Source organism: Chryseobacterium endophyticum, from assembly GCF_056333165.1.
In genome coordinates this window covers 243,329-358,671 of sequence record NZ_JBWGXE010000005.1, presented here as the reverse complement: position 1 = coordinate 358,671, position 115,343 = coordinate 243,329, and the positions used below count along the sequence as shown (strand labels likewise).

Annotated in this window: 108 protein-coding genes and 4 tRNA genes (1 of these 112 cut by a window edge); 54 read left to right on the top strand and 58 right to left on the bottom strand. The window is 39.4% G+C overall.

Annotated elements, in window-relative coordinates:
• Window positions 1-98 precede the first annotated feature (98 nt).
• The 3 genes from AC0N32_RS14010 to AC0N32_RS14000 all read left to right on the top strand — a co-directional run bounded on the left by AC0N32_RS14010 (window position 99) and on the right by AC0N32_RS14000 (window position 1,568).
• Complete coding sequence (locus AC0N32_RS14010) at window positions 99-713, top strand: NAD(P)H-dependent oxidoreductase (protein WP_476394484.1); 615 nt, start codon at window positions 99-101, stop codon at window positions 711-713.
• Window positions 713-1,000, top strand: coding sequence for a putative quinol monooxygenase (locus AC0N32_RS14005; RefSeq protein WP_476394470.1), 288 nt, complete (start codon window positions 713-715; stop codon window positions 998-1,000). The genes AC0N32_RS14010 and AC0N32_RS14005 overlap by 1 nt, the downstream gene beginning before the upstream one ends.
• 103 nt (window positions 1,001-1,103) lie before the next feature.
• Complete coding sequence (locus AC0N32_RS14000; protein ID WP_476394469.1) at window positions 1,104-1,568, top strand: PPC domain-containing DNA-binding protein; 465 nt, start codon at window positions 1,104-1,106, stop codon at window positions 1,566-1,568.
• A gap of 44 nt (window positions 1,569-1,612) precedes the next feature.
• Here AC0N32_RS14000 and AC0N32_RS13995 read toward each other — a convergent pair whose 3' ends face one another.
• The gene (locus AC0N32_RS13995) at window positions 1,613-2,056 is read right to left on the bottom strand and encodes a carboxymuconolactone decarboxylase family protein (RefSeq protein WP_476394468.1); all 444 of its coding nucleotides are present in this window, start codon (window positions 2,054-2,056) and stop codon (window positions 1,613-1,615) included.
• 65 nt (window positions 2,057-2,121) lie between these two features.
• Window positions 2,122-2,694, bottom strand: coding sequence for a Crp/Fnr family transcriptional regulator (locus tag AC0N32_RS13990; RefSeq protein WP_476394467.1), 573 nt, complete (start codon window positions 2,692-2,694; stop codon window positions 2,122-2,124).
• Between the two features lie 66 nt (window positions 2,695-2,760).
• Here AC0N32_RS13990 and AC0N32_RS13985 point away from each other — a divergent pair, with 66 nt between their 5' ends.
• Window positions 2,761-3,126 (top strand): DUF1304 domain-containing protein, encoded by a 366-nt coding sequence (locus tag AC0N32_RS13985; protein WP_476394466.1) that lies wholly within the window; start codon window positions 2,761-2,763, stop codon window positions 3,124-3,126.
• A 182-nt stretch (window positions 3,127-3,308) separates the two neighbouring features.
• Here AC0N32_RS13985 and AC0N32_RS13980 read toward each other — a convergent pair whose 3' ends face one another.
• Together AC0N32_RS13980 and AC0N32_RS13975 are read right to left on the bottom strand one after the other, a co-directional pair.
• Window positions 3,309-3,776, bottom strand: coding sequence for a thioredoxin family protein (locus AC0N32_RS13980; protein ID WP_476394465.1), 468 nt, complete (start codon window positions 3,774-3,776; stop codon window positions 3,309-3,311).
• Complete coding sequence (locus tag AC0N32_RS13975) at window positions 3,773-5,842, bottom strand: TonB-dependent receptor plug domain-containing protein (protein WP_476394464.1); 2,070 nt, start codon at window positions 5,840-5,842, stop codon at window positions 3,773-3,775. Before AC0N32_RS13975 ends, AC0N32_RS13980 begins: the two co-directional genes overlap by 4 nt.
• A 121-nt stretch (window positions 5,843-5,963) precedes the next feature.
• Here AC0N32_RS13975 and AC0N32_RS13970 point away from each other — a divergent pair, with 121 nt between their 5' ends.
• From AC0N32_RS13970 to AC0N32_RS13945, 6 genes are all read left to right on the top strand, one after another.
• Window positions 5,964-7,151: a homogentisate 1,2-dioxygenase gene (locus AC0N32_RS13970; RefSeq protein ID WP_476394463.1), complete on the top strand. Its 1,188-nt coding sequence runs from the start codon at window positions 5,964-5,966 to the stop codon at window positions 7,149-7,151.
• Between the two features lie 154 nt (window positions 7,152-7,305).
• Entirely contained in the window at window positions 7,306-8,580 is a 1,275-nt protein-coding gene (locus tag AC0N32_RS13965) for an acetyl-CoA hydrolase/transferase family protein (protein WP_476394462.1), read from the top strand.
• A gap of 206 nt (window positions 8,581-8,786) precedes the next feature.
• Window positions 8,787-9,917 (top strand): 4-hydroxyphenylpyruvate dioxygenase, encoded by a 1,131-nt coding sequence (hppD, locus tag AC0N32_RS13960; RefSeq protein WP_476394461.1) that lies wholly within the window; start codon window positions 8,787-8,789, stop codon window positions 9,915-9,917.
• A gap of 68 nt (window positions 9,918-9,985) precedes the next feature.
• Entirely contained in the window at window positions 9,986-10,462 is a 477-nt protein-coding gene (locus AC0N32_RS13955) for a hypothetical protein (RefSeq protein ID WP_476394460.1), read from the top strand.
• A 120-nt stretch (window positions 10,463-10,582) separates the two neighbouring features.
• The gene (fahA, locus tag AC0N32_RS13950) at window positions 10,583-11,830 is read left to right on the top strand and encodes a fumarylacetoacetase (RefSeq protein WP_476394459.1); all 1,248 of its coding nucleotides are present in this window, start codon (window positions 10,583-10,585) and stop codon (window positions 11,828-11,830) included.
• Window positions 11,831-11,946: 116 nt separating this feature from the next.
• Window positions 11,947-12,774 carry a flavin reductase family protein gene (locus AC0N32_RS13945; RefSeq protein WP_476394458.1) on the top strand — a complete coding sequence of 276 codons (828 nt, stop codon included), beginning with the start codon at window positions 11,947-11,949 and terminating at the stop codon, window positions 12,772-12,774.
• 69 nt (window positions 12,775-12,843) lie between these two features.
• Here the strand turns inward: AC0N32_RS13945 and AC0N32_RS13940 are convergent, their stop codons facing one another.
• Window positions 12,844-13,728 carry an alpha/beta hydrolase family protein gene (locus AC0N32_RS13940; RefSeq protein ID WP_476394457.1) on the bottom strand — a complete coding sequence of 295 codons (885 nt, stop codon included), beginning with the start codon at window positions 13,726-13,728 and terminating at the stop codon, window positions 12,844-12,846.
• A 129-nt stretch (window positions 13,729-13,857) separates the two neighbouring features.
• Between AC0N32_RS13940 and AC0N32_RS13935 the strand changes: the two genes are divergently transcribed.
• From AC0N32_RS13935 to AC0N32_RS13925, 3 genes are all read left to right on the top strand, one after another.
• On the top strand, window positions 13,858-14,631 hold the full coding sequence (locus AC0N32_RS13935; protein ID WP_476394456.1) for a HipA family kinase: 774 nt from the start codon (window positions 13,858-13,860) through the stop codon (window positions 14,629-14,631).
• Window positions 14,618-15,001: a DUF3037 domain-containing protein gene (locus AC0N32_RS13930; protein ID WP_476394455.1), complete on the top strand. Its 384-nt coding sequence runs from the start codon at window positions 14,618-14,620 to the stop codon at window positions 14,999-15,001. The genes AC0N32_RS13935 and AC0N32_RS13930 overlap by 14 nt, the downstream gene beginning before the upstream one ends.
• Window positions 15,002-15,072: 71 nt before the next feature.
• Window positions 15,073-16,095 (top strand): alpha/beta hydrolase fold domain-containing protein, encoded by a 1,023-nt coding sequence (locus AC0N32_RS13925; protein WP_476394454.1) that lies wholly within the window; start codon window positions 15,073-15,075, stop codon window positions 16,093-16,095.
• Between the two features lie 80 nt (window positions 16,096-16,175).
• Here AC0N32_RS13925 and AC0N32_RS13920 read toward each other — a convergent pair whose 3' ends face one another.
• Entirely contained in the window at window positions 16,176-16,994 is an 819-nt protein-coding gene (locus AC0N32_RS13920) for an alpha/beta hydrolase (protein ID WP_476394453.1), read from the bottom strand.
• 390 nt (window positions 16,995-17,384) lie between these two features.
• On the bottom strand, window positions 17,385-19,718 hold the full coding sequence (locus AC0N32_RS13915; RefSeq protein WP_476394452.1) for an ATP-dependent helicase: 2,334 nt from the start codon (window positions 19,716-19,718) through the stop codon (window positions 17,385-17,387).
• Window positions 19,719-19,757: 39 nt separating this feature from the next.
• Between AC0N32_RS13915 and AC0N32_RS13910 the strand changes: the two genes are divergently transcribed.
• Window positions 19,758-19,919, top strand: a complete 162-nt coding sequence (locus AC0N32_RS13910; RefSeq protein WP_476394451.1) for a hypothetical protein — start codon at window positions 19,758-19,760, stop codon at window positions 19,917-19,919.
• Between the two features lie 123 nt (window positions 19,920-20,042).
• Here the strand turns inward: AC0N32_RS13910 and AC0N32_RS13905 are convergent, their stop codons facing one another.
• Both AC0N32_RS13905 and AC0N32_RS13900 read right to left on the bottom strand, forming a co-directional pair.
• Entirely contained in the window at window positions 20,043-20,411 is a 369-nt protein-coding gene (locus AC0N32_RS13905; RefSeq protein WP_476394450.1) for a response regulator transcription factor, read from the bottom strand.
• Between the two features lie 12 nt (window positions 20,412-20,423).
• Window positions 20,424-22,280 carry a PAS domain-containing protein gene (locus AC0N32_RS13900; protein ID WP_476394449.1) on the bottom strand — a complete coding sequence of 619 codons (1,857 nt, stop codon included), beginning with the start codon at window positions 22,278-22,280 and terminating at the stop codon, window positions 20,424-20,426.
• Window positions 22,281-22,457: 177 nt separating this feature from the next.
• On the opposite strand from AC0N32_RS13900, the gene AC0N32_RS13895 reads away from it, so the two are divergent.
• The 3 genes from AC0N32_RS13895 (at window position 22,458) to secG (ending at window position 26,357) form a co-directional block, all read left to right on the top strand.
• Window positions 22,458-23,771, top strand: coding sequence for a M16 family metallopeptidase (locus AC0N32_RS13895; RefSeq protein ID WP_476394448.1), 1,314 nt, complete (start codon window positions 22,458-22,460; stop codon window positions 23,769-23,771).
• Window positions 23,772-23,821: 50 nt separating this feature from the next.
• Window positions 23,822-25,867 (top strand): M16 family metallopeptidase, encoded by a 2,046-nt coding sequence (locus AC0N32_RS13890; RefSeq protein WP_476394447.1) that lies wholly within the window; start codon window positions 23,822-23,824, stop codon window positions 25,865-25,867.
• Between the two features lie 133 nt (window positions 25,868-26,000).
• Window positions 26,001-26,357: a preprotein translocase subunit SecG gene (gene secG, locus AC0N32_RS13885; protein WP_476394446.1), complete on the top strand. Its 357-nt coding sequence runs from the start codon at window positions 26,001-26,003 to the stop codon at window positions 26,355-26,357.
• 71 nt (window positions 26,358-26,428) lie between these two features.
• Here secG and AC0N32_RS13880 read toward each other — a convergent pair whose 3' ends face one another.
• Genes AC0N32_RS13880 through recR form a run of 5 tightly spaced genes read right to left on the bottom strand, consistent with a single transcriptional unit; the run spans window position 26,429 to window position 30,569 of the window.
• On the bottom strand, window positions 26,429-27,469 hold the full coding sequence (locus AC0N32_RS13880; RefSeq protein WP_476394445.1) for a WaaS/CpsH family glycosyltransferase: 1,041 nt from the start codon (window positions 27,467-27,469) through the stop codon (window positions 26,429-26,431).
• Complete coding sequence (locus AC0N32_RS13875; protein WP_476394444.1) at window positions 27,466-28,599, bottom strand: NAD-dependent epimerase/dehydratase family protein; 1,134 nt, start codon at window positions 28,597-28,599, stop codon at window positions 27,466-27,468. Before AC0N32_RS13875 ends, AC0N32_RS13880 begins: the two co-directional genes overlap by 4 nt.
• A gap of 4 nt (window positions 28,600-28,603) precedes the next feature.
• Window positions 28,604-29,155 (bottom strand): acyltransferase, encoded by a 552-nt coding sequence (locus AC0N32_RS13870; protein ID WP_476394443.1) that lies wholly within the window; start codon window positions 29,153-29,155, stop codon window positions 28,604-28,606.
• Window positions 29,152-29,943, bottom strand: coding sequence for a glycosyltransferase family 2 protein (locus AC0N32_RS13865; protein WP_476394483.1), 792 nt, complete (start codon window positions 29,941-29,943; stop codon window positions 29,152-29,154). The genes AC0N32_RS13870 and AC0N32_RS13865 overlap by 4 nt, the downstream gene beginning before the upstream one ends.
• 11 nt (window positions 29,944-29,954) lie before the next feature.
• Entirely contained in the window at window positions 29,955-30,569 is a 615-nt protein-coding gene (gene recR / locus AC0N32_RS13860; protein ID WP_476394442.1) for a recombination mediator RecR, read from the bottom strand.
• A gap of 603 nt (window positions 30,570-31,172) precedes the next feature.
• On the opposite strand from recR, the gene AC0N32_RS13855 reads away from it, so the two are divergent.
• From AC0N32_RS13855 to AC0N32_RS13820, 8 genes are all read left to right on the top strand, one after another.
• Window positions 31,173-31,778, top strand: coding sequence for an LURP-one-related family protein (locus AC0N32_RS13855; protein WP_476394441.1), 606 nt, complete (start codon window positions 31,173-31,175; stop codon window positions 31,776-31,778).
• Window positions 31,779-31,804: 26 nt separating this feature from the next.
• Entirely contained in the window at window positions 31,805-32,299 is a 495-nt protein-coding gene (locus tag AC0N32_RS13850; protein ID WP_476394440.1) for a hypothetical protein, read from the top strand.
• 83 nt (window positions 32,300-32,382) lie between these two features.
• Complete coding sequence (locus AC0N32_RS13845; protein WP_476394439.1) at window positions 32,383-33,828, top strand: aminoacyl-histidine dipeptidase; 1,446 nt, start codon at window positions 32,383-32,385, stop codon at window positions 33,826-33,828.
• Between the two features lie 116 nt (window positions 33,829-33,944).
• Window positions 33,945-34,178, top strand: coding sequence for a hypothetical protein (locus tag AC0N32_RS13840; protein ID WP_476394438.1), 234 nt, complete (start codon window positions 33,945-33,947; stop codon window positions 34,176-34,178).
• A 17-nt stretch (window positions 34,179-34,195) separates the two neighbouring features.
• On the top strand, window positions 34,196-34,471 hold the full coding sequence (locus AC0N32_RS13835; RefSeq protein WP_476394437.1) for a type II toxin-antitoxin system RelE/ParE family toxin: 276 nt from the start codon (window positions 34,196-34,198) through the stop codon (window positions 34,469-34,471).
• Between the two features lie 2 nt (window positions 34,472-34,473).
• Entirely contained in the window at window positions 34,474-35,055 is a 582-nt protein-coding gene (locus AC0N32_RS13830) for an LOG family protein (protein ID WP_476394436.1), read from the top strand.
• Window positions 35,056-35,146: 91 nt separating this feature from the next.
• Window positions 35,147-35,389, top strand: coding sequence for a hypothetical protein (locus tag AC0N32_RS13825; RefSeq protein ID WP_476394435.1), 243 nt, complete (start codon window positions 35,147-35,149; stop codon window positions 35,387-35,389).
• 72 nt (window positions 35,390-35,461) lie between these two features.
• Window positions 35,462-35,647: a hypothetical protein gene (locus AC0N32_RS13820; protein WP_476394434.1), complete on the top strand. Its 186-nt coding sequence runs from the start codon at window positions 35,462-35,464 to the stop codon at window positions 35,645-35,647.
• A 70-nt stretch (window positions 35,648-35,717) separates the two neighbouring features.
• Here AC0N32_RS13820 and AC0N32_RS13815 read toward each other — a convergent pair whose 3' ends face one another.
• Window positions 35,718-36,047, bottom strand: coding sequence for a 2Fe-2S iron-sulfur cluster-binding family protein (locus AC0N32_RS13815; protein WP_476394482.1), 330 nt, complete (start codon window positions 36,045-36,047; stop codon window positions 35,718-35,720).
• Between the two features lie 71 nt (window positions 36,048-36,118).
• Window positions 36,119-37,174 carry an NAD(P)/FAD-dependent oxidoreductase gene (locus AC0N32_RS13810; protein ID WP_476394433.1) on the bottom strand — a complete coding sequence of 352 codons (1,056 nt, stop codon included), beginning with the start codon at window positions 37,172-37,174 and terminating at the stop codon, window positions 36,119-36,121.
• A 153-nt stretch (window positions 37,175-37,327) separates the two neighbouring features.
• Here AC0N32_RS13810 and AC0N32_RS13805 point away from each other — a divergent pair, with 153 nt between their 5' ends.
• Entirely contained in the window at window positions 37,328-38,098 is a 771-nt protein-coding gene (locus AC0N32_RS13805; protein WP_476394432.1) for a DUF3108 domain-containing protein, read from the top strand.
• 438 nt (window positions 38,099-38,536) lie between these two features.
• Here the strand turns inward: AC0N32_RS13805 and AC0N32_RS13800 are convergent, their stop codons facing one another.
• The 4 genes from AC0N32_RS13800 to AC0N32_RS13785 all read right to left on the bottom strand — a co-directional run bounded on the left by AC0N32_RS13800 (window position 38,537) and on the right by AC0N32_RS13785 (window position 42,776).
• Window positions 38,537-39,181 (bottom strand): response regulator, encoded by a 645-nt coding sequence (locus AC0N32_RS13800; protein ID WP_476394431.1) that lies wholly within the window; start codon window positions 39,179-39,181, stop codon window positions 38,537-38,539.
• The gene (locus AC0N32_RS13795; protein ID WP_476394430.1) at window positions 39,171-40,889 is read right to left on the bottom strand and encodes a sensor histidine kinase; all 1,719 of its coding nucleotides are present in this window, start codon (window positions 40,887-40,889) and stop codon (window positions 39,171-39,173) included. Before AC0N32_RS13795 ends, AC0N32_RS13800 begins: the two co-directional genes overlap by 11 nt.
• 87 nt (window positions 40,890-40,976) lie before the next feature.
• A complete protein-coding gene (pheS, locus tag AC0N32_RS13790) occupies window positions 40,977-41,987 on the bottom strand; it encodes a phenylalanine--tRNA ligase subunit alpha (protein ID WP_476394429.1) in 1,011 nt (336 codons plus the stop codon).
• 129 nt (window positions 41,988-42,116) lie between these two features.
• Entirely contained in the window at window positions 42,117-42,776 is a 660-nt protein-coding gene (locus AC0N32_RS13785) for a YceI family protein (protein ID WP_476394428.1), read from the bottom strand.
• A gap of 85 nt (window positions 42,777-42,861) precedes the next feature.
• Here AC0N32_RS13785 and AC0N32_RS13780 point away from each other — a divergent pair, with 85 nt between their 5' ends.
• Window positions 42,862-43,797: a sulfate/molybdate ABC transporter ATP-binding protein gene (locus AC0N32_RS13780; RefSeq protein WP_476394427.1), complete on the top strand. Its 936-nt coding sequence runs from the start codon at window positions 42,862-42,864 to the stop codon at window positions 43,795-43,797.
• Between the two features lie 348 nt (window positions 43,798-44,145).
• Here AC0N32_RS13780 and AC0N32_RS13775 read toward each other — a convergent pair whose 3' ends face one another.
• The gene (locus tag AC0N32_RS13775; RefSeq protein WP_476394426.1) at window positions 44,146-44,490 is read right to left on the bottom strand and encodes a zinc ribbon domain-containing protein YjdM; all 345 of its coding nucleotides are present in this window, start codon (window positions 44,488-44,490) and stop codon (window positions 44,146-44,148) included.
• Window positions 44,491-44,647: 157 nt separating this feature from the next.
• Here AC0N32_RS13775 and AC0N32_RS13770 point away from each other — a divergent pair, with 157 nt between their 5' ends.
• The 15 genes from AC0N32_RS13770 to AC0N32_RS13700 all read left to right on the top strand — a co-directional run bounded on the left by AC0N32_RS13770 (window position 44,648) and on the right by AC0N32_RS13700 (window position 61,128).
• Entirely contained in the window at window positions 44,648-45,853 is a 1,206-nt protein-coding gene (locus AC0N32_RS13770; RefSeq protein ID WP_476394425.1) for an RsmB/NOP family class I SAM-dependent RNA methyltransferase, read from the top strand.
• 143 nt (window positions 45,854-45,996) lie between these two features.
• On the top strand, window positions 45,997-47,661 hold the full coding sequence (locus tag AC0N32_RS13765; RefSeq protein ID WP_476394424.1) for a GLPGLI family protein: 1,665 nt from the start codon (window positions 45,997-45,999) through the stop codon (window positions 47,659-47,661).
• Window positions 47,662-47,978: 317 nt separating this feature from the next.
• Window positions 47,979-49,655, top strand: a complete 1,677-nt coding sequence (gene asnB / locus AC0N32_RS13760; protein WP_476394423.1) for an asparagine synthase B — start codon at window positions 47,979-47,981, stop codon at window positions 49,653-49,655.
• Between the two features lie 561 nt (window positions 49,656-50,216).
• Entirely contained in the window at window positions 50,217-51,029 is an 813-nt protein-coding gene (locus tag AC0N32_RS13755) for a hypothetical protein (protein ID WP_476394422.1), read from the top strand.
• Window positions 51,030-51,219: 190 nt separating this feature from the next.
• Entirely contained in the window at window positions 51,220-52,623 is a 1,404-nt protein-coding gene (locus AC0N32_RS13750) for an MFS transporter (RefSeq protein ID WP_476394421.1), read from the top strand.
• Between the two features lie 1,041 nt (window positions 52,624-53,664).
• Window positions 53,665-54,537 (top strand): pirin family protein, encoded by an 873-nt coding sequence (locus tag AC0N32_RS13745; RefSeq protein ID WP_476394420.1) that lies wholly within the window; start codon window positions 53,665-53,667, stop codon window positions 54,535-54,537.
• Window positions 54,538-54,672: 135 nt separating this feature from the next.
• Entirely contained in the window at window positions 54,673-54,984 is a 312-nt protein-coding gene (locus AC0N32_RS13740; protein ID WP_476394419.1) for a GNAT family N-acetyltransferase, read from the top strand.
• A gap of 47 nt (window positions 54,985-55,031) precedes the next feature.
• Complete coding sequence (locus AC0N32_RS13735; RefSeq protein WP_476394418.1) at window positions 55,032-55,934, top strand: pirin family protein; 903 nt, start codon at window positions 55,032-55,034, stop codon at window positions 55,932-55,934.
• 14 nt (window positions 55,935-55,948) lie between these two features.
• Window positions 55,949-56,482 (top strand): NADPH-dependent FMN reductase, encoded by a 534-nt coding sequence (locus tag AC0N32_RS13730; protein ID WP_476394417.1) that lies wholly within the window; start codon window positions 55,949-55,951, stop codon window positions 56,480-56,482.
• A 41-nt stretch (window positions 56,483-56,523) separates the two neighbouring features.
• Entirely contained in the window at window positions 56,524-56,742 is a 219-nt protein-coding gene (locus AC0N32_RS13725; RefSeq protein ID WP_476394416.1) for a (4Fe-4S)-binding protein, read from the top strand.
• Complete coding sequence (locus AC0N32_RS13720; protein ID WP_476394415.1) at window positions 56,742-57,140, top strand: OsmC family protein; 399 nt, start codon at window positions 56,742-56,744, stop codon at window positions 57,138-57,140. The genes AC0N32_RS13725 and AC0N32_RS13720 overlap by 1 nt, the downstream gene beginning before the upstream one ends.
• A gap of 1 nt (window position 57,141) precedes the next feature.
• On the top strand, window positions 57,142-57,441 hold the full coding sequence (locus AC0N32_RS13715; protein WP_476394414.1) for a GNAT family N-acetyltransferase: 300 nt from the start codon (window positions 57,142-57,144) through the stop codon (window positions 57,439-57,441).
• A gap of 147 nt (window positions 57,442-57,588) precedes the next feature.
• Window positions 57,589-59,028 (top strand): sodium:solute symporter, encoded by a 1,440-nt coding sequence (locus AC0N32_RS13710; protein ID WP_476394413.1) that lies wholly within the window; start codon window positions 57,589-57,591, stop codon window positions 59,026-59,028.
• A gap of 251 nt (window positions 59,029-59,279) precedes the next feature.
• Entirely contained in the window at window positions 59,280-60,131 is an 852-nt protein-coding gene (locus AC0N32_RS13705; protein ID WP_476394412.1) for a transketolase, read from the top strand.
• 49 nt (window positions 60,132-60,180) lie between these two features.
• Complete coding sequence (locus AC0N32_RS13700; RefSeq protein ID WP_476394411.1) at window positions 60,181-61,128, top strand: transketolase family protein; 948 nt, start codon at window positions 60,181-60,183, stop codon at window positions 61,126-61,128.
• 48 nt (window positions 61,129-61,176) lie between these two features.
• Here AC0N32_RS13700 and AC0N32_RS13695 read toward each other — a convergent pair whose 3' ends face one another.
• The 5 genes from AC0N32_RS13695 to AC0N32_RS13675 form a co-directional block, all read right to left on the bottom strand.
• On the bottom strand, window positions 61,177-61,590 hold the full coding sequence (locus AC0N32_RS13695) for a DUF1348 family protein (RefSeq protein WP_476394410.1): 414 nt from the start codon (window positions 61,588-61,590) through the stop codon (window positions 61,177-61,179).
• Between the two features lie 4 nt (window positions 61,591-61,594).
• The gene (locus AC0N32_RS13690; protein ID WP_476394409.1) at window positions 61,595-62,122 is read right to left on the bottom strand and encodes a TetR/AcrR family transcriptional regulator; all 528 of its coding nucleotides are present in this window, start codon (window positions 62,120-62,122) and stop codon (window positions 61,595-61,597) included.
• A gap of 174 nt (window positions 62,123-62,296) precedes the next feature.
• A complete protein-coding gene (locus AC0N32_RS13685; protein ID WP_476394408.1) occupies window positions 62,297-62,674 on the bottom strand; it encodes a hypothetical protein in 378 nt (125 codons plus the stop codon).
• 69 nt (window positions 62,675-62,743) lie between these two features.
• Window positions 62,744-63,214, bottom strand: coding sequence for an Lrp/AsnC family transcriptional regulator (locus AC0N32_RS13680; RefSeq protein ID WP_146941612.1), 471 nt, complete (start codon window positions 63,212-63,214; stop codon window positions 62,744-62,746).
• A gap of 134 nt (window positions 63,215-63,348) precedes the next feature.
• On the bottom strand, window positions 63,349-68,145 hold the full coding sequence (locus AC0N32_RS13675; protein ID WP_476394407.1) for a translocation/assembly module TamB domain-containing protein: 4,797 nt from the start codon (window positions 68,143-68,145) through the stop codon (window positions 63,349-63,351).
• A gap of 4 nt (window positions 68,146-68,149) precedes the next feature.
• Between AC0N32_RS13675 and tsaD the strand changes: the two genes are divergently transcribed.
• From tsaD to AC0N32_RS13660, 3 genes are read left to right on the top strand one after another with little or no spacing between them, the layout of a single operon-like run.
• Window positions 68,150-69,166 (top strand): tRNA (adenosine(37)-N6)-threonylcarbamoyltransferase complex transferase subunit TsaD, encoded by a 1,017-nt coding sequence (gene tsaD / locus AC0N32_RS13670; protein ID WP_476394406.1) that lies wholly within the window; start codon window positions 68,150-68,152, stop codon window positions 69,164-69,166.
• Window positions 69,163-69,558, top strand: coding sequence for a hypothetical protein (locus tag AC0N32_RS13665; RefSeq protein ID WP_476394405.1), 396 nt, complete (start codon window positions 69,163-69,165; stop codon window positions 69,556-69,558). The genes tsaD and AC0N32_RS13665 overlap by 4 nt, the downstream gene beginning before the upstream one ends.
• Complete coding sequence (locus tag AC0N32_RS13660; RefSeq protein ID WP_476394404.1) at window positions 69,555-70,253, top strand: RsmE family RNA methyltransferase; 699 nt, start codon at window positions 69,555-69,557, stop codon at window positions 70,251-70,253. The genes AC0N32_RS13665 and AC0N32_RS13660 overlap by 4 nt, the downstream gene beginning before the upstream one ends.
• A gap of 16 nt (window positions 70,254-70,269) precedes the next feature.
• On the opposite strand, the gene AC0N32_RS13655 is transcribed toward AC0N32_RS13660, so the two are convergent.
• Window positions 70,270-70,950, bottom strand: coding sequence for a TrmH family RNA methyltransferase (locus AC0N32_RS13655; RefSeq protein ID WP_476394403.1), 681 nt, complete (start codon window positions 70,948-70,950; stop codon window positions 70,270-70,272).
• Window positions 70,951-71,030: 80 nt separating this feature from the next.
• Here AC0N32_RS13655 and AC0N32_RS13650 point away from each other — a divergent pair, with 80 nt between their 5' ends.
• Entirely contained in the window at window positions 71,031-72,047 is a 1,017-nt protein-coding gene (locus AC0N32_RS13650; RefSeq protein WP_476394402.1) for an asparaginase, read from the top strand.
• A 55-nt stretch (window positions 72,048-72,102) separates the two neighbouring features.
• A tRNA-Ser gene (locus tag AC0N32_RS13645) sits at window positions 72,103-72,192 on the top strand.
• 159 nt (window positions 72,193-72,351) lie between these two features.
• Here AC0N32_RS13645 and AC0N32_RS13640 read toward each other — a convergent pair.
• The 9 genes from AC0N32_RS13640 to AC0N32_RS13600 form a co-directional block, all read right to left on the bottom strand.
• A complete protein-coding gene (locus tag AC0N32_RS13640) occupies window positions 72,352-73,047 on the bottom strand; it encodes a hypothetical protein (protein WP_476394401.1) in 696 nt (231 codons plus the stop codon).
• A 549-nt stretch (window positions 73,048-73,596) separates the two neighbouring features.
• On the bottom strand, window positions 73,597-75,129 hold the full coding sequence (locus AC0N32_RS13635) for a M20/M25/M40 family metallo-hydrolase (RefSeq protein ID WP_476394400.1): 1,533 nt from the start codon (window positions 75,127-75,129) through the stop codon (window positions 73,597-73,599).
• 600 nt (window positions 75,130-75,729) lie between these two features.
• Complete coding sequence (locus tag AC0N32_RS13630) at window positions 75,730-76,479, bottom strand: hypothetical protein (RefSeq protein WP_476394399.1); 750 nt, start codon at window positions 76,477-76,479, stop codon at window positions 75,730-75,732.
• 999 nt (window positions 76,480-77,478) lie between these two features.
• Entirely contained in the window at window positions 77,479-77,895 is a 417-nt protein-coding gene (locus AC0N32_RS13625; RefSeq protein WP_476394398.1) for a DUF4279 domain-containing protein, read from the bottom strand.
• A gap of 124 nt (window positions 77,896-78,019) precedes the next feature.
• Window positions 78,020-79,741, bottom strand: coding sequence for a helix-turn-helix domain-containing protein (locus tag AC0N32_RS13620; protein WP_476394397.1), 1,722 nt, complete (start codon window positions 79,739-79,741; stop codon window positions 78,020-78,022).
• A gap of 574 nt (window positions 79,742-80,315) precedes the next feature.
• Window positions 80,316-81,758 (bottom strand): TolC family protein, encoded by a 1,443-nt coding sequence (locus AC0N32_RS13615; protein WP_476394396.1) that lies wholly within the window; start codon window positions 81,756-81,758, stop codon window positions 80,316-80,318.
• A complete protein-coding gene (locus AC0N32_RS13610; RefSeq protein WP_476394395.1) occupies window positions 81,745-84,939 on the bottom strand; it encodes an efflux RND transporter permease subunit in 3,195 nt (1,064 codons plus the stop codon). Before AC0N32_RS13610 ends, AC0N32_RS13615 begins: the two co-directional genes overlap by 14 nt.
• An 88-nt stretch (window positions 84,940-85,027) precedes the next feature.
• Window positions 85,028-86,107, bottom strand: a complete 1,080-nt coding sequence (locus tag AC0N32_RS13605; protein ID WP_476394394.1) for an efflux RND transporter periplasmic adaptor subunit — start codon at window positions 86,105-86,107, stop codon at window positions 85,028-85,030.
• Between the two features lie 124 nt (window positions 86,108-86,231).
• Window positions 86,232-86,624, bottom strand: a complete 393-nt coding sequence (locus AC0N32_RS13600; protein ID WP_476394393.1) for a hypothetical protein — start codon at window positions 86,622-86,624, stop codon at window positions 86,232-86,234.
• A 444-nt stretch (window positions 86,625-87,068) separates the two neighbouring features.
• Here AC0N32_RS13600 and AC0N32_RS13595 point away from each other — a divergent pair, with 444 nt between their 5' ends.
• Window positions 87,069-87,467, top strand: coding sequence for a hypothetical protein (locus tag AC0N32_RS13595; protein ID WP_476394392.1), 399 nt, complete (start codon window positions 87,069-87,071; stop codon window positions 87,465-87,467).
• A gap of 74 nt (window positions 87,468-87,541) precedes the next feature.
• On the opposite strand, the gene AC0N32_RS13590 is transcribed toward AC0N32_RS13595, so the two are convergent.
• The 9 genes from AC0N32_RS13590 to AC0N32_RS13550 all read right to left on the bottom strand — a co-directional run bounded on the left by AC0N32_RS13590 (window position 87,542) and on the right by AC0N32_RS13550 (window position 98,091).
• Window positions 87,542-87,814: a SemiSWEET transporter gene (locus tag AC0N32_RS13590; RefSeq protein ID WP_476394391.1), complete on the bottom strand. Its 273-nt coding sequence runs from the start codon at window positions 87,812-87,814 to the stop codon at window positions 87,542-87,544.
• A gap of 57 nt (window positions 87,815-87,871) precedes the next feature.
• Window positions 87,872-88,912, bottom strand: a complete 1,041-nt coding sequence (locus AC0N32_RS13585; protein ID WP_476394390.1) for an NAD(P)/FAD-dependent oxidoreductase — start codon at window positions 88,910-88,912, stop codon at window positions 87,872-87,874.
• A gap of 56 nt (window positions 88,913-88,968) precedes the next feature.
• The gene (porN, locus tag AC0N32_RS13580; RefSeq protein ID WP_476394389.1) at window positions 88,969-89,907 is read right to left on the bottom strand and encodes a type IX secretion system ring subunit PorN/GldN; all 939 of its coding nucleotides are present in this window, start codon (window positions 89,905-89,907) and stop codon (window positions 88,969-88,971) included.
• An 8-nt stretch (window positions 89,908-89,915) separates the two neighbouring features.
• A complete protein-coding gene (gene porM / locus AC0N32_RS13575; RefSeq protein ID WP_476394388.1) occupies window positions 89,916-91,508 on the bottom strand; it encodes a type IX secretion system motor protein PorM/GldM in 1,593 nt (530 codons plus the stop codon).
• Between the two features lie 52 nt (window positions 91,509-91,560).
• Window positions 91,561-92,253, bottom strand: coding sequence for a type IX secretion system motor protein PorL/GldL (porL, locus tag AC0N32_RS13570; protein WP_476394387.1), 693 nt, complete (start codon window positions 92,251-92,253; stop codon window positions 91,561-91,563).
• Between the two features lie 58 nt (window positions 92,254-92,311).
• A complete protein-coding gene (porK, locus tag AC0N32_RS13565) occupies window positions 92,312-93,730 on the bottom strand; it encodes a T9SS ring complex lipoprotein PorK/GldK (protein ID WP_476394386.1) in 1,419 nt (472 codons plus the stop codon).
• A gap of 108 nt (window positions 93,731-93,838) precedes the next feature.
• The gene (gene glmS / locus AC0N32_RS13560) at window positions 93,839-95,692 is read right to left on the bottom strand and encodes a glutamine--fructose-6-phosphate transaminase (isomerizing) (protein ID WP_476394385.1); all 1,854 of its coding nucleotides are present in this window, start codon (window positions 95,690-95,692) and stop codon (window positions 93,839-93,841) included.
• Between the two features lie 39 nt (window positions 95,693-95,731).
• Window positions 95,732-97,306: a DUF4270 family protein gene (locus tag AC0N32_RS13555; protein WP_476394384.1), complete on the bottom strand. Its 1,575-nt coding sequence runs from the start codon at window positions 97,304-97,306 to the stop codon at window positions 95,732-95,734.
• 14 nt (window positions 97,307-97,320) lie between these two features.
• On the bottom strand, window positions 97,321-98,091 hold the full coding sequence (locus AC0N32_RS13550) for a glycogen/starch synthase (RefSeq protein WP_476394383.1): 771 nt from the start codon (window positions 98,089-98,091) through the stop codon (window positions 97,321-97,323).
• A gap of 181 nt (window positions 98,092-98,272) precedes the next feature.
• Here AC0N32_RS13550 and panC point away from each other — a divergent pair, with 181 nt between their 5' ends.
• Entirely contained in the window at window positions 98,273-99,121 is an 849-nt protein-coding gene (panC, locus tag AC0N32_RS13545; RefSeq protein WP_476394382.1) for a pantoate--beta-alanine ligase, read from the top strand.
• Window positions 99,122-99,279: 158 nt separating this feature from the next.
• Here the strand turns inward: panC and AC0N32_RS13540 are convergent.
• From AC0N32_RS13540 to AC0N32_RS13530, 3 genes are all read right to left on the bottom strand, one after another.
• A tRNA-Lys gene (locus tag AC0N32_RS13540) sits at window positions 99,280-99,352 on the bottom strand.
• Window positions 99,353-99,425: 73 nt separating this feature from the next.
• A tRNA-Leu gene (locus AC0N32_RS13535) sits at window positions 99,426-99,508 on the bottom strand.
• A gap of 35 nt (window positions 99,509-99,543) precedes the next feature.
• A tRNA-Lys gene (locus AC0N32_RS13530) sits at window positions 99,544-99,616 on the bottom strand.
• Window positions 99,617-99,731: 115 nt separating this feature from the next.
• Here AC0N32_RS13530 and AC0N32_RS13525 point away from each other — a divergent pair.
• Entirely contained in the window at window positions 99,732-100,247 is a 516-nt protein-coding gene (locus tag AC0N32_RS13525) for a shikimate kinase (RefSeq protein WP_476394381.1), read from the top strand.
• Between the two features lie 12 nt (window positions 100,248-100,259).
• On the opposite strand, the gene AC0N32_RS13520 is transcribed toward AC0N32_RS13525, so the two are convergent.
• Window positions 100,260-100,697 (bottom strand): RNA-binding S4 domain-containing protein, encoded by a 438-nt coding sequence (locus tag AC0N32_RS13520; RefSeq protein WP_476394380.1) that lies wholly within the window; start codon window positions 100,695-100,697, stop codon window positions 100,260-100,262.
• A 54-nt stretch (window positions 100,698-100,751) separates the two neighbouring features.
• On the opposite strand from AC0N32_RS13520, the gene AC0N32_RS13515 reads away from it, so the two are divergent.
• A complete protein-coding gene (locus tag AC0N32_RS13515) occupies window positions 100,752-101,513 on the top strand; it encodes a hypothetical protein (protein ID WP_476394379.1) in 762 nt (253 codons plus the stop codon).
• 37 nt (window positions 101,514-101,550) lie between these two features.
• Here AC0N32_RS13515 and AC0N32_RS13510 read toward each other — a convergent pair whose 3' ends face one another.
• The 6 genes from AC0N32_RS13510 to AC0N32_RS13485 form a co-directional block, all read right to left on the bottom strand.
• Window positions 101,551-103,068: an FMN-binding glutamate synthase family protein gene (locus AC0N32_RS13510; RefSeq protein ID WP_476394378.1), complete on the bottom strand. Its 1,518-nt coding sequence runs from the start codon at window positions 103,066-103,068 to the stop codon at window positions 101,551-101,553.
• Window positions 103,069-103,121: 53 nt separating this feature from the next.
• Entirely contained in the window at window positions 103,122-104,468 is a 1,347-nt protein-coding gene (gene mtaB, locus AC0N32_RS13505; protein WP_476394377.1) for a tRNA (N(6)-L-threonylcarbamoyladenosine(37)-C(2))-methylthiotransferase MtaB, read from the bottom strand.
• A gap of 66 nt (window positions 104,469-104,534) precedes the next feature.
• Window positions 104,535-105,176, bottom strand: a complete 642-nt coding sequence (locus AC0N32_RS13500; protein WP_476394376.1) for a hypothetical protein — start codon at window positions 105,174-105,176, stop codon at window positions 104,535-104,537.
• A 7-nt stretch (window positions 105,177-105,183) separates the two neighbouring features.
• Complete coding sequence (locus AC0N32_RS13495; protein ID WP_476394375.1) at window positions 105,184-105,699, bottom strand: DUF1572 domain-containing protein; 516 nt, start codon at window positions 105,697-105,699, stop codon at window positions 105,184-105,186.
• A gap of 263 nt (window positions 105,700-105,962) precedes the next feature.
• A complete protein-coding gene (locus AC0N32_RS13490) occupies window positions 105,963-108,056 on the bottom strand; it encodes a gliding motility-associated C-terminal domain-containing protein (RefSeq protein WP_476394374.1) in 2,094 nt (697 codons plus the stop codon).
• A gap of 129 nt (window positions 108,057-108,185) precedes the next feature.
• Window positions 108,186-108,983, bottom strand: a complete 798-nt coding sequence (locus tag AC0N32_RS13485) for a hypothetical protein (protein ID WP_476394373.1) — start codon at window positions 108,981-108,983, stop codon at window positions 108,186-108,188.
• 199 nt (window positions 108,984-109,182) lie between these two features.
• Here AC0N32_RS13485 and glgP point away from each other — a divergent pair, with 199 nt between their 5' ends.
• Window positions 109,183-110,847, top strand: coding sequence for an alpha-glucan family phosphorylase (gene glgP, locus AC0N32_RS13480; protein ID WP_476394372.1), 1,665 nt, complete (start codon window positions 109,183-109,185; stop codon window positions 110,845-110,847).
• A gap of 45 nt (window positions 110,848-110,892) precedes the next feature.
• On the opposite strand, the gene AC0N32_RS13475 is transcribed toward glgP, so the two are convergent.
• Together AC0N32_RS13475 and AC0N32_RS13470 are read right to left on the bottom strand one after the other, a co-directional pair.
• Window positions 110,893-111,078, bottom strand: a complete 186-nt coding sequence (locus AC0N32_RS13475) for a DUF6496 domain-containing protein (protein ID WP_476394371.1) — start codon at window positions 111,076-111,078, stop codon at window positions 110,893-110,895.
• Between the two features lie 12 nt (window positions 111,079-111,090).
• Window positions 111,091-111,564, bottom strand: a complete 474-nt coding sequence (locus AC0N32_RS13470; RefSeq protein ID WP_476394370.1) for a hypothetical protein — start codon at window positions 111,562-111,564, stop codon at window positions 111,091-111,093.
• Window positions 111,565-111,683: 119 nt separating this feature from the next.
• Here AC0N32_RS13470 and AC0N32_RS13465 point away from each other — a divergent pair, with 119 nt between their 5' ends.
• The gene (locus AC0N32_RS13465) at window positions 111,684-113,813 is read left to right on the top strand and encodes a S9 family peptidase (RefSeq protein WP_476394369.1); all 2,130 of its coding nucleotides are present in this window, start codon (window positions 111,684-111,686) and stop codon (window positions 113,811-113,813) included.
• Window positions 113,814-114,156: 343 nt separating this feature from the next.
• Here the strand turns inward: AC0N32_RS13465 and AC0N32_RS13460 are convergent, their stop codons facing one another.
• Window positions 114,157-114,402, bottom strand: a complete 246-nt coding sequence (locus AC0N32_RS13460; RefSeq protein ID WP_476394368.1) for a hypothetical protein — start codon at window positions 114,400-114,402, stop codon at window positions 114,157-114,159.
• Window positions 114,403-114,484: 82 nt separating this feature from the next.
• Between AC0N32_RS13460 and AC0N32_RS13455 the strand changes: the two genes are divergently transcribed.
• A protein-coding gene (locus AC0N32_RS13455; RefSeq protein WP_476394367.1) for a peptide MFS transporter crosses the window boundary here: on the top strand, window positions 114,485-115,343 show its 5' portion. Its footprint extends 797 nt past the window's final position; only the first 859 of its 1,656 coding nucleotides appear in the window; the start codon lies at window positions 114,485-114,487; its stop codon lies beyond the right edge, outside the window.

Genomic DNA, 115,343 nt, shown 5'->3' with positions numbered 1-115,343 from the left:
TTAATATCATTTAAATAATACTTAGCTATAATTTTTATTATTTTTCTTATACGAAACGCCGTTTTAACTTTGCACCAACAAAATTCAATCTTATGAAAATTAAAAAAGTGCTGATCATTAATGGCGGACAAAATTTCGGTCATTCAGGTGGAAAATACAATGCTACGATTGCAGAAAATACCCTGCAGGTTTTGAAAGATTTCAAAAATCTGGAAGTAAAAATCACAAACATTAGCGAAGGGTATGATAAAGATGAAGAAGTAAAAAAATTCGTCTGGGCAGATTATATTATCTATCATACTCCGATCTGGTGGTTCCAGCTCCCGAATGGATTCAAAAAATATATTGACGAAGTGTTTACGGCCGGTCATGCCAAAGGAATTTACATGAGCGACGGAAGAACATCCGACAATCCGAAAATCAATTATGGGACCGGCGGAATGCTGGGCGGAAGGAAATACATGGTCACCACAAGCTGGAATGCGCCGGAAACAGCCTTCACGCTTCCCGGTGAATTCTTTAACGAGACCAGTGTAGACAACGGTCCATTGTTTGGCTTTCACAGAATGAATGCTTTTGTCTCTCTGGAAAAGATGGAGAGCTTCCACTTCCATGATGTGGAGAAAAATGCAGATGTAGAGCGCGATATGAAAAGGTACCGCGAACATCTTGTCAACGTTTTTGAAAAAGAATTAAAACCTGAATTAGTCTAATGAAAATTTATCTTACAGCAGTTATCAAAGCAAAAGAAGAATACAGATCAGAAGTTCTGAAGGTGCTTCAGAATATGGTAAAACAAACGGTACAGGAAGAAGCCAATGAAATGTATACCCTTCACCAGGGACTTGAAGATAAAAATCAGTTTGTTTTCTACGAGATCTGGAAAAGTGAAGAAGGCCTGGCAGAACACAACAGCCAGCCTTACATTAAAGCTTTCGGCACTTTGATTGATGAAAAACTTCAGGAAAGGCCACAGATTTACATTACCCAAAAAATCTGACCTTCGGGTTTACCAGGTTTGGTGCGAAAATTTCATTTTAAATTTAAATAGCATACTTATGAATTGCCTGAAATGGATGAGTTTTTTATTAATAATGATCACAATGAATACTTTATCGGCCCAACAAAAAGAATCCTGCAGATATGTTAAAACGCCATCGGGTTATCTGATGGTATTGCGGCAGGGAGACGATGTGCTTTCCCATATTGAAGATCTGGCAAAAGCTGAAAACATCCCTTCTGCCAGCTTTACGGGAATCGGCTTCGCTGCTGACGTTACTTTTGGTTTTTATGATTTCGAGGCTAAGAAATTCAACCCAAAAACCTTTACAAAAGTTGAAATGGGAAGCCTTACAGGATCTATTGCCTGGAACGCGGACGGCCCTTCCATTCATGTGCATGGCGTAGCTACTGATGAAAAATTCAATGCATACGGAGGGCATATTTTATCCATGCATGTCGGAACCGGATCCATGGAGATCTATGTTACCGTGAATGACAAAAAATTAGAAAGAAAAATAGAGCAGCCGCTGAATGCAAATGTCTTGCAGCTCAATTGTCCGAAATAAAAAAAAGAGCTTTTCTGTGCAGTAGAAAAGCTCTTTTTGATCCATTATTTACCGATGGGCATGTGGGTAGAAATGGCCATCCTGTTCCACATATTGATGACAATGGCTGCCATAATAATATCAGCCATCTGACGGTCGTCAAAAAAGTTTTTTGCTTTCCGGTACGTTTCTTCTGAAAGTCCTTTTTGGGTTATTAAAGTAATTTCCTCGGTGATTTCCAGAATAACCTGTTCCTCTTCGGTGTATAATTCTCTGGCATCTCTCCACCCATTCAGCAAAAAAATGCGCTGCGGGGTTTCACCGTATTTGATGGCATCTTTCGTGTGCATATTGATGCAGAATGCACATCCGTTGATCTGTGAAGCTCTGATTTTAATCAATTCCCTCTGGATAGGCGTTAAAAAACTGTTCTGAAGCGCTGCTTCCATTCCGATTCCGGCTTTGTAAGCGGCAACATTTGTCGTTGCCATGTCAAATCTTGTACTCATAATATTTTGTTTTAAATTTCTGAGACAAAGTTCCGGCTTACGGATGCTAAAAATCTTAAACTGGTTTAAGAACGTAATTTTGCCCTGATTTCGCTTAAATATTCCGGAGTAAACCCCAAAAACGAAGCAATCAAATATTGTGGAATTCTTTGGATAAACCACGGATACCGGGTACTGAAATGCACGTACAGCTCTTCCCTGGAGAACTCGTACAGATAGCGTATTCTTCTTTCTGCCGCTGCATAAGCTCTCTGGTAGATCATTCGGAAATACCGCTCCATCACCGGATGGTTTTCCAGTAATTTTTCCTGTCCATAAAAATCTATGCTGAGGACCGTCGACTTCTCAACCGCCTGAATAGAGAAATTTGATTTCATTTGTCTTTCGTAAGCAAATGTATCGGTGATCCACCAGTTTTCAATGGCAAATTCCGTAGTCTGCTCAATCCCTTTTTCGTTGATAAAAAACTTCCTGAGACATCCTTTTTCAACAAAAAAGATAGATCTGCAAATTTCACCTTCAGCCATCAGATCTTGTTTTTTCTTGACATCCACCACCTGAAAATAGGAAATAATGGAAGCAAACTCATCGTCATTCAGGGTGATAAATTTATCCAGATGCTGCTTAAAAGTTTCCATTTATAAAAATTGTATAGCCAAACTTAACTTTATTTTTTTAGTTTTACAATGACAAAACAAGAGATCATGGAAATCGTAGTCAAAATTTTAGTTGCAGCCGTAGCCATCGAGCACCTTTATATCCTCTGGATGGAAATGTTTGCCTGGGAAACCAAAGGAAAAGAAGTTTTTAAAGCAGCATTGCCCGCCGACCTGTTTAAGCCGACCAAAGGATTGGCCGCCAACCAGGGACTTTACAACGGATTCTTAGCTGCAGGACTGATATGGTCTTTCTTCATTAAAGATCCGAAATGGCAGACCAACATCGCATTATTTTTTCTCGGTTGTGTTGCGGTAGCCGGAATTTACGGAGCTGTTTCGGCTACGAAAAAGATATTTTTCGTACAGGCTTTACCGGCCATCTTAGGGATTATTGCGGTACTTTTGAAATAAATTCCCCACCCGGATTTTTTTCAGGAGCTTTTTCCCGCTTTCTGCTGTATCTTTTTTTGCCGGGCTTTTCCCACTCCAAAAAAAGGATGCCGCGGCAATCGGGGCTAAAATATTCGACAATGGTACAACTATCTGTCAAAATATAAACGATTTACAAAAAGATCATAGAATCTTCGGGTCAATTACGGCTTTAAAACTTCATTCAGCTTCCTCTTCATCTCGCCTGCCTTCAGTAATCCTTCATGATAATCGATCAAATCTTGATCCTTATCTAAAATGATCCATAACGGATACATCGGCCGGTTTTTATTTTTAGATAAAGCCAGCGCCAGCTCATGAATCCCGGAATTTCCGTTGGAGATATAATTAAATTCCCTTTCCCGGAAGATTATTTTTCCCATTGTTTTCTCCGCTTCAAAATGGATGAAATAGAAATTTTCATTCATCAAACGAACCAGGTCTTTGTCTTTATTCAATTCAAAAGATTCAATTTTACAGACCGAACACCAGTCTGTATATAAATGAATGATAACCGGTCTGGGATTTTGCTCCTGCAGGATTTCCAGATCCTGAAAAGTGACTCTTTTGAGCTGGGAAAAACAGAAAAACGGCGCCAACAGGATCCACAAAAACAACATTAACTTTTTCATTTCAGAATATATTTTATCCCCAGGAATCCCCTGATTTTCTGCATCGGTGCATATCCGTAAGTCGTATCAAAAGTGTAATGATTCGGATTCCCCACAGGATCATTTACATACCGGTCAAAAGGATCGAAAGAACGCATTAAAGGATCTTTCGGCGTAAAATTGAACAGGTTTTTGATTCCGCCATAGATTTCAAATCCCGACTTAAAACTTTTCGAAACCTGAATATTCGCCAGCGTATAAAAAGGTGAATACTCCGGGCGATAGTCATCCGGTAAAACCGGCAATCTCATCGGTCCGTAAAACTGTCCCGTAAAATCTACGGTCAGGTTATCCGCAAACCGGTAGGTAAAACTGTACGTTCCGCTCCACTTCGGGGCGTGCAGCTGCTGCGATTTTTGGCGTTCGTCATCAAATTTCTGATAAACATCAAGATAGGTGACGCCCACATTGACGCTTAACGGAAAATCAAAACTATAATCTACATTCAGAGAAATACCTCTCGAAATCCCGTAACCATGCAGATTGTCATAAATGATCTTCCCGGGGTCGGCATCAAAATCCCCGACTATTTTATTACTGAAGTAGGTATAAAAAGCGGAAGCATCTAAACCGATCATATTCTTGCCCGCAGGTATCTTCCAGATGTAATTCACATTTCCGTTGACGGATTTTTCAGGCTTTAAGCGGGACTGGATAACCACTTCTCTCGAACCGGTGAGCGCCGCATGATCTTCTGTAAATAAATTCACCACCCGGAAACCTGCCCCGAAATTAAACCGCAGCGTGTGATAAGGATTTGGAGAAAATTTCCAGGCAAAACGCGGAGAATGGATACCATGATGAATCCTGTCATAATCGAACCGATAACCCAGCAATACCGTATTTCTTTCGCCAATCTCCCACTGATCCTGGATAAACATCCCGAAAACCGGTGATTTCATCGGCGCATTGGAAACACCGTCAGAAGCTAAGGTACCCGGCGTATTATCATCATAAAAAGTTCTTTTAAAAGCAATTCCTGCCATCAGGTCATGATTTCCTAATTTTCTGTCCCAATAAGTCTGTGTAAAAATAACTTTCTGCGTAGCCATAAAAGGACTCGTTCCGTAATATGAGTTCTGATCATGAAAATTATACGAAAACTGTGTGAGGATATCCTCTTTTAACGGCCATTGGTAGACTCCGAAAGCCTCTACCCTGTTCGTATAGATACTTTCACCATAAATCCTGTCGCTTCCCCTAAACGATTTGTTCCATTGCATTTCTCCTCCGAAACGGTCTTCATATAAATACCTCAGGGCAAAGCTGGCCTGGCGGTTTTCCTTTCGTCTGAAATTCCATTTATTAAAGATGGAAATTCGGTTCTGTAACGCTGCATCCGTAAAATTGTCATTATTTTCATCCAATTTCTTTTCAAAGCTGAAATAATTAAGGCTTAATAAGGAAGCTATATTTTTACCAACCTTAAATTTGGTTGAAAGATCGACATTATTTTCACTCCAGGTCGTGGTCATGAGATCTACACTCAGTTTAGGAGCTGTCAGCGCATTTTTGGTAATGATGTTAATGACGCCGCCCATGGCTTCCGAGCCATAAACAGAAGATGCAGGCCCCTTTACCACCTCGATGCGGTCTACCAGGCTATTAGGAATTCCGCTCAGTCCGTACACTGTGGAAAGGGAGCTCACGATCGGCATCCCGTCGATGAGAACCATCGTGTAAGGCCCTTCCAATCCGTTGATATGAATGTCGCCCGTATTGCAGACCGAACAGTTCAATTGAGGTTTTACGCCGTTAATCATTGAAATCGCTTCAAAAATATTCGGAGTCGGGTTTTTCTGGAAAAATTTCTGGCTGTAAATTTCTACCGCAACAGGGCTTTTTGATCTGCTGACAGGCTTTAAAGTTCCGGTCATGACGACATCGTCGATATTCTTTGTTTTGATGGTATGCGGAACAAGTTCTACCGAATCCTTTTCGTGAGAAGATTTTACCTCCAGAGTATCATTATTTTGAGACAGGCACCAAACCGGAAAGAAAACCGAAAAGAATATAATTTGTTTCATGAAATCTAAATTGTTAGACAAAGCTAACAATTATTTTTTAATAACAAAACTCCAATACAATTTTGTTATTAATTCAATTCATGAAAAAGTATTACATTTGAGAAACTACATATAAAGTAAAATGCGATATCATCAGTCGGGAAATATTCCCCAAAAAAGACATACGATTTTTAAATCTCCTGAAGATAAATTTTACTATGAACAGCTTTTCGGGACGGAAGGCTTTCATGGAATTTCTTCACTACTGTACCATATTCACCGCCCTACCCAGATCAAATCGATCGGTGTAGCAAAAGATGTAACGCCTAAAATTGCTGTTGATAAAAACGTAACGCCAAGGATGTTCAAGGGCATGAATGTAACTCCCGAAGATGACTTCCTGGACAGCAGAAAGTTCCTTATGGTCAACAATGATCTTAAAATGGGACTTTCCAAGCCAAGAAAATCAATGGATTATTTTTATAAAAATGCGGAATGCGACGAACTTCTGTTTGTTCATCACGGAAGCGGAACACTCAAAACTTTTGTAGGAGATCTTGAATTTTTTGTAGGCGACTATTTAATCATTCCCCGGGGAACCATTTATCACGTAGAATTAAAATCTGATGATACGGTTTTCTTCGTACTGGAAAGCCATTCGCCCATTTACACTCCGAAAAGGTACAGAAACGAATTTGGTCAGCTGCTTGAACATTCGCCGTTCTGCGAAAGAGATATTGTTGCCCCGACTTTTGTTGAACCTAAAGATGAAAAGGGTGAATTTTTAATAAAGGTAAAAAAAGAAAACCAGATCACGGATTTCATCTATGCCACGCATCCTTTTGATGTCGTAGGCTGGGACGGTTATTTTTATCCTTATAAATTCAATATCAAGAACTTTGAGCCGATCACGGGAAGAATTCACCAACCCCCGCCGGTACACCAGAATTTCGAGGGGCACAATTTCGTAGTATGCTCGTTCTGCGCCAGAATGTACGATTACCATCCAATGGCGATTCCAGCGCCGTACAACCACTCGAATATAGATTCTGATGAAGTATTATTTTACACCGAAGGAGATTTCATGAGCCGAAACCACATTGATCTTATGGATTTTACGCTTCACCCGGGAGGAATTGTTCACGGACCACATCCCGGAGCCATGGAAAGAAGTATCGGGAAAAAATTCACTGAAGAATATGCGGTGATGGTTGACCCTTTCCGTCCTTTAAAAATAACGGAAGAAGCATTGAAAGTTGAAGATCCTTCATATAAAACTTCGTGGCTTGAAGAACAGGACAAAACTATGGAAGACCGTTCGCAGGAATAAGTTTTCTCATTAAAATAATAAACCGGATCTGATGCATCCGGTTTTTTTTGGCTGATTTTTAAACGAACATGATAAAAATCTTTACGTATTTGGACTTAATAAAAACAATATAAACTATCTTTAAGTCAGAGAAAAAATATATAAAAATTTCAGTATGTATAATTATATCAGTGCAGAAGAAGCAATTTATACCATCAAAAGCGGAAACCGTGTATTTTTCCATGGGAGCGCATGTACGCCCAACCACCTGATAGACGAGCTGGCAAGACAGTCTCACCGTCTGGAAAATGTGGAAATGGTTTCCATTACCCAGCAGGGAAATGTTGAAATTGCCAAACCTCAGTATAAAGATAAATTTTTCGTCAATTCCCTATTTGTTTCCTCACCGGTAAGGGATGCTGTAAACTCCGACCGCGGAGATTTTGTTCCCGTTTTTTTAAGTGAAATCCCTATTCTTTTCAGGAAGAACATATTGCCGCTGGATGTGGCTTTAATTACAGTTTCACCACCGGACAAGCATGGTTTCTGCACTTTAGGGACTTCCGTAGACGTGGCAAGAGCAGCGGTAGACACGGCAAAACTCATTGTGGCTATTGTAAATCCGCTGATGCCGAGAACCCACGGTGACGGAATGATCCATATCAGCAGAATCAACAAGCTGGTGTGGCACGAAGAAGAGCTTCCGACCGTCGACTACGGTGCAAAAGTAGGCCCGGAAGAAATGGAGGTCGGAAAAAATGTGGCCGAATTAATAGACGACCGATCGACCCTTCAGATGGGTATCGGAACAATTCCCGATGCGGTTTTAAAATGCCTGGGAAATCATAAAGACCTTGGCGTCCACACGGAAATGCTGAGTGACGGCGTGGTTGATTTAATTCAAAATGATGTCATCAACAATAAATACAAAGGCTACAACGACAACAAAACGATTACAAGCTTCTGCTTCGGAACCCGTAAGCTCTATGATTATGTGGATGACAATACCGTATTCTCCTTTGACGATGTAAGCACCGTGAATTTCCCTATCAACATTATGCGGAACAAGAAGATGGTGGCGATCAATTCAGCCATTGAGATTGATCTTACCGGACAGGTCTGCGCAGATTCTATCGGCACCATGCAGTACAGCGGAATCGGCGGACAGATGGATTTCATGAGAGGAGCCGCATTAAGTGAAGATGGGAAACCGATCATTGCGATTACTTCCAGAACTAAAAAAGGCGTTTCCAGAATTGTCCCTTACCTGAAACCGGGAGCCGGAGTGGTGACCACCAGAGGACATATTCACTGGGTTGTTACTGAATACGGAACTGCTTATTTGTATGGTAAAAATCTGAAGCAAAGAGCACAGGAGCTTATCAGCATTGCACATCCTGATGACCGAGAGATGCTGGAAAGAGCAGCATACGAGAGATTTAAACATTAAAAGATCCTGTATTTGAACCTTCCATCAGATGATTTTGTTAATTTTTAAATAAAACCAAATCCGCTGTTGTTTCAAGGTTAAAAAAATCAATTTTCATCCCGCATTTTTTTATTAAAACTTTAACTAACAAGTGTTTGTTTTCGATTTTAAAGGTTTCGCAGAATTTTGTAATTTGCATGCAATAATATAAAAGTAAAAATAGAAATATGTCAACACTTACATTTGCCGAAAAAATTGCTCAAGCAGAGAATTTCCTGCCGATTAACGGTACAGATTACATTGAGTTTTACGTAGGAAATGCAAAACAGGCTGCCCATTATTACAAAACCGCTTTCGGTTTTCAGTCTGTAGCATATGCCGGTCCTGAAACCGGAGTGAGAGATCGTGCTTCATACGTTCTTCAGCAGGGAAAAATCAGATTGGTGCTTACGACAGGATTAAATTCTGATTCGCCTATCAACGAACATGTAAAGAAGCATGGCGACGGTGTAAAAATTTTGGCACTTTGGGTGGATGACGCATACAAAGCCTTCGAGGAAACAACCAAAAGAGGAGGCAAACCCTATCTGGAACCGGTAACCATAACCGATGAAAACGGAGAGGTAAGAATGTCCGGAATCTATACGTACGGCGAGACGGTACACATGTTCATCGAAAGAAAAAACTATACAGGACCTTTCATGCCGGGCTACGAAAAATGGGAAAGTGCTTACAATCCTGAAGAAGCGGGTCTTCTTTATGTAGACCATTGTGTAGGAAATGTAGACTGGAACAGAATGATCCCAACCGTAGAATGGTATGAAAAAGTAATGGGATTCGTAAACATTCTTTCCTTCGATGACAAACAGATCAATACGGAATATTCTGCGCTGATGTCTAAAGTAATGTCAAACGGAAACGGATACGCAAAATTCCCGATCAATGAACCTGCAGAAGGCAAAAGAAAATCGCAGGTAGAAGAATATCTTGATTTCTATGAAGGAGAAGGAGTACAGCATATTGCCGTGGCGACCAGAGATATTATCCACACGGTCACCGAATTAAAAAAACGCGGTGTTGAGTTCCTTTCCGCTCCACCAGAGGCTTATTACGATATGGTTCCTGAAAGAGTAGGACATATTGATGAAGATATTAAGAAACTTCAGGACTTAGGCATCCTTATTGATCATGATGAAGAAGGGTATTTATTGCAGATCTTCACAAAACCTGTAGAAGACCGCCCAACCCTATTCTTCGAGATCATTGAAAGACATGGTGCACAAAGCTTTGGCGCCGGAAATTTCAAAGCATTATTCGAAGCATTGGAAAGAGAACAGGAAAGAAGAGGAAATCTTTAAATTTAATAACAATATAAGTTTTGTCAGGATCGTGCATCCTGGCAAAACTTTTTTTTAAACACATCATTATGAGGAAAACATTTTTAGGAATTTTACTTGTCGGAGCCGTATTCGGAGTAAAAGCGCAGTACGGAACAATGGATATGATTCTCACGAGGCTTGAAGAAAAGTCCGGGGTCAATCAGAATCTCGAATCTGTAAATATTGACAACAAGAAATTTGTTTTCGTCAAAGATGAGGCAGACCACACGGAAAGGGATTTTATCGTCATCAAAGGAAACAAAGCCACTTACGTGGAAGTTTTCGACGATAAACAGACAGGACAAAGCAGTTCGAACGTATTTTCAGGAGATATCATCAGAAAAAACAACAGGATTTCTCTGAGAGCCGATATGCTAGAGAATAAAAAAATTCCCATCCCTCTCACCAAAAACTTACTTTTAACCAAACAGGACAATATTCTGTACCTGATTGACATCAATACCAAAGCGAGATGGATTGATGAAGAAGCCATTGCAAATGCTCAGGCTAAGGTCAAAAAGTAAATCTTTGACAAATTATTAAATCAATTATTTTCAACAAATCTCACTAAGCCGTATTTTAATGTAATGATTTAATATAGGCTTCATTTGTTCTAAAATTTAAACAAAATTAAATCAAAAATTATGAAATCATTTGTAGAATATTCCGCAGATTCAGACTTCTCTATACATAACATTCCTTTCGGTGTCGCAGTTTTTAATAAAGAATATATCGGGTGCTGTACAAGAATTGGAGATCAGATCGTTGATCTCGCTACACTTTACGACTATGGCTACTTTGAAGAAATCGAAGGTCTTATTGACAATGTCTTTGAAGCTTATACCTTAAACGAATTCATCGAACTTGGGAAACCGATCACCAATGCGGTCCGACTTAAAATCCAGGAACTTTTACAGGAAGATTCTATCCTGTCTAAAGATGAAAAAACAATTGAAGAAGCATTTTACGATCTTGATAAAGTAAAAATGATGATGCCTGTACACATCCCGAATTACACAGATTTTTACAGCAGCATCGAACATGCCACCAACGTCGGAAAAATGTTCAGGGATCCTGCCAATGCATTATTACCAAACTGGAAACATCTGCCGGTAGGATATCACGGAAGAGCCTCCTCGATCGTTGTGTCAGGAACGGAAATCAACCGACCTAAAGGCCAGATGAAACCCGCCGATGCTGAAAAACCTGTATTCGGTCCTTGTAAACAGCTGGATTTCGAACTTGAAATGGCATTCATCATCAACAAAAATACAGAGATGGGTGAAAGCATTTCTACGAAAGATGCTGAAGACGCAATTTTCGGAATGGTCGTTTTCAATGACTGGTCAGCAAGGGATATCCAGTCTTGGGAGTATGTTCCGCTGGGACCATTTTTAGCTAAAAATTTCGGATCTTCCGTTTCCCCATGGGTCGTTACCCTTGAAGCACTCGAACCATTCAGAACAGCTTCTCCACAACAGGATCCTGAAGTGCTGGATTATTTAAAATTTGAAGGCAATAAAAACTACGACATCAACCTCGAAGTCTACATCCAACCGGAAAACGGAGAGCAAAACCTCATCAGCGAAAGCAACTACAAACATATGTACTGGAACATGGCGCAGCAATTGGCCCATCACACCGTAAACGGATGTAATGTTGAAGTAGGCGACATGTACGCCAGCGGTACCATTTCCGGAAGCGATCCGAAATCTTTCGGCTCCATGCTCGAGCTTACCTGGAGAGGCGAAAATCCGATCACTTTAAGCAACGGCGAAGAAAGAAAATTCATCAATGACAATGATACCGTTACCATGAAAGCATGGGCTGAGAAAGAAGGCATAAGGGTCGGCTTCGGTGAAGTTTCCGGTAAAATTATTCCGACAAAATAGTAAATAGTAAACCCATAAGTCACAAAGAGATTTATCTTACAAGCGTTAGAGAAAAACACATTAGAATGAAATCTTTGATTTTCATTCTAATGTGACTAATGCGTTAAAACAATATAATGAAAACACTTATTCCATCCGAGATAACTCCCGTACAGCTGCAGACTGTAATGCAGACGGCCATCTCGCCGCGACCGATTGCATTGGCGTCGACGGTTGATAAAAACGGGAACAGCAATTTATCGCCGTTCAGCTTTTTCAATATGTTCAGCACCGTACCTCCGATTTTGATCTTTTCACCATCGCGAAGAGTGCGTGACAACACCACAAAACATACCCTGGAAAACATTCTGGAAGTTCCTGAAGTAGTGATCGGAACCGTAAATTTCCAGATCGTACAGCAGATTTCATTAGCTTCTACAGAATATGGAGATGGCGTAAATGAATTCATTAAATCCGGACTCACCATGAGAGACGCCGATCTGGTAACACCTAAGCTGATTGAAGAGTCCCCTGTAAATTTTGAATGCAGGGTTCTCGAAGTAAAACCCCTTGGAGACCAGGGAGGTGCAGGAAATCTTGTCATTTGCGAAGTGCAGAAAATTCATATCAGGGAAGAATACCTGAATGAAGAAGGAAATCTCGATCAGGCCAAACTGGATATGGTGGCCCGGCTCGGGAGTAACTGGTATTCAAGAAATAACGAAAGTAATCTTTTTGAGGTGCCGAAACCGCTTGTCACAAAGGGAATCGGGTTTGATCTTCTTCCTGAGCAGGTAAAATTCAGCAAAGTGTTTACCGGAAATGACCTGGGAATGCTGGCCAATACAGAAGTTTTGCCTGAGGGTGACTTTCATGCAGATGAAACCGTTCATCGAAACGCCCAAAAACTACTGCTCGAAAGTAAAATTGAAGAAGCATGGAAAATTTTAACAATTAAGGAGTGAACATTTCACTCCTTTTTTTATCCTATGAATTTGAGTAATTGACCCTTTTAAACTTAATTTTCAGGAACATCATAAAACCATTTTCTCTTTCATAAACTGAATACATTTGTCCGTAGCATCCCCAAGATATCCTGGCAGTTCAGCATTGTCCCATGGTTCTCTGGCCCCAAAGGTGTGGTCGGCATTTTCGATCAGGTAGAGTTCAGAATTGGGATGCAGGAGATGAAGATGTTCGGCATTTTTCATGCTTACACTTTCATCATGGGTTCCGTGAATGATCAGAACATGAGCTTTAGCCATCTCAGTCGCACGTTCCACATCAAACCGGTGGATATCTTTTTCATAATCTTCATAAAACTGGTAATAATGAGGCATTTCCTGTTTTGTCCTTCCATTCGTCACATAATAAACACCTTCTTTTTGCCATTTTGCGAAAGCTTCATTTTTAGGAAAACGATCCAGCGTATCGACACTTGCCAGCGTGATCAGTCCGTTGATTCTCTCATCTTCATACGTTTTAATAATAGAAATCCCTCCTCCTCTGCTGTGTCCAATGAGCGTAATCTTGTGATCATCAACCATTTCATTTGTAGTAAAATGATCGATTACTACCCCCAGGTCGGAAAGTTCTTTTGAATAATTATTATTCCCGAACGCTTCAAGATCGGCAAAATGACGCGGATCATCTACCGTCGTACCATTATGCGAAAAGTTGAACTTAACAAAGAAGAAACCTGCTTCCGCAAATTTTTCGCCCATTAAATTCCATGCGCCCCAGTCTTTATAGCCTTTATAACCATGAACGAAAATCACCAATGGCAACTTTCCTTCTTTTTCAGGATAGAAGGCATCAGCAAGAAATTCCCTGGTTTGCGGATTTGAAATAACAATATTTTCCTTTTTTATAATTCCCATATACTTTATTTTTTCTTCTGAAGCATAAAGACCTTTCATACTTCAGTTGTTTTTTCATCATTATTTTATACAGAATGGTAAACTGAAAATTTATAATGATGAATTTAATTCTACTTAAAAATATTAAAAATAGAAATAAACACAAAGTAAAAACCTTATTTTTGCGGTATGTTGGATTTAAGAACGGTAACTGTAATGCGTTATATTCTGCCCCTTCGTGAGGGAGGCTCTCTTCCTGCGCTGGCAGAAGCGGATGATGATTTTAAATATGTCTTAAAATTCCGTGGTGCGGGTCACGGCGTTAAGATGCTGATTTCAGAATTGTTGGGAGGAAAGATTACAGAGGCTTTGGGATTACAAATTCCTGAGCTGGTTTTTGTCAATCTGGATGTCGATTTCGGAAGAACGGAAGCCGACGAAGAAATCCAGGATTTGCTGAAATTTTCTGAAGGACTGAATCTCGGCCTTCATTACCTCTCCGAATCAATTGCTTATGATCCAAGCGTGAAGATCGATCCGTTCCTGGCTTCAAAAATCGTCTGGCTGGATGCATTTATCACCAACATCGACCGTACTTTCAGGAACACGAATCTACTGATGTGGCACAAAGAGCTTTGGGTGATCGATAACGGAGCTTCTTTTTATTTCCACCACTCCTGGGAAAATTTTGATACTGCGGCGAAAACGCCTTTCAAATATGTTAAAGACCATGTACTGCTTCCGCAGGCCACAAAATTGGATGAAGCCGACCAGTTTGCAAAAGAAGTGTTGAATGAGAATATTTTCAGGGAAATTGTAAACCTTATCCCTGAAGACTGGCTTCACTGGAATGATGCGGATGAAAGCCCTGAGCAGATTCGGGATATTTATTTTAATTTCCTGAAAACAAGACTCGAAAATTCTGAAATCTTTTTAAACGAAGCCAAAAATGCAAGAGGATAAAATATATGAATACGCTGTGATAAGGCTGGTTCCCAAGGTTGAAAGAGAAGAATTTTTCAATATCGGGCTGGTGATGTTTTCCAAGAAAGAAAAATTTATCCGGGTCGCCTATTATTTATGTCCTGATAAATTTAAGCTGATGAGAAATAAGCTTGATTATGACGACATCATTCAGAATCTTGAAAGCTTTCAGAAAATTGCGAATGGCAATAAAGACGGCGGACCGATTGCACAACTGGAAATCCCAGAACGTTTCAGATGGCTTACCGCTGTCAGAAGTTCTGTGGTACAGACTTCCAGGCCTCATCCGGGAAAATCGAAAGATCTCGACAAAACTTTTGAAAAGCTTTTTGAAGAACTTATTCTTTAACTAAAATAAATTGAGGGGTTTGGTAGACTTTTTGAGGGGTTTGGGATAAAAAACTCAGCAAAATTTATTCTATGAAATTTTTTACAAACCATAAATTATTCAGCAGGTTTATGACGAACCTGTTTTTTGTTTTCTTTCTAAACCTTTCTTATTTCGGATATTCTCAGGATTTACCCGAAATAAAAATTCCTCCCAGCACGTTACTCCCTGAAAAAACAGCGTTTTCTGAAAATATTGTCTATAAGACCAATTCGGCCGGAAACCCTGTCAGTCTTGATATCTATCAGCCTAAAAATTCAGTTTCCGGTAAACTTCCGGTCGTTATTTACGTACACGGCGGAGCGTGGGCAAAAGGTGACAAAACAGTGAGAGCCAATAATTACATCGAAAGCTTTATTTTAAAACTTGTAGAAAAAAATATAGCCGTTATCAGCATAGAATATACATTGGTAAGCGATAAGATTCATTTCCCATTACCGGTTGAAGACACCAAAGATGCTGTAAGATGGGTACGCAAAAATGCAGAAAAATATAATTTTGACCCAGACAATATCGGATATTTCGGAGTATCATCCGGAGCACATCTGTCACTGCTTGCCGCGTATACGGGCGACAACGATTATCCCGGCAGCCCTGACCTGGCATTATATTCGGCCAAGGTGAATTATGTGGTGGATAATTTTGGTCCGACCGATCTTAACAAGCTCCTGCATACCCGTTTGGGTAAAGTTCCCGTGGCTATTGTCGGCTTATTCTTTAAGCCCATCGTAGAGATCAGGGAAAAGCTGGTTTACGGAATTTCAGGATACAGCATCAAAACAGAAAAAAGAAAAGCCATCGATTATCTTGAAACCGTCTCTCCAATTAATTACACGGAACACGGCGTTCCCACGTACATCCTGCACGGAAACAAAGATAAGGTTGCTCCCCTGAAACAATCTAAAAAACTCCTGAAGAAGCTAAAAAAAGAAAATATCGAAGCTACATTGGTCGAGGTAAAAGATGGCATACACGGTTTTGGAACAACCGACAAAGCCTACTTAGATCAGGTTACGGATGAAATGGTAAACTTTATCATTTCAAAAAAGAAGTAACATCAATTCTAAATAAAAAGCCGATCTTTTCTCACCAGAAAGAGGATCGGCTTTTTGTATTCAATAACCTTAGCTATCCGTCACTTCATGAGTTTTTCTATCCTTTTAATCTCATTAAGCAGCAAAGGAAATGCAGGCTGTGCCATTCCCACATGATCGAAACCCTGAAGCTCGTATAACGTTGTTTCTTTGTGGCCTTTCAGCTTCATCATACGGGCCATGTAGGCATTCTCTTCATATCTTCCCAACAGTTCTTTTTCACGGTCGCCGGTAATCAGCAGTAATGGCGGAGCATCTGCTCTTATAAAATGAAGCGGTGCCATATCATCAATTCTGGCATCCAGTTCGTCGATTCCTTTTTCTTTTCTGGTGGTAAAATGAGAAATCATCTGCCCGCTAAAAGGAACAATTCCCGCCAGCTGATCGGCATCAATCCCGTATTTGCCGAGATACATTTTATTTAAACCCACCATGATAGCAAGGTAACCTCCGGCAGAATGACCTGAGATAAAAATCTTATTTTCATCGCCACCGTACTTTTTAATATTCCTGAAAACCCATGCTGTAGCCGCAGCTGCGTCTTCAATATATTTGGGTGCATTTACTTTTGGGGAAAGCCTGTAGTTGACCCCAATCACTGCAACCCCTTTATTCTTCAGAGCTTCGGGAATTTCTTTTTGTCCGCCTGTCAGGCCTCCTCCGTGAAACCAAATCACTGTCGGGAAGTTCTTCACATCTTTCGGAACATAGATATCCAGAACACATCTTTCATTGATGTACGCATCGGATACATTGGTTTTGCTGTCGTAATAATGGATATTTTGAATCGTATTGTACTCCTGCGAAAACAGCGTTGCGCTGCATAAAGTGATGACTAAAAATAAGAGAATCCTTTTCATTGTAAAACTTTTACGGCTAAGATACGAAATCTGTATTTTCCCGAAGATCGCATTGATTTTCCCAGATCAGAATAAAAGAAATCTGCTCAATCTCCAAAATCCGCGAGCGTAAAAAATACTCTCGCAGATCGTGCTGATCATGCGGATCAAACCACCCCGTCAAAAATTCTTCGGAATTTTCGCCACCCCTCCATGGGAGTGGAATTTTGACGGCGGTTAAGGATATTATGGTAATTATAGATGTTAAACACAAAGTACACAGATTTTACATATCAGAACAAAAAAAATCTGCTCAATCTCCAAAATCCGCGAGTGTAAAAAGAACTTCCGCAGATTGTGCTGATGACGCAGATTAGTATAAAATCTTAAAGGATATCTATAGGAAGAAACTTAAATCTTCGTCAGTTTAGCATATTTTAAGATCAGATTCTTTTCGCCTTCGTGCTGGAATACGACTTTAGCTTTGATATTCTGCGGATCGGTACCATCCAGGAAAGTCACTTCCCCGACTCCGAAACGGTCGTGTCTTACTTTGTCGCCCACTTCAATATCTTGTGAAGAAGCACCGCTCGGGTTGATGATCTTGGCTGTGCTGACCGGCTTCAATTTTCTAGGTTCGGCAATAGGCTTCGAATCTCCGCTTCTTTCAATAGTTTTCTTTTCGACCTTTTTGAAACTTTTCATTTCAGAAGGATGTTCATCGAAAATATTTGATCTTAATCCTGCATTATTGATAAAGCGTTTTTCGATGGCCGGATTTACAAACTCGATATATTCATCATCAATTTCGCTTAAGAATCTTGAAGGTTCCGCATCGGTAATTTTCCCCCATTGGAAACGTGAAACCGCATACGAGAAAAAGGCCTGTTTTTCGGCTCTTGTTAAGGCCACATAGAACAAACGTCTTTCTTCTTCCAGATCCTCTCTTGTGGCAGAACTCATGAAGCTCGGGAAAAGGTTTTCTTCAAGTCCAACCAAATGAACAACCGGAAATTCAAGACCTTTTGAAAGGTGAATGGTCATCAATGAAACCATATCTTCTTCATTATTCTTATCCTGGGTATCTGCGGAAAGTGCGATATTTTCAAGGAAATTCGGCAGACTGGGATCTCCGTCTTCCAGCTGCATCTGCTCTTCGATGAATCCCTGCATCGAGTTCATCAATTCCTGAACGTTTTCCACACGGGAAATGCCTTCCGGCGTCTGGTCGTCTTTTAAAAACTTAATCAGGCCGCTTCGTTTAGCCACCTCCATGGCTACGCTGTAGGCGGTTTCGGTTTTCAGCAATACCTGGAAGGCTTTGATCATCGACCAGAAATCATTCAGCTTATTTAAAACGCCATTGTTTAAGCCCAGCTGCGGCGCATACATCGGGAGATTGCCGAGTACTTTTGAAACCGAAACATTCTGGGCATCGGCAAAGACCACCAGTTTATTCTGAGTCGTTTCACCGATTCCCCTTACCGGATAATTAATAATCCTCATCAACGCTTCCGAATCGTTTTCATTCACCAGAAGCCTTAAATAAGCAATGAGGTCTTTTACCTCTTTCCTTTGATAGAAAGACAGGCCTCCGTAGACTTTATAAGGAATATTTTTACGTCTCAGGGCATCTTCAAACGCTCGCGTCTGTGAATTGGTACGGTAAAGAATCGCGAAATCACTGTATTTTCTCTGCTCACGGTTCCTGGTTTCCCAGATATTTCCGGCGACAAAGTTGGCCTCATCCGCATCGGAAAGCGAACGGTACACTTTGATCTTCTCCCCTTCTTCGTTTTCACTGAAAACATTTTTCTTAAACTGCTGAAGGTTTTTGGCGATCACCACATTGGCCGCATTCACGATATTCTGTGTAGAACGGTAGTTTTGTTCGAGTGAAACCGTTACGGCATCGGGATAATCTTTTTTAAAATTTAAGATATTATAAATATTGGCCCCACGGAAAGAGTAAATCGATTGTGCATCGTCTCCCACGACACATATATTTTCAAACTTTGATGCCAACGCTTTTACAATAAGATACTGAGAGTGGTTGGTATCCTGGTACTCATCCACGAGGATATATCTGAACCGGTCCTGGTATTTGGCGAGCACCTCGGGAAACCGGGTCAATAATTCATTGGTTTTTAACAATAGATCATCGAAATCCATCGATCCGTTTTTGAAGCACTGCTCTACGTATCGCTGGTAGATCTGCCCGATAAATTTCATATTCGCCTTTTCATCCGCTTCCATGAGTTCGGGATTGGCGTAATACGCTTTTACGGTGATCAGGTTGTTTTTATAGGTGGAAATTCTTGCCTGAACTTTTTTAGGTTTATAAAGATCGGCATCGATATTCATGTCTTTAAGTACTTTCTTAATGACATTCAGGGCATCCTGCTGGTCATAGATGGTAAAGTTGGAAGGATATCCCAGGTAATGTGCCTCACTTCTCAGAATCCTGGCAAAAACCGAGTGGAAAGTTCCCATCCACAGACTTCTTGCATTGCTCTGACCTACGACTTTGGCAATACGTTCCTTCATTTCTTTTGCGGCCTTGTTGGTAAAGGTTAGGGCTAAAATATTAAAAGGATCCACCCCATTGGTAATAAGATGGGCAATACGCATGGTAAGTACACGCGTTTTCCCGGAGCCCGCTCCTGCGAGAACCATTAATGGCCCCTGTAGTGTGGTAACGGCTTCAAATTGTGATTCATTCAGTCCTTTCAGATAATCCTCCATGCTGCAAAAAATTTTTGGAACACAAAATTAGTGTATTATATGGAGAATTCAAACTTTGGCCCTGTGTTGTTTTTAGCAGAAACATTTTCCGGTCTTCCCGAAAGCTTGCCGCACCCTGCAGCAGGTTTTCGGGTAACCCCGAAAGGTTCCTGCACCTTGCAACAGACTTTCGGGAACTCCCGAAAAGTTGTTGCACCCTAGTAATTGATTTTCGGGAAGCCGGGAAAAGTTGTCGCAACCTAGCATGAAGTTTTCCCGGAAATTTCAGTTTCTCCTTCTTTACATAAAAAAAACCGGCAGAATACTGCCGGTCCGTGTATGGAATTATTTTATATAATGTCTTATTCTTTCGACCATATGCCCCAGATCAAAGGGTTTAGCGATAAACTCATTCGCCCCCGCGTCGAGTGCCGACTGTTCAAGTCCGCGGCTTGCCGACATGATGAGAACGGGAATATCCTGAAAATTTTCGTGTGCTTTGATGAGTTTGCAGAAATCTCTTCCGTCTTCTCCGGACAGCCACATATCCATTAAAATAACATCAGGTTTCGTATCAGGATTGAGGGCACTGTACATTTCTGATCCTTTATAGAATTTAGCAACCTGAAATCCTTCAAAATCCAACATCATTTCAATAGAATCAACAATCGCGGGACTGTCATCCACTACCATAATTTTTGCAGCATTAGACATGGTAAAAACTTTTTATTTTTTATTCTTGGGGATTCTGAAGCAAAAATCAGACCCTTCTCCTTCCACGGAGGTCACAAAAATTTCACCGCCTGTTCTTTTTATAATTTCTGATGAGATATACAAGCCGAGACCGAGCCCCGGAAAAGTATAGTCTCTGGAGGCGCTGATGCGGTAATACTGATCAAAAACTTTCGACTGCTGATCTTCCGGAATTCCGATGCCGAAATCCTTTACATTAAACTGGGCATCATTGCCGTTCAGACAGGAAGAAATATGTACCTGATCTGCTTCCGGTGAATATTTGATGGCATTGCTGATGAGATTGGCCATCACCTGAGAGATCCTGTGGCGGTCTGCAAAAACCTCGCCTACTTTATTGACCCTGCTTACAAAAAGTTTATGCCTTGAGGTCATCTGCTGCTCTTCCACCACTTCGTCTACCAGTTTATCGAAGTCGAAATAGGTTTCGTTCAGCTGAATCTGGCCTTTCTGTATTTTGGTAACATCCAGCAATTCACTGATGAGGCCTGTCAGCAGATCGATCTGGTAATCCATCCTTCTGGCGACTTCGGCATTTTTAGGGTCGCCGGCTTTCTCAAGATTTGTTTTGATGAATTGGGTATATAGTTTAAGGCTGGTCAACGGTGTTTTCAGTTCATGGCTGGCAATTCCGAGGAAATTATCTTTCTGTGTTTCGAGTTGCTTGAATTCATCAATGTCGGTAAAAGTTCCGGTCCATTGTTTTACTTCCCCGTTTTCAGAAAAATTGGGAATGGCTCTTCCCAGAAACCATCGGTAGTTCCCTTTCTGTTTAGGATCTTCAAGTTCATATTCCATCACGAAAGGGGTGTGCGTTTTCACACATTTTCGCCATAGTTTATCGACAGCATGAATTGTTTCTTTCTTCATCATGCTTTTTACAAGTTGCCTCTGGTTTTCATCTGCCGAGGAGCCTGTGTATTTGTACCAGCTGTCGTTCATGTAGGTAATTTCGCCATCGTTATCACACGTCCAGACAAACTGGGGCATCGAATCGGCAAGCTCCCGGAATTTCTCTTCCCGTTCCTGGATTTGTTTTTTGGCCAACACAAGATCGGTAACATCTACGGCCATATTGAGGATGGCATACACTTCTCCGTTCTGGTTCTTCAGAGGCTTGTAAGAAAAGTTGTAATAGAACGTCTGAAGCTTTCCGTCTACCACCAGATTTGCCGGGTCTTCTTTAGCAGCATACGTTTCACCGGTTTCAAATATATTTTTAAGGAGCCCTAAAAACGGCTGCCCCTCCAGCTCAGGAAGCGCTTCATGCAGCTTCATCCCGATTACCGAGTCGCTTTTACCCCAGGTTTTCAGCATTTTTTCATTGGCAAATTCAATATAAAAATCTTCTGTACGGTAAATCGCGATGGGATAATCGGATTTTTTAATGAGATTTTCAAACCGGTATTCACTGTCTTTTAATTTTTCCTCAGACAAAACCTGATCGGTAACTTCTGTTGCCACAATGCTTATTCCTATGATTTTCTTATCGTCATTGTGCACAGGGGCATAAATAAAATTAAAGAAATGCTCTTCATATTTACCGTATTTTTCAAGAAATACAGACCGTTTGTTACCTTTAAAAACCTCTCCGTTCTGGTAAACATTATTAAATATTTCTAAAAAGCCCTGTGAAGTAATTTCCGGAAGTACCTCAAACAGAGGTTTCCCGATAACGGAAGCATCTCTTCCCCAAAGCTCCAGCATCTGCGGGTTGGCATTATGGATCTGATAATTGTCGCCAATGAGAAGGGCTACAGCCACAGGTGCCTGGCTAAATAAAGTAATAAGAGAATCCTGAGAAACATTTTGCTCTAAAAAGCTTTTCATTCTTTATTGTTTTATTAGGTAAAAATAATTCATATTCCGAACAGAATAAAATTTAAGAATACCACATAAGATGGTATTTTAAATAAATATACAACTTTTAGCTCCAAAAAAATTATGTTGACCGATTGTAACATTTAAAGTAAATTTGGCACTAATTGACAAAACAATTTCTACTTTATGAAAAAGCGACTTCTTTCAGTTGCTGCAGCGGCTTTCTTCGGAATGGCCCTTAATGCACAACAAATTAAATTTGAAGAGTATGACTTACCAAACGGTCTTCACGTAATCCTTCACCAGGACAATTCGGCACCGGTTGTAACGACAGGTGTTATGTACCACGTAGGTGCAAAAGATGAGGTAAAAGGAAGAACCGGTTTCGCCCACTTCTTCGAACACCTTTTATTTGAAGGAACACCCAATATCAAAAGAGGAGACTGGTTTAAAATAGTTTCTTCAAACGGAGGGCAAAATAATGCGAACACCACCAACGACAGAACGTACTATTACGAAACATTCCCATCGAATAACGAACAACTGGGACTTTGGATGGAAGCTGAAAGAATGCGTCACGCCGTTATCAACCAGGTTGGGGTAGACACACAAAGAGAGGTTGTGAAGGAAGAGAAAAGATTAAGAATGGACAACCAGCCTTACGGAAATCTTTTCACAACCATTCAGAAAAATCTATTTACCAACCACCCGTACAACTGGCCTACGATCGGTTCTATGGAAGATCTTAACTCTGCAAAACTGGAAGAATTCCAGGCTTTTTATAAAAAATATTATGTTCCGAACAACGCTACACTAGTGGTTGCAGGAGACATCAAACCGGAAGAAACCAAAAAATGGATCCAGGAATATTACGGAGGAATTCCGAAAGGAACGGTTTATCCTAAAAATTTCCCGAAAGATGCGCCTATCACTCAGGAAAAAGAGGTAACCGCAACGGATCCTAACATCCAGCTTCCTGCTTATGTTTTTGCATACAGAACGCCGGGTAATAAAGAAAAAGACGCTTATGTTTTAGATATGCTTTCTTCTTACCTGAGCAGCGGTAAATCTTCTGTTTTATACAAGAAATTGGTAGACCAGGAGAAAAAAGCATTGCAGGTAGCGGCTTTCAACCAGGGTCTTGAGGATTACGGGATCTTTGCTTTCTTCGCTATTCCTATGGGGCAGACTACGAAAGCAACCCTTCAGGCAGACATCGATGCAGAAATCAAAAAACTTCAGACCACATTAATCTCTGAAGAAGATTACCAGAAACTTCAGAATCAGTTTGAAAACCAGTTTGTAAATGCCAACTCCAGCATTCAGGGAATTGCGGCTTCACTGGCAACCAACCATGTTTTGATGGGAAACACCAATCTTATCAACAAAGAAATCGACATCTACAGATCGATCACAAGACAGGATCTTCAGAACGCTGCTAAAAAATATCTTAATTCCAACCAAAGAATAATCATCAATTACGTACCTGAGAAGAAGTAAATCGCTGATCCGGGTGATCCAAATTGATTATTAAAATTAAATTTTTACAAATGAAAAAGCAATTAACATATATAGCTGTAGCGTTTTTATTCGCAGGAACGATCTCAGCACAAAAAATTGACCTTAATGCAATGCCAAAACCGGGACCGACCCCTGCCATCAACATTGCAAAGCCAAAAACTTTCCAGATGAGCAATGGCCTTACGGTAATGGTTGTAGAAAACAACAAATTGCCAAGAGTAAGCGCCAGCCTTTCTATGGACAGACCTCCGTATTATGAAGGAAGCGTAGCGGGTGTAAGCGAGATCATGGCAGAACAGTTCGAAAACGGAACGACCAACATGAGCAAAGATGATTTCAACAAAAAAGTGGATTATCTTGGAGCCAACCTTGGTTTCTCTTCAAACGGAGCTTCTGCAAACACACTTTCGAAGTACTTCCCTGAGGTTTTAAATTTAATGGCTGATGCCATCATCAACCCTAAATTTTCCGCTAAGGAAATTGAAGACTCTAAGGAAAGAGCGATCGAAGGCCTGAAATCTGACGAGAAAAATGCATCTTCTATTGCATCAAGAGTTTCCAACGCTTTGATGTACGGTAAAAACACTTCCAGAGGAGAATTTGAAACGGTAGAATCTATCGGCAAAATCCAACTGGCTGACGTTCAGAATACCTATAAAAAATATTACGCTCCGGACAACGCTTATCTTGTGATCGTAGGAGACGTAAAATTCGACAAGGTAAAATCTATGGTGGAAAAGGCATTCGGAGGCTGGAAAAAAGCCAACACGCCGATCACGCCTCTTGAGCCGGCTGCCAATGTTACGGCTACGGAAATCGATGTGGTTGATGTTCCTTCGGCAGTACAGTCGGTGGTTTCCGTAAACAATCTGAATACATTGAAAATGAAGGACCCGAACTACTTCCCGGCAACGATTGCCAACTACATCCTTGGTGGTGGTGGTGAAGCCAGGCTTTTCATGAACCTTCGTGAGAAAAACGGATTTACTTACGGTGCTTATTCCAGCATGGTGGCAAGCAAGTACTCTCCACAGTTCTCGGCCAGCGCAAGTGTAAGAAACGAAGTAACGGATAAAGCGGTAAAAGAATTTATGAACGAACTTAATTCTATTTCTACCGTAAAGCCTGAAGAACTTGAAAATGCAAAAGCTAAGCTGAAAGGAGCGTTTATCATGTCTCTTGAGCAGCCTGCAACCATTGCAAGATTTGCAGTAAACCAAAAAGTTCAGGACCTTCCGGACGATTTCTATACCAATTATCTTAAATCGATCGATAAAGTAACGGCTGCTGATGTTTCAAGCGCGGTAAGCTCTACCATTTATCCTAACAAGAGCAGAGTTTTCATCGCGGGTAAAGCCTCTGACATTTCTGAAGGACTGGAAAAATTAGGTTACCCGGTAAAATACTACGATAAAGATGCAAATCCGGTAGCCAAACCGACCGCTCAGAAAGTAGACGCCAGCGTAACCGTAGCTTCTATCGCTGATAAATACATCAATGCTATCGGAGGAAAAGCCAATGTTGAAAAAATTTCTTCTTACACAGTGAACGCTTCAATGTCTATGCAGGGTCAGAATATCGATTTCAAAATCGTAAAAGCCCAGGGTGGAAAAGAACTTACTATGGTTACCGCTATGGGACAAGTGGTTCAGAAGCAGGTATTCGACGGCAAAACAGGATACTCTGAGCAAATGGGACAAAAAGTACCTATGAAAGCTGACGAGATTGCCGATAAACAAAAAAACACACAGCTTTTTGAAGAACTGGGATTTGCCAAGTCAGCAGATTACAAACTTGCAGGGATTGAAAAAATCGGTGGTGAAGATTCTTATGCCATTAAAGGAGGAGATACAACCTACTATTACAGCGTAAAAACCGGATTGAAAACCGGAGAAACCGAGACCATGAAAGCTCAGGGCCAGGAAATGACCGTCCCTACAGTATATTCGGATTATAAAGAGGTAGCCGGTGTGAAAATGCCTTACACCATCTCTATAAACCAAATGGGAATGGATATGACCATGAAAGTGAAATCTTACGAAGTAAATCAGGCGAAAGATGCCGATTTTAAATAAGACCTCCTTACTTGATAAAGAAAACGGCAACAAATGTTGCCGTTTTTTATTTTTATCAGATATTTGATCATATCTTTCTTTGCCGTTCGGTAAAAAAAGATTAAATTTGCCCATTCAAAAAGATATCAAATTAATGGATTCTATATTTATACTATTGATGGTTCTTATTATGATCGCCAGTATCCTTCTGGTAATCATTGTTATGGCTCAAAATCCAAAAGGAGGAGGCCTTTCCAGTACTTTTGGAGGTGCATCTTCCGCTCAGTTTGGGGTACAGAGAACCAACGACTTTATGGAAAAAGCAACATGGACTTTAGGAGCAACAATTATCGTTCTTATTCTTTTAAGTGTTGTTATTACAGGCAAACCTTCTGCAGCACCGGTACCGGTTCCTGCCTCTAAAGAAGCACCGGCTAAGCAATCTGCGACACCTGCGAATACCACAGCGCCAGCAACGACACCGGTTCAGGTTCCTGCTCCGACCAAATAAGCAAATAATATTTTTACATAATGAAAAGCAACTCTAAATTGAGTTGCTTTTTTATTTTATGATCGTAATAATTAAATCTGTTTATTATTCCTGAAAGAATTCCAGTAGTCGTCCTGCGGTTCGCCGAAAAGACAATCTAAGAAGGAATCCAGGGACATTTTGTATAAAGTATGCGGATCAATATCTTTAAAGTCTGTTTTAAAAAAATCAGGATCTAAATGTATATTTTCCCGATCGATCAATAAGATATTCTCCGGAGAATAAAAAGGATAATTAACAATATCCGTATTGGTGGTAATCAGTTTCTTTCCCGAGGCCAGCACTTCAAAGGTCCTGATCGTAAGTCCGTTCTGGAAGGGCTTATTGATATCTATAACCGACTTTGCTTTTTTATAAAAACCGATGATCTGATGATGATTCAGCTTCTCAAAACTTACTTTGGCTACATCAAATTGTTTTAAATTTTTATCAATGATCTTCTTTAGCCTGAAAGCTATTTTGCCCATGGCATAATAATAAAAATAAGAGGTAAGCCCAAGCCTGTCGGCCGTTTCACGGATTTTCTCCCCTACAATATACCGGTCTGTATGGGCACTGCCAATGAAAACCATATCGTACTCCAAAGGCTCGGATTTTTGATTGAGATTTTTGTACTCGTCAAGGTAAAATAAAGGCTGGAAACTCATATTATAAAAGACAGAATCATTGTATTCGAAGGTATATTTCCTGTCAAAATACGGGAGATGGCTGATCAGGCAGGGATATTCTGTAATGGGATCAAAATTGTAATAGATCATTTCCATCCCAGGATTCTTTTTCCTGATCTTTTCCAGGAAAAACGAAGGAGTTGCCTCCCCTTTGATCAGTAAAAAATAATTATATCGCTTATTCTCAATTTTGTTTAAAATATCGTTGTAATAAGCCTTTATTTTTAAATGATACCATCTTTTATTGAGACGGATGATCCCTTTGGAAATATTTGAATTGGAAGGCCTTTCATCATAAAAATCTACCTCAGCACCAAGCTCAGAGAGTCTTTTTGCTATGGCCTTTTCATAATTAAAAAAACTGACTGATAAGAAAAGTATTTTTTTGCCTTTTAAACCGATCATTGTAAAAGTCCTTTTACTTTCATTTCTTCCAGAGATTCCTTGAATTTCACATCCTGGATATTCTGCTGCAACACCCAGTTGGTAAATTTCGACATTCCTTCTTCAAAAGAAATCTTCGGCTGGAAGTTTAATTTTGATTTCATCTTGCTGATGTCAGCGAAATTATGCCTGATATCTCCGAGACGGAACTGCCCCGATATATTGATCTTAAAGTCGATCTGATAATACTTCTTTAAATTTTCCGCTACCGTGGTCACTGATGTTGAAACTCCCGTCCCCACATTGAAGATCTCTCCGTTGGCCGAATTACTTTCAATACACTTTATCGTAGCTTCTACAGCATCATCAACGTGAATAAAATCCCTTGACTCATTCCCATCCTCGAAAACATTGATATCATTTCCGTTGAGAATCTGGGACGAAAATATCGATAAAATGCCTGTGTACGGATTTAGCAGAGACTGTCCTTCCCCGTAAACATTCTGAAATCTCAGGGCTACCGGCGCAACCCCCATGGAAGAACAGGCGGTCATTACCATTTGTTCCTGCGTATATTTTGTAATTCCGTAGATGGAAGTAGGATGTATTTTCGATTCTTCATCGGTTGGTAAAGCACGCAGCATCTGTCCGTCGGGATAAATAATCTCAAAAATACCGTTGCGCATCTCTTCTACGTTCCGTGGTTTAGGATAAATAAGCCCAAGCTCAGGATGAAGGTATTTCCCTTCGCCATACACCGCTCTGGAAGACGCGATGAGCACCTTTTTTACACGATGCGGCTTATTCACCAGGAGATCAAGCATCATGGCCGTTCCGGAAACATTTACTTCCGTGTATTTCTCGATCTGATACATCGACTGCCCGGTTCCGGTTTCCGCAGCAAGGTGCACGATCACGTCCTGTCCTTCAATCGCTCTTTCCCAGTCCTGAAAATTCACGACATCTCCTTTGATAAAATGTACCTTCCCTAAAATGCTTCTGTACAGCGGAGAATCTTCTTCGGGGTTATTGCCGTGAATCTGGCACGAAAGATTATCCAGAACGGTGACCTCATAGCCCTTTCTTTTCAGTTCCAAAGACAATTTGCTGCCGATAAATCCGGCTCCTCCCGTGATGAGAATCTTCTCCATAGTTTTAGTTTACTTTTTCCCATTTCTGGGTTTCAAAATTATATTTTTTCACCATTCTTGCCGGAGCTCCCACAATCACGCAGTAATCCGGAAATTCGCCCCTTACGACCGAATTTGCTCCTACGACACACTGCTTTCCGAGCTTCGTTCCCGCCATGATGGCAGCACCCATTCCGATATAACAATTGTCGCCGATGGTGGTGTCATTGATGATGTATTTCTGATTGACCACATGCTTATCAAGCTCCTCATAATCATGATCGATATTGGTGATGAAAACATTGGCCAGTATCAGGGTGCTTTTTCCGATGCTGAGGTTTCCCGCAGACGTAATGTGAACATTCTGCGAAATCACCACATCATCCTGGATATGAATATTTCCGCCGCAGTGCACCTCCATTCTGAGATGAGGAAAGATACGTACTTTTTTACCTATAAAAACATTTCGCGTTCCCATCAGAAATAAGGGTTTCCCTAAATAAGAAGGAAGACCGAACTTTCCGAAGAACGGTGCATACAGCAAAGCCCGTAACGCCCAAAATAGTTTATAGATCATAGCCTTCTTTTAAAAATCCTTACAATATATTTTAATTTTGAAAATATAAAAAATAAAGCATATTCGAAATAGCTAATTCTTTTTAATTGATACATTTCGCGAAGATTTTTCTGTATCCCTTTTTCCATCTCAGGAAGGTTGGCCGAAAGACCGGACACTCCGACAGATTTCTTCCCGCCACCGGTGTAGACCAGCTCTTCCCCGAGAATATACATTGAATTGTTCCGGGAAATCTTCATCCAGTAATTGGCATCTTCAGAATACCTCTGGTTTTCATCAAAAAAACCTGTATTTTCCAATACTTTTCTTTTAAATAAAGCGGTGGAAGTCTGCCCATCCACTCTTATCAGCAGTTTTTTTAAAGTGATTTCAGCAAGATTAAGCTCATTTTCTTTATAGGGAAACCAGATTTTTTCGCTGTTTCTAAGGCTGGTAATAAAATCGACATTCAGGTCTTCGTTTTGCAGGAATTCCATCTGTCTTGCGGTCTTCTGCGGCAGCCATTCGTCATCCGAATCGAGAAAGGCAATATAATCTCCCGTAGCGGCTTTCAGACCTGCATTTCTCGCTTTGGAAACGCCACCGTTTTCCCGGTTGATGATTTTTATATTCAGTTCAGGATGTGTATCCCTGTAGTTCTCTGCCAATCCTCCGCTCCGGTCTGTAGAGCCATCATTAATTATGATCACCTCAAACCGCTTCAGATCGTAATTCTGATTTCTCACGGAATCCAAAGCTTTGATGATCGTATTTTCAGCATTAAACATGGGTATTATCACAGAGATCATATCGGAAGGCATCAGGACTTTTCTTCGTTATACGGCAACCTGTTTACAATCGATCTTCCCAGGGATATTTCATCTGCATATTCCAGTTCGTCACCTACGGAAATTCCTCGGGCAATACTGGAGAAGCTGATGTCAAAGTTTTTAAATTTCTTGTAAATATAGTACGCCGTGGTATCTCCTTCCATAGTAGCACTCAGCGCAAAGATGAACTCTTTCACCTTTCCGTTATTGATTTTCTTTTCAATGCTCGGAATATTCAGCTGGGCCGGGCCAATCCCTTCCATTGGGGAAATTTTGCCCCCTAAGATCAGGTATTTTCCGGTATATTTCCCGGTATTTTCAATGGCAATCACATCACGGACATCTTCTACAATACAGATCAGCTCGTCATGTCTTTTCGGATTACTGCAGATTTCGCACACCTCAAAGTCCGAAAAATTATGACATTCTTTACAGTACTTGATGTCATTAACCAGGCTGATCAGGGAATTTCCCAGGCTTACCGCTCTTGAAGCGGGCTGCTTTAATAAATGTAATGCTAAGCGCAATGCCGTTTTTCTGCCTATTCCCGGCAATCCGGAAATTTCATCCACTGCTTTTGCCAGAACTTTACTTGGGTAATCCATGACACAAAAATAAACAAAAAGATGCGGATTCGGAATACTTTTAAGAAGCTGCCTTAAGTTGAGATCCTTACAGGGATTTCGTTTCCGGAAAGTTTGCCGCACGGGTGCATGAAGTTTTCCAAGTCACCGGAAAGTTTGTTGCGAGGGTGCAGGAGACTTTCCGGTGACCGGGAAAACATGTTGCAAGGGTATTTTGAACTTTCCCGGTGTTGGAGTAATTTAACCTGATTCAGAATAAAAGATATTTAAATAACTGATTTTCAAAATAAAATCATTTATCATAAAGAGAAACAAAGAAATGTTTAATTTTTGAAACGCTTTTAAGTTAAACAATGCCACTTCGTTTATCAAAGTAGTGGAAGAATTTGCATTACTTTGATAAGTTTCATGCCTTTGTCTATCTTAAATTTTAAAAACCTGTTGATTAATTCTTTCGCTTAGCTTTCGTTTTACATAAACTTACCCCGAATTCAGGCTAATTTAATTCTTAAATCTTCTTAAAAATCCTATTTTTAAGCTTAAATTGAAGTTAAGGCACCCCACATTTAAAACAAATAATATTATCTTTGAGGTACTAAATATTAACTTGAAAAAATAAACTAAATGGTACTTAACAATTTAAATTATCCTCTGGATTTTAAATTTAAGATGACAACATTAGCCAGTGATTTCAATATCACGGATAAGAACGGTAATTATGTCGCGTATGTTCGTCAGAAAATGTTTAAGCTGAAGGAAGACGTTATTGTTTTTAATGATGAGAGCAAGTCTAAAGAACTTTTCAGAATCAAAGCCAATCAGTGGATCGATTTCAACGCATCCTATTCTTTAACAGAAATTGCTACAGGCAGAAACTTCGGAAGGATGGCCAGAAAAGGAATGCGTTCCATCTGGAAGGCCAGCTACGACATCCTGGATGCCAATGATCAGCCGAAATTCAAAATCCAGGAAGACAATGCATGGGTAAGATTTTTTGACGGAATGGTTGGCGAGATCCCACTCATCGGAATGTTTACCGGATATTTCCTGAATCCTTCCTACACGGTGACGGGTATAGACGGAAAGGCTTATTTTAAACTGAAAAAAATGCCTTCGTTTTTCGGAAGAAGATTCCAGCTGGATCGCCTGATCGATATAGATGATGAAGAGGAAAGCCTTGTCATCCTTTCATTGCTGATGATGACGCTTTTGGAAAGAGCGAGAGGATAAACCTTTAATGTAATAAACTATAAACAATGAAATATCTTATCATTTTCTTTTCTGCTTTTCTGTTGGTAGCCTGTAAAAAGGAGCAACAGCAAAGTGCTCAGTCTTCAGCTAATAAAGATTCCTTAAAAACGGTTCAGGATTCTGCAGCAACTGATCCTTCTACAGGGAAAATTTCAATTGATACCTTTCCTTTCCCAACGGAGATTAAAGAATGTTCCTGCTATTTTGCAAAAAGCAAAGCCGACTTCCTGGCGGAGAAATATATTTATGCAGACGATGCCGGAAAAACAGCTTATATGAAACTGGACGGTAAAAGGCTGGCGCTTAACCTGCTCTCTTCAAGTGATATGGAAGCGGATGAAGAACTGAGCAAGGAAATAGAAAATGATGATTATAAAATTTCCGTGAAAGGAAAGAAAATAAAAGGCGAAGAAGCACTTCTCTTCGAAGGTACCCTGATGATTGAAAAACCTGACGGTACGATCGTAAAGACGCCTATCTACGGAGAATGCGGATGCTAACAGGCTCTGGCTTCTGACAAAAATACTGCTTCCGTATTATCGGAAGCATTTTTTATTTTGTAATTTTGATAAAAATAAATTCAATGGAATTATCTATTATAGAACCGCAGATTATCTGGAAAAATTTTTCCAGGTTAAATGCTGTTCCGAGACCATCAAAAAAAGAAGGAAAAGTCATTGCGTTCATCAAAGAATTCGGTGAAAATTTAGGATTGGAGACTACGGTTGATGAAGTCGGCAATGTCATCATTAAAAAACCGGCTACTCCGGGAATGGAAAACCGTAAATCAGTGGTGCTTCAGTCGCATCTGGATATGGTATGCCAGAAAAATAATGATGTTAATTTCGATTTTGATACCGAAGGAATCAAAATGGAGGTGGATGGCGACTGGGTGAAAGCCAAAGGAACCACACTGGGGGCAGATAACGGCTTAGGAGTGGCGACGATCATGTCAATTTTAGAAAGTAACGATATTCCGCATCCTGATTTGGAAGCACTTTTCACCATCGACGAAGAAACCGGAATGACGGGTGCACTGGGTTTAAAACCAGGACAGCTTACCGGCCAGATTCTTCTCAACCTTGATACGGAAGAGGATGATGAAATCGACATCGGCTGCGCCGGCGGGATTGACGTGACGATTTCACAGGATTACAATACAGAAGTAGCGAAGGGGCAAATCATCAGGATCGAAGTAAAAGGCCTGCAGGGCGGGCACTCGGGAATGGATATTCACAAAGGCTTCGGAAATGCCAATGTGATTTTAGGAAGAATCCTCTATAAAGGTCTTGAAAAAGAGAATATCCAATTGGTCTCTGTTGATGGCGGCGGATTGAGAAATGCAATTCCAAGAGAAGCCGTTGCTGTTGTTTCTGTACGAAATGCACAGGAATTTATCGATGAGGTATCCAACGGGCTTAAAAGAGAGATCCTTGAAGAGTTTGCCACCATAGAACCTAATCTTCATATCAATGTTGAAAGTTCCACGACTTCAGATAAAGCGCTTTCCGAGGAAGATTCCAAAAAGATCATTCTTACCCTGAAATCCCTTCACAATGGCGTATACAGGATGAGCCCGGATGTACAGGATCTGGTAGAATCTTCCAACAATGTAGCAAGGGTGGTATTGAAAGAAGGAAACTTAAAAATCCTGAACCTTTCAAGATCATCTGTAGAATCATCGAAAGATTCCGTAGCTGAGCAATTGAAATCGGTGGCCGAACTGGCGGGAATGAAGACTGTTTTCAGCGGTTCTTATCCTGGCTGGAAACCAAAACCGGGTTCCGAAATCGTAAAGCTGATGGAACATCTGTATACGGAGAAATTTGGTGAGAAGCCTCAGGTAGTAGCCTGCCACGCCGGCCTGGAATGCGGAATCATAGGAGCAAACTATCCTGAAATGGAAATGGTAAGTTTCGGACCGACGATTCGTGGAGCGCACTCTCCGGATGAAAAAGCGAATATTCCCTCAGCACAGAAATTCTGGAGCTTTACAAAGGATATTTTAGCGAATATTCCTTTAAAATAGGATTTTAAAATTACTATATTAAGTATCCAAAGTTTTGATGGCTTTGGATATTTTTGTTTTTGAATCTTTATAGCTTGTTATAAAAAATTTATAAATTTGAATAAATAATACAAATTATGAATATACGGACTCTCAATGAAAAACTTGAATTAATTCAATGGTTATCTACATTGGAGGATGCTTCTATTATTAAAAAACTGATTCAATTCAGGAAAGATGAAACCAAAGACTGGTGGAATTCGATTTCGGAAGAAGAAAAAAAATCTATTGAAAAAGGAATATCAGAAGCTGATAATGAAGAATTGAAACCTCATTCTGAAGCCAGACAGTTATATGGAAAGTGGTTATAAAATTTTCTAGACTCCAAATGGCCTTAAAGGAGCTGCACCAGACCATAGAATATCTTCAAAATAATTTTACGGACAGCGAAATCGGAAGGCTTGTTGATAAAATTGAAAGCTTGATAGAAATTATTTCTCAAAACCCTTTTATATTCCCAATATCCGAAGACAAACGTGTTCACCAGGCCGTTATTCTTCAATTCAACACCATGTATTATCGTGTAAATGATAACGACATTGAAATTTTATCATTTTTTTTAACAGACAATCTCTCCAAAAGAGAAAAATTTAATTCTATTTAATTATGAAAAGCATCACTGTATTCTGCGGGTCGAGTTTCGGCTCTGATCCTATTTATCAGGAACAGGCAACACTGCTTGGACAAACGCTTGCCAATCATCATATACAGCTGGTCTATGGCGGTGCGGACGTTGGTCTGATGGGCGCTGTGGCAGACGGAGCGTTGGACGCCGGCGGGAAAGTTATTGGTGTTCTTCCCCACTTCCTACAGTCTAAAGAAATTGCCCATAAACAGCTGACCGAACTGATACTGGTACAAACCATGCATGAAAGAAAAACCAAAATGAATGAGCTCTGCGACGGGGCCATCGTACTTCTGGGAGGCTATGGGACATTGGAAGAATTCTTCGAAATGATCACCTGGGCACAGCTTGGTCTTCATCAGAAACCGATCGGCATTCTGAATATTGACGGATTTTATGATGATCTGCTAAACCTGGTACAAACCATGGTGGACAAGGGTTTTTTAAAGCCGATTAACCGTGATATGCTGCTGATCAATAATAATATCGATGATCTACTTAAAATGATGAGAGATTATCAGGCTCCGAAAGTTGGGAAGTGGATTTCGAAGGATGAAGTTTAATTTTCATTATGATACACCTACTTGTAGAGAAAAATAATTTAAGTATTGTTTAGTATAAAAATCACTAAATTTGATTCAAATATTAAAGGTTATGAATTTAGAGGCACGTAAAATATTGCTCGTTCAGGAATTTTTAAGCATTGATAACGAGAAAATTATCAATGCTTTGGAAAATGCGCTTCATAAGATTAAGTCTGAAAATTTCGATGAAAATTTAAAACCTATGTCTTTAGGAGAATTCAATGATGAAATTGACAGAGCAATTGATGATGAAAATAATAACAGGATAACCAACGCTGTAGATTTAAAAAAAAAAATCCAGAAATGGCATTAGAAGTATTCTGGACTCAGCTTGCAGAAGAAAAACTGCAAGATATTTTTCAAAATTGTCGACCAAACTTTAATATTGGAGCAAAATAGTGAAGCAGGACAAATTGAAGAATTATTGCTTGACAGAAAATATGAATTCAGATATCTTGTTTCCGGAAATTATAAAATCATTTACTACATGAACAAAGAAATCAATAAAATTATTATTGCAAATAGTTTTGATTCCAGACAGAATCCTTCAAAATTAAATGAAACAAAATAATAATCCTTTAAGATAAAAAACTCCCGAAAAAAATCTTCGAGAGTTTTTATATGCTTTAAAATTGAATTCCCTAAGGATAAGGAGCAATTTCCACTTCAAGGCCTTCCATTTCAGGAACGATGTGCAGCTGGCAACCCAGTCTGCTGTTTCCTTTTACATGGAACGCTTCTCCAAGCATCGCATCTTCTTCGTCGCCCATTTCTTCAAGCCCGGGATCATTAACCACGTAAACCTGACAGGAAGCACACATGGCCATTCCTCCACAGACTCCGATCGTCCCCTCCTCTGCCAGTTCATACGAACGAATAATCTCCATCAGGTTCATAGACATATCCGTCGGTGCTACAACATCGTGGGTTACCCCTTCTCGGTCGGTGATTTTTATATTAATATCGCTCATATTAGTTGATCGTTCTTTGTTGATGGTTTTATCGGTCATCTTGTATAGTGACCCTACAACCGGCAACTAAATTAGTCAATTTTTTTAACAACTGCTTTTTCAGCTTCTTTTCGGCTTCCGTCGAACCCATCTACACCGCTTACGGTTGTGTATTTCAGAACGAATTTCTTCCCGGGATTCAGTCTGTTGTAAACACTCTGGCACATTAAAGTTGCTTCGTGGAAACCACAAAGAATAAGCTTAAGTTTTCCAGGGTACGTATTGATATCACCGATTGCGTAGATTCCATCAATATTGGTCTGATAATCCAGGGCATTATTTACCACAATGGCATTTTTCTCGATATTCAGTCCCCAGTTTCCGATTTCACCTAACTTTGGCGTCAATCCGAATAGCGGGATAAAGTAGTCTGTTTCAATGTCCCGAGGATCTTCACCATCTACCGCTACGGTAATGGCTTCTACCTTTCCGTCACCTTTGATGGCAGTAACTTCAGCAGGAGTAATTAATTTAATTTTTCCCTGGTTTTTAAGATCCTGAACTTTCTCTACAGAATCCAATGCACCACGGAACTCATTTCTTCTGTGAATCAACGTTACCTCGCTGGCCACGTTGGAAAGGAAAATACTCCAGTCCAGCGCAGAATCCCCACCACCTGCGATTACCACTTTTTTATTTCTGAAATGTTCAGGTTCTTTTATGAAATATTCAAGACCTTTTTCTTCGTATTCTGCAATATTTTCAAGAGCCGGCTTTCTCGGTTCAAAAGTTCCCAACCCCCCTGCTATGGCAATTGCCTTCGCTCTGTGAACGGTTCCTTTATTCGTGATTACCTCAAACCACTCATCATCGACTTTGGTATATGAAACGGCTGTTTCCCCTAAGGTAAAGCCAGGCTGAAACTGCTTGATCTGCTCCATCAGATTATCGATAAGCTCTCCGGCATTGACAGACGGGTACCCCGGAATATCGAAAATAGGCTTTTTAGGATAAAGCTCAGCCAACTGTCCTCCCGGTTGAGGAAGTGCATCAATAATGTGGCACTTCATTTTCAGTAATCCTGCTTCAAATACAGCAAAAAGCCCGGTAGGTCCGGCTCCTATGATCAATATATCGGTCGTTATCATAATAATAAGATAATTTAATTATACTTGTGGCTGCAAATTTACTAATTTTAATGCGAAGCATATTTAATTCAGTCTAAATAAAAAACTGAGATTTATCAAACCTTTAGCATTTTTTTTAATCTAAGTTGGTAACCTTTTTGTAAAATTGTAATTATGAAGAAACTTTTTAATGTAATTTTCCTTTTTATATTCTGTCTGGGCTTCGGCCAGATTACCAATATTGCTGACGGCGAGTCAATTACCCTGAGGATTCATTACGGCTTCCTTAATGCAGGAACGGCTAATCTGACAGCAAAAAAAACGAATTACAAAGGAGTTCCGCATTTATATGTAAGAGGAACGGGGCAAACGACCGGGGCGGTAAGAGCATTCTTTAAAGTGGATGATCTTTATGAAAGCTATATCAATATGAATACAGAGCTTCCCAGTTTTTATGTGAGAAATGTGAAGGAAGGAAGCTACAGCCAACATCTTGAGACGGTTTTTAATCACGACAACAATACGTTGGTTCTCACGGATAAGAAAACTCCTGCCAATGGATCTAAAGTGATCAAATCTGTGAAAGGCGTACAGGATATGCTTTCATGTTTTTATTATCTAAGAAGCAAAAGTGCAGCAGAATTGCGGGTGGGAGCGGTCATCAATATGAACGTATGGATTGATGATGAAATGTTTCCTTTTCAGCTAAAGGTAACGGGAACAGAAAATCTTAAAACAAAATTCGGAACCATTAATTGTCTGAAAATAATACCTTCTGTAAAAAGCGGAAGGGTATTTAAAGAAAAAGAAGGCGTTACCATGTGGGTTTCCAACGATGCTAATCACTTGCCGATGCTGTTGAAAGCAGAATTGGCCGTAGGATCATTAAAAGCAAGCATCGATGGATATAAAAACGTGAAATATCCGTTGAAGTTTACAAAATAAAATAATCATTTATAAAGTCTGCAAACTTGCAGGCTTTTTTATTTTTCATGTAACGAACGAGTGCTTTTGATTGTCTTTTAAATAGATCTAAATATAACTTTTATAAATGCATATCGTTTTTAATTACGTTTTGTTTCTAGGTCAGTAATTAAAAACAAAAAGCCTCCGGAAAATTTCCGGAGGCTTAATTTTGCAATCTCAGATGGTTTTAAGTAGACTCTTCCCCTGTATTCTTCTTATCATATCGTGAGATTGCTTTTTTGATCTTTGATCCTTTTGGTGTTCATCATTTGTGTTATTAGAATCAAAGATCGTTTATAATCTCTATAATAATGAAACTTATTATGTTACAAAGATATTGCTCCCGATACGATAGATCATCATAAAAGTTGTAGATATTTGTCGACAAAGTTGTAGATATTTATCTACAAAAAACACTTAAAAATTACTTTTAAGGATTTCGACCAATTCTAATATATTATTAATTCCCAGCTTTTTAAATATTCTTTTTTTAATAGTGCTAATGGTATTCTGCCTGACGTTCAAAACATTGGCAATCTCTAAATTTCCACGACCGGCAGCATACATGCGGGCAATCTGAAGCTCTCTTTTCGTAAGGGATAACAATGGGTTTACCAGTTTTCTTTTTCTTAAAGAATTCATTAATAAACCTTTTGTCACCGGAGAAATATACTCTCCTTCCTGTATGATGGAGGTTAATGCTTTTCTGATTTCTTCTTCATCATTCAGTTTACTTAAAAAACCATTTGCGCCCTCGTTAATAAATTTTATGGCATTCAGAACTTCGTCAATTCCGGAAAAAATAAGAATTTTCATTTCGGGTCTGCATTCTTTCATTTTAGCGATAAGCTCAAGACTGCTGCCCTCCGGAAAATAAGCATCCACAACCGCAATATCAATGGGGTGCAGATTTATGCATTCCATCAGCTGCTGAAAGTTGGAAGCATGAAAGACTTTATAATTAATGCCGATGTCATCCAATAAAAACGTCATTCCCTGGCGGATAAGACTGTGATCGTCTGCCAACAAAAAATAAAGAGGCCGATTTTCTTTATTCGTCATTGTTTACTTTTAAATTAAGCGAAAAATTAACGGTTGTTCCTTTCCCTACTTCACTTTCTACGTATATTTTCCCGTCGTAGAGCTCTACCAGCTCTTTACATAAGCTAAGCCCCAGCCCTGCCCCGATATTCTCTATATCTTCTGATAAAACACCCTGATAATAAGGCTCAAAAATTTTCCTGAGATCAGACTCTTTGATCCCTACTCCCGTATCACTGACCTCTGCTATTAGAGAAATCGTTTCGGTATTTACCATTTCCGTTTTAATTTTTACGGCAATTTTACCTCTCTCGGTAAACTTGTTTGCATTCCCCAAAATGTTCATAAAAATCTGATTGATTTTTGCATTATCAGAAAAAACATTCAGGTCAGGATTTATATCAATTTCAACAATAAGTTCGTTATTCCTTGTTTTTATATAGGTTTCTATAGAATTTAATATTGAAATAATCTGATGATTAAGATTAAATCTGACAGGCATCAATTTATTTTTAACATGCTGATTTTTGGCATATTCCAGTATCTGATTCGATTGTATCAGCAATGTGTTGCTGGTAAAATCAAAGGATTTCAGATATTCTTTCACCTCCTCATCATTGGTTTTTTCATTAATCCTGCTGATTAGGATCTTCATGATTTTTAATGGAGATCTCAGCTCATGGCTGAACATTCCCAGGATCCGGTTTTTAAATTCAAGGTTTGAAATAATCTGAACATTGGCTGTCTTTAATTTTTTTTCATAAGAAAAAGCTATTCTGGTAAGCAGCATAATCAACACAGACATAGCCGCCATAAGAATGATGGCACCGAAAATAATATTCATTCTGATTCTGTTATTCGTAGAATTTTGCCTGTAATATTCTTTTTCCAGGTCCGTCCGGGAATTTTTGATCGCATGTTCGTACATATTCAGAATACTGTTTCCATACGTCAGCAGATTGCTGAATATCTCATAAGATTCTGCTTTATCATTTTGTTTTCGGATGACGCTCACTTTCATTTTTTTAATCTGGCCCGTGTAATGATTATTTACCACATTTAAGATACTGTCGAATTCAGCTTTTATAACAGCCGTATCAGGAGTTTTACCGTGCTTTACCGTAATTACCGTGCTTTCTTTACGTACATTCTCTCTTCCTGAAATAGCGTCCCCCAAGCGACCGAAAAGTCCTTTCTTTTTTACCGTATCCGAATAGGTTTTAGTTTCGATATCAAATTTATTGAAATGATAATCCAGATGGTATTTTCTGAGCATGGGAAAATCGTTTTTCGTTTTTAAACTAGCCTTTGTAGAGTACTCATAGCTGGAATCGATAAGAGATTTCAGTGTGCCCGCTTGTTTTGAGTTATTTTCAGCGATTTCAACCTTCTTTAGTCTCGGATATTTATATTCATATTTCCCGATTCGGTTCAAATTTTCATCAAGCTTGTTTATAGACTCGAAGTATGATTTCAGGAATTTTGTATCATTATTTAAAATATATTTCCCAAAATCAACCTGTGCATTAATAAGATGTTTTTTAGATTCGTCTGCAAGATTCTCCAAAGAATGGATTTCTTCCAGCTGGCCCTTCAGAAACTTTAAATTTTTCTTGCTGACAAACTCATTATAAAAAAATCCCGCGATGATAAACTGCAAAAGTAAAATGCATACAATGAGAGAGTAATGAACGATTCTCCTAGATCTAAAACTTAATTTTTCAAACATTAGTGTAATTTAGATTGTAAAATTAATAAAAAATCCCGTAAAATAATTTACAGGATTTTCTAAAATTTTGTCTATTATATTCAATAATCAGAGACTTTTAAACTGTTCCAGTGTTCTGATATCATTTTCAAAAAACATTCTGATGTCGCTCATCTGGTAAAGAAGCATTACGATTCTTTCAATTCCCATTCCGAACGCATATCCCGAGTATTTTTCAGGGTCTATATTTACATTTTTTAAAACTGCCGGATCTACCATTCCACAGCCCATAATTTCGAGCCATCCGGTTCCTTTCGTAATTCTGTAATCTGTTTCAGAGTTTAACCCCCAGTAAACATCGATTTCTGCACTCGGTTCCGTAAAAGGAAAATACGAAGGGCGCAATCTTATCTTAGACTTTCCGAAAAGCTCCGTTGTAAAAAACTGGATGGTCTGCTTTAAATCGGCAAAACTTACATTTTCATCAATATATAAACCTTCGATCTGATGGAAAATACAATGCGAACGTGAAGATACTGCCTCATTTCTGAATACTCTTCCCGGAGAAAGAATCCTGATCGGCGGCTGGTTTTCCTCCATATAACGGATCTGTACCGAAGAGGTATGTGTTCTCAGGAGAATATCCGGGTTCTGCTCGATGAAAAAGGTATCCTGCATGTCTCTTGCCGGATGATATTCCGGAAGGTTCAGCGCCGTAAAGTTGTGCCAGTCATCTTCAATTTCCGGACCGTCTGCTACGGCAAAACCAATGGATTTAAAAATCTCGATAATCCTGTTTTTCACGAGGTTGATAGGGTGTCTTGAGCCCAGTTCCAAAGGAAACGCAGGTCTTGTAAGATCTTCTTTTTCAACCACAACAGAAGATGCTGAAGCATTTTTCAGGTCCTCCAGTTTTACATTAACCGCCTGTTTCAAGGTATTGATCTTCTGCCCGAAATCTTTCTTCTGGTCATTCGGAACTTCTTTAAATTTTTCAAAAAAATCGTTCAGAATTCCTTTTTTTCCATTGTACTTGATCCGGAAGTTTTCGATCTCCTCTTTTGATGTGGCATTGAAGCTGTTTACCTCAACAAGTAACTCTTCTATCTTTTCTATCATTGTTTTACCCTTTCAAAATGTTTTGCAAAAATACGGTTTTTCAGTGAAATATTTTTCCTTAAACTGTTAAAAAAAATCTGCCCCATCGGGAAGCAGATTCCAATCACTTATTTCACTTAAATAAAAAAATTATTTTTTCTCTAAAGCTTTCACATTGATCTGAATGGTGATTTCATCCTTAATCACTCCGTTTTCAACAGGACTCTGGAAAGCGACACCAAATTCTTCCCTGCTGATATCTTTAGGTTCCGTGGCAATACTTACTACGCCGTCTTTCACGGAAACATTGGCTTTGAACTGAGTGGGTTTAGTAATTCCTTTTATGGTTAAATTCCCATCCAGAATAGTATTGTAATCACCTTCAGCAGAAGGAGTCACTTTTGTGATCTCAAACGAGGCCGTTGGAAACTTCTCTACTTCAAAAAAATCATTGCTTTTAAGATGAGTATTTAATTTTTCCAGTTGGGAAGCATTACTCTTAAGATCTTCAGAAGTAAGGGAAGTCATATCCGCTACAAACTTTCCGCTTTCCAGCTTTGAGTCCTTCACCGTAACGTCACCGCTTTCAAATTTGATGGTTCCGAAGTGGCTTGTATTTTCAGATTTAAAAATTTTATATCCCTTCCACTCTACCTTGCTGTTTAAAGTATCTACTGTATATTGTACACCCTCTTTAGAAGCGACAGCTTCATCATTTTGTCCGGAAACAGGCTTTTCCTTTTTACAGGAAATCACGACCAATGCTCCTAAAAACACAGAAAAAACTATCGAAAATAGCTTTCTTTTCATAATTTTAAAAATTTTATTACTTCTGCTAAAATAATAAAAAAATCGGTTCTTTCCTAGAAACATTTCAATTCATTACATTTGTAATATGCTATTAGAAATAAACAATTTATACTTTTCATATTCGAAAGAAAAACCTTTATTTGAGAACCTTAACCTGAGGTTTGAAGAAGGCAAAATCATTGCACTTGCAGGGGAAAGCGGCTGCGGAAAGTCGACGTTGCTCAGCCTGGTCTACGGATTACTCGACTGGCAGCGTGGTGATATTATTTTTGACGGCGAAAAGCTCCTCGGCCCGAAAGGGAATCTCGTTCCCGGAGAATCCCGCATGAAATTTGTGGCCCAGAATTTCGACCTGATGCCCTATGCCACCGTGGCCGAAAACGTGGGAAAGTTTATTTCCAATATCAATTTAAAAAAGAAAAAAGAAACCGTTTCAGAACTGCTGGAAGTCGTAGGGCTCGAAGAGTTTGCGAATGTACTTCCCAAATATCTCAGTGGCGGACAGCAGCAAAGGGTCGCCATTGCCAGAGCACTTTCCGTACTTCCAAAGCTGCTTATTCTGGATGAACCCTTCAGCAACCTTGATTTTCCGAGAAAGATCGAGCTGCGTGAAAAGCTGTTCCGGTATGTCAGGCAGCAGAATATTTCCTTGATTATTTCTACGCACGAACTTCAGGATGTTATTCCCTGGCTGGATCAGATTGTTGTGCTTCAGGACGGAAGATTAATTCAGAACGACACGCCCGAAGAAACCTTCAAAAATCCTTACAATCCTTATGTAGCAAAGCTTTTTGGTGAAGTAAATATTTTCAGCGATACCGAAATGGCAGGTTTTGCTCTTCGTAAATTTTCATATTACCCCACAGAAATAAAAATATCGGAAAATGGTATGGAAGCTGAAATTCTTGAGAGCCGGTTTGCCGGAAATTATTACTGGAACAAAGTAATGGTAAACAATAAAGAACTGATAATTTACACAGACCACAAAATCGGAAATAAAGTCAGGGTTTCATTTATTTAGAATTGAATATTTACCTAATAACTAAATCTTAAATCCTATTGAACGGCATGTCCCGATTAATTAAAAATGGCGGATCACGAAAGCGGGCAATATCTCCTGAAAACGCTTGCCTGAAAATTAACAGACGTTCTCTAAAAATATAAATCACACATTATCCACTACTTATTGTGGAAATGTGTATAAAAAAAATACAAATGCAGGAATCTCGTTTAAAAGTTTTTCTTACATTTGTATTTCCACAGCATAAGGAAATTTTTGGTTAATTCTCTTTCTGCCTCCTAAAACGAAAATTAGCAGTTCTGCAATCTAGTTTTTTGAAAGATTACACTGTCCAACTCTTTCCTTTTTTTATGCCTTTTTCACAAATTCCGACTTCAGGGCCATTGCCCCGAAACCATCAATTTTACAGTCGATATTGTGGTCGCTGTCCGGACGCAGGCGGATATTTTTCACTTTTGTTCCGGCTTTTACCGGCTTCGGTGCTCCTTTTACCGGAAGATCTTTCACCACTACCACAGAATCCCCATCCTGAAGTTCGTTTCCGTTTGAATCTAAAATCTTTCCTGAAGCAGATGCTTCGGCAGCCGTTTCTTCCGGGTTCCACTCGTAAAAGCATTGGGAACACACCATCATATTATCGCTCGGATAAGTAAACTCTGAGCCACATTTCGGACAAAGTACAGGATCACTCATATGTATTAATTTTTTTGCAAAGGTAAGATTTTAAAAATTGTGATGAAAGCCGGCAGCAGCATGATGGAAGTCAGATTTAATTACCTGAAACTTTGAATTTAGAATTATCAACTTTAATTCGTATTTTTGCAGATTCAAAATAGCAGAACCCAATTTTATGGAATTGATACACAGAAACCTGGCCATCGGAATTCACGATGCTTTGCAGGAAACGTTTTTCGAGAAAAATAAATACGCCGATAAAGTAATCGAAAGACTTCTGAAGGCGAATAAAAAATGGGGAAGCCAGGACAGAGCTGTTGTTTCAGAGATTTTCTACAACATTATCCGGTGGAAAAAACGCCTGGAATATTATATGGGGGAAGGCGTAAAACCCAACAACGTTTATAAATTAATCATCGCTTATCTTCTCTGGAGCAAAACCAATTATAAAAAATTTGAGGAATTCGACGGCATCAAGATCGCCGATATCCTGACCAAGCTTAAAAAAGGAACCGTTCCGACCAAAGCCATCGAATATTCCATCCCGGAATGGCTGGCGGAAACCCTTGAAAAAGAACTGGGCCCGAAATGGGAAAAGGAAATGCAGGCTCTGAATGAACAGGCACCAACCGTTCTGAGAGCAAATTCCCTGAGAACGACAACCAAAGAACTGATTTCCGACCTTTCGGATGAGAATGTGGTTTCGTATCCGATCAGGAACTATCCTGATGCTATTCAGCTGGAGGAGAAAAAAAATGTATTCCTTACAACCGCTTTTAAAGAAGGCTTGTTCGAAGTCCAGGATGCTTCTTCGCAGAAAATCGGGTATTTTCTGGATGTAAAAGAAGGACAGAGGGTGGTGGATGCCTGCGCCGGAGCCGGCGGAAAAACGCTTCACTTAGCCGCGCTCATGCAGAATAAAGGTCAGATTATCGCTTTGGATATTTTCGAATGGAAACTGGCCGAACTGAAACGCCGCGCCAAAAGAGCCGGAGCCCACAACATCGAAACCCGCCTGATTTCCGATAATAAAGTTATCAAAAGGCTTCACGATAAAGCAGACCGCCTTCTGATCGATGCCCCATGTTCAGGATTGGGTGTTTTAAAGAGAAACCCGGACAGCAAGTGGAAAATCAACCAGGATTTCATCGACAGGATCAAGGGAGAGCAGCAGCAGATTCTCCAGGATTATTCCAAAATGCTTAAAGTAGGAGGAAAAATGGTCTATGCAACATGCTCAATTCTTCCTTCCGAAAACAACGGACAGGTAGAAGAATTTCTGAAAAACAATCCGAATTTCAAAATGATCAAGGATGAAAAAGTAATGCCGAGCGAAGGATACGACGGTTTTTACATGGCTCTGATTGAAAGACTTTCCTAAAAACAGACAACCTCAACAACAATATAGAAACTACTCTGCCACGCAGGGTAGTTTTTTTTAATTAAGATCTAAACCTACTTTTAAAAACTCATAGTGCAAGGAACTGATATTAAAATATATCTTTGTGAAAACCATCAACCAATATGTATCAGAGAATTTCACTCATTTTTTTTATCTTTTTATCCCTATTTACTTTCGCACAAATTTATGAAGTTCAGTACGTAAGCTCATACAACGGAAAAACAAATACAGAGCAGCCCCTCACTCTGGTCTGGGCCGACGAAAAGGAAAATTTTATCCTAAACACAAAAATCAGGAACCAAAAAGAAGAATATCCTTTTGAAATAACTAAAATTGAGAAACCCTCCAACACCGTCATTTCTTACGCCTTTTTAAAACCGGGCGAAACAATTTCAACATCCGATTCGGCATCTGTTGGCAAACAAACCTTTGAATTCACCAGCGAAACAAAAAAGATCTTAGGATATGTATGTAAAAAGGCAATCACCAAGATCAATTCCAATACTATTGAAATTTGGTATACCAATGACCTTAAAATTCAGGGTGGGCCTTCAGTACTGGGGCAAAGCCTGGGATTTGTCCTCGAAATTGAAAGAAATAAAAACAGCCTGATTACAGCCACCTCAATCAAAAAGGTAAAAAAAACCGATATGGACAAAATTCTAAACGCCCATATTACTTCTACCGATCCGCTGGGCTATAAAGATCTTGTCTGGAAAAGCAGGTTTACCACTTTAAAAGTGTTTGAAAATGAAATCATCAATTTTTCAGACGAATCGGTATCCGGCAAGGAAGTAAGAGGATTCGCTAAAGGAACAGTGATCCTTAAAAAAATTAAATTCCCTAAAATTTCACAGGGAGAAAATATTTTTGTTGAATTAAAACAGCAGTCCAATGGTGACGCTTACGACCGAACAGGAACGGTATTTTTTATTCCTCAGGACAAAAAAGAATCTTTCCTGAATGGGCTTGAACAAGGCGTAAAAACACTCCCCGTATACGATAACGGAAACGGAAAACAGTATTTCGGAGTCACAGCAACGGAAAATTACAGTCCTGCCGTTGAAATGATGCGCTTCTTTACCGCATTCGGAATCAATGAATTCAACAATCTTCAGTTAAAGGATAAAACCTGGCAAATGGTAAGTCCGTACCGCCAGGATATTACGGAACTGAAACCTTCGCTGAGCGAAAAGGAACTTTGGATAGGCGCATTTATCGGGAATTATGATAAAGGCGGACACAAAGTAAGCCTGGAAATCACCATTCATAAAAGCGATCAGGCCATTTACAAACACAATACGGTTATTCCATTATTTAACACGCTGAATATTATGGAAATGGCAGATCAGGAATATTCAACGATGTTTAATAAAGACAAAGGGCTGCTTGTAGAGTTTACGTTGAAAAAAGATCTTAAAAATGCACAATTGAGATACACCACTACCGGCCACGGCGGCTGGGAGAACGGCGATGAGTTTGTCCCGAAACTGAATTCGATTTTCTTGGACGGAAAAACAGCCTTCTCATTTGTTCCGTGGAGAACCGACTGCGGATCGTACCGATTGTACAACCCGGCTTCAGGAAACTTCCCCGATGGCCTTTCCTCCTCAGACCTCAGCAGATCCAACTGGTGCCCGGGAACCGTAACCAATCCCGATTTTATCCCGCTTGGAGATCTTAAAGCAGGAAAACACAGCATTCAGGTGAAAATCCCTCAGGGACCTACTGAAGGTACAAGTTTCAGTTCATGGAATGTTTCAGGAGTTCTGCTGGGTACTGAATAAAAAAACCTTCTTGCAAATTGGATCTGCAAGAAGGTAAAAACACAAATGATGAAAAAAAATTATTTCGAGCAACAAAGTAAGGATAAAATTTCCGGTAATAACTTATCATATATTAATGATTATTAAATTTTTATTTTGTATATGAATCATACATTAACCCGGTGAAAAAATTTAACTAAAATCCTATTGATTTTCATTTATAATTAAAATTTTTCTTTAAATAATATTATTTAGTTAAAAATATAAACTAAATGATTTTTTTTATTGTTTATTATAAACCACACTTATATTTTTGTTTCAAATTAAATGATAAAAAAATGTGTGGAATTGTATGCTTGTTTGATGCCAAACAGAAAACTGAAATATTAAGACCTCAGATCCTTGAAATGTCAAAGAAAATCCGCCACAGAGGCCCGGACTGGAGTGGCGTATTTCAGGATGAAAAAGTGGTGTTCTCCCATGAGAGGCTCGCTATCGTAGATCCTACGTCAGGAAAACAGCCGCTTTTTACCAAAGACGGAAAAGTAGTACTCGCCGTGAACGGTGAAATTTATAACCACAGAGAATTAAAGGAAGAATTTCCTGATTATGAATTTCAGACACAGTCTGACTGTGAAGTGATCTTAGCCCTCTACAGTAAACACGGCAAAGATTTCCTGGAAAAACTGAACGGCATCTTCGCCTTCTCTCTTTATGATACCGAAAATGACATCTACCTCATCGCCCGCGATCACATGGGAATTTGCCCGCTCTACCAGGGTTGGGACAAGAATGGTAATTACTATATCGCTTCCGAGCTGAAAGCACTCGAAGGAGTCTGCAAAAAGATCGAAACATTTTTACCCGGCCATCTTGTGTACAGCAAAGACGGCAACGAACTTCAGCAATGGTACAAAAGAGACTGGGAAAACTATGACTCGGTAAAAGACAACGAAACCGATATCGATACATTACGGAAAGGTCTTGAAGACGCCGTTCACAGGCAGCTGATGAGCGATGTTCCGTACGGTGTACTGCTTTCCGGAGGACTGGATTCTTCTGTAATTTCAGCGGTAACCGCAAAATTTGCCAGACAAAGAGTGGAAAGCGGCGACACCCAGGAAGCCTGGTACCCACGCTTGCATAGCTTTGCGGTAGGACTTGTCGGATCGCCGGATCTTGCGGCAGCTCAGAAAGCGGCAGAATACATAGGATCCGTGCATCACGAAGTTAACTTCACCGTCCAGGAAGGGCTTGATGCCATCCGGGATGTGATTTATCACCTGGAAACCTACGATGTCACAACCGTCCGAGCTTCTACGCCGATGTATCTTTTGGCCAGGGTTATTAAATCCATGGGAATTAAAATGGTCCTTTCCGGCGAAGGATCCGATGAGTTGTTCGGAGGCTACCTGTACTTCCACAAAGCGCCAAATGCTAAGGAATTCCATGATGAGACCGTAAGAAAATTAAGCAAGCTCCATCTCTATGACTGCCTGAGAGCCAATAAAGCCCTCATGAGCTGGGGAATTGAAGGCCGGGTACCATTTTTAGATAAAGAATTTATGGATATTGCCATGACCATCAATCCTAAAGACAAAATGGTCAACGTAAAGAAAGGGAAAATAGAAAAATGGGTACTGCGAAAAGCTTTCGAAGATATTCTTCCCGAATCTATTGCCTGGAGACAAAAAGAACAGTTTTCAGACGGGGTTGGCTATTCCTGGATCGACACTTTAAAAGAAGTCGCCGAAAAAGAAGTCACCGATGAAATGATGGCCCATGCCAGATTCAGATTTCCTTTGAACACCCCGCAGAATAAAGAAGAATATCGCTACCGAACCATCTTCGAGGAACTTTTTCCAAGCGAAACGGCCGCCGCTACCGTACCTTCCGTACCTTCCGTAGCCTGCTCCACCCCGGTCGCCCTGGAATGGGACGAAGCCTTTAAAAACATGAACGACCCAAGCGGAAGAGCGGTAAAGGTACATGAAACGTCTTACGGCGAAGCGTAGAGGTGAATGATCAATGGTCAATGGTGAATTTTGCTGCGCAAGTGAATAGTGAATTTCGCTTTGCGACTCAATTTTGTTACACAGGTGAATTTGAAACTGCAAAAAAAAATTACTATTGACAAAGAACGAATGGTGAACTTCAGACAAATTAAAATTGACAAGCGTAGCGAATTCACCCGCAGGAATTGACCATTCGCTGGGAAAGGTGAATAGTGAATTTCGCTTTGCGACTCAATTTTGCTACGCAAGTGAATTTGAAACTGCAAAAAAAAATTTACTATCGACAAAGAAAGAATGATGAACTTCAGACAAATTAAAATTGACAAGCGTAGCGAATTCACCCGCAGGAATTGACCATTCACATCATACCAATCCTGACTTGATCAATCATAAATTGTGTTCATTTTCTTCCGCCTGAATTTTAAATATTTATCAATCCTGTAGCAATACAGGATTTTCTTTTGAATTTACCTTAATAATATTGTCAGAATTTAACCGTTAATCAAATATATTATCTAATAAATAATTATATTTGGAAAACGAAAAATCAATTATAAAAAAATGAGAAGAAACATTACTCTCTTATTTGCTTTATTATCCATGACTTTGGCTTTCGGGCAGGGAAAATATGGCAAATATCTTAGCTCCAAAAAACTTGCAATGGTGTATAAAAGTGTGAAGGATGCTGAAAAAGACGACTTTTATCAACAATACTATTGGCTGGTAAAAGCCGAGCAGCTGAAAACATACCCTCACCTTAAAGATATAAAACCTAAAGTTTTATACGAATTCGTAAAAAAAGTAAACCCTCAGAATCCTACTAAAAAACTGGATGCGAGAGGAAAAGAACTGAGAGAAACCGCAGAATTATCTTTGAACCAGTATTTCAAAAACAAAAATCTTGAAAACAATTCTGTGTTGATGTACAACCTGGAAACGTATGTAGACCCTTCAAAAGGACAATACTACACCAAGATCGATGCAGAAAAAATCAAGGAACTGGTACCGAAAGAACTTTTCGCTTTCAACTCGGTAAACAGAAATACCGGCGAAGAAAAAACCTATTACCTGTGGATCGACAAAAAGAAAGATTCTTTCAATATTGTAGACATCATTCCTGAAGAAAAAGAAAACAAAGCTTTCTATGCAAGACTGAAACAGTATCTTCCGAGCTATAAATTCTCAAAGTATGTTCCTTCCGTAAAAAAAGGAACTAAGACAGACAGAACAGATGCCGACTATTACTACATCATGCCGTTTGAGCAAAATACAGACAACATCGAGTATAAAACAAAGGATTTCAAAACTTTCGAACTGAGCCAGTACAGAAAAGCCGGCGACGAGTGGAAAGGGGTTGAAAAACCAAGAAAATAATCTGAAAGTCCTGCGAAAATTTCGCAGGACTTTTTCTTTGTCCACAACGACCAGCCGGTTTATCCCTGTCACGCCGCACCGCACAAAGTTTTTAAATTCTTCCCCAAAGGAACAAATATTGCTATTCCATAACATCATTCTATTTTTCAACCAAATAAATCTGGGCATTGACTTCCAGTAACAATCAAAAATGTCAGAAGTAGTCTCACAACCTAATTCGATAAAAAAAATATTACCGCTCATCCTGGCGACGGCCATCTTCATGCAGATGCTCGATTCTACCATCCTCAATACTTCCCTGCCGGCAATAGCCCGCGACCTGAAGGAATCGCCGCTCAATATGCAGAATGCCATCATCAGCTACGTGCTCACCTTAGCCGTCTTCATGCCGGCGAGCGGTTTCCTGGCCGACCGGTTCGGAACAAAAAAAGTATTCATCGCCTCTATTGTATTGTTCAGCCTCGGATCTTTATTCTGCGCCATATCCCAAAACCTTACCCACCTCGTTATTTCGAGGGTGCTTCAGGGAATCGGAGGCAGCCTGATGACGCCGGTCGGAAAACTGGCCCTCATCAAAACATTTGATAAAAACGAACTGCTCAAAGCCATGAACTTCGCCATTATCCCCGCGCTCATCGGACCTGTTTTGGGGCCCCTGGTCGGAGGTTATATGGTCGATTACCTTTCCTGGCACTGGATCTTCCTGATCAACATTCCGATCGGTCTTGTGGGAATTACGCTGGGTTTAAAGTTTATGCCGAATTACAAATCGGCGGATGTCGATTTCGACCTTAAGGGGTTCCTGATTTTTGCCGCGGCTTCCCTCCTGCTTTCCGTTTCGCTGGAGCTGTTCGGAGATCTTCAGAATACCACCCCGGTGCTCGTGGTTTTCATTCTCGGCTTCCTTTTTATGTATTACTATTACCGTCATGCCAAAAGAGATGAAAGTCCTATTTTCCCTTTGAATCTTTTCCAGGTAAGAACCTTCCGTGTAGGAATCGTAGGAAACCTTGCGACAAGGCTCGGGATCAGTTCCGTTCCTTTATTATTACCGCTTATGATCCAGATCGCCTACAAACAATCGGCCGTTACTTCCGGATGGATCATTGCACCGATGGCCCTCACCGCCATCTTTGGGAAATCGTATGTTATCAAGATCTTAGATAAATTCGGATACCGTCAGACCCTCATGACCAACACCTTTATTATAGGGACCCTGATCTGTTTGCTGGCCATTCCCGATATCCACACTTCCCTGTACTGGTTTGTGCCGATCATTGCCGTACTCGGATTCTTCAACTCCATCCAGTTTACCTCGATGAACACCATTTCCATTGCCGACCTGCGTAATTTCCAGACCAGCAGCGGAAACTCCCTTCTTTCCGTCAACCAGCAACTGGCGATCGGATTCGGGATTGCATTCGGACTGATTGTTTTAAAGATTTTCGAAAACACCGACCTTATCCACGGTGAACCCCACAATGCCTTCCGTTATACATTTCTGACCATCGGGATCCTCACCATCATTTCAGGTTTTGTTTTCCGCAGGCTCCATATTTCGGACGGGAAAAATATGAAATCCAAAGAATCATAGCGGGATGTCTTATGATTTTAGTAGAATTTTTCAGGTTAAATAAAACCGTTCCATAGAAATAAGCTTTGCCAAGGAGATTGATATGTCAGTGCATATATTTTAACATTAAGGAATTTAGCTTTAATTTCTTAATTTTTCTCCGCTCAATAAAGTGAATTTGACTACGTTGAATCTAAAGATTTCTTCCTATTACTATTTAAGAATAAACTTAGTTTATGGAGATGAAGCAACATTAAGCAGAAATCCTAAATATGATCAGATCAAATTCAAACAGTGTCTACCGATAGGCAGATTTTATTTAAATCAAAAATTAAATAAAACTTTAGAGACTAATGCAGGATGACCTGGCAGATTCTGTCAGTACCGGTCTTTTTAAAGTCACCCAAGGGTTATTTAACTGAATAAAACATAAAAACAACAGGCCGGAGATGTCCCGGACCGGTATTATACATCTAATATATATACTTATATATCTTAAACGTATATTGATATACTTAAAACGTAGAAAAATATACATTAAATATATAATAATACGCATTAAGCGTAGAATTATACGTATTAAGTATAGAATTATACGTATTAAATATATAGAAATACGCATTAAGCGTATAATGATACATATTAAATATATACTGACATGTTTCGAATCTGCCTTTACAATTAAAGAACATCTCCCGACATCTTTTTAATAATGTGAATTCGACATAAAAATAGAGTTAGCTGACTGAAATTCATGTTATACTTACCAATTGCGTCGGGCTTTAACCTAAATTTATGGTAGGTTTCGGCTAAAGCCAATCATGATCCGATATAGGGTAAATGGGCTAAAGCCCATTTCTATTGATATTTGGATAGTATAGTTACACCAGATTCAGGTTAAAATAAATATCTGCTCGAGTTTTTTCCGTAGCGAAAAATCGAAGTTATTTTTGAAAGCTTTACGCATGACCTTTCGTAAAAAATATCCTTCCCGATATTACCACAGATCAATGCACCCGTTTTTTACTTGATTTACCTTTGCTTTATAATACCAACAATATTATGGCAACCAAAACAGTAGAAAAGATCGTCTCTCCCAGGCCGGCGCATTTTGTGGGTGACGGCTTCAGAGTTCACAACTTCATTCCGGGGATTCCGGGGATGGATATGAAAAGAATGGATCCTTTCATCATGCTCGACTACAATTCGAAGTTTCATTTCAATGGTACCGAACAGCCGCGGGGTGTAGGGGTACATCCGCACCGTGGTTTTGAAACCGTAACGATAGCCTATCAGGGAAAGGTGCAGCACCACGACAGCGCGGGCGGCGGCGGGATCATCGGGGAAGGAGACGTACAATGGATGACGGCGGCGAAAGGCGTGCTCCATAAAGAATATCATGAAAAAGAATGGGCAAAGACCGGCGGGATCTTCCAGATGGTTCAGCTGTGGATCAATCTTCCGTCCGTATACAAAATGAGCTGCCCGAAATACCAGGCCATCCGGAACAGTGATATGACCAATGTTGACCTTGGCGAAAACGGCCACATTGAAATTATTGCCGGGACATATAAAGATCAGAAAGGGCCTGCCTCCACCTTCAGCCCTGTTCATGTGATGAATGCCAGACTTAAGAAGGACGGAAAAGCAGCGTTCAGCTTTCCTTCCGGTTTCAATACGGCTGCGCTGGTGATCGAAGGCAGCATCACTGTTAATGAACAGAAAGCAGCGGTTAACCATTTGGTTTTATTCAGAAATGATGGCGAAAATTTTACCGTCAGCGCACAGGAAGACAGCATTATCCTGATCATAAGCGGCATGCCTCTTGACGAGCCGATCTATGCACACGGCCCGTTTGTGATGAACTCCAGGGAAGAAATCATGCAGGCTTTCGAAGATTACAACATGGGGAGATTTGGGTATCTGCCGGATTAATTTAACCTTAATTTAAATTCAATTTATTATTTTTCATTACTTTTATGGAAAATGTTGATAAAGTTTTGTCAGAAAAACAGATCGGTAAAAATTTGTTTTAATTGATCTGAGCTTTATCCTTAAACCATAAAAACGATGAAGCCTGAATTCAAAAACATTCCCTTGCAGGATACCGGAGATCGATTTGAAATAGAATTCAACGGAAGCTCGGCCTTTATCGATTATCGTAAAATGGGAAGCCAGATTGCTCTGAACCATACGGAATCTGATCTCCTGATCGCCGGGACCGGTGCCGCAGAAGCCGTTGTGGAAAAGACACTCCGGTATATTGAAGACCATCAGAAGAAAGCATTGCCCTTCTGCCCTTACATACAGGCCTTCATCAGGAAAAACCCCGAGTGGAAACGCGTGGTGGATGAAAGATTCCACGGATACGACCAGCTATAAACATTGATAAATAAAATCATATCAGCTTTAATAAAAAATTAATCATCATGTCAAATATCGGACTTATTATAGAAGAGAAATCGGCCGACATCGGCAACTTCCTGGTGGGTAGACTTCTGCCTTTCCGCGAGAAAAGAGCGGTTGGCCCTTTTGTTTTTATCGACCACATGGGGCCGGCAGACCTTAAAGATTATCAGAACCTGGAGGTTCCTCCGCATCCGCACATCGGGCTTTCTACCCTTACCTATCTCCTGGAAGGGTCGATCTTTCACAGGGACAGCCTCGGCAGCGCACTGGAAATCCAGCCGGGAGCAGTAAACTGGATGACGGCAGGAAAAGGAGTGGTACATTCTGAAAGAACCCCTGAGCACCTCAGACATTCGGACAAAAGACTTCACGGATTCCAGATCTGGGTAGGACTTCCCAAGCATCTGGAGCAGTCGGAACCTACCTTCCATCATACCGAAGCTAATGAAATCCCGGTTTGGGAGGAAGATGGCATTCAGTATAAGCTGATCGCCGGGGAAGCTTTCGGCAGACAGTCGCCGGTTCCCGTTCACAGCAAATTATTTTTTATCGAAATTAAAACAAAAGATGCCAAAAAAATCAGCATCGGAAAAGATCTTTACGGGGAAGCCGCGATGTATGTCCTGGACGGAACGGTAACGACGGACGGAAATTCTTACGGCTCGAGGCAGCTTATGATCGCTAAGGATACCAAACTTTGCGAGTTTGACATGAGCGAAAACGGAACGGTGTATCTTTTCGGCGGCGAGCCCTTCGATGAAGAACGCTTTATCTTCTGGAATTTTGTAAATTCCGACAAAGAACGGATCGAGCAGGCCAAAGTAAACTGGAACGACCAGAATCACGAGGCTTTCCCGCTGGTGCCGGGAGACGAAATAGAATATGTACCGCTACCCAAAGCGATATTAAACAGGAAACCTTAGGAAGAAATTATACTATGAAAATATTAGCATTTGCAGGAAGTACTTCTTCCACTTCTATCAATAAAGAACTCGTAAAATTTGTTTTAAAGGATTTTCGGAATGAGGAGATCAATTTGCTTGATTTAAATGATTTCGATATGCCCGTATTTTCCGTAGACCGTGAAAAGAAAGGATTTCCGGATGAGGCCCATCATTTTTTGAAAGTAATTGAGCAATGTGATGTTATTATCTGTTCGCTTGCTGAACATAACAGGTCTTACAGTGCTGCCTTTAAGAATGTTTTCGACTGGGCGTCGAGGATCAATGTAAAAGTCTTCCAAAATAAGCCGATGCTGCTGATGTCTACTTCTCCCGGCGGATACGGCGGCGGAAATGTTATGAATACGGCAAAAACATTCTTCCCTCAATTTGGCGGCGATGTAAAAGAGACGTTCTCCCTTCCCAAGTTCTACGAAAACTTCGATCTGGAAACCGGTGTCATCAATCCTGAAATGCTGAAGGAGCTTAAGGATAAAATACTAAATTTTAAAAATCAGATCAGCAACTGATTCCTGACAGAAGAATAAAAAAACTTTAAACAAAAATTGATATGGAAACACACGAATATGCAGCAGGAGAAATAACAGTCATCTGGCAGCCTAAAAAATGTATTCACGCAGGAGTGTGCGTAAAAACACTTCCTAAAGTGTATAATCCCAAAGAAAGACCGTGGCTGAAACCTGAAAATGCAACAGCCGAAGAGCTCAGAAAACAGATTGATCTTTGCCCTTCCGGAGCATTAAGTTATACATTCAATACCGCAATATAATGGCTATCACCGTAAAAGCCAGTTTAGGCAAAGAGAAATATTACACGGAAGTGGTCGCCGGTGAGAATACCCTGATCACCGATGAACCGGTAGATAAAGGCGGCGGAAACAAAGGCTTCAACCCCTTTGAGATCCTGGCAACATCACTGGCAAGCTGCACGGCAGCCACCCTCAGAATGTATATCGACAGAAAAGAATGGGATATCGAAACCATCAATGTAGAAGTGGAGCTTGAGAATTTCCCGCTCACCAAAAGAGCGATTTTCAAGAGGAATATTACGTTCGAAGGCACAGTTCTTGACGAGGAACGTATCAAAAGACTCCGCACCATAGCGGATGCCTGTCCTATTCATAAAATACTGACCAACGACATAGAAATATTAACCAAATTTTCATAATATGATTGAAGTAAAACAAAACAACAACGAAAAAAACGGAAGCTTTGAAGCCTTCATCGATGGAAACCATGCCGGCCTGATGACCTATACCTGGGCCGGAGAAGAAAGATTTATCATTGACCATACGGAAGTGGAAGAAGCCTACAACGGTAAAGGCGTTGGCAAGGAAATGCTGCTTTCTGCGGTAGATTTTGCAAGAAAGAACAATAAGACCATTATTCCGCTCTGTCCTTTTGCAAAAGCTACTTTCCAGAAGCATGAAGATCTTCAGGATGTACTGGTGAATAAAACACAGGCTTAATTGGGATTAAGGTTGAGATTAAGATTTAATTTTATCTCTATCTAAATTTTTAAAAAGACTACCTTTCGGGACACATCCGGAAGGTTTTTTATTTTTTGAGCAGAATATAAAAAAACTATATTTGCTAAAATTTTAATTTAACAGAACATGTCTCCGATTATATTATTATCCATTATCATTATCTATTTCGCACTGCTGCTTTGGGTGGCCTACAAAACCGGAAAAGGAAGTGATAATGAAAGTTTCTTTATCGGGAACAGGAAGAGCAACTGGATGCTGGTGGCCTTCGGGATGATCGGTACATCTTTGTCGGGCGTTACTTTTGTAAGTGTTCCGGGAGCGGTAGGAAATGATAAGTTTTCTTATCTGCAGATCACCCTGGGATACCTGATCGGCTATATCGTGGTTGCCTACGTTCTTCTGCCTTTATACTACAGGCTTAAGCTGACCTCCATCTACGGATACCTCCAGCAGAGGATGGGACAGCTATCTTATAAATCGGGTGCTTGGATCTTCATCGTGTCAAGATTGGTGGGTGCCACAGCGAGATTGTATCTTGTGGTTAATATTTTACAGGTCGCCATCCTGGACAGCCTCGGGGTTCCTTTCATTGTAACGACCCTGATCATTCTGGCCATGATTATTCTTTATACGTACGAAGGCGGTGTAAAGACCATCGTCTGGACCGATACGCTTCAGACTTCATGTATGCTGCTGGGGTTAATCATCTGCACCGTTTATATGCTCAACCATCTGGGATTAAGCCTTGGTGACAGTTTTACCGCCATGAACGAAAAAGGCTACACCCGGATCTTTGATTTTGATCCTCACCAGAAAAGCTTTTTTATTAAACAAATATTTGCCGGAGCTTTTATAACGATTACGATGACCGGTATCGACCAGGAAATGATGCAGAAAAGCTTATCGGTAACCCGACTGAAAGATTCCCAGAAAAACATGGTGACTCTTGGATTTATCCTTCTGGGCGTAATTTCGCTATTCCTCTATATGGGCGGGCTTCTTCATCTTTATGGCGCACAAGAGAACGTGGCCAGCGCGGGAGATCAGCTTTTCCCGGATATTGCTTTGAACCACATGCCGCCTTTTATCTCTATAATCTTCATCATTGCATTGATATCAGCTTTATTTCCAAGTGCAGACGGGGCCATGACTGCGCTTACCTCATCACTGTGTATCGATATTTTCGGAATGCGGGAAAAAAAGCATTGGGACGACGGGAAAAAAGAAAAATTCAGGAAGAACATTCACCTTTTGGTCGCGTTGTCATTCCTGATCATGGTGGTTATCTTTAAAGTCATTAATGACAATTCGATGATCGGTCTGATCCTTAAGCTTGCAGGATTCACTTACGGGCCTCTGTTAGGACTCTTTGCCTTTGGTATTTTCACGAAGTACAAGGTGAAGGATAATCTGGTACCTTTTGTATGCATCGCTGCCCCGGTGATTTCTTTCTTTATCGACAAATACCAGGAAACCCTTTTCGGAGAATTTAAAATCGGGCTGGAACTGCTCATCATTAACGGTTTGCTGACGTTTATCGGACTTTGGCTGATCAGAAGGAAATAATTTTCATTTAATACAGATTTATTGCATTTTACTTATCATTTCCAGTTAAAAAATAAAGTAATGATAAAAATGTGACTGCATTCAGGCGGGCGCTCGGTAAGGTTATCAATATAAAATCAATTTGTTTAGATTTAAAAATACTTATCATATAAAATACGTTAAAAGATTAAAATCCGGGTGCAAATCCGGGTTTTTACATTTCCGTAAGCCACTAAAAAATTGTAGATTTGTGTGCATATAAATTCTAAGCAATGAGTAAAAGCATCGAAGAGTTGAAATCTCTTACTACGCAGATCAGAAGAGACATTTTAAGAATGGTTCACGCTGTGAATTCCGGTCACCCAGGTGGAAGTTTAGGTTGTACTGAATTCTTTACAGCCCTTTACGGAAAGGTGATGAATTATAAACTGCCTTTCACGATGGAGGGTAAGAATGAAGATCATTTTTATCTTTCAAACGGACATATTTCTCCGGTATTCTATTCTACTTTAGCCAGATTCGGGTTTTTCCCGGTGAGTGAACTGGGGACTTTCAGAAAACTGGATTCGAGATTACAGGGACACCCGACAACTCATGAAGGGCTTCCGGGGATCAGAGTGGCTTCAGGCTCTTTGGGACAGGGACTTTCGGTTGCTTTAGGTGCAGCTCAGGGCAAGAAATTAGACGGAGATCAATCTTTGGTATATACTTTACAGGGAGACGGAGAACTGCAGGAAGGCCAGAACTGGGAAGCTTTCATGTATGCAGCTTCCAAAAAAGTTGACAATATCATTTCAACAATCGACTATAACGGGCAGCAGATTGACGGAAGTACAGACAACGTACTTTCTTTAGGAAATCTTCATGCCAAGCTGGAAGCGTTCGGATGGACGGTTCTGGAAGAGAAAAACGGTAACGATCTTGAAGCAGTCATTGCTATTCTTGAAAAGGCAAAAACCGAAACAGGAAAAGAAAAGCCGGTAGCGATTATTCTTCATACGCAGATGGGTAACGGTGTTGACTTTATGATGGGGTCTCACGCATGGCACGGAAAAGCGCCTAGCGACGAGCAATTGGCAACAGCCATCAAACAATTGTATTTAGAAGCACCTGCTGATTATTAATTACCAGAGTAATAAGTAATTTTTCAATCTTTAAATTTTTAAATTAATAATGAAATATACATATACAGAAAAAAAAGATACCCGTTCAGGATTCGGAGCCGGACTTGCTGAACTCGCAGATACTCATCCTAATGTTGTAGCACTTTGTGCCGACCTTATCGGATCTTTGAAAATGGAAAAATTCATTGAGAAAGCGCCGGAAAGATTTTTTCAGGTAGGTATCGCAGAAGCCAACATGATGGGGATGGCGGCAGGATTAAGCATTACCGGAAAAATTCCTTTTACGGGAACTTTCGCTAACTTTTCCACATCCAGAGTATATGATCAGATCCGTCAGTCTATTGCTTATTCCAACAAAAACGTTAAAATCTGTGCATCTCATGCCGGACTTACTTTAGGGGAAGACGGAGCTACCCACCAGGTTCTGGAAGACATCGGGATGATGAAAATGCTTCCGGGAATGACGGTCATCAACCCTTGTGATTACAATCAGACAAAAGCGGCTACTTTAGCCATTGCTGATTTTGAAGGCCCTGTTTACTTACGATTCGGAAGACCGGTGGTTCCTGTTTTCATCCCGGAAAATATGCCTTTCGAAATCGGAAAAGGAATTATGCTGCAGGAAGGAACTGATGTAACCATCGTGGCAACAGGTCACTTGGTTTGGGAATCTTTATTAGCGGCTGATGAGCTTGAAAAAGAAGGTATTTCTTGCGAAGTGATCAATATCCATACGATTAAACCTTTAGACGAAGAAATCATCCTAAAATCGGTAGAAAAGACCGGAAAGATCGTAACTGCCGAAGAGCACAACTATCTTGGCGGCCTTGGAGAATCTATTGCGGGAATGCTTGCCAGAAAAAGACCAACCAGACAGGAGTTCGTTGCGGTGAATGATACCTTCGGGGAATCTGCAACGCCTGCTGAACTGATGAAGAAGTATAAAATCGATTCTACTGCGGTACAAGAAGCGGTAAAGAGAATTTTAGATAAATAATTTCTTTTGAGATAATAAAAAAAGCATCCTTTCCGGATGCTTTTTTTGTTATTTGAACTTTCTGTCTTCTTCCTGTATTTCCAGATCGTTGATGCTTGCAAATCTTTTTCTCATTAAACCATTCTCGTCAAACTCCCAGTTTTCGTTTCCATAAGCCCGAAACCAGTTCCCTTCTTTGGTTTGATATTCGTATTCAAAACGAACGGCAATCCGGTTTTCGGTATGTGCCCAATATTCTTTTTTTAATTGATAGTTAAGCTCCCTTTCCCATTTTTTAGAAAGAAATTTTACGATTTCATCTCTGCCGTTCACAAATTGATCTCTGTTTCTCCATTCGCTGTCTACGGTATATGCCCTGGAAACTTTTTCAGGATCCTGACTATTCCATGCATCTTCTGCCAATTGGATTTTTTCTAAAGCCGTTTCAAATGTAAAGGGTGGAAGTGGATGTTTCTGTTCCATAATATTACTTAATTAGTTGGTTGATGATTATTTTTGATTTTTCTATCAATTCATTTGATCTGAAAAGCTGGCTTTCAACAATACAGCTTTCAAACAGCAGATAAATATGATCCGAAAGATCTTTATCTTCCATTAATTCAGAAAAATAAGTCCTCAAATCTTTTTTATGATGTTGAATTACCTTTAATATTTTCACATGATCTGCAGGAATTTCAGACAAAATATTCAGGAAGCTGCAGCCTCTGAAATTTTCTTTCTGATTCATGTATATTAAAAAATCGAAAGAAGAAATGAGTTTAGATTTCACATCCTCTTTCTTTGAAATGAATTGATGCAATTCATTAAACCAATAGTCGTGTCTTACATTTAAAAATTCTACACACAAATCTTCTTTAGATTTAAAATATTGATAGAAGCTTGCTCTAGCAACATTAGCCTCAGAAATAATCTGATTAATTCCCGTAGAATTATATCCCTGTTTCGCAAAGAGGTCGAAGGTGGTATTAATGATTCTTTCTTTTGGTGATTGCATATTCTGTTTATTAACAAGGCAAATGTACAATTTAATTTTTAAAACAGACAGACCAGTCTGTCTATATTTATTTTATAGATATGTCTATTATGCTGATCAATGGCCAAAACAACACGAGCGGACTAAGTCCGCTCGTGTTGATATTATTAAGAAATATATTTTGTCTTTAAAAAATTATCTGAAAAACTTCCACTTCGGAATAATGGCCAGCATTCCAAAACCTGTAAACAGGAAAAGATTGGTGACATCCGTATAAAGGAACGTCGAAAGATAATAACTATGCATAAAGAAATGCAGCACCAATAAGGCAGGAAAGGCAAAGATGCCTATTTTGCGGTAGAAATACATCAGTACCAGGCTTACTGCCATTAAAGCATCAATGGCAAAAATAACAAAGAAATACCATCTGGGAATATGAAGATATTCGTGTTGCAGATACTCATCGAGATCGATTCCGAATCCCATTAAAGTAAAAATCATCAATGCCGCAAAAGCCAGAATAAATCCCCATCCTTTTTTAGGATCCTCGTCAAAATAGCTGTATTCTTCCATAGGTACAAAAATAAAGAACTTATGAGAGATTTCATAAGTTCTTTTATATAATTCTTTTTAAAATCCGGATTATACAGAGATCGCGTTGATCAGTCTGTTTTTGTCGCTTAAGTATTCTTCCATAGAAATCATACTTTCGGTTCTCATGACATCCTGAATATCATCGATCTGGTAAATAATCCTTTTGGCATCTTCCGTATTTTTCGCTCTTACTTTGCAGAAAATGTTATATTTCCCTGAAATAACGCTGGCTTCAATTACGTTAGGAATGCTTGTCAACTCCTTCAATACCTCTTGTGTACGGTTTGATTTCGTTAATAAAATTCCGATGAAAGCGGTGAAATGGTAGTCCAGCTTTCCGTAATCGATGTTTAGAGATGATCCCAAAATAATACCTGCATCTTCCATCTTTTTCACTCTTACGTGAATTGTACCAGCGGAAACATCCATCTGTTTAGCAATTTCTGTAAAAGGCATTCTTGTGTTTTCTACTAAGAAATCAAGAATTTTCTTGTCTATTTCGTCCAGTTGATAGTTCATATTAGTTAAATTACAATTTTCTTAAAAAAACAATGTATTTTTTGCAAATTTATAAAAAATAATTTAACAAAAAAAATTATATCAAATATTAACAATAATTAACACCTATGATAAAAATCATTAAAGAATCAAAATTATTTGGTTACTGATTTTGTGGAATCTGTTTTTATTTCAGTTCTATTCCCGGCGGATTTTTTGTCTTTTCTCTTCTTTTTGAAAAAAGAATTAAAACTCTTACTCCAAACGATCCCTCCGCCATAAGCCTGATTAGCAGTCCCGTTTGATCCGGCACCATTAATAACACCGATATTCGACGGTTTTGAGTAGCCTCTTAAGATAAGGCTTCCATCATTTTTCTTGGAAATATCATATTCTATCGTTCCCTCCCCGGAGAGATAATTGGCTTCCGTATTCTCTGTTTTGGTCAGAGGAATTCCCAATCCGGTCTTTACTTTAACCCTTGGTGAAAGGGCGAAACTCACCCCGGCATTGGCCCGGTCTCCGGTATTGGAATATTGGTCTCCTTTTACATAATTAAGGTCGATCTGGAATTCATTACTCATGGTATTCAAAACAGAGCCTAACTGCTTCAAAAGCATATTATATCCGGAAGATTCTGCGACACCCGCTACGTCTACATCCACACCGCCGGTTTTCGAAACATTAAAGCTGTTTAAAAGCAACACGGAACCGAACTGCAATACTTTCTCTCCTTCCTGGCTCATCTTGGCCGCAAGCGTCTCTTTCACCTGACTGGAAACATCCAGGGCCGTCACGTCAAGATCGACTTTCGGATCTACGAGAGACTGTGTAATATTAGCCTGAAGCAAGATACTGATCGGCTGCAGACTTCCCATATTCAGATATTCTCCTGCATTGGAAACCATTCTTACGTAGTTTGCCGTAATATCCAGCGCAGGTTTCATCGCATCGCCGTCCCATCTGATGCTGCTTCCTTTTTCGATCTGGAAAGTTTTATTGAGGATTGCTTTGGAAACAAATGTTCCGTTTTCCACTTTATAGGTTCCATTCATGGCAATATTGCCCTGTCTGCTCATCTGGAAACGCAACTTTTCAGCAGCCCCCTTTACGGTAATATTTCCGACATCGTCACCAATCAGGACGTTTACGGTCGTTCCTTTATCAACATCCAGCGCAAAATCAATGTTCATATTAGCGCCTGTTTTCTTTTTATCCTCCAAAGTGACAAGACCGTCCTTCCCTTCTTTGAGGAATCTCAGCATTTTAAATTCTTCTACATTAGACGTTGATCCTGAATTGAATGTAAACGTACTTCCGCTTAAAGCTTTCATATTCGGCGTAGAAAGGCTTAAGCCCGAGACCGGACCATCCACATAGAGATCTCCCTGTCCGTAAACCCTGCCCCAGAAAAGGTCATAGTCTTTCTGAGTTGTATTTAAAACCAATAAATTATCTGCCCTCATTACAAGGTTAACCCCCATCGATGAAAGTGTCTCAAACTGTACCGCTCCTGAGATATTTCCTTTGGAATTCGTTCTTCCGTCGTGAACTTCTATATTATTGAGAATGGCTAAACCTTTGGTTAATGGAATTACCGTATCATCAAATGAATAATCCACACCGGTGAAGAGCAGTTTTAACCCAAACCCTTTTAAGGCAATATCGCCACTGTAATCCAAATCACTGAATTTGCCGCTGATCTTCAGATCTCCGGTTGCCTTACCTCTCAGGTTTCCGAACACGGTGGTAACGAACTGCTGGGCAAAAGCAATATCAAAATCTCTCATTTCGGCCGTAAGATCTATCGTCGGCGAAGAAGTATTGTTATTGACCGTACCGGTCACATGAAGGCTGTTGTTTCCGATAACGCCGGCTGAATTTACTTTTATATCGACATCATACACATTCAGAGAGAATCCGTTGGTTGCAGAAATCGTAATATCTCCCATATCATTTCCATTCATCATGATATCGTCTATGGTCATGTCGACCAAAGGCTGCAGGGTACTTTTATCCATACGGATTTTCACATTTCCGTTGGCAAGGCCCTTGATATTCATTGAATTTCCGCCGGGTTGCATTTCCATCAGTTTTTCTATCGCAAAATCGTTGACTTCGGCATCGACGTAAAAATCTTTGGCGGATTTGAACTGCGCTTCTTTTATCAGCAAAGCACTTTTATCAGAATATATCCTCAGATTCCTGATATCGAAATCTTTCTCCTTTTTACGGTAGGTAATGGAATGATTCAGTTCGGGGCTTGTATCGATAGCCCATGTTACCTCATTAAATTTCACTTCAGTCGGCTCAAACCGAAAAACAAAATCCCCCCCCTCGTTGGTAGACTGGTTCACATTGATGGCATATTCCTTAAGGTTGTCATCCAGCTCATCTTCCGGACTTCCATGTCTGAATTTTGCAGCGAGATGAAGAACAGTGTTGTTTTCATTTCTCCCGCTCAGTGTAAGGTCTTTAATAATATTTTTATTGTACTGTACCCTGTTGATCTTCGCAAAAATCTGCTCATCAAGATTGGCTGTATTGATTCTTACCATCACGCTGTCTACCATTGCGCTGTCTCTCGTGATGTTGCTTCTTTCATTGATCGCGTAAGCAGGATTGGCTGCAGCCAGAGCTTTATCAGCTTCGGTGATTTCCTCTTTTTTCGTCATGATATATTTTAAAGACGCTGCATCCAGGTTTAAAATAAGATTATTGGAGTTTCCGTCGTACTGGCCTTCAACCTTCGCTCCCTGCGGCAATTTAAGATCCGGAAGGAAGTAGCTGATCAGGCCTTGCTGAACATCGAAGTTCATGGCAAAGCTCTGCCCCCTGTAGATTTTTCTCGGGGCAGGTCCTACAAGAATTTTGTTTAATCCGTTTTCTACCATTCCGGCGAGATCTCCAAGGTTATATCTTCCTGAAATCTTACCGTTGGCTGCTCCCGGCGCATCGACATCGATGACCCGGCCTCCGTTTTCAATAAACGTTTTCAGCTTTGCACTCGGAATGGAATATTTCTGGGTCGCCGTGGCAAAATTAATTCCATTGGCTTCTACATCCAATGTAAGATCGTTGATGGATGACATCGACATTTTACCGTTTACCCTTCCGCTCAGAACCTGAGTTCCGGGTTTATTGGTAAAGTAATTCATGTTGAGATAATTCACATCCGCATTCACATTCATGGAAACTCTTGAAGTGCTGAAATCAATTAATCCTTTAATATTGGCTTTTGCCTGTTCATCATTGACGGTGATGAGTCCGTTATACTTTTTATGATCCAAAAGGCCTTCGAGATATACATTATTGATCTCCTTATCCATGATCTCAATACTGGTAATCCTGGACTTGGTGGTGAGCCTCATGGTATTGACGTCAAAGCTCTGCCCGTTGATATCAAATCTTCCTGAAATTAAGCCGACGGATTTGTTTTTGGTAATAACAGACGTATTCAGATCTTTAACCTCGGCAATTCCGACGTATTTAGGCATGGATGAACTGTAATCCGTTAAAGAAAACTGCGTGATTTTTGCCTGTCCGATTCCTGTCATTAAATTCCCGCTGGAAACATATACCCGATTTGGATTTACGCTTGCCGTTCCGTTATATTTCAATTTTCCGAAGTCATCGGCAAAATTTTTCATCTTTGTGGAAATAAATGAAGGCATCATTGCTTTCAGATCTTTATAGGTAAAGTCTGCCGAAAGATTGTTGGTTTCGATTAAAAAATTACCTTTCAGCAATCTGTTCACTTTCATGCTTTTGGTGGCAATATTCACATCCGGATTTCTGATCAGGAAATTATCCAGTTTAAAATCATTCAGCGGGCCTGCCATTTTCCCTGAAATATTAAACGGTTTAAAATTGTCCCAGTTCGTCACAAAATAACTGATGTCATAGCCGCTTAGCTGGCTTCCCTGCATAAGATTCATTTCCCATTTTACTTTATCTGCAAAATCAGACCACGATCCGTCATCATGAAGATTGAATTTAATATCTCCTTGCAAAAGCGAATGGTCCGTATTTAAGGTCAGGTCCTTCAATGAAAGGTAATCCGGCGTCATCGAAAGTTCCGTAGAGAAAGTATCGACAAAATGAGGCTTGCCCCATCTTGTCGTCGTGAAAGTCATATTATTGATGAGCGCTGAAATGTTCCTTCCGTTTACCTTTACATTCGGCGCTTTCAGATTAAAGTTGGTAGCGGTCAGCCACTTCCCTTTTTCGCCCGGTGAATTTAAATTGACAATAGAAACTTTGGAATCCAGAATCTGTAGTCTTGAATCCAGCTGAAAAGGAGGCTTGTTCGGATCCCTTTTCTTACCGCTGTCGAATAATTGTGTGAAGCGGATGAAATTTGAGATACTGTCGCCCTTATAGGTAATGACTTTTACGTCGGCATTTTTTAAGGTTAAAGAATTAAAGCTTAAAGAGTTGTTTTTGGTGATATTTTTAACCAGAGAAAGCCAGTTGGAATTGGCAATAAATTCTTTTGACTGAATAAAATCATATCCTTTATAGTCTTTGATTTTCAATCCTTTGATCTTTACATTTCCAAAAAAATTGACTTCAACGCTTTCGGTAGACATCTGCGCCTTAAAATCCCTATTGACAACCTGCAGCGCCTGGTCTGCCGCCCATTGTTTGGTCACGGGAAGATTAATAATGATGAAAATAGAAACCACAAGGCCGAGACCGAGCCAGAAAAGAATCAGCAGAAGACGTGCCCACCAAGAGTAGCTGGTAACATCTTTTACGGCCTGTTTTCCGAACTCTTCAGCAGTTTCCACAGGATGTTTAATGGCATCGGAAGCCAGTTCGGAAGCTTCTTTCACCGTCTCCTTTACCTTATCTCCGGCGTTTTCAACGGCCTTCTGTACCTGATTACCTAGGTTTTCAGCTACTGATTTTTTGTTCTCATTCTCGTTATTATTCTCTAACTTTGCCATTATTATGAGCGACTCTATAATTTTAGGTATTGAATCGTCTTGCGACGATACATCAGCAGCTATCATCAAGGGAAATTCTATTCTGTCGAACATTGCTGCAAACCAGGCAATCCATAAAGAGTATGGAGGTGTTGTTCCTGAGCTTGCATCGCGTGCCCATCAGCAAAATATCATCCCCGTTGTTGAAAAATCTTTAACTAAAGCAAATATACAACAAAATGCAATTTCCGCGATAGGTTTTACCCGCGGACCCGGACTTTTAGGATCACTCCTGGTGGGAACTTCCTTTGCTAAGTCTTTGGCAATGAGCTTAGACGTCCCCCTGATTGAAGTAAACCACCTCCAGGCGCATATTTTAGCGCATTTCATTGACGATGCAAATCCTATGCCGCCTAAATTCCCTTTTCTGTGCCTCACCGTGAGCGGTGGACATACGATGATCGTCCTGGTAAAGGACTATTTTGACATGGAGATCATCGGGAAAACAACCGATGATGCCGCCGGGGAAGCTTTCGATAAGATCGGAAAAATTTTTGACCTTGATTATCCTGCAGGCCCTGTCATAGACAGGCTTGCGAAAGAAGGAAATCCCGATGTTTTCAAATTTAATAAACCGAAACTCGAAAATTACGACTATTCTTTCAGTGGTATAAAAACCTCTGTGTTATATTTTATTCAGAAAGAAGTACGCAAGGATGCGGATTTTGTTAAAAATAACCTGAACGATCTTTGTGCTTCGGTACAAAAATCAATCATTGAAATCCTGATGAACAAGCTGGAAAAAGCCGCACAAGATCTCGGAATTAAAGAAGTGGCTATTGCCGGTGGTGTTTCAGCAAATTCGGCATTGAGAAAAGCGATGGAAATTAACCACGAAAAACTAGGCTGGAATATTTACATCCCAAAATTCGAATACACCACGGATAACGCGGCGATGATCGCCATGGTGGCCCAACTGAAATTTGAACGAGGCGAATTTACGGATTTAAGAACCAGTGCAACATCAAAATACGATCTATGAAAATTCTTTTAGAAGAAAAAGTACTGGGAACGCAGTCTAAGAAAAATTCAAAGTATTATTGGATTTTAGAAACCGTTACCGGAAAAAATGATGCATCGGATATTTCTATGGACTATTTCCCATCCTCATCTGAAAAGGGTTATATTCAGGATATAAAAGAAGAAGTTATAGAAAAAATAAATTCTGAAAATATCTTCAGTTTCCCCTACGAACCTAAAGAAGGGGATTATTTATCCATTAAAAACAATTTGAGAAAACAGGAATATTTAAATCTGATTTTCATAAACAACAACTGGATAGAAGAAATTTTCATGTGCTCTTACCGTGATTGTGATACGGACATTTACACAACAATAAAAACAGGAGTTGCCTTTTTAACGCAAGATATATGAAGCTATTCTACGGAAAAATCGAAGGAAATCAAGTAACGATCAGCGACGAAGAACAACAACATATGATAAAAGTTCTTCGTATGAAGGAAGGTGAAGCCATTCACGTAACAGACGGAAAAGGAAATCTTGCTTCCGGAACTCTGATGATTGAAGGCAAAAAAGCGATTCTTTCTGTCGATGAAATCCAAACCAATTTGCCCGACTTTCAGCCGAAGCTGCATATTGCCATCGCTCCGACAAAAAATATCGACCGTATTGAATTCTTTATCGAAAAGGCTGTGGAAATGGGCATTTCTGAAATTACTATTTTACAAACCGAAAAAACAGAACGTAAAAACCTCAACATCGACAAACTCAGAAAACAGGCTATAGCCGCCTCTAAACAAAGTTTGAGGTTTCACTTTCCGATCATCAATGACAGCATTAAAATTCCGGATTTTTTAAAAACCATTACCCCCGATAGTACTTTTGTGGCTCATTGTCATGAAAATCTCCACAGAATCGGATTGAAAGAAATTCCAAAGGCTGAACAGATTACATTCCTGATCGGTCCTGAAGGCGATTTTTCTGAAAAGGAAATCCTGTTACTGGCCGGACATGATGTAAAAGCCGTTTCCCTGGGAAATCAAAGATTAAGAACCGAAACCGCCGGGATTTTCGTTGCCGCGTGGAATTATTATCGTATGGAATCGTAAAGATTTTTCTAATGATTTAGGAAAAAACATCTTCAAGATTATTGTCTCTGAGATACTTCTCAAAAATCTCCTGTCCGCTTCGTATGGAATTCACAGCCCATCGAATCTTCATTTTCAGGAGCTTTTCTTCATCCAGTTTATAATCGATACCGGATTTTATCAGCTTTTGCTTTAATTCATACATGCAGATCGAGGCTGCTACCGAAACATTGAAACTTCGGGTAAAGCCATACATCGGAATAGCCAGGGTTTCGTCAGCAAAATCAAGAATTTCCCGGGAAACGCCTTCCATTTCGGTTCCGAAAACCAGGGCAACCGGTTCAGTGATTTCGTAATCGGGAAGCATGGTAGCATTATTCTCCAGCGAAACAGCTACTATCTTATAACCTCTGTCTTTAATATTTTGGAAAGATTCCATGTTCCGGGGAAGTTTTTCGACCTCTACCCAGGTATCGGCGCCTTTTGTGACGCGGAGATTCGGCTCAAAACTATATTCTTCCTGCAAGGCCACCACTTTATGAAAACCGCAGGCTTCTACGGAGCGCACGATAGCTGCCGCATTTCGAAACTGGTAAATATCTTCTACGACAGGAAGCACAAAATCTGAACTTTCCTGAGAAAAATGTTCAATTTTTGCCAAACGTTCTTCCGTTAAAAACTGCTTTAAATATTCAAAAGTTTTTGCTAAATCTTCCATTCATTTTCAAATCTTTGCAAATTAACGTAATTTTGAGGAATCCTCCCGAACAGGGTACGGAAATCTAATAAAATTCATGTATGAAACGAAAAGTCCTTTTGATCTATACCGGCGGAACCATCGGTATGGAAAAAGATTATGAAACCGGAAGCCTTCGCGCATTTGATTTTGGAAACATCTTTGAAAAAATGCCCGAAATGACGCTCATGGAATGTGAAGTTTTCGTTCATCCTTTTGCAAAACCACTTGACTCGTCCGATATGGGACCCGAAGAGTGGAAGATTATTGCCCATTATATCCATAAAAACTATCATTATTATGACGGCTTCCTGATCCTCCACGGAACGGATACCATGTCTTACACAGCTTCAGCATTGAGTTTTATGCTGAAAGGACTGAAAAAACCTGTCATCCTTACCGGTTCCCAGCTTCCGATCGGGGATTTGCGTACCGATGCCAAAGAAAATCTCCTGACAAGCTTATATTACGCCAGTCTGTACGAAAACGATGAGGCAGTGATTCAGGAAGTGGCGATTTATTTTGAATATAAATTACTGAGAGGAAACCGCACCCTGAAATATTCTGCGGAGTATTTTGATGCCTATGCAAGCCCGAACTACCCTATCCTCGGACAATCCGGAGTACATTTAAATATTATCAAAGAAAATCTTCACCGCTCCATTCCGGAAATTGATTTCCATGTTGACGATCATATTTCGGAGGATATTATTTTCTGGAGAATTTTTCCGGGGATGAACCTCAGCCATCTTAAAGAAATCCCTGCCATGAAAGTCCTGATTCTGCAGGTATTTGGCTCGGGTACTATTTTCAGCAGTAAAAAAACGGTGGAAACCCTGCAGCAGATCAGAGATAAGGGTACGGAGATCGTGGTGGTAAGCCAGTGTATTTCCGGTGGAATATCCTTCGGAAAGTATGAGAACAGCAATATCTTTTCCAGGATCGGGGCCATCAGCGGAAGGGATATGACGGCTGAATGTGCTATAACAAAAGCAATGCATTTAATCGACAATGCTAACTACGGGGGAAGTTTTGCTGACAATTTCACCAAAAGCCTTTGTGGAGAAATTTCGAACTAAATTGTAATAATAATTTGGTTATTCAATAAATTCCATTATTTTTGCAATCTCAAATAGAGAGGTGTCCGAGTGGTTGAAGGAGCTACCCTGGAAAGGTAGTATACGGGTAACTGTATCGAGGGTTCGAATCCCTTCCTCTCTGCCAGGAAAAGCGTTGATTATTTCAACGCTTTTTTTTATTTATCGGGGTGATGACCAAAATGGTTTTCAATAAAAAACCCAGTCTTGCGACTGAGTTCTGCGTCTGAAAAGTCTCAACCTCTTTTCAAACTATAATTTAGCTATATGAATGATGGTGTATTAGTTAATTACAGATGGTGAGAAACTGGTGGTTTATCTGTATTTTGAATTTGGCATCGGATTTCAGCTTAGCATAAATCGTGCTCTCGAAAGCATGTATTTCTTTTAATTTAAAATCTATGTATTCGGCGATCTGAGCAACCGACATGATAAAATCCCTGTAAACGGCAATATTAACGGTTTGTCCGTACACCGGAAGATAAGCTTTGAGGAATGGCAGGGTCGACTGATGCCGGATATAGTTGACACAATATCCCGCTCCATCTCTGGCCGTGATCACTTCCTGGTCGTTGATCAGATCCATAATGTTTAGCTCTTTTTTATTTTTGTTTCCGGAAATATGTTTGTTGATCTTGTCTAAAATATGCTGGGCGTATTCCATCATGGTAATGGTTTTCCACTCAAAAACATGATTCATATTCCTGGAGGTTTTGGGTTTCCTGGTATTTTCGCAGCCTGTACAGAAAGAGAGCCCGATTTTATCGTACGAAGGGAAAAAGCAGTCTTTGATCTGAATGGTAGCGTCTGCCTGAAGCCGGTCATGGGAAAAGTTATAGTAAACATAGGGACTATACCGTTCCGCCAGTGCTTTCAGGTAATCTGATTCGGAGGTGTTGCTGTATTCTTCGAACCATTTTTCAAGGTTGTCGTAGTAGTGTTTGTCGAATTCATTAAAACTTAAATATAATGGCAGTTCCATAGCTTCGTTGTTTTGATATGACAAAGCTAATCGGGTAATGCGACAAAACTTGACGTGTTATTTTTTTATGGAAAACTTTTTTTCGAAGTGTTTGTTTTGAACGCAAAGGGCGCTAAGTTTTGTTTTAAATCATTGCGCATATTTTTTGTTCGCAAAGGCGTTTCACTCAGCTAAGATCGCTATGTAATTGATCGTGGTGAACCTTTTCTAACGTGGAGGGCGCTAAGTTTTGTTTTAAAACATTGCGCGTATTTTTTCTTTTGCAAAGGCGTTTCACTTAGCTAAGATCGCTATGTAATTGATCGTGGTGAAATTGTTCTAACGCGGAGGGCGCTAAGTTTTTCTTTTAAATCATCCTGCATATTTTTCGTTCGCAAAGGCGTTTCACTCAGCTAAGATCGCCATATGACCATATACTTTTTGGCTTTAATGTACTTCTGTTGAGGGAGTCTTCCTGCTGCGGGATAGTGATGATTACCGACTTTTGCTATCACTTTTACAGCCTATCAATGATCTTTCATCACTGAATCATTTATCTTTTATCAATTATTACTCATCATAATTTCTCATGATGTACTCAAAGTAGTGGATCATTTTTATATAGTTTTCGATGCTGAGGTATTCGTTGGTGCTGTGGATGGATTGTTTTTCGGCGTTGTTTATTTTGATGGGCATGAAACGGTAGATGTTCCTGCTGACGATCTGGTATTTGTACGCATCGGTAGCACCTACCGTGAGATAGGGAGTAGCGACCGCGGACGGATGAATTTCTTTTATGGCAGCTTCTATCAACCTGAAGGCTTTTGTATGGGTTGGTGAAACGGCTGAAGCTTCTTTGACCGTGTCAATTTCTTCAATTTCGACATCAAATCCTTTGGTGGCTTCGGCGATATGCTGTTTGACGTCTGTTACGGTATTTCCGGGGAGCAGCCTAAAATTGACGACGAATTCCACTTCGGGGGAAAGGACGTTAGGGGCATCACTGCCCTTCATCATGGTGAGGGCAGTCGTGGTGCGTACCAGTGCGTTGGTGGAATTATTCTTGGTTAGCTGGGAAAGAAGCACGGGCTTCAACAGCCATTGATTGGCGATGGCCATCCTGTTGATAAAAGACATTGATCCACCGACGTTGGTGAAGAACTGGTTAATAAGCGGGGTCACAACAGGCTTCATCTGGTCGTGTTCCAGACGTTGCATGATGACGGCGGCTTTTCCGATGGCACTCTCTGTGGGTGGCATGGAGGAATGTCCGCCAAGTCCTTTCACTTTAATTTTTACGGAGAGAAAGCCTTTTTCGGCACACCCGATCACCGCGATATCTGCGTTGATCCCGTTGACACTTCCCTTTTCGAGAATTAAGCCGCCTTCGTCGTAGACGGCATCGAACACAATATTTTTTCTTTTGAAATATTCAGCTATTTTTTCAGCTCCCTGCTGTCCGCCGACTTCCTCATCAAATCCGAAGGCAAGGTAGATATCTCTTTGAGGGGTGTGCTTTGTTTTAATCAGATTGTTCATGGATTCAAGGAGTGCGAAGAGCATTCCCTTCATATCGATAGCTCCTCTGCCGTAGATCCTTCCGTGAGCAACTGCCCCGGAAAACGGTCCGAAATCCCATTCTTCGGAAACTTCTGATACGGCAGGCAAAGGTTTATCTTCGGGCCTGAAAACATTTTCATTTTTATCTTTTATCTCAGCTTCTCCCGGAGGAACGACATCGGTATGGGAAAGAAATAGAATGGGATTAAGGGAAGGGTTGCTGCCTTTCAGCCTGAATACCAAACCATAGGTATTGACCTCTACGAACTCCGTATTCTGATAGACTAACGGATAAGAGGCTTTGATATATTCCTTAATGGTATCGAACGGTGAGTAATTAAATTCCCCAAGCTCGCCTGATGACACAGAAGGAATTTTCAGTCCGCCTGACAGCCTCTGAATGGCAGAATCATCTTTTGTCATTTTCCAACCGCCGGAGGTATTGGCGGTCGCTTTTTTAAAAGGATAAGTCAATGTTTTAATTAAAACAATAACGAGGAGGAGAATCGCAATGCCTGCTATGATAAAGATGATTTTTTTCATGGGAATTCCGGATTGGGTTGTTTTTATAGGATGAAATATTATATAGGGTTTGACTTAAGGATTTTTAACAGCTTTCACGATGGTCCTATTTCGAATTTCTAAGGTATTGAAATAATCAACAGCCTGAGAAAAAATTTAATTTACAATCAAAAATTCATCAACATCATTGAAAGAAAATACTTTTACACTATAAGAATCTTGTCCGACTACGCAAACATCTATACCAACATTGATCAGATTTACTTTTACATAGCTAAAATATTAAACGACCATGCTCACATCTACTTTTACATTGCTAAAATATTAGTCAACACCGCCTACATCTATTTTGACATCGCTAAAATATAAAACAACATGATGAGATTTTACTTTTACAACGTTCATATTCAAAACTACATAGCTTACTTTTATTAATACATTGGAAAAAGAGTAACCAACATGATGAAAAACAAAAACTCCTTTACGAAAATTCTTTCATAAAGGAGTTTATTTAATACTAGTGACAAAAATTATACCCCCAAACACAAGCTTCTCGATATGATTTTCTTCAAAAATCTACTCGAAGGGACGAATGTTAATCAAAATGCATAAAGAGTTTAATTACTGCTTTCTTTTCACAAAAAGCAAGGATGAAATCTGTTTGTACTGAGGACTTGTCGCTCCGAACACGGATTTTACATATTGCTTTACCTCTTTGGTGATCTGACAAAGTCCGGTGAGGTTATTATACAACACCTGATCTCTCGATAACCTGGCGTTGGAATACTCCGTATTGGCATGAATAAGGGCAGTGTTCCTTCTTTTCATTTCTGCCAGCTTCTCCCGTAAGGTTGTGATTTTTAATTCTTCTTCATTGGGATTGTAGGCAGCACTTTGTTCGAGCACCTGAATTAAACCGGAGAAGTTATTGATCTTGCTGTCGTAGCTTTGTTGTGACGTTGAAATAGTTCTTGCAGGGGCTTCCGTTTCTTCTTCTGACTTTACGGCTTCTGTTTTTGCCTTTGTTCTTCCCTGCAGCTTTTTGTTGTAGGATTTGGCATTGCTGAGCATCAAAGGATTTGTTTCTGACACAGCCAGTGCGTTAATGACTTTTGTCGCGAGCGAATTCAATTCTTTAAAAACTTCAGCGCGCTGGTTGGTGGCATTATCAAACAGTGTTTTTTTGGTCTGGGCTTCATTTAATTGTACCGTGGCCTCTTTATAGAGGGCTTCCAGCCTAGGGATTGTCAGTTCTTCTTTTACGGGATTGTACCTGTGGCCATAGGCTGTACAAAAAGAGATGAGATCCTGAAGATTAGCAACGTTTTTAGAGTGTCCTGTTTCGCTGACAGAGTTTTTTGTGTTTTTCATATTTATGTTTTAAGTTACCGTACAAATATATATTTTTATTTTATCATTTTACGGAAAACGAAAATTAATCGTTTGATTTACATAATTATATGAATATTTCATTCTTTATGTAAGTTTTAAAGAATTGTTTTCATGGGAATTGAAAAACCACTGCAAATTGCAGTGGTTGTTTTAAGGGAGCTCGAGCGAGACGCTCGCACCAGCTTAGGGTATACTTCAGTAAATAGCTCCGAATACAATAGTTCACACTACCTTTGTCCCCGATTAGCTAACATACTTTTTATAGATCACTAATAAAACAATTAAGAGTATAAGACCCAGGAAAAAGTATAAAATATTTAACCGATATTTTTTTACCTCCTCTTTTGTATAGGATAAGCTTTCTATCTTTTTCCTTGGGAAAATTAACTTCAAAGGCTGCGCTAATAAAAAGAATATTAATAAAGTAAATAATAAAAATATTATTATTCGCAATATCTCCATTTCTAAATAGGGGTTAATAAATACCTTAACAAAGGCTCCCGAAAAAAGCATTATAGGAATATTATAAGGGAGACTAAAAGCTAATATCGTCCAGTTATACTGTCCTTTTGTTAACCAAACTTTCTCATAATATTTTCTCAAGCTCCAAAATAAATAGGTAAGTGTTTTCATGGATTATGGCTTTGCAAGTTGTGTCTGGATATGGTTATAGGTATATTGAAAGACATTAAATTTAGAAATTTTGTAAGAGAAAATATTCAAAGTATTACCTGTTTAGTGAGTAATTGAAACACCTAAGATATACATTGATCGGGAAGCATTTATACCAAAGGTCAATGTTCTAGTCGTCCGGCAGTTAAGGCAGCATCTATTATTAAATATTCCATTATTCTAATCCCGTAAGTCTGAAAAATTGTTTGGTTAATTGCACATGATACAGAAAATCATCACTTTTGGAATATTCTTCTATTACTCTCATTATGTGACATCTATATTTTATCAGGTCATACAAACATTTTACTCCAGTGGCGGATAATAAATATCCACATCAAATTCCGCATTCACCTCTTTCATAAAAATAATTTGTCTTTTATCAAGATGAATCCAGGGTACGCTTTCTTCCCGGTTGTTTAAAAATAAGGCGCAGGAAATTTCACAATAATATTTTTCCGAATACGCTTTCAATAAATTTAGTTTGGGAATTAAAACTTCTAAAATATCTTCCATTTGCCCACTAAAATCTTTTCCTGTTCCATATCCGGCTCCATAAATCCATCCATTTCTTTGAGATTTCTTCGGAGAATTCTCATGAATTTCTGTTCCTTTTACATAGGTTTTGAAAGGTTGCAAATTGAGAGAATTTGTAATATCATCACAGGTAATATCCTCAAAATCCCATATTTCAAATCTTACACTTAAATCATTCTTAATCACTGTTCTTCCTGTATTAAAGTTTCATTTCTGTATTGATCATTAAAATTACGCTTTTTCAGTATTTAATATCTATCTGGAGTACAGCCATAATAAAAAATTAATAACGATTAGTATAAGTTTCTCATCAACATCCTTTTTGTTCTTCCAATTCCTGGATTCGCTTCTTGATGAAATCTGTGGGGCGTATTCCGTTGATTTCATAAAAAAGGTCTGAAAAATTCTGACGGGAAGCCATTCCGCATTCTCTGGCGAGGGTTTCTATGCTGTATTTAAGGTATTTTTTGTCTTCAAACAAAAGATTGGTGATGTAGTGAATCCTTAATTGACTGAGGTATTTGTTGAAATTTCCTCCTTTATGCTCATTGATCACCTGCGAAAGATAATTGGAATTCGTTCCCAATTGTGAGGCCAGTTTACTTAGGGTGAGGCCTTTCTGGATGAAGCCCTTTTTGTTTTCAAATACTTTGAGTTTCCGCAGAAGTTCCTCTACTTTTCTCTCATGAAGATTTGCCCTTTTTTCTTCCGTCGGCATAATCAGGATCTCGGGTAAGTCAGGAATATCGTCAACATCCTGGTCTTTCACAAACTTTTCTTCGAGCAGGATATATTTTTGCTTAATCTCTTTTGCTTTTTTCTGTTTCCTGGCGAAAAGCATGATAAGCCCGATCGCCCAGATAACAAGGAGAATAATAATTACCGTAACCAGGTAATTGATCTTCTGGAGTTTATTTTTCTCTTCCAGCAACGACCTGGTGTCATAATCCTTATGGATTTTCGGCGAGAGATAGCTGAAATCCCGGGACATAATGCTGTCTGCCTTCAGGAGCTGGCCGGTATAATAGAGCTGCTTCGACTGGTCGTTGTTCTTTTTACTGTAGCTGATGAGGATTTCATAGTTTTCTCTGAGCTCAGGCAGAATAAACTGGTGCTTATTAAAAATGGAATCGATCTTTTTGAAATAACCAACCGATTTTTTAGAATCTTTAAGCTCAAGATAACTTTTACCGATGAAAAAATAATTCACGGAAAGTCTTGCAAAGTCCCTGCTGTTTTTTATGGCGGGAAGCGATTGGCCGAGAGCTGCGAGAGCTGTCTGATAACGTTTATTCCTATACTCGGAAATGCCTTTAGATAAAAGAAAATACGCTTTTTCCTGTGCATATTCCTTATCGTTTCCGGTCTCAGCAAGGCCTTTTTCTATGGCTGCATCCGACTCTTTGTATTTCCTGGAATGCCTGTAACAAATAACTAACTGGTGCAGACTGTTGAGGTATCCTTTTTTATTATTATAAATTTCATTAGGATGAAGCTTTAATAAGGATCTTTCTCTGTAGTAGGCCAGGCACCTACTGAATAATTCGGCGGCTTCGTCATAGTATCCAAGATAGCTTTTTACTACACCGATATGGTAAAGGTTCTGGTATTTAAGATAATCGTTTTTTGTATTTTTTGAATATTGATAGGCTTCGAGGTATTCGTTGAGTGCAAGCTGGTATTTCTTGTAGTTGTAATAGTAAATTACGCCTTTATCAATATGGGCCGTGATGAGCAGATCTTTATCGCGGGAAAGTGTGGCTGCCCAGACCATACTGTCGGCATATTTCAGCTTGTTATCATCTAAAAATGAATAAAAAACAGCATCTTTATATCCCTGTACCAGCTTTTCATAGTTCTTTTCCCGCCTGGCTTTATTAATATAGGGCTGAATATAAGGTAAGGCTTTTTCGTCATTCTCATCGAAATTTTCATACTTCTTTCTCAGCTGATAATACTCAGTATATGGCTCCTGCGAAAGGATAAACTGGAAGCATACACTACATAGTATAAGAAATAGTTTTTTGATCACCTTAGTATAGTTGGTTATAAACAGCGCTCAAAATTACAAAAAAAAGGCGGTATTTATCAAACAAGTATGAATTAATATTCAATATCGGATTATTTTTATTTTACAAATATAAAAACTGATAATCAGCTTATTAAATTTTAATGACCACCGAAATGTACTGTCATAATTTATGAATAAAGACAACAAACATTTTTATATCTGAAATCAAGCTTATATTTTTGAGCTATCAATACATAAGTAAAGAAAAACAAAACCATAAAAACATACGCTACAGGGTAAAGCTAATAACCAGCAAAAAAACATGATGATTCAATAATAATCTTACCGCCTTCCTTAACAGGGAGATTACTTTTTAGGGAGGCTGGTTTTTTTTAAAATTTAATTTTGAACTAATAACCATTTTCTGAAACTAATAACCATATCATAAATTTACTGCCGCATATCCTGCAGATAAATTAACAAAGAGGTTCTATCTGAACCTCTTTCTGCTAATGTAACGTTTCAATTTTAAATCGAAAAGAGACTGGTCCCTTACGGGCAGTCTCTTTTCTTTTAAAACATTAAAGATTTATAATCACTTCCAGCCTCCGCCTAAGCTCTTATAAATATCCACAACTGTACTCAGCTGTTTTTGTTTAGCTTCCACCAGTTCCATTTTTGCATCAAGGGCATCTCTCTGGTTCAGGAGCACTTCCAGGTAATCTGCCCTGGAGTTTCTGAATAACTGATTCGCTATATCTATCGATTGTTCCAAAGCCTTGGTTTCTTCCGACTTTAGTTTATAATACTGGTCAATATTTTTTACTTTAGACATTAAATTGGCAACATCCAGGTAGGCATTAAGGATTGTTTTGTCGTATTCGTACAAAGACTGGATCTGTCTTGCATCTGCCGTCTGGAAATTGGCTTTGATCGCACTTTTGTTGATAAGCGGACCGGCAAGCTCTCCCACCAGACTGGCAGCCATAGATTCGGGAAGTTTCACCAGATAAGACGGTTTGAAAGCCTCTAATCCTAAGGTTGCGGAAATTTCCAGCGTAGGATAAAACTCTTTTCTCGCGGCTTCTACGTCTAATTTTGCAGATTTCAATTCTAATTCAGCCTGCTTGATATCCGGCCTGTTTGCCAATAATTGCGAAGGAATTCCTGTATAGACCGTTTGCGGAAGAGTAGTCATAAAATCATCTTTCGTTCTTACGATCGGCTGCGGATATCTTCCGCAAAGGGCATTGATTTCATTTTCTTTTTCCGTGATCTGCTGGCGGATCGTATACTCAGTCGCTTTGGATTTCGCCAGTTCGGCCTCAAATTTCTTTACCGCTAATTCTGTGGCAGCGGCGGCTTCCTTCTGGATTTTCGAAATTTCAAGAGCCTTCTGCTGAAGCTTCGTATACTGCTGAATAATATCCAGCTGGTTGTCTAAAGCCAGCAGCTCGTAATAATTGTCCGCAACTTCTTCGATGAGGTTGGAAAGCACAAAATTCTTTCCTTCCACGGTAGACAGGTAATGGGCTACGGCAGATTCTTTTTCTGTTCTCAGCTTTTTCCAGATGTCTACTTCCCAGTTGGCCATCAGGCCTCCTTCAAAATTTCCCAGCGGATCAGGCATTTCCTTTCCGGGTTCAATTTCGGTGGTGGCATCACCGGCACCTTCACTGGTATACCGGCCTGCTTTTTTTATACCTGCACCGACTCCTGCAGAAACAGTGGGGGTCAGTCTTCCTTTTTTAGCTAAAACCCCGCTTTTGGCAATTTCGATTTCCTGAAGGGTGATCATCAGCTCCTGATTATTTTTTAAGGCTGTCTCAATTAATGATACTAAATTAGGATCAGTAAAAAATTGCCTCCAGGGTGTTGTTCCGCTGTTATTGTTTGCGTCTCCCTGATCTTCCTGATTGAAGTTCTGAGGTACGTTTTCTTTTACCTCGTCTTTTATTACGGTCGCCATAGGCGCCTTACAGCCTGCTAAAACAAGCGATAAGGCAATGGCTGCTATATATTTATTATAAATCTTCATGTTTGTCATCGTGTTGGTAAGGTTCTGTTTGTTCTGTTAGAGGGTTTTCTTCTTCATATCTCGCCAGTCTCGATTTTTCAGCAATCGTTCCGAAGATATAATACAACCCAGGGATAATCATTAATCCGAAAACGGTTCCGATTAGCATCCCTCCTGCTGCTGCCGTACCGATCGTCCTGTTACCGATAGCTCCCGGTCCTGTTGCCATTACCAACGGAATCAAACCTGCAATGAAAGCAAATGAAGTCATCAAAATCGGACGGAAGCGGATGGCTGCTCCCTCAATGGCGGCCTGCGCTACAGGAATTCCTTCTTCAGCTTTTTTCTGTACCGCGAATTCTACGATCAATACGGCATTTTTACCTAAAAGCCCGATCAGCATTACCATGGCTACCTGAGCATAGATATTGTTTTCTAATCCTAACAATTTTAAACATAAGAAAGCTCCGAAAATACCCGTTGGTAACGATAAAATAACCGGCAATGGCAGAATGAAACTTTCGTACTGTGCAGAAAGAATAAGATAAACGAATCCAAGGCAGATCAGGAAAATAAAAACAGCTTCATTTCCCCTGCTTACTTCATCCTTGGAAATACCGGCCCAGTCGATACCGAAACCTCTGGGAAGCGTTTTATCCGCAACTTCTTTAATGGCTGCAATGGCTTGTCCGGAACTGTATCCCGGTGCCGGCGTTCCGCTCACCTCGGATGAGTTGTACATATTATGTCTGGTAATTTCAGACAGACCGTATACTTTTTCCAAATGCATAAAATCGGAATATGGCACCATCTGATCTTTATCGTTTTTAACATACAGCTTTAGCAAATCACTTGGCAATGCTCGATATTGCGGTCCCGCCTGAACGATCACCTTGTAAGGCCTGTCGAAACGGATGAAACTTGTTTCGTAATTGGATCCGATCAGGGTTGATAAATTATCCATTGCATTTTCAATCGTCACCCCTTTCTGCTCGGCAAGATCGTTATCGACTTTCAGCATATACTGAGGGAAACTCGCGGAATAGAAGGTAAATGCAGATCCCAATTCAGGTCGTTTTTTAAGCGCTTTTACAAAATCATTACTTACCTGCTCCATTTTGTGATAATCACCACTTCCGGCTTTATCCAACAGACGAAGTTCGAAACCTCCGGCTGCCCCGTAACCCGGAATAGATGGCGGCTGGAAGAATTCTATATTGGCTCCCGGAATATTTTTGGCTTTTTCTTCAAGCTTTTCGATGATTTCGGCAGCGGATTCTTTACGGTCTTCCCAGCTTTTAAGGTTGATCAGACAGGTTCCCGAGTTGGAGCCGGTACCTTCCGTTAAGATTTCATATCCTGCGAGTGAAGAAACAGACTGTACGCCGTCGATATCTTCAGACTCTCTTAGTAATTCCCTTGCTATCTGATTGGTTCTTTCCAATGTAGAGCCGGGAGGTGTCTGGATGATGGCATAAATCATTCCCTGATCCTCCGCAGGAATAAATCCTGAAGGAAGTGAATTGCTTAAGAAGAAAGTGCATGCACAAAATGCCAGTAATAAAGGTAAAGTGATTGTTTTTTTCTTCACCGTTTTATTCAGCATTCCCTCATATTTTCCAGCACCTTTGGTAAATAAATTATTGAATTTATCTAAAAATATCGTAACCGGTGTTCTTCTTTTCGGTTTGCCGTGATTGTTCTTTAAGATTAAAGCACATAAAGCCGGCGTCAACGTTAATGCTACAACCCCCGAAAGGATAATTGCAGAAGCCATGGTAATGGAAAACTGACGATAGAAAACCCCAACCGGACCAGACATGAATGCAATCGGAATAAATACGGAAGCCATTACCAAAGTAATTGCGATGATCGCTCCGCTGATTTCATGCATGGCTTCTTCTGTGGCCTTCAGAGGTGACAGGTGCTTCTCTTCCATCTTGGCGTGAACCGCTTCGATAACCACAATCGCATCATCGACCACAACCCCGATTGCCATGACGAGGGCAAAGAGTGAGATCATATTTAAAGTGATCCCAAATGCCGACATTACCGCAAAAGTTCCCACCAATGAAACCGGAACCGCTAAAGCAGGAATCAATGTAGAGCGCCAGTCGCCCAGGAAGAGGAATACCACAATGGCCACCAAAATAAAGGCCTCAAATAAGGTATGTACCACCTTTTCGATGGAGGCATCCAGGAACCTTGACACGTCATAGCTGATATCATAATGCATTCCTTTTGGGAAAGTGGTTTTCTGAAGTTCTTCCATCAATGACTTAACGTTTTTAATAACGTCGCTGGCATTGGATCCATACGATTGTTTTACGGTGATCGCTGCGGAAGGTTTTCCATTTAAGGTTGAATAAATATCATACATTGATGATCCGAATTCGATATCGGCAACATCTTTCAGCCTTATAAATTCTCCGTCCGGTTTTGCTTTAAGGATAATATTCCCGTAATCTTTTTCATTATTGAAACGTCCGGGATATTTCAGGATATATTCAAATGACTGGGATCTCTTTCCGGAACTTTCCCCGGTTTTACCAGGAGAAGCTTCCAAACTCTGCTGATTCAGAGATTCCATTACTTCATCTGCAGAAATACTGTATGCAGTCAGACGGTCCGGCTTCAGCCAGATACGCATGGCGTATTCTCTGGTACCGAGGATGTCTGCGAAACCAACACCACTCACCCTTCTCAATTCGGACATTACGTTAATATCTGCATAGTTGAAAAGGAATTTCTGGTCGGCTTTAGGATCATCACTATACAAGTTAATGTACATCAACATGTTCGGCTCTTCACGGGTAATTTTTACCCCTTCACGAACGACCAGCGGCGGAAGTTTATTTACTACCGACGAAACCCGGTTTTGTACGTTTACGGCCGCCACATTCGGATCGGTTCCAAGATCAAAAACCACCTGTATTGATGCTTCACCGTCGTTTCCGGCATCTGAAGTCATATATTTCATTCCCGGCACTCCGTTTAACCCTCTTTCCAGAGGAATAACCACTGATTTGATCAGCAATTCGTTGTTGGCACCCGGATATTCTGCAGTAATATTTACTTTTGGAGGAGAAATCGAAGGAAACTGTGTGATGGGCAATTTTAACAAAGATAAAACGCCCATAAATACGATAATCAAAGAGATTACGATAGACAGAACAGGTCTGCGAATGAATTTCTTAAACATAAAATAATGATAAATTATTAATGATGAATGATGAATGATGACCTGAACATTTGATATGATCAGCTGTCACTTATCAGTTATCGTATTTTTATTCTGCTTTTAATTTCAATGATTGAAGAACTTTTTTCGGATCCTGGAATTTCGTCTGAACTTTCTGGTCATCTTTGACTTTCTGTACCCCTTCCAGCAGAATTTTATCCCCAGAAGCCAGTCCTGACCCTACCACATAAACATCCGGAAGCTCATAAGCCACTTTGATGTTTCTGGATTTGGCCACACCGTTTTTATCTACGACAAAAACATACTTCTGGTCCTGAATTTCGTAGGTTGCTTTTTGAGGAATAATTAAGGCATTTTTCATCGGTAAAGTCATTCTTACTTTTCCGGTTTCGCCGTTTCTCAACAATTTGTCAGGATTAGGGAATTTTGCCCTGAAAGCGATATTCCCTGTCTCACTGTCGAATTCTCCTTCAATGGTCTGAACTTCGCCCTTCTGAGGAAAAACATCACCGTTTGCCATCACGAGATCCACCATTTTGCTTCCCCTTGATGCGATATTTCTCTGATAATTCAGGTATTCAGGTTCTGAGACATTGAAATACGTGTAAATATCGTTGTTATCCGAAAGCGATGTCAACAGGTCTCCTTCATCAACCAGACTTCCCAGTTTTAACGGAATTCTGTCGATAATTCCTGAAAACGGTGCTTTAATGTCTGTAAAAGACAAGTGAATCTGAGCCAGTTTTGCTTCAGCGTTTGCGGCATCCAGCTTTGCTTTAGCCATGGCTCTTTCGTTTTTTGAAACGATGTTGTTACTGGCCAATGTACTGGCATTTTTCAATTCAATCGTAGCCTGGGCAACTTCGGCCTGGGCTTTCAGCAATTCTGCCTGGTAGAGTTTGGGCATAATCCTGAACAATGTCTGTCCCTGATGTACGAACTGACCTTCATCCACAAAGATTTTTTCGAGAAAACCTTTTTCCTGTGCACGAACTTCGATGTTCTTTACAGATCTGATCTGGGCTACATATTCCTTGTCAATCACCGTGTCCATGACAACTGGCGACGTTACCGGATAAACTGCAGCTTCTTCTTTTTCTTCTTTTTTCTTGTTACAGCTGAACAATAAAAGACTGCTTAGCGCAATGCTTGCGACAACTCTTTTCATAATTTTAGAGTTTATATAAATCGTTAATGTTTTAATAGGAAAATGGTAAAAGGGATAAGTACGATGTAATGATTACCGGCATTACAACGCAGAAAAAGCCCGCCAAAACGGACTGGAAACTAAATTAAATTCTGATTGAACGAATAAGAATGAATCTTTTACTATTGAAAAGTTTGGATAAAAAGCCGTGAACCGTAGGCTTTAATTTTTTGTAACTTTCAAGACCATACACATAGATTAGCGTAAAAACACAGGCTAATTCTGCGAAGGACTGTAAGGTATCCGAAAATTGGAAATCTTCCTCATACAGTTCCAGGGAGTATGCATCACTTACATCATCAGAGCTTTGCTGTATAGAAAGCTTTTCATAGGTCTGATTGAGCCGGTTGGCTCTTTTAGGGAGTTTTTGAGAAGAATGAGAGACAAAATTACTATTGAGCGTTCTGACATTAATCTTACTTTCTACTACGAATAGCAGAAAAAGAGCCGTCAAAAAATACACTATATAGTTTCTCATGATTTTCAAGGCACAAATGTATGGTATTACCCTGAGTAATTGACCGAATTTTATAACAACAAGACGTATTGTTAACAATATTTAACACTCCTTTAAAAGAGCTGAATTAAACGTTATCCTATTTTTCAAGGATCGTTAACCACTTATTATTAAACCATTTGCGAATAATTTTTAGCACAAAACTCTGTTATGGCATTCATTTTGCTTAAAATTCAAACATTATAAAACAAGTTAAAATGTTAAAAATTCATAATTTCATTAACATTTAAAAAGGTCAGTTTTTACATTAAATCATATAATATTGACAATGTCGTACGTTTTATAAACTTTTTAAAATTAATTATTTTTAATATTTTATAAATTATTAACACAATATTTTCAATTTTATTGTACATTTATAAATATTAAATACCTTATAAATGAAATACGCCAAAATCACAACCTATGAAAAACTTACTTCAGATTATTACCATTTTAATGACCTTCGCGTCAATTTCCTGCAGCCATCAGATTAAAGAAGAAGAGGTACAGCATGAGATTCCTGTACAGAAAGAAACTGTCAGCAATGATAAAATTGTTAAAGATGTATTCACTGATGATTTCGGAGATCAGCTTGAAGTAGCCGTCAATGAAACACAAAATACAGCTATCATACACCTTGACGGAAAAACCTATGAACTGAAAAAAAGCCATGAGCTTCCGGAATATACTGCAGCCGATGCCGACTATCAATATTCCGATGTGAGAGGAGAAGTGACCTTTATGAGAAAAGGCTACAATATGGTTTTATTTCATCACAAGAAAAATAAGGGGTCTTCCGGCGCCGGGATGGCTTCCAATTAATTCAGAAAATAGACTCACCAATATAAACGAAACACTTCTGCTCCTGGCAGAAGTGTTTTCTATATGATAACCTCTCATTTTTGTTCTTTATTCTTCTTTTTATAAATCATGCAACAGATCAGTAATATAATGTTGACTGCAACTGCAAAAGCATTGGAAAGGATGATAGGCAGTTCATTTTTCAAAAACCCATACCATACCCAAAGCGAAAGCCCGGAAATAAGCACCAGAATCATCACCCAGGAAAGATCCTCCGCATTTTTTTCCTTCAATACTTTCACCAGTTGCGGAATCATTGATACAGATGTAAGAATCCCTGCGATAATTCCTAAAATATTTTCGTCCATAAATTATCTATTTCATTCAAGATAAGAAATTTATGCAGACCAATGCAATGATTTGAATTATTTAATCGTAAATCTTTCCAGAGAAACTTCTTCCGGTAAAGGGATTTCGTTTTCTATATAATCAAATAAGCTCTTTGAAAAATAGCATCCGTTAAGAATCCCTCTCGCGCCAAGGCCGTTAAAAACGTATAGATCGTTGTAAACCGGATGTTGACCGATAATAGGACGGCGGTCTTTTACGGTAGGCCTGAATCCGAAGTTTACCTCTTCTACGCTGAATTCATAAGGATAAAATTCTTTCAGTCCGTTTTTCAGTTGTTCTACAGCAGATTGATCAATCTCATTATGAAGTTGTTCTCTGTCATAGGTCCCCCCGTAAAAGTATGTCGTTTCCGTTAAAGGAAAAAGAAAATGTTTCTTTTTAATTGTTATATTTCCCGGAATCGGTTTTGAAAGGTTTACTTTAATATGATGTCCTTTATTTGCATTAACTGGAATTTCCGAAAAAAAAGGATTTTGCTTCACTCCCATTCCTTCACAAAACAGGATATTAGAATATCTGAAATTCCGGTAAACATTATCAGAATAATTCAAATCGGAATAACTGAATTTTTCAGAAACGACACCATCAGTCTTTCGTAAAAAATCAAATATACCTGTGAAAAATCCACTCACATCAAGTCTGGCAGACTGATTCACCTTTCCGGCTTGAAAATCGTTTTTTACCACCTCTAAAGGATCAAAATTTTTATCTAAAAAATTTTTAAGCTCATCATTCTGTGACTTTTTAAGCCAGAGTTCCTTTTCTTTTTCATCATGAAAAATTCTGTGAATGGGTGCATTGATGAGATAATTTTGCCCTGTATAATTTTCTATCTCTATTAAAGTCTGCTTTAAAAAATCGATCTGCTCCTGAGCTTTCCAAAACGTGGTGAATTTTTTAAGGACAACAGGGTTTATGATGCCTGCGGATATCTGGGAAGCACTTTTTTTCTTCTCCGAAAACAATACGAATGATTTATTATTCCTGATTAGCTGATGCGCAAAAAAAAGTGCGGCATATCCGTCTCCAACAATGATGTAATCTACATTTTTCATAATAAAAAAAACCTGAGTAAAAGTACTCAGGTTTTCTATAATTATCAAGTGAAATTTTAATAATTCCACATATCGTTTTCCATTTGCAGGATCTGCGATTTGATTCTGTCGCTTTCCTCCATCTGATCATCAGCATCTCTTGGGATATAATCTTTGATTACTCCATCTCCGAGACCTGTAGAAGATTTGAAGATCACAGAAGAGAATCTTCTTGCGTTGATCAAATCGTCAAAAGAAAGATCTGCAGAAGTATTTTTTCTGTTGTATACATAGTTGTTAGCTAAGATATCCCTTGCATTCGGATAGTATACCCAGAAAAGATCAATAAGATCATTAGCTCCTTCAATAGGCTGCCCGTCAGGACCAACTCTACCTATCAATTTTGGATCAGGACCCATTGCAGCTATCCCTAATGGTCTATATTTCAACTGACCATCTCTTTTGTCAATAAACCACATTCCGAATACTTTTAAAACTTTAACTTTTTCAGTAGTTGTTTCATAAACATCGGTAAGCTCCTTTTTTTCTTGTTCAGTCAATTGACGACCACTGTTTAAGATATTAATGGCTTCGTCATCAACTCTCACATCAACAAGTCTAGTTTTAATTTGTTCAGGAGTAAGTCTCTGCACGAAATTCTCGTCGTCATAAACTTCTGTAATATCCCCATTTAAGGCACCATCCAATAAAAGTTTATATAAAGATTTTGTCTCTGTAGATAATAATCCGTCAGGATTGTTATAATAGAAAGGCTGATTGATTTTATCGTTCATATCAATAACCTCCCAAACAAACATACTTTTCAGGATATCCTTTTCTTCGACATAGCCATATTCAAGAGGCTTTACCTTTTTGTCGATAACGGTATCTCCTACTTTCATTTTGTTCTCAGCTCTCATTTTTCTGAATTCCTCAGGAGAAGAAGCATTCAGGATAGTCTGGGAAAATACAAATCCCGAAACCAATACTAAAAAACTGCTAATATATTTTTTCATAATTGTAATTATTGAACATTAATTAATACAGGTGAAATATTTGGAACAATAGTGTTTCCTAATCCGGTAGCTGTAGCTTTGATATCAAATATATAAACTCCATCACCAGGTCTTAAATTTCTGAACATTCCTGCAGCCGCTTGTAAAGAATTACCTTGGACCTGCATTGATGCTCTACCTGGTACCCTTACCATAAATGAAGTTACATTAAACGATACAGGGAAATCAAAGTCAGGGATTACAGCCTGAAGCTGTTGATTTTCAACAGAAGAAGCTGGTAACGTTAACAAATTCTTTCCTCTGATCTGGCCTTGTGGAGGTGGTACATTTTTAATTCTGTATTCAAATACCTGAGAAATTGATTTTCCGTACGGATCAGTTCCAGATAAAGTAAGTTTCACAACACTTCCTGCACCTGGTTTAACATTCCATTTACCAGGACCTGTACTTTTCACAACAGCTCCAGGAGCCGATAAAGAAAGCTTCGCATTGTCTGCTCCAAGAATTGACCCGGAAACAGGATTATCGAGATTTCTATACATTACATTCATTTTATCCGCTGAAAGCAATAAACCTTTTTGAAGTTTTACTTCCTGAGGACCTGCAATGACATTATAAGTATGCGTGAAAGGGAAGTTTTGTGCCTTACCTGTTGCATCTGTCAATGTAATATTTCCGCTTAAAGTATGTTCACCGATTCCGCTTGTATTTAAAGTAGCATAACCTTTACCGTTTTCCTGTCTTCCTACCCCCGTCATGTTGATTTTATTACTGTTAGAGTAATTTCCTAACATTACGACAGCTTCTGCAGGCTTACCAGCAACGACATCTACAGGTGCAGATACAATTGCTTCATAGCTTGTAAATTTAATGCTTGCATCTACTTTCTCCTGTAATAACAATGCTAATGCATCAGACTGTACGTTTCGGGCATCATTCTGAATAATCTCAAGATTAGACAATGCCGCGATAAGTGGCTGATGATAGAATTTATTCTGAAGCCAGGTTTTATTATTAGGAGACTGTCCTTTTGGATATTCGGCTATTAATGATTTATTGGCTCTGTCGATCAAATCCTTTAGCTGGGAGTTACCTCCGAAAGTCTTGTTGATAAAGTTCCTTACATCATCAATTTTAGCTTTTAACTCCATGGCTCCTTTAGAAGCTGTATTTTCATCTCCGTCTTTAAAGAAGTAAGATGTAGTTGCTTCATTGTTATTCAACGCAGAGAAGTTTTCGCTTACATCAATTAATTTTCCTGTTTTAGGATCTTTTTCTACGAATTCAGATTCTTTTTTAAGTTTATTTTTGATATCGTCAGCATGTGAAACCAAAGCATTAATTTTCTGCTTCAATTGCTGATACTGCTGCCAAGGCTGAGCATAGGTATCAGGTACCTGCTGGGCTTTAGCTTCAAGGGTTTTCTCAAAAATATCTTCGTTCTTTCTTTCCGTTAATAATCGAGTTTCCTTTAAGGCTACCGTAGAGTCGTAGTACGATCTTATGATTTCCGCATCAATGTTTAGAGCCATCATCGCGATGAACACCAAATACATGAGGTTGATCATCTTCTGACGAGGTGTCTGTTTTCCTTGTGCCATTCTTTCTTTTTGTTTTAGATTAAGTAGTTAAATTTTAGAAATGGTTAAGGAATTAAGACTTCATAGCAGTCAACATACCACCATAAACTCTGTTTAAGTTATTTAAATTAGATGTTAAACCTTGTAATTCTTGATTGAATTTTTCTGAATGTTCAACAGATTTCTGCATATCTTCCACATATTTCTTAGCAAAATCAGACTGTTTTTGTCCGTTTTCCAATTGCATTGCATAAAGGGCATTCATGCTTTCCATGTGTTGAGCTGCTCTGTTTAACTGCTCGTTATATTTATGAGTAGAGGCAGATACATCTACTGTCTGGTTGATCTGGTCAACAGAACTTGAGAATTTATCGATACCTGTTCTTAATCTTTCGAATAACTGAACATCCAATTTGGCATCCTGAAGCATTTTATCCAATTTTCCTGAAAGAGAGTTTTCAAGTTCAGCAAAATGGTCTACTGTATTTCTTGTTGTTACATTAGAATGTAAAGGATTAGGATTTGCATGTTTGTCTAACAATTCCGGATATACGTTTTCCCAAGCATAAGATTCTTCAGTTTTTGGCGGGTCGAAGGCGAAGATAATGAAAATGATCGCTTCCGTAATAAGTCCTACTGTAAGAGCAACGTTACCAGTGATCGGTCCAATGTTAATGTGAGTAATTTTAAGCCAAGCTCCAAGAATTACAATTGCGGCACCGAATGAATAGAAGAAATTCATCCAAGCATCTTTAGTCTTAAACATATAAGTTAGTTTTTTTTAATGTTAAATAAAAAATATTGAAAAATAAGGGTTTGATGAATTATCTGTTAACTTTTCTTGGCTTAACAGCAGCTTCAGGAATGTCCTGTACAGTTCTGAATCCGATATAGCTTCTTGCTGAATCTTTTCTTTCCCAGTCTCTGGCACCAGTCATCAGCATATATCCTACATCTTTCCACGAACCACCTCTCACTGATTTTTTACTATCAGCCAAGTCTTTAGTAGATGGATTTAAAGTAGATGAGAATCCGTATGAAGAGTTATCGTAAGAAGATAATGTCCACTCAGAAACGTTTCCAGCCATATCATACAATCCATACCCATTTTTCTTAAATTTCTTTACCGGAGCAGTATATGTGTAAGTACCTTTTTTATTGTCTTCCATGTAATCACCTCTCTTAGGTTTGAAGTTGGCAAGGTAGCAACCTCTGTCGTCCATTAGGTAAGGACCACCCCAAGGATAAGTGGCATTTTCCATTCCGCCTCTTGCAGCAAATTCCCATTCGATTTCCGTTGGAAGTCTGAACTGCAATGGTCTTTGTTTTTTTCTTTTTAAACTTTCGTTATAATCAGATTTCAATTTCGATCTGAAGTTACAATAAGCTCTGGCCTGATCCCAAGTCACCCCTACTACAGGATAATCTTTGTAAGCTTTATGCCAGAAATATTGTTCAAATAAAGGCTCATTATAAGCAAAGTGGAAATCTTTAACCCAAACCGTGGTATCGGGATAAATAGCAATACTCTCACTTCTAAGGTAGTTTACCCCTCTTTCTTTTTCAGCAAGAGCGACATCCATATCTCCCCATCGGTAAGTGTATTTAAGTTTACTAACATCAAGGATTCTTTCATTACCAATTCTTGAAGAAGCAGGTAAATACATTGACTCAAGAACTTCTGCATATTCTACGTCCGGATACTTGGTCGTATTCCAATGCAATGGAACTTTCCAGTCAATTTTTTTGGTAGGATCAAAAGAGCTTTCATCTCCTCCTCCCTGTGCTTCTAAATATTCCTGATATGGTGTTAAGTTTTCTTCTTTTTGAGCAAGGTATGCGTAATCTCCTATGCTTGTTCCTCTTCCTTTACCTTCACCACCTTCTCCGGCAGCTTCAGCAAGCAGGGTTCTTGCAATAGAATCTCTTACATAATTGATAAATACTCTGTACTCAGCATTGGTAGTTTCCGCTTCGTCCATAAAGAAGGAAGAAACAGTAACGGTTTTAGCCTGAGCTTTTTCAGGACTGTCTGTAAAATCCTGATCAGTAAGCCCCGCAACAAACGATCCTGCAGGAATTGCAACCATGCCGTATGGTCTTTCTGCAACAAATGATTTTGTTTTTTCTCTTGGTATCAACTCTCCTTTTGTTCCTGGTTTCCCTACAGAAGAAGTACCACCACCTGAACAAGATACCGACGCTACTGACGCAGACAATAATAAAAGAAATATCCTTTTCATGTTAATTTTTATAATTAAGCCGTAAATATATAATTTTTTTAAGAAACTTTTAAGATTTTTTTTGAAATAACGAAAGAAATCTAAATTTATTTTATTTACAAGTATTTTTTATTCCACAGTTACAGATTTTGCAAGGTTTCTCGGCTGATCAACATTAGCACCTCTGTATACTGCGATATAATATGCCAGTAGCTGTAGCGGCACTGATGCTACGATCGGAGAGAAACATTCTGAGGTTTCCGGAATTTCAATAACATAATCTGCCATTTCACTTACCTGCGTATCTCCTCTGTTTACAACAGCTATTACTTTTCCTTTTCTGGCTTTGATTTCCTGAACATTACTTACAATCTTATCATAGTGTCCTTTCTTCGGCGCGATGATTACGATGGGCATGTTTTCATCGATAAGAGCAATCGGACCATGCTTCATTTCAGCTGCAGGATATCCTTCTGCATGGATGTATGAAATTTCTTTAAGTTTTAAAGCACCTTCCAAAGCTGCCGGATAGTTATACCCTCTTCCCAGGTATAAGAAGTTCGTTGCCTGTATGAAGTCTTTGGCAATCTCTTGTACCAGCTCATGGGTGGAATTTAATACATCTTCGATTTTTTTAGGAATAGCCTCCAATTCGGCGATCAAGCTCATGAAATCTGCATTTCCTAAATTTCCGTTATGCTTACCTAATTTAAATGCAATTAAAGTTAGGATGGTAAGCTGTGCAGTAAAAGCTTTCGTTGACGCCACCCCTATTTCAGGACCTGCATGTGTATATGATCCCGCATCGGTAATTCTCGCAATGGATGAATCTACAACGTTACAGATACCGTAAATAAATGCTCCCTTTTCTTTAGCCAGCTTCAAAGCGGCCATTGTGTCAGCCGTTTCTCCGGACTGCGAAATTGCAATCACAACATCTTTATCCGTAACGATCGGATTTCTGTATCTGAACTCAGAAGCATATTCTACTTCCACAGGAATTCTTGCATATTCTTCGATCAGGTATTCACCGATAAGTCCGGCATGCCATGATGTTCCACATGCAATAATGATAATCCTGTTCGCATTTTTGAATTTTTCGATGTAGTCCCAGATTCCGGCCATTTTAATAACCCCTTCATCTACCAATAATCTTCCTCTCATCGTATCGTGAACAGACTTCGGTTGTTCAAAAATTTCTTTAAGCATGAAATGCTCATATCCACTTTTTTCGATCTGCTCTAAGCTTAACTTAAGCTTCTGGATTTCAGGTACGATTTTGGAGTTTTCGGTTATGGTTCTGATATCGACTCCGTTTTCGAGTGAAATCGTTGCCATATGTCCTTCTTCCAGATAAATTGCTTCTTTTGTGAATTCTACGAAAGGAGAAGCATCGGAAGCGATAAAGTATTCTTTATCCCCAATTCCTATGGCCAGAGGAGATCCTAACCTTCCTACGACCAATACGCCAGGATATTCTTCGTGCATTACTGTAATAGCATACGCTCCGTATACTTCGTTTAAAGCATATCGTACTGCAGTAGGAAAATCAGTCTCGGCATTAAGATCCATAAAATACTGGATAAGATTCACCAATACTTCGGTATCCGTTTCAGATTTAAAAGTAAATCCTTTCTCCGTAAGCATCGTTTTAATCGTATCATAATTTTCAATAATACCATTGTGGATGATCGCCAGCTTACCATTATTAGATAAGTGGGGATGAGAATTTCTGTCGCTTGGAACTCCGTGGGTTGCCCAACGGGTATGTCCCATACCAATTTTGGCTTTGCCTTTCAGCTGACTGGAAATATTGACAAGATCTTCTACTTTGCCTTTTGTTTTTTCAACTTCCAGTTTGTTGTTCCCATCTTCAAGAACAATCCCGGCACTGTCGTACCCTCTGTATTCTAGTCTTCTAAGACCATTAATTACTATTTCATAGGCATCCTGAAAGCCTGTATATCCAACGATTCCGCACATAATTATATCAAGTGTTAAGTGTTTTGAGTGTTTTAAGTTTTATTTAGTCCCGTAGGTGACAATAAGTTGAACCCTGTTAGGGTTGTTGATATTTGAAGCATCACCAATGAAAACCGCTCTGGTGGTGTTATAAGGGGTAGTTGTAAATTTGTATCCCGCCAGACTCGTTCCGTCTGCGCTATTTTGGAAGCTGCCCAAATCTATTTTAAAATATTTAGTTTCTGTTTTATCAGTTTCCAACTTACTGCCTGGCTCAATCAGTTCTTTTATTGATTGGGTCACTGAAAAATCATAATAGGTCTTATCCGCGCCATTATCGTAAGCTTTAAAGATTGTAAATCCAGGAATTCCTGCAAGTTTTATCAAATCATTTGTAAAGCTTGCTCTCACCTTTGTAGGGCCTGAAGTGCTTGGATCTACATACTTACGCAGTAAAGTAAATTCAGAAGGTTTTGGATAATTCGTGTTATACCAGTCAGGATCAATGTACAATCTTATTTTAGCACTGATGATACCTGCCTTTTTATTCTGATACAAATCTGTAAGAGAATTAATGGTTGATTCCGGAATTTTAATCCCTATGGAAGGACCTCCCATCCCTTGAGCGTAAAGACGAGTACTACCAGCAAGTTTACTTTTAAACGAGTTATCTCTTTGATATTGGTATTGACCGATATGCGCATTTCCTGAACCTAAAGAAAAGGCGTAAGAAGTTTGTGTTCTTGTAGTTGTGTTATTTTCCGTTTTATCATATTTATAATACATGATCATCTCCATATCATTAGGAGAAAACTGGAATAAATACCCATCAGATTCATCTACAGAAATCCTTAGGCCTCTGAAATACCTCGTAAAATTTGAAGCATCCGAAAGTTCAGGCTGATCTTTTTTAGCAATAATTTTATCCTGGAAAAACTGCTTATCCAATGGAATTCTGATCCCTGGTGTTGAAGCGGTGAATAGAGCTGTTCCTCCGTCATCTTTTGTAATAGCTATAGAACTTACATATCCGTTAAATACTTTTGAACCGAGGACAGTCTGATTAATATCATAAATCTCATTGGACTTCACGGTATCGGAAGCAGCTTTCAAGAATGTATATACTTCATTTACTTTTAGCGTTAAATTTCTTTTAGCTTTGCCAAATTTCAATGCAGGATAAGTATTTACTACTTTCTTGGCATTTACGGCACCGTCCGCGGCGGTCGTATATGTAAAATTATCATCAACCGTATTGGTAGTCACCGAATCGCTGGCGAATCTCGGTTTTAAGACCAAAACGACAGAATCCACCACGGCATTCGTTCCGAAATCGGGATCGTAGGTTGATAATTTTACCTGCGTTAAGTAAGACGCTTTCTGCATTCCGAACTGGCTTTCGTTGAAAGCACCCAGTACGCCGTATGTAAGTTTAGCGGCATCGGTTCGGATGGTATCGTTATTATCAATATTAAAAGCAGTAACCTCATAGGCTTTTTCTGTACCCTGCGCTTCGCCGTTCAGAAATAACTGTTCTCCCAGGCTATCCGGATCCGGCTCACAGTTATGAAGCAATATACCTCCCAAAATCATCAGGCAAACTGCTGTGATTGTCTTTTTAATAGTATGAATCATTAAAAATGTGTTTTTTAATAAAGTTGATTAATAGAATCTACGTCAAGATATTCCGATTTCGGAGTGGATGTTTCGTTAAAAGCCTTATCAAGGTCTTCATCCAGGAATTCATCGCCCTTTACGACCATATCCACATAGTCCATACTTTCTATAACGAAAGTTTTTACACTTGGGTTATTTAACGCTTTTAATTCCGAAATATTATCAAATTTCAGTTTCTCATCAATATTTGAAGCTAAAGCTGCATCCTTTTCATTATATAGAGAAAGGACGATTTTAGCATCTTTAAAATAGGTATCTGATTCGTAGTACGTTTTAAGATAAATAGGAACGAAAGAAGACATCCATCCGTTCAGATGAATGACATCGGGAACCCAGTTCAGCTTCTTGATGGTTTCAATGACACCTCTGGCAAAGAAAATAGCTCTTTCATCATTGTCATCAAAAGGATTTCCTTCATCATCAAAATAATATTGTTTTCTTTTGAAATATTCTTCATTATCAATAAAGTAGACCTGAAGTCTTTCCCCCGGAAGAGACGCTACTTTAATGATGAGAGGCTGATCAAGATCATTAATAATGATATTCATTCCCGACAGGCGGATCACTTCATGAAGCTGGAATTTCCTTTCACTTATTTGTCCAAATCTTGGCATAAAAACTCTTACATCATTGCCTTCATTGTGCATCTTAAGTGCCATTTTGTTTACCACTGCAGCCATATTTGTATCTTCCTGATATGGATACATCTCTGTAGTAATGTACAGTATTTTTTGATTCGGCATAAACTTCTATCTAATTTTTGTAAAAATGCTTTAATGCGCAAAATTACGAAAAAACATTCAACATTAGTTTAATTAACATTTTTTTACGATAAACGGCTGCCTCAAAATGCTAAAACAACCTTTAATCATATCATTACTCTATGATATTTTTAGTATTTTTGAATTACTATTAATATAAACTATGGAAGTTTTAAAAAGCAGGAAAATTCTTCAGGATTTCATTGAAAGACAGAAAGAAATGGGCAAAAAGATAGGTTTCGCCCCTACTATGGGAGCGCTGCATAATGGCCATTTATCGCTTTACAAAAAGGCAAAAGAAGAAAACGATTTAGTCGTATCATCAATTTTTGTTAATCCTACTCAATTCAATAATCCTGAAGATCTTGAAAAATACCCCCGGGACATCAACAGAGATCTTTTAATTCTTGAAAAATCCGGATTGGTAGATGCGGTTTATATCCCGGAAGTCGCTGACATATATCCTGAGAAAACAGAAAGTAAGCATTATGACTTTGACGGTCTTGAGAATGAAATGGAAGGAAAATCCCGGCCCGGGCATTTTGACGGAGTGGGAACAGTGGTAGAAGAACTTTTTATTCAGGTAAAGCCCGACAACGCTTATTTCGGTGAAAAAGATTTTCAGCAGCTGGCTATTATCCGGAAAATGGTTGAAAAGAAAAAACTTCCGGTAAAAATAAAAGGGGTACCGATCTACAGAGCAGAAAACGGATTGGCATTAAGCTCAAGAAACCAAAGACTTGATGAAGACAGGCGCGAAGCTTCAAAAATCATTTATGAAACATTAAAAAAGGTAAATGAATGGTTCCGCGTTCTCACGATTTCCGAAATCAAGCAAAGGGTACAGGATATCTTTGACCATCAAAGAGGAATGCAGCTTGAATATTTCTTAATTGCCGATGAAGAATCGTTGAAGGAAACTGATTTTTTCTATAAAGACAGAAATTTCAGGGCATTTATTGTCGTGGTTGTAGACGGAATAAGACTTATTGACAATATGCATTTGGATTAAATCTTTTTTGATCCTTTATAAAATACAGAAATGCGTTGCTTTGGTGACGCATATTTTTTGACCGGACCATAAAAAATCAAAGGCTTCTTGAGAGAAGCCTTTGAAACACCAAATCACAAAATATTAATATGAAAAAAATTTACTTTTCAGTAAACTTGTGACCCGGCTGGGATTCGAACCCAGGACCCATACATTAAAAGTGTATTGCTCTACCAGCTGAGCTACCGAGTCGGCCACAATTAATAATGATAAATATAAATAAAATTTTTATTCTCACTATTAACTATTTCAATTTTCTGCATTGTGCCTGCGACTGGACTCGAACCAGCACATCCTTAGGAAACCACCCCCTCAAGATGGCGTGTCTACCAATTTCACCACGCAGGCGTAAAAATTACAAAATCCAGTAATCTTTTTGCTTGTGACCCGGCTGGGATTCGAACCCAGGACCCATACATTAAAAGTGTATTGCTCTACCAGCTGAGCTACCGAGTCGGCCACATTATTATCAAGTTTTCATTTGAGTAATGTCCCTTGTTTTAAGTGGTGCAAAGATATAGCTTTTTTTTATTTCTCAAAACTTTTTTGCAAATTTGTTTAAAAAAAATTCATGATAATTTCACTGGTCGGATACATGGGAAGTGGCAAATCTCACATTTCCAAAATATTAAGCGAAAAACTCAATTTCAAGCTTATTGACCTCGATAAAGAGATCTCTAAGCGAAATAAATTAACCATTCCCGAAATATTCGAAAAAAAGGGAGAAATTCACTTTAGAAAGCTTGAACGGGAGACACTCGAAGAAATTCTGGCTTCCGAAGAAAATGTAATATTAAGCCTGGGCGGAGGCACTCCGGCTTATTACAATAATATGGAGATCATCAATAGTAATTCGAAAAGCATTTTTTTGAGAGCTTCGGTGGGAACTTTATCCGGAAGACTTTCAAAACAGAAAGAAAAGCGCCCTCTGATTGCCAATATCGCCGATGATGATCTGCCGGAATTCATCGCAAAACATCTTTTCGAGAGAAATGTGTTCTACAGTAAGGCACAGTTTCATGTTATTACTGACAACAGAGAGCCTGAAGAAATCGTTACTGAAATAATAGGAAAGCTCTATCATTAGAGCTTTATCTTTTTAATCTTCTTCGGAAGCATCGTCACCTTTTTCTCCAAAAAAATCGTCCCAGTCGGTAAAGTCTGAAGCAATATCGTTATCGACATACTCGTCCATCTCCCTTCTGTCTTTTTTCGTAGGTCGCCCCTCTCCTTTGATCCTGTAATAATCCTGAGACATTTTACGCATTTTCAGAAGTTCATACTGTTCTTTATCGGTAACATCTTTGATATGGAGCGGAACCAGTTTTGCGCCTATCCTGCTTTTAGGGATCTGGATCACCTTGATTTTATAGTCAATCTGATTTTTACGGATCTTAATCACATCGCCCTCTTTTACCTCTTTAGAAGACTTCACCACCGAATCCCCGATAGAAACCCTGTTTTTTTTAATTTCCTCAGTAGCAATGGTTCTGGTCTTATAAAAACGAATGCTCCATAAAAATTTATCTATTCTCATAATTTTTTATACTTTTGCCGTTATATTATTTGTAAAGTAATCAAAGTTTTTGAAATGAAAAAAATATTTTTATATATCCTTGCGGGATCACTGTGTTTTTCTGCTTGTAAAAGGGATGATGACACTGACACTTTTGTAGAGCCTGAAGACATCGCAGTAAGAAACTCATACGATGATCAGGCGATCCAGAAATTCCTGAATGACAATTACCTGGACAGCCAAGGAAATATAAAAGCCTTCAGTTCGACAGACACTTCTGATGACAATCAAAAGAAACTTTCTGAGCTCAACCCTGTAACATTGCCTTCGGGGGTTGTCTACATCATAAGAAACGGTGCTCAGCCTTCGCCGGGAGTAACCCTGGAAACCAATCCTACCGCAACCAATGCTACCCAGATCAGAACCATGATGAGAGCCTACTACTATCTGGCAACAAACACTGACGGAATCGTTGCTCTCGGTAGCCCTGGTAGTCTTTTAAATACCATTGACGGTTCAACATCTCCTATGACCGATCCGTTATTTTATTATGCAAAAAAAGCTGTCTTAGACAATCCTAATAATTCTGATGCAGCTAAACAAAGAAGCTATTATGAAATTGAAGGACTTCAGGAAGGTTTAAAATACTTCAAAGGATTTGCTGACAAAACAGATGAATCAGCCTATAATCTGCAAGGTGTGATTTTAGTGCCATCAAGAGCCGCCTTTGCCAGAGATGCCCATTATAACTACACCGGATATTCTCTTCAGAACAATTGTTTTGTATTTAATTTTGAAATCTACAAGGCTAATGTAAGGCCGGTCAGTGATCAATAAATAAAAAAACGCTTCGAAATGAAGCGTTTTTTTATGCCTAAAAACCAGATGTACTTTTTACATTTCCTAAAATATCCGGAAAATAAAGATCCGAAAGATGATCGAATTCATCACCTCTCATGAACATGCTGGCATCTACCTCTTCATAAGTACTTCTTCCTGCCGCCGCAATAAGCTCATTACAAGTGTGAAGCGTATTCTTATGAAAGTGATAAACCCGCTCGGCTTTATCGGTAACATTCAAACCTTTAATAAGCATCTTATCCTGAGTCGCAACACCGGTCGGACAATTATTTGAATTACACCGTAATGCCTGAATACACCCTAACGAGAACATAAATCCCCTGGCATTATTACACATATCTGCTCCCATGGCAACAGCTCTCAGAATATCCAGACTCGTCAAAACTTTTCCGCTGGCAATTACACGCAGTTTATTACGTAAGTTATAATTTTTTAAAGTCTTGTTGACAAAAATCAATGCCGGCTCCAGTGGCATTCCCACGCCGTCTGAAAACTCAGGAGGTGCTGCTCCGGTTCCGCCTTCTGCCCCATCGATGGTTATAAAATCGGGATAAATTTTAAGCACATTCATCTGGACACAGATATCTTCGAATTCTTTTGTATCTCCAATACACAGTTTAAAGCCAACAGGCTTACCTCCTGAAAGTTCCCTCAACTGCTGTACAAATCTTAACAATCCCGGAGCATCGGAAAATGCCGAATGGGAAGGTGGTGATACAATGGTTAGCCCAGGGGTTACATGACGGATTTTTGCGATCTCAGGCGTATTTTTAACGCCCGGCAAGACACCCCCGTGCCCTGGTTTTGCGCCTTGGGAAAGTTTAATTTCAATCATCTTCACATTCGGAAGATTGGAATATTTTGTAAAAAGTTCAGGATTGAATTTCCCTTCATCATCCCTACAGCCAAAATAGCCCGTTCCGATCTGCCAGCAAAGATCGCCTCCTTCGAGATGATAGGGCGAAATCCCTCCTTCTCCTGTATTATGGTAGAAATTTCCCTTTTTTGCACCTCTGTTGAGAGAAATCTGGGCCCTGTCACTCAACGAACCGAAACTCATGGCAGAAATATTAAATAAAGAAGCATGATATGGCTGGCTGCATTGCTCGCCGCCCACCCAGACTCTGGGAAGTTCTTCCGACGGAGATTTGGCATAAATAGAATGCTTGATCCCTTCATATTTCCGGTGGTTAACTTCCAGCTGAGTACCGAAAGCAACTGTATCACTTAAATTTTTAGCCCTTCTGTATACTGCCGACCGCTGATTTCTGGGAAATGGCTTGCCGTCTGTTTCTCTTTCGATAAAATACTGCTGCATTTCCGGTGAGATATTCTCAAAAAAATACCTGAAATAGCCCAATACAGGAAAATTTCTAAGAATGGCATGTTTGGTCTGATAGGTATTATACACTCCCAATGCGTAAATTGCGGTAAGGAGAATAGGGATCCAGTAATGCGCCCTGATCAGTAAAGCCACAACCCATGTCACAATTACCAATACAATACCCCAAGATAAAAACTTATCTCTCATGAATGTAAAATTTAAAGTTAAATACTAAATGTAGTGGAAATTTAGCAGAAAGCCTAAGCTTTGGCTAAAAAACTTTCGTAAGAAGACTGCACAGAAACCGTGCCATCTGACAGTATTTTTTCTAAGTTCAGAAATTCAATCTGATTGACAGAGGCGGCATCAAAATCTTTTTGTACCCTCACATAATTCTCCGTAAAACCGAACATTTTCCCTTCTTTGTTTTCATGCTCCCAGAGTACCGGAAGTGTTTTCCCGATCTGAGTCTGGTAAAATGCCATCTTTTTCTTTTCGGAAAGAATTCTGAGCATTTTATTGCGTTTTTTTCTTTCATGGACAGGAACAATACTTTCCATCGCAGCGGCCTCCGTATTTTCTCTTTCGGAATAAGTGAAAACGTGCAGATAAGTAATCGGAAGCTCGTTCAGAAAATTATACGTTTCCATAAACAGTTCTTCCGTTTCGCCCGGAAAGCCAACAATGACATCCACACCGATAGCCGCATCAGGCATTACTTCGCGGATTTTATTTACTCTGTCTTTGTATAATTTTGTGAGATAACGACGCTTCATTTTTTTCAGAAGCTCATCGCTTCCGGATTGTAACGGGATGTGAAAATGCGGAACAAAGCTTCTGCTCCTGGAAACCAGTTCTATACTTTCATCTTTCAGAAGGTTCGGCTCGATCGAGGATATACGGATCCTCTCGATTCCTTCAACTTTATCAAGTTCGGAAATTAAATCTAAAAACGTATGCTCGTGTCTTTTGTTTCCGAATTCTCCTTTTCCATAATCACCGATATTCACTCCGGTCAGAACAATTTCTTTAATATCTTTCTGAGAAATTTCCCTGGCATTTTTAAGGACATTCTCAATGGTATCGGAACGTGAAATTCCTCTTGCCAAAGGAATCGTGCAATAGGTACATTTGTAATCGCAGCCATCCTGCACCTTCAGAAAAGCTCTCGTACGGTCACCGATCGAATAGCTTCCTATGAAGAAATCCGTTTCTTCGATCTCACAGGAATGAACGATGCCTTCGCTTTCGGATTTTTCCAGATCATCGAGGTAACTCAGAATATTGAATTTCTCCTTCGCGCCCAAGACGAGATCAACACCTTCGATCTGAGAAATTTCTTCCGGCTTCAATTGGGCGTAGCATCCGACAATCACGACGAGCCCATCAGGATTAGCTTTCATGGCTCTTTTCACATGAAGCTTACATTCGCGATCGGCATTTTCCGTCACAGAACACGTATTGATTACATAGATATTTGCTTTTTCATCAAAGCTGACCTTTTCATATCCTGCATCTGTTAATTGTCGGGCAATGGTAGATGTTTCTGCAAAATTTAATTTGCAGCCTAAGGTATGAAATGCGGCAGTTCTGTGAAATTGAGACATTTATTGATCGTAAATTTTGTGGGTGCAAAGATAATCAATTTAATATAAACGGTAAATTGATTGAGTCTATTGTTTAAATTCATCCCGAACCTCAGGACTGTTCTGATAGCAGACAGGTGAGGAATTTCGGATTTCAAAATCATCTTTTTTCTGCAAATCACGAATACATAATTCCCTGATATCCCAGATTTCGTCTAAACGATATGGAATATGCTCTGTGACAATCCATTCTTCAAGGAAGTTTTTATGAAACAAAATTTTCTCTTCGGTGATTTGGTCATATTCTATTTCCTTTTCAATGAACAATTTGGTTTTAAAATCATGATAATCGGAGTCAGAGCGTGTAAAATCATAATACTTTTCCTCAATTTTAAGATAACTATGAGCTTCGGGAATGTATTTGAGATTAAACCTTTGCAGTGTCTCTTTAATCTTGCCGGCGTACACTGCATCCATCTTAAAGATACCCAGCATCAATTTTATTTCCGCATGGCCATGTTCAAGGGCAAGCTTCCTCAGTACTGCATGTTTTGTACTGCAGGTACCGCCGACATCATTAAATACACACAGAATGTCATATTTATCGGTATTCCGTTTGTAAGGCAGCAGGGAAACATATTGACAGGCAGTACCAAAATCTGCGATATTTTTGTTTAAAAATTCTTCCGAAACAATCCCTTTATCCTTTTGTATTTTGAAATTGTTCATCGCAAAGCTATCTGAAAATATTTTTCATTTCTACATTAAAATCCTCCGATTTATTCCTTGCAATGGAAAGCGTTTTCCAATCATCATTTTTAATCATTTTAGCAATATAAATGATCTGTCCTACATGATAAGGATAATGGGCGAGCTGGCGCAACACCGCATCCAAGACGGTATGTGCTTCATTTCTGATGTAAATAACGGAATATAAATTCTCTTCATTGATCTGATCCAGCGCCTGGAAAAGACATTTCCAGCCGGATTCCCAGTATTCGAGAACCTCATCTTTGGTAGAAAAGGAACTGACAAACTCTTCATCGCGGTTACGCCATGGTTTTTCTCCATCTTCCGTTAAAAAATCAGTCCATCTTGACAGCATATTTCCAGCAATATGTTTCACAATAATAGCGATCGAGTTGCTTTCTTCATTAAACTGCCAGAAAAGCTGTTCTTCCGAAAGCTGTGAAAAAGACTTGTCACCTAAGATTTTGTAATATTCAAAACGCTTGATAAATAGATCTTTCATGTCTGAAAATTTTAAATCTAATGTAAGAAAATAATCGCTGAAAATATTTAAATTAAATTGATATCAAAAGAATTACACTCAACCATAGTATCATGCATCAAAAAACCTTCTGAAGCAGAGAATAATTCTTTTTACCAAACAAAAATCTTCCTTAAATAAGCTGAAGCTCATTCCTATTTATGTTAAGATCTTCTTTACCCAGACGATGATAAATCCCAACATCTCCCATAAAAAAACTGCCACTTTCGCGGCAGTTATATGTATCAGTCTCTGTTTTTCACCATGACCCAGCCTGAATATTTGATGGCTGTGTTTTTCTTATCATTTTCATTCCAGGTTATGGAATACCAGTAGGTACCGGTAGGAACTTTTTTACCATCCATGGTTCCATTCCACTTATAACCTCTGAGTTTATCGGCCTGGAAGACCTTATTTCCGTATCTGTCAAAAATATTAAAGACGAGATTCTGTTTGTTGGCCAGTGCAGAATAATCAATAACATCATTCACGCCATCACCGTTCGGAGTGATGACATTCACCAGGTTCGGAACAACGATGGTGATTGTAATCGGCTCACAGTCGTAAGCATCTTTCAGGAAAATACGATGATCACCCCGCGGAATATTTGTAAATACATTAGAGTCCTGCCAGCTAATACCATCGGTAGAATACTGGTAAGGGCCATTCCCCCCTGTAGCATTGATTGTTACAGTCGTATTTGCGATATCAACGGACGAGATGACCGGTTGTTCGGAAGCATATACTGTCACCTTTTGTAAGGTAATACAAGTTCCGGTTTTTAGCTTCACCCAATATTCACCAACGCCAACATTAGACAGGGTTTGTGTGGTTGCCCCTGTATTCCACTCGTAGGACACAAAACCCGGCCCGGCATCAAGTGTGGTTTTATCTTCCATACAAATGGTCTTATCTTTAAGAACATCCGAGTATACCGGCGGAATGACGAACAGACTGACTTTAGCGATGGCGTAGCAGCCATTGGCATTCGTTACTTTTATAAAGACCGCTCCATTGGACGAAATATGATTGTTCGCATTCTGGATGATGTTGGTATTATTCTCTGCATCGGTGAGAGAAGGATAATAGCTTTTCGTTCCCGTCTGGGTGGTCACCGGTGCCGTGGTAAGATTGAATAAAGCTGTTGAAGGGTTTGATTCAATAAAGCATGATCTTAAAGTGGCTTCGGTAACAACCACCGGAGGATAGAATTTCAGGGTGATCTGCGCAGTTGCCACACAACCGTATTGAGAAGTAATTTTCACATACACCACTCCCTCAGCAGAAACAAATGTATCAGCATTGGTAATTGGGTTGATCCCTGCATTAAGATCACTCATAGTATGGTAATACTGCTTTACAGCACTAGGATCTGAAAATACTGCCGCTGCGGTAAGATTGAAAGTTGCGGTTCCTGCATTATTATTGTTGCACCCGTAAATCATAACATTATTACCTGTGATGGTTCCCTGTTTAAATTTGAACGCACCGACCTGCCTGCAGGAATTTATCGGATTGTTAGGGTCTGCGGGATCCTGGTAATGAATACTGTAATAATAGGTTGCCGTCGTACTCACGGTCTGTGGAGTCAATATAGGACTGGCACCTGAAAGCGCATTATTCTGTGTCGTATGATAGCTGATCTGAAAATTGGCGTTTCCGTTCAGAATACCGGCTGAGAGCGTACTGAAATCAAACACGGCAGGATTCTGACAGATAATAATCTCTCTCGGATCTGCCGGATTGGCTGCCGGAACACCCGGAGATGTAAACGGCTGTGTCTGAATATTAGGATTGGTAAACGGAGAAGCAAGGGTCGCCGTTCCGCCCCAGGTAAGGGAAAACGGAGCCGTAATCGGATTGAAAACATCAACCCAGTTGTCTATATACAAATAATAGGTTTGTCCCGGCAAAACATCAAGATACCTGCAGTAAGGCGTGGTAGAGCCACCTGCCGCACTGGTAATGGTACTGGTCATATTAAGGCCGGTAGAGGCACCGACCCCTATTACAGTGGCAGCATTACACCGGATGGGAGCACCCAGGCTTCCGCACGTTGCATTGGGGCCATATACCGCCCAGTCGTAATCGGCATCCTGATCGCTTGGTACCAGATTGAATGTGAGCGTACCGCCGGTTGCAATGGTAATTTTGTACCATATCGAATTGTGTTCACCGCTTACAAGGCACCCTCCTAAATTTTCATTGGTATTACCTATTCCCGAAGGTGAATAAGTAATGTCTGAATTTCCGCATACTGAGAGTGCTGTGGCGCAGTCTGCCTGGGAATAAAGGGTTCGCGAAAGTAAAATTAAAAACAGGAGTAAATATTTCTTCATGCTTTTCAATTTGGTTATGATTAGTAATGACTTAGAGTATTTCAAATATAACCATTTCACAGCAATTATCTGGAATTTATTTAAAATAATTCATTAAAAATGAAATAATAATCAGACATTCTCAATAAATTATTTTATACTCGTGATATTTCCGCAAAGATTCTCAAGATGAAAAATTTTATGGAAAGGGCTTTTAACCTGATGCAGATGTTCCTTATCCTGAATAAAGGTGTAGCGGGAAGCGATAGAATTCATATCCGATACGATCACCAGCCAGCATTCATCTACTGAAGTGTCGTAATAAGGGAATTTTTCGTTCTTTTTCTGAATAAGTTCAAGAATTTTTTCTGAACACAGCTCATCAAAAAGACTCATATTATATTCGTGGGTAATAAAAACATTTCTTCGGTGAAAGGATTTTCTCAAACTTTTCACACAGCCTACTGGTTTTCCGCGCCTGATGCTTTTATAGATATCCTGAATAATTTCCTGTTGGTTTTCCAGGGTATCAGGTCTGATATTTGAGTGAAATTCTAAAAAATAAACACCACGATATTTCGTAGTGTCTTCCTGTTCCAATAATATTTCTGCCTGACGGAAAATTTTGTTTAAGCTGCTCTCAATCTTTTTCATTTCAAGATGATTGATCACTTCGGTGAGCTCTATTCCGATCTTTTTGTTGTTGAATTTTGCGATGAAATCGGGGCTTTCGCAGGTTAAATCTTCAAATTTAACTTCAGGAAAATGATGCATAAAGGAGTTGAGCAGCAGAATTTCTGTCTTCTTCTTGTACTTTTCACGGTCATGAAGAGGAGATTCATCGATTGTACGATGATATTTCTCGATCGGCTTTTTCTTCAAATGCCGGTTCAGGTAATATAAGCTTAGATTCTTAATTAAATCTTCATCAGAAAATGCTTTTTTCATGTGCTTATTATTTTTTGTTATGGAACACATAAAACTTCAGCTTCCAGGTCATGAAGTTTTGATTATCAAAAATTTATATTCTAAAGTTAAATAAAAAAACGGTCACAATTATTCTTTTAAAAATAATTATCCAATAATTAACATATAGTTTACTTTCATATTTAATACCTTTGATCTTTCAAATATAAAACTGTGATGCATGGATTTTAGAAACTTTACAATGCCTTTTGGCATCAATCCCAAATATTCTAAAAAAGTAGCTTATTTTTCAATGGAATTTGCCCTGGAGCAGGTTCTGAAGATCTATTCCGGAGGCCTCGGATTTTTGGCAGGATCTCACATGAGAAGCGCCTATAATCTGAAACAGGATCTGGTGGGCATTGGCATTCTCTGGAAATTCGGATATTATGACCAGGCCAGAAATCATGATCAGACCCTACAGCCTGTGTGGACCAAAAAAATGTACAGCTTTCTGGAAGATACCGGGATAAAATTCCAGATCGAGATCCACAGTGCTCCGGTTTGGGTAAAGGTATATTACCTGGATCCTGAAATCTTCCATACGGCACCCATGTTTTTTCTTTCTACGGATGTTCCGGAAAATGACCATGTTTCTAAAACCATCTGTCATAAACTGTACGACGCCAACGAATCGACCAAACTTGCCCAATATATCCTCTTAGGAAAAGGCGGCGCAAAGCTCCTGGATGAAATGAATCTGGACAGAGACATTTATCACCTTAACGAAGCGCACGGGCTGCCTGCCGCATTCCACTTACTAAAAAAATACAACGGCAATCTGAACAGGGTAAAAGAAAAGCTGGTTTTCACAACACATACTCCCGAGGAGGCAGGAAATGAAAAACACAGCCTGAGACTCTGTTACGAAATGTCTTATTTTTCAGGTTTCAGCATGGATGATGTGAAAAAAATCGAAGGTTCCGGCGACGACCGTTTCAACCATTCTTTATGCGCTTTAAAAATGGCCCATATTGCAAACGGCGTTTCGCAGCTTCACGGTGAAGTATCGAGAGCCATGTGGAGTAAATATGATGGTATCTGCGAAATTACTTCGATCACCAATGCGCAGGAATTTAAATACTGGTCGGACAAACCGTTATACAATGCCAAAGACGAAAACGATGAAACCGTTTTTGATTACCGTAAAAAACACCTTAAAAAGAGACTTTTTAAAATTGTTGCCGACCAGACCGGTAATCTTTTTAATCCAAATATTTTCACGATCGTATGGGCCAGAAGATTTGCGGGTTATAAACGCGCAGACCTTCTTTTGCAGGATAAGGAAAGATTTTACAGACTTTTGAATCATCCTAAATATCCCGTACAGATCATCTGGGCAGGAAAACCTTACCCGATGGATTACTCCGCAATCTCTGTCTTCAATTACCTGGTAGAAGAGAGTAAAAACAATAAAAATATGGCCGTACTCACCGGATACGAACTTTCTTTAAGCAAATCGCTGAAGCAGGGTTCCGACCTTTGGCTGAATAACCCGAGAGTCCCGAGAGAGGCTTCAGGAACTTCCGGAATGACTGCCGCTATGAACGGATCCGTGAATCTATCCACCGACGACGGCTGGATCCCGGAATTTGCAAAACAAGGAGAAAATTCTTTTGTAGTACCTAAAGGCGATTACCAGAATATGAGTGTCTATGAGCAGGATAACTACGACATGAACAAATTATATGAAATTCTTGAAAACGAGATCATTCCCGCTTATTACGACCATCCGGATAAATGGAGAAAAATCCAGTACAATTCGATGAATGACGTAAAAGACCAGTTCAACAGCGACCGGATGGCGGATGAATATTATCAGATTATGTATAACTATAAAGGATAAAAATAAAAACGGCATGGAAAAATTCCATGCCGTTTTTATTTAATCTTATTTCTTTTTTTGTTTAGGGACTTTTAATCCTTCTTCTTTCGCTTCAGAAATACCAATGGCTACTGCCTGTTTTCTGCTCTTCACTTTTTCTCCGGAAGATGATTTCAGCTTACCTTCCTTGAATTCGTGCATCACTTTCTCTACTTTTTCCTGAGCTTTTTCTGAATATTTGGTTTTGCTCATAATATTATATTTTTAAGATTTTGGTATCGAAACTCCGATCTCATATACCTTAGCATGTTTCAGGTATTTTGAACGTTCTCTTGAAGTGACCGACTCAAAATGATCATTTTTAATCACCACGATCGGGTCTTCCGTATTTTCTATTTCGAAATTAGCGATATACCTCTCATCCGGAGGCGATTGGGTAAGTTTTGCTTTAATCTTCTGCAACTCATCTGCATATTTTCTAAACCCGGGATCGGAAGAGTGAATGAATCTATACTCGGCACCGGCGTCTACAAAATAATGCAGTTTTTTTTCTAATAGATTCGCTTCATTACAGATTACAGGATTGTCATTCCCATCTTTAAAACCTACCTCTACCAATTCTCCATTTTTTTTACTTGCACATTCCTCAGCATCTTTATAGCTTGAAAAACCTGTATATACAATCCTGTCGTCCAGTTCGTATCGGTTTAGTTTTTGGTTGAAAGCATTCGTTTCCATAATTATTATATAATTTGATTATGCTTATCAATATTCAATTCTTTTGCCAAAAACTTGTTACAAAATGCTTTTTTTCGACACTTATAAAATTATTATATTTGAATTCTTTAAAATTAGAAATGAAAAAATTCTTAATAACATTTACCATTGCGGCAGCTTTTCAGAGTTTATCCGCTCAGGAAATCACTTTAGACAAAATATATTCAGGATATTACCGCGGAAAAGGTATCGCCGGGATCACTTCCATGAAAAACGGCGAAAATTACCTGGTGATCGAACAGGGCGGCATCGCCAAATATTCCTATAAGACCTCTCAGAAAGAAGGAAATATCGTAGACGGACAGTTTGAAAGCTATGAATTTTCGGATGACGAATCTAAAATTCTTTTGTTAAAAGAAAGTCAGCCTATTTACAGACATTCTTTTTTGGGTAAATTTGAGGTAAAAGACCTGAAGTCCGGAAAAGTAATGAGCCTGAATAACGGGAATACTGTACAAGAGCCGAGATTTTCCCCGGATGCGACAAAGGTTGCTTTTGTTTCGGACAATAATTTATTCTACCAGGATCTGAACACCGGAAAAATTACCCAGATTACCACAGACGGAAAGAAAAATTCCATTCTGAACGGCCTGGCAGATTGGGTGTATGAAGAGGAATTCGGACACGCAAGGCAATATGAATGGACCAAAAACTCGGATGCTATTGTTTTCGTAAAATCCGACGAAAGCCAAGTCCCTGAAATTTATATTCCGATTTACGGAAAGACCCTTTATCCTACGGAAATGCGGTACAAGTATCCGAAAGCCGGAGAAAAAAATTCGGTGGTTTCCGCCCAACTCTACCGTCTGGACAATGGGAAAACGATGCCGCTGAATTTAAGAGCCTTTAAGAATTATTATATCCCGAATGTATTCCAGACCGCCAAAGCGGATGAGATTGTCCTAATCACTTCGGAAAGAATCCAAAATGCGTCAGATGTGTTAAAAGTAAATACCAAAACCGGAGCGGTGCAGAAGTTATTTACCGAAACCGACGAAAAGTGGATCGATACCGACAGTCCTACACTGGAATTCCTGGAAGACGATTCTTTCCTGTGGGCTTCTGAAAGGGACGGCAACCGCCATTTGTACTGGTATGACAAGGACGGCAGGCTGAAAAAGCAAGTAACGAAAGGCAATTGGGAAGTAACCGATTATTACGGATACAATCCGAAGTCAAAGGAAATTTATGTGCAGACCACAGAGAAAGGGAGCATCAATAAAGTGGTTTCTAAGGTAAATATCGAAAACGGAAAATCCCAGCTGATCTCCAATGCGGAAGGTAACAACTCCGCCAATTTCAGCAAAAATTATAATTACTTCATTGAAACCTCTTCCACCGCCGCCAAGCCTTACACTTTCGTGCTGAAAGACGGGAACGGAAAAGTGGTAAAAGAGCTTCAGAACAACGAGGCGCAGCTTCAGAAACTTAAAGCTGACAGCTTTGTGGAAAAAGAATTCATTACCATTCCAAATGCTGTCGGAGACCAGATGAACGCATGGATCATCAAACCTAAAAATTTTGATAAAAACAAAAAATATCCGCTGTTCATGTTCCAGTATTCAGGACCGGGTTCCCAGCAGGTTTCCAATTCCTGGGACAACGGAAACGGGATCTGGTTTGAAATGCTTGCCCAGAAAGGGTATGTCGTAGCCTGTGTGGACGGCCGCGGGACAGGGTATAAAGGCGCTAAATTCAAAAAAGTGACTTATATGGATCTTGGAAAATACGAAATCGAAGACCAGATTACCGCTGCCAAATGGTTCGGAAATCAGCCTTACATCGATAAAACCAGGATCGGGATGTTCGGATGGAGCTTCGGAGGGTACATGACGAGCCTTGCCATGACCAAAGGAGCCGATGTCTTCAAAATGGGAATCGCTGTAGCACCGGTGACCAACTGGAGATATTACGACTCGGTATACACGGAAAGATTCATGAGAACGCCGCAGGAAAACCCGGACGGATATGATAAGAACTCTCCTACCGAATACGCCAATTTACTGAAAGGTAAATTCCTCCTGATCCACGGAACGGCTGACGACAACGTGCATTTCCAGAATTCCATGGAGTTTTCCGAAGCTTTGATTCAGAATAAGAAGCAGTTTGATTTCATGGCCTATGCGGATAAAAACCACGGCATTTATGGTGGACAAACCCGGCCGCAGCTGTATCAGAAAATGACGGATTTTATTCTGGAGAATCTGTAACTTTAAACAAATTATAAATAAAAAATCCGATTTTCTTACTGAAATTCGGATTTTATTTTCTGTCTTTCCACTGCTCTGGATTTCGAGAAGTGTGGAAGATTGAATATATTTCAATTCGATTTTCCTTTTCATCATAAGTAAAATGAATCCCATAAGGAAATTTTTCAGGAAAAGTATTCTTTGACGGTCATATTTAATTTCAAAAGTCAAAGGATTTTCTTTAATAAAATTAATCTTTGATTGAAATTCTTCCTTAAATTGGTTCCATAACTTTTTATCAATTTTTTTGTACCAGTCATGTATCTCTTTTAAATCATCTTTTACAAAATGGCTATAAATTAATTCAGCCTTCATTTTCCAAATCTTTTAAATAATCATTCATTTCAGATTCGGAAACAAAACTCAGAGGATTATTACGGGCATATTCTGCTCTTTTTCTCACCTCGTCTTGTTGCCATTCGGGAATTTCATTTGAATTTGCTCTTCGGTGTTTGTCTTTCAGAAAATCTATAAAATCATTTACCTCACTGTAAAAACTTTCAGGCAGTGATTCAAGATTTGCTTTTATTTCATTAATTGTAACTTCCATTTTTCATCTTTTTACCCAAAATTAATAAAATTCAATTATTCTTTTTAAAATTCTATATTTGTGAAATTTGAAATTTGACACTATGAAAACTAAACATCCTAAGGGATTGCCCTTCCTCTTCTTTACGGAAATGTGGGAGCGTTTCGGGTATTATCTGATTCTCGGAATTTTTGTGTTGTACGTCATTGAACCTACCGGCGCAAAAGGCGGTCTCGGACTTCCCGATAAAACGGCAGACGATATTTTCGGAACTTATATCGCCCTTACCTATTTAACGCCTTTCATCGGAGGTTTTCTTGCGGACCGGGTATTGGGATATATCAAATCCATCTATATCGGCGGTATTCTGATGGCTGCCGGATATATCGGAATGGGGGTTTTCAAGGACCTGACGTTATTTTATTCTTCTTTAGCATTAATTATTATCGGTAACGGTTTCTTTAAGCCTACCATTTCTACGCTGTTGGGAAATCTGTATTCGGAGGAACCTTACAAAGCCAATAAAGATTCCGGATATAATATTTTCTATATGGGAATCAATATCGGGGCGTTTATCTGTAATATTATTGCGGCCTTTATGCGGAATAAATTCGGCTGGGGCGAAGCGTTTATTACCGCCGGAGTCGGGATGCTGGTGGGATTGGTGATCTTCACCATCGGCAGAAAGCATTACCTTCATGCTGCCCAGATGAAGCCGGTACAGGAGGGTGACACCAAACTTTCTGAAATTTTACTTAAAGTTTTCTTACCCGCCATCATCGCAGGCGTTATCGGATGGATCATTCCCGGAAACATCTTTGGCAGCGACAGTACCGACGCCTTCATTTTTGCGTGTATTCCGGTGATTTATTTTTATGCTTCGTTGTATTTCAAAGCGAAGCCCGAGGAAAAATCATCTATTGGGGCACTGTTATCGGTTTTTATGATCAGTATGTTTTTCT

Bases quoted from the DNA above. Each gene is read 5' to 3' on its own strand.
- AC0N32_RS13785 (WP_476394428.1), bottom strand. From the start codon at position 42,776: ATGAAAAGAAAGCTATTTTCGATAGTTTTTTCTGTGTTTTTAGGAGCA.
- AC0N32_RS13510 (WP_476394378.1), bottom strand. From the start codon at position 103,068: ATGAGAGATAAGTTTTTATCTTGGGGTATTGTATTGGTAATTGTGACA.
- secG (WP_476394446.1), top strand. From the start codon at position 26,001: ATGGATTCTATATTTATACTATTGATGGTTCTTATTATGATCGCCAGT.
- AC0N32_RS13495 (WP_476394375.1), bottom strand. From the start codon at position 105,699: ATGAAAGATCTATTTATCAAGCGTTTTGAATATTACAAAATCTTAGGT.
- AC0N32_RS13550 (WP_476394383.1), bottom strand. From the start codon at position 98,091: ATGCCGAATCAAAAAATACTGTACATTACTACAGAGATGTATCCATAT.
- glgP (WP_476394372.1), top strand. From the start codon at position 109,183: ATGGATTTTAGAAACTTTACAATGCCTTTTGGCATCAATCCCAAATAT.
- AC0N32_RS13735 (WP_476394418.1), top strand. From the start codon at position 55,032: ATGTCAAATATCGGACTTATTATAGAAGAGAAATCGGCCGACATCGGC.
- AC0N32_RS13795 (WP_476394430.1), bottom strand. From the start codon at position 40,889: ATGTTTGAAAAATTAAGTTTTAGATCTAGGAGAATCGTTCATTACTCT.
- AC0N32_RS13805 (WP_476394432.1), top strand. From the start codon at position 37,328: ATGAAGAAACTTTTTAATGTAATTTTCCTTTTTATATTCTGTCTGGGC.
- panC (WP_476394382.1), top strand. From the start codon at position 98,273: ATGGAAGTTTTAAAAAGCAGGAAAATTCTTCAGGATTTCATTGAAAGA.
- AC0N32_RS13815 (WP_476394482.1), bottom strand. From the start codon at position 36,047: ATGAGCGATATTAATATAAAAATCACCGACCGAGAAGGGGTAACCCAC.
- AC0N32_RS13845 (WP_476394439.1), top strand. From the start codon at position 32,383: ATGGAATTATCTATTATAGAACCGCAGATTATCTGGAAAAATTTTTCC.
- AC0N32_RS13840 (WP_476394438.1), top strand. From the start codon at position 33,945: ATGAATATACGGACTCTCAATGAAAAACTTGAATTAATTCAATGGTTA.
- AC0N32_RS13465 (WP_476394369.1), top strand. From the start codon at position 111,684: ATGAAAAAATTCTTAATAACATTTACCATTGCGGCAGCTTTTCAGAGT.
- AC0N32_RS13895 (WP_476394448.1), top strand. From the start codon at position 22,458: ATGAAAAAGCGACTTCTTTCAGTTGCTGCAGCGGCTTTCTTCGGAATG.
- AC0N32_RS13975 (WP_476394464.1), bottom strand. From the start codon at position 5,842: ATGAAACAAATTATATTCTTTTCGGTTTTCTTTCCGGTTTGGTGCCTG.
- AC0N32_RS13755 (WP_476394422.1), top strand. From the start codon at position 50,217: ATGAGAAGAAACATTACTCTCTTATTTGCTTTATTATCCATGACTTTG.
- AC0N32_RS13460 (WP_476394368.1), bottom strand. From the start codon at position 114,402: ATGGAAGTTACAATTAATGAAATAAAAGCAAATCTTGAATCACTGCCT.
- AC0N32_RS13995 (WP_476394468.1), bottom strand. From the start codon at position 2,056: ATGAGTACAAGATTTGACATGGCAACGACAAATGTTGCCGCTTACAAA.
- mtaB (WP_476394377.1), bottom strand. From the start codon at position 104,468: ATGTCTCAATTTCACAGAACTGCCGCATTTCATACCTTAGGCTGCAAA.
- AC0N32_RS13680 (WP_146941612.1), bottom strand. From the start codon at position 63,214: ATGAACTATCAACTGGACGAAATAGACAAGAAAATTCTTGATTTCTTA.
- AC0N32_RS13665 (WP_476394405.1), top strand. From the start codon at position 69,163: ATGAAAATTCTTTTAGAAGAAAAAGTACTGGGAACGCAGTCTAAGAAA.
- AC0N32_RS13965 (WP_476394462.1), top strand. From the start codon at position 7,306: ATGTATAATTATATCAGTGCAGAAGAAGCAATTTATACCATCAAAAGC.
- AC0N32_RS13850 (WP_476394440.1), top strand. From the start codon at position 31,805: ATGAAATATCTTATCATTTTCTTTTCTGCTTTTCTGTTGGTAGCCTGT.
- AC0N32_RS13730 (WP_476394417.1), top strand. From the start codon at position 55,949: ATGAAAATATTAGCATTTGCAGGAAGTACTTCTTCCACTTCTATCAAT.
- AC0N32_RS13925 (WP_476394454.1), top strand. From the start codon at position 15,073: ATGAAATTTTTTACAAACCATAAATTATTCAGCAGGTTTATGACGAAC.
- AC0N32_RS13900 (WP_476394449.1), bottom strand. From the start codon at position 22,280: ATGAAAAGCTTTTTAGAGCAAAATGTTTCTCAGGATTCTCTTATTACT.
- AC0N32_RS13475 (WP_476394371.1), bottom strand. From the start codon at position 111,078: ATGAGCAAAACCAAATATTCAGAAAAAGCTCAGGAAAAAGTAGAGAAA.
- hppD (WP_476394461.1), top strand. From the start codon at position 8,787: ATGTCAACACTTACATTTGCCGAAAAAATTGCTCAAGCAGAGAATTTC.
- AC0N32_RS13720 (WP_476394415.1), top strand. From the start codon at position 56,742: ATGGCTATCACCGTAAAAGCCAGTTTAGGCAAAGAGAAATATTACACG.
- tsaD (WP_476394406.1), top strand. From the start codon at position 68,150: ATGAGCGACTCTATAATTTTAGGTATTGAATCGTCTTGCGACGATACA.
- AC0N32_RS13990 (WP_476394467.1), bottom strand. From the start codon at position 2,694: ATGGAAACTTTTAAGCAGCATCTGGATAAATTTATCACCCTGAATGAC.
- AC0N32_RS13865 (WP_476394483.1), bottom strand. From the start codon at position 29,943: ATGATCTCTGTGATAATACCCATGTTTAATGCTGAAAATACGATCATC.
- AC0N32_RS13970 (WP_476394463.1), top strand. From the start codon at position 5,964: ATGCGATATCATCAGTCGGGAAATATTCCCCAAAAAAGACATACGATT.
- AC0N32_RS13875 (WP_476394444.1), bottom strand. From the start codon at position 28,599: ATGGAGAAGATTCTCATCACGGGAGGAGCCGGATTTATCGGCAGCAAA.
- AC0N32_RS13585 (WP_476394390.1), bottom strand. From the start codon at position 88,912: ATGAAAAATGTAGATTACATCATTGTTGGAGACGGATATGCCGCACTT.
- AC0N32_RS13555 (WP_476394384.1), bottom strand. From the start codon at position 97,306: ATGATTCATACTATTAAAAAGACAATCACAGCAGTTTGCCTGATGATT.
- AC0N32_RS13650 (WP_476394402.1), top strand. From the start codon at position 71,031: ATGAAACGAAAAGTCCTTTTGATCTATACCGGCGGAACCATCGGTATG.
- AC0N32_RS13595 (WP_476394392.1), top strand. From the start codon at position 87,069: ATGAAAAACTTACTTCAGATTATTACCATTTTAATGACCTTCGCGTCA.
- AC0N32_RS13830 (WP_476394436.1), top strand. From the start codon at position 34,474: ATGAAAAGCATCACTGTATTCTGCGGGTCGAGTTTCGGCTCTGATCCT.
- porN (WP_476394389.1), bottom strand. From the start codon at position 89,907: ATGAAAAAATATATTAGCAGTTTTTTAGTATTGGTTTCGGGATTTGTA.
- AC0N32_RS13685 (WP_476394408.1), bottom strand. From the start codon at position 62,674: ATGGAAGAATACAGCTATTTTGACGAGGATCCTAAAAAAGGATGGGGA.
- AC0N32_RS13745 (WP_476394420.1), top strand. From the start codon at position 53,665: ATGGCAACCAAAACAGTAGAAAAGATCGTCTCTCCCAGGCCGGCGCAT.
- AC0N32_RS13855 (WP_476394441.1), top strand. From the start codon at position 31,173: ATGGTACTTAACAATTTAAATTATCCTCTGGATTTTAAATTTAAGATG.
- recR (WP_476394442.1), bottom strand. From the start codon at position 30,569: ATGGATTACCCAAGTAAAGTTCTGGCAAAAGCAGTGGATGAAATTTCC.
- AC0N32_RS13800 (WP_476394431.1), bottom strand. From the start codon at position 39,181: ATGACGAATAAAGAAAATCGGCCTCTTTATTTTTTGTTGGCAGACGAT.
- AC0N32_RS13765 (WP_476394424.1), top strand. From the start codon at position 45,997: ATGTATCAGAGAATTTCACTCATTTTTTTTATCTTTTTATCCCTATTT.
- porM (WP_476394388.1), bottom strand. From the start codon at position 91,508: ATGGCACAAGGAAAACAGACACCTCGTCAGAAGATGATCAACCTCATG.
- AC0N32_RS13870 (WP_476394443.1), bottom strand. From the start codon at position 29,155: ATGATCTATAAACTATTTTGGGCGTTACGGGCTTTGCTGTATGCACCG.
- AC0N32_RS13770 (WP_476394425.1), top strand. From the start codon at position 44,648: ATGGAATTGATACACAGAAACCTGGCCATCGGAATTCACGATGCTTTG.
- AC0N32_RS13835 (WP_476394437.1), top strand. From the start codon at position 34,196: ATGGCCTTAAAGGAGCTGCACCAGACCATAGAATATCTTCAAAATAAT.
- AC0N32_RS13705 (WP_476394412.1), top strand. From the start codon at position 59,280: ATGAGTAAAAGCATCGAAGAGTTGAAATCTCTTACTACGCAGATCAGA.
- AC0N32_RS13955 (WP_476394460.1), top strand. From the start codon at position 9,986: ATGAGGAAAACATTTTTAGGAATTTTACTTGTCGGAGCCGTATTCGGA.
- AC0N32_RS13605 (WP_476394394.1), bottom strand. From the start codon at position 86,107: ATGAAAAGAGTTGTCGCAAGCATTGCGCTAAGCAGTCTTTTATTGTTC.
- AC0N32_RS13825 (WP_476394435.1), top strand. From the start codon at position 35,147: ATGAATTTAGAGGCACGTAAAATATTGCTCGTTCAGGAATTTTTAAGC.
- AC0N32_RS13775 (WP_476394426.1), bottom strand. From the start codon at position 44,490: ATGAGTGATCCTGTACTTTGTCCGAAATGTGGCTCAGAGTTTACTTAT.
- AC0N32_RS14005 (WP_476394470.1), top strand. From the start codon at position 713: ATGAAAATTTATCTTACAGCAGTTATCAAAGCAAAAGAAGAATACAGA.
- AC0N32_RS13690 (WP_476394409.1), bottom strand. From the start codon at position 62,122: ATGCAATCACCAAAAGAAAGAATCATTAATACCACCTTCGACCTCTTT.
- AC0N32_RS13940 (WP_476394457.1), bottom strand. From the start codon at position 13,728: ATGAAAGGTCTTTATGCTTCAGAAGAAAAAATAAAGTATATGGGAATT.
- AC0N32_RS13810 (WP_476394433.1), bottom strand. From the start codon at position 37,174: ATGATAACGACCGATATATTGATCATAGGAGCCGGACCTACCGGGCTT.
- AC0N32_RS13520 (WP_476394380.1), bottom strand. From the start codon at position 100,697: ATGAGAATAGATAAATTTTTATGGAGCATTCGTTTTTATAAGACCAGA.
- AC0N32_RS13485 (WP_476394373.1), bottom strand. From the start codon at position 108,983: ATGAAAAAAGCATTTTCTGATGAAGATTTAATTAAGAATCTAAGCTTA.
- AC0N32_RS13630 (WP_476394399.1), bottom strand. From the start codon at position 76,479: ATGAAAAACACAAAAAACTCTGTCAGCGAAACAGGACACTCTAAAAAC.
- AC0N32_RS14000 (WP_476394469.1), top strand. From the start codon at position 1,104: ATGAATACTTTATCGGCCCAACAAAAAGAATCCTGCAGATATGTTAAA.
- fahA (WP_476394459.1), top strand. From the start codon at position 10,583: ATGAAATCATTTGTAGAATATTCCGCAGATTCAGACTTCTCTATACAT.
- AC0N32_RS13930 (WP_476394455.1), top strand. From the start codon at position 14,618: ATGCAAGAGGATAAAATATATGAATACGCTGTGATAAGGCTGGTTCCC.
- AC0N32_RS13920 (WP_476394453.1), bottom strand. From the start codon at position 16,994: ATGAAAAGGATTCTCTTATTTTTAGTCATCACTTTATGCAGCGCAACG.
- AC0N32_RS13590 (WP_476394391.1), bottom strand. From the start codon at position 87,814: ATGGACGAAAATATTTTAGGAATTATCGCAGGGATTCTTACATCTGTA.
- AC0N32_RS13980 (WP_476394465.1), bottom strand. From the start codon at position 3,776: ATGAAAAAGTTAATGTTGTTTTTGTGGATCCTGTTGGCGCCGTTTTTC.
- AC0N32_RS13910 (WP_476394451.1), top strand. From the start codon at position 19,758: ATGGAGAATTCAAACTTTGGCCCTGTGTTGTTTTTAGCAGAAACATTT.
- AC0N32_RS13710 (WP_476394413.1), top strand. From the start codon at position 57,589: ATGTCTCCGATTATATTATTATCCATTATCATTATCTATTTCGCACTG.
- glmS (WP_476394385.1), bottom strand. From the start codon at position 95,692: ATGTGCGGAATCGTTGGATATACAGGCTTTCAGGATGCCTATGAAATA.
- AC0N32_RS13700 (WP_476394411.1), top strand. From the start codon at position 60,181: ATGAAATATACATATACAGAAAAAAAAGATACCCGTTCAGGATTCGGA.
- AC0N32_RS13470 (WP_476394370.1), bottom strand. From the start codon at position 111,564: ATGGAAACGAATGCTTTCAACCAAAAACTAAACCGATACGAACTGGAC.
- AC0N32_RS13610 (WP_476394395.1), bottom strand. From the start codon at position 84,939: ATGTTTAAGAAATTCATTCGCAGACCTGTTCTGTCTATCGTAATCTCT.
- AC0N32_RS13740 (WP_476394419.1), top strand. From the start codon at position 54,673: ATGAAGCCTGAATTCAAAAACATTCCCTTGCAGGATACCGGAGATCGA.
- AC0N32_RS13515 (WP_476394379.1), top strand. From the start codon at position 100,752: ATGAAAAAAATATTTTTATATATCCTTGCGGGATCACTGTGTTTTTCT.
- AC0N32_RS13780 (WP_476394427.1), top strand. From the start codon at position 42,862: ATGCTATTAGAAATAAACAATTTATACTTTTCATATTCGAAAGAAAAA.
- porL (WP_476394387.1), bottom strand. From the start codon at position 92,253: ATGTTTAAGACTAAAGATGCTTGGATGAATTTCTTCTATTCATTCGGT.
- AC0N32_RS13890 (WP_476394447.1), top strand. From the start codon at position 23,822: ATGAAAAAGCAATTAACATATATAGCTGTAGCGTTTTTATTCGCAGGA.
- AC0N32_RS13725 (WP_476394416.1), top strand. From the start codon at position 56,524: ATGGAAACACACGAATATGCAGCAGGAGAAATAACAGTCATCTGGCAG.
- AC0N32_RS13915 (WP_476394452.1), bottom strand. From the start codon at position 19,718: ATGGAGGATTATCTGAAAGGACTGAATGAATCACAATTTGAAGCCGTT.
- AC0N32_RS13655 (WP_476394403.1), bottom strand. From the start codon at position 70,950: ATGGAAGATTTAGCAAAAACTTTTGAATATTTAAAGCAGTTTTTAACG.
- AC0N32_RS13490 (WP_476394374.1), bottom strand. From the start codon at position 108,056: ATGAAGAAATATTTACTCCTGTTTTTAATTTTACTTTCGCGAACCCTT.
- AC0N32_RS13935 (WP_476394456.1), top strand. From the start codon at position 13,858: ATGTTGGATTTAAGAACGGTAACTGTAATGCGTTATATTCTGCCCCTT.
- pheS (WP_476394429.1), bottom strand. From the start codon at position 41,987: ATGATAGAAAAGATAGAAGAGTTACTTGTTGAGGTAAACAGCTTCAAT.
- AC0N32_RS13750 (WP_476394421.1), top strand. From the start codon at position 51,220: ATGTCAGAAGTAGTCTCACAACCTAATTCGATAAAAAAAATATTACCG.
- AC0N32_RS13660 (WP_476394404.1), top strand. From the start codon at position 69,555: ATGAAGCTATTCTACGGAAAAATCGAAGGAAATCAAGTAACGATCAGC.
- AC0N32_RS13985 (WP_476394466.1), top strand. From the start codon at position 2,761: ATGGAAATCGTAGTCAAAATTTTAGTTGCAGCCGTAGCCATCGAGCAC.
- AC0N32_RS13640 (WP_476394401.1), bottom strand. From the start codon at position 73,047: ATGGAACTGCCATTATATTTAAGTTTTAATGAATTCGACAAACACTAC.
- AC0N32_RS13615 (WP_476394396.1), bottom strand. From the start codon at position 81,758: ATGAAGATTTATAATAAATATATAGCAGCCATTGCCTTATCGCTTGTT.
- AC0N32_RS13715 (WP_476394414.1), top strand. From the start codon at position 57,142: ATGATTGAAGTAAAACAAAACAACAACGAAAAAAACGGAAGCTTTGAA.
- AC0N32_RS13905 (WP_476394450.1), bottom strand. From the start codon at position 20,411: ATGTCTAATGCTGCAAAAATTATGGTAGTGGATGACAGTCCCGCGATT.
- AC0N32_RS13525 (WP_476394381.1), top strand. From the start codon at position 99,732: ATGATAATTTCACTGGTCGGATACATGGGAAGTGGCAAATCTCACATT.
- porK (WP_476394386.1), bottom strand. From the start codon at position 93,730: ATGAAAAGGATATTTCTTTTATTATTGTCTGCGTCAGTAGCGTCGGTA.
- AC0N32_RS13880 (WP_476394445.1), bottom strand. From the start codon at position 27,469: ATGATCGGTTTAAAAGGCAAAAAAATACTTTTCTTATCAGTCAGTTTT.
- AC0N32_RS13945 (WP_476394458.1), top strand. From the start codon at position 11,947: ATGAAAACACTTATTCCATCCGAGATAACTCCCGTACAGCTGCAGACT.
- AC0N32_RS13635 (WP_476394400.1), bottom strand. From the start codon at position 75,129: ATGAAAAAAATCATCTTTATCATAGCAGGCATTGCGATTCTCCTCCTC.
- AC0N32_RS13500 (WP_476394376.1), bottom strand. From the start codon at position 105,176: ATGAACAATTTCAAAATACAAAAGGATAAAGGGATTGTTTCGGAAGAA.
- asnB (WP_476394423.1), top strand. From the start codon at position 47,979: ATGTGTGGAATTGTATGCTTGTTTGATGCCAAACAGAAAACTGAAATA.
- AC0N32_RS13675 (WP_476394407.1), bottom strand. From the start codon at position 68,145: ATGGCAAAGTTAGAGAATAATAACGAGAATGAGAACAAAAAATCAGTA.
- AC0N32_RS13695 (WP_476394410.1), bottom strand. From the start codon at position 61,590: ATGGAACAGAAACATCCACTTCCACCCTTTACATTTGAAACGGCTTTA.
- AC0N32_RS13600 (WP_476394393.1), bottom strand. From the start codon at position 86,624: ATGAGAAACTATATAGTGTATTTTTTGACGGCTCTTTTTCTGCTATTC.